Annotated in this window: 87 protein-coding genes, 6 tRNA genes and 3 rRNA genes (2 of these 96 cut by a window edge); 32 read left to right on the forward strand and 64 right to left on the reverse strand. The window is 68.5% G+C overall.

What is annotated here, in order from left to right; all coding sequences use genetic code 11:
* Together ACZ5AJ_RS07180 and ACZ5AJ_RS07185 are read right to left on the reverse strand one after the other, a co-directional pair.
* Positions 1-186, reverse strand: the 5' portion of a protein-coding gene (locus tag ACZ5AJ_RS07180) for a DUF5998 family protein (RefSeq protein ID WP_464138365.1). The gene continues 396 nt to the left of window position 1, outside the view; only the first 186 of its 582 coding nucleotides appear in the window; the start codon lies at positions 184-186; its stop codon lies beyond the left edge, outside the window.
* A gap of 38 nt (positions 187-224) precedes the next feature.
* On the reverse strand, positions 225-2930 hold the full coding sequence (locus ACZ5AJ_RS07185) for a GNAT family N-acetyltransferase (RefSeq protein ID WP_464138366.1): 2706 nt from the start codon (positions 2928-2930) through the stop codon (positions 225-227).
* A 113-nt stretch (positions 2931-3043) separates the two neighbouring features.
* Here ACZ5AJ_RS07185 and ACZ5AJ_RS07190 point away from each other — a divergent pair, with 113 nt between their 5' ends.
* The 5 genes from ACZ5AJ_RS07190 to ACZ5AJ_RS07210 all read left to right on the forward strand — a co-directional run bounded on the left by ACZ5AJ_RS07190 (position 3044) and on the right by ACZ5AJ_RS07210 (position 8872).
* Complete coding sequence (locus tag ACZ5AJ_RS07190; RefSeq protein ID WP_464138368.1) at positions 3044-5500, forward strand: DNA gyrase/topoisomerase IV subunit A; 2457 nt, start codon at positions 3044-3046, stop codon at positions 5498-5500.
* Positions 5501-5502: 2 nt separating this feature from the next.
* Positions 5503-6777 (forward strand): hypothetical protein, encoded by a 1275-nt coding sequence (locus tag ACZ5AJ_RS07195; RefSeq protein WP_464138369.1) that lies wholly within the window; start codon positions 5503-5505, stop codon positions 6775-6777.
* Positions 6774-7646, forward strand: coding sequence for a D-hexose-6-phosphate mutarotase (locus ACZ5AJ_RS07200; protein WP_464138371.1), 873 nt, complete (start codon positions 6774-6776; stop codon positions 7644-7646). The genes ACZ5AJ_RS07195 and ACZ5AJ_RS07200 overlap by 4 nt, the downstream gene beginning before the upstream one ends.
* Before the next feature lie 328 nt (positions 7647-7974).
* The gene (locus tag ACZ5AJ_RS07205; RefSeq protein ID WP_464138373.1) at positions 7975-8130 is read left to right on the forward strand and encodes a hypothetical protein; all 156 of its coding nucleotides are present in this window, start codon (positions 7975-7977) and stop codon (positions 8128-8130) included.
* A 331-nt stretch (positions 8131-8461) separates the two neighbouring features.
* Positions 8462-8872 carry a hypothetical protein gene (locus ACZ5AJ_RS07210; protein WP_464138375.1) on the forward strand — a complete coding sequence of 137 codons (411 nt, stop codon included), beginning with the start codon at positions 8462-8464 and terminating at the stop codon, positions 8870-8872.
* A 56-nt stretch (positions 8873-8928) separates the two neighbouring features.
* On the opposite strand, the gene hisF is transcribed toward ACZ5AJ_RS07210, so the two are convergent.
* Together hisF and ACZ5AJ_RS07220 are read right to left on the reverse strand one after the other, a co-directional pair.
* Positions 8929-9714 carry an imidazole glycerol phosphate synthase subunit HisF gene (hisF, locus tag ACZ5AJ_RS07215; protein WP_464138377.1) on the reverse strand — a complete coding sequence of 262 codons (786 nt, stop codon included), beginning with the start codon at positions 9712-9714 and terminating at the stop codon, positions 8929-8931.
* A complete protein-coding gene (locus ACZ5AJ_RS07220) occupies positions 9711-11846 on the reverse strand; it encodes a DNA gyrase/topoisomerase IV subunit B (RefSeq protein WP_464138379.1) in 2136 nt (711 codons plus the stop codon). Before ACZ5AJ_RS07220 ends, hisF begins: the two co-directional genes overlap by 4 nt.
* A 129-nt stretch (positions 11847-11975) precedes the next feature.
* Between ACZ5AJ_RS07220 and ACZ5AJ_RS07225 the strand changes: the two genes are divergently transcribed.
* Positions 11976-12194 (forward strand): DUF7455 domain-containing protein, encoded by a 219-nt coding sequence (locus ACZ5AJ_RS07225; protein ID WP_464138380.1) that lies wholly within the window; start codon positions 11976-11978, stop codon positions 12192-12194.
* 87 nt (positions 12195-12281) lie between these two features.
* On the opposite strand, the gene ACZ5AJ_RS07230 is transcribed toward ACZ5AJ_RS07225, so the two are convergent.
* The 5 genes from ACZ5AJ_RS07230 to ACZ5AJ_RS07250 form a co-directional block, all read right to left on the reverse strand.
* The gene (locus ACZ5AJ_RS07230) at positions 12282-12791 is read right to left on the reverse strand and encodes a GNAT family N-acetyltransferase (protein WP_464138710.1); all 510 of its coding nucleotides are present in this window, start codon (positions 12789-12791) and stop codon (positions 12282-12284) included.
* Between the two features lie 109 nt (positions 12792-12900).
* The gene (locus ACZ5AJ_RS07235) at positions 12901-14181 is read right to left on the reverse strand and encodes an RNA polymerase sigma factor (protein ID WP_464138382.1); all 1281 of its coding nucleotides are present in this window, start codon (positions 14179-14181) and stop codon (positions 12901-12903) included.
* A 298-nt stretch (positions 14182-14479) separates the two neighbouring features.
* Complete coding sequence (locus ACZ5AJ_RS07240) at positions 14480-14920, reverse strand: universal stress protein (protein WP_464138383.1); 441 nt, start codon at positions 14918-14920, stop codon at positions 14480-14482.
* A 65-nt stretch (positions 14921-14985) separates the two neighbouring features.
* Positions 14986-16179, reverse strand: coding sequence for a homoserine O-acetyltransferase MetX (gene metX, locus ACZ5AJ_RS07245; RefSeq protein WP_464138711.1), 1194 nt, complete (start codon positions 16177-16179; stop codon positions 14986-14988).
* 2 nt (positions 16180-16181) lie between these two features.
* Positions 16182-17438 (reverse strand): hypothetical protein, encoded by a 1257-nt coding sequence (locus tag ACZ5AJ_RS07250; protein ID WP_464138384.1) that lies wholly within the window; start codon positions 17436-17438, stop codon positions 16182-16184.
* 134 nt (positions 17439-17572) lie between these two features.
* On the opposite strand from ACZ5AJ_RS07250, the gene ACZ5AJ_RS07255 reads away from it, so the two are divergent.
* On the forward strand, positions 17573-18724 hold the full coding sequence (locus ACZ5AJ_RS07255; RefSeq protein WP_464138386.1) for a polyprenyl synthetase family protein: 1152 nt from the start codon (positions 17573-17575) through the stop codon (positions 18722-18724).
* A gap of 79 nt (positions 18725-18803) precedes the next feature.
* Here the strand turns inward: ACZ5AJ_RS07255 and ACZ5AJ_RS07260 are convergent, their stop codons facing one another.
* Entirely contained in the window at positions 18804-19157 is a 354-nt protein-coding gene (locus tag ACZ5AJ_RS07260) for an Rv2175c family DNA-binding protein (RefSeq protein ID WP_464138388.1), read from the reverse strand.
* A gap of 134 nt (positions 19158-19291) precedes the next feature.
* On the opposite strand from ACZ5AJ_RS07260, the gene ACZ5AJ_RS07265 reads away from it, so the two are divergent.
* Positions 19292-21526 (forward strand): PASTA domain-containing protein, encoded by a 2235-nt coding sequence (locus tag ACZ5AJ_RS07265; RefSeq protein ID WP_464138389.1) that lies wholly within the window; start codon positions 19292-19294, stop codon positions 21524-21526.
* Positions 21527-21617: 91 nt separating this feature from the next.
* On the opposite strand, the gene ACZ5AJ_RS07270 is transcribed toward ACZ5AJ_RS07265, so the two are convergent.
* Together ACZ5AJ_RS07270 and ACZ5AJ_RS07275 are read right to left on the reverse strand one after the other, a co-directional pair.
* Positions 21618-23012: a class II 3-deoxy-7-phosphoheptulonate synthase gene (locus tag ACZ5AJ_RS07270; RefSeq protein ID WP_464138390.1), complete on the reverse strand. Its 1395-nt coding sequence runs from the start codon at positions 23010-23012 to the stop codon at positions 21618-21620.
* A 96-nt stretch (positions 23013-23108) separates the two neighbouring features.
* A complete protein-coding gene (locus tag ACZ5AJ_RS07275; protein WP_464138392.1) occupies positions 23109-23852 on the reverse strand; it encodes a lysophospholipid acyltransferase family protein in 744 nt (247 codons plus the stop codon).
* 45 nt (positions 23853-23897) lie between these two features.
* On the opposite strand from ACZ5AJ_RS07275, the gene ACZ5AJ_RS07280 reads away from it, so the two are divergent.
* A complete protein-coding gene (locus ACZ5AJ_RS07280) occupies positions 23898-24674 on the forward strand; it encodes an alpha/beta hydrolase (RefSeq protein WP_464138394.1) in 777 nt (258 codons plus the stop codon).
* Entirely contained in the window at positions 24671-25315 is a 645-nt protein-coding gene (locus ACZ5AJ_RS07285; protein ID WP_464138395.1) for a hypothetical protein, read from the forward strand. Before ACZ5AJ_RS07280 ends, ACZ5AJ_RS07285 begins: the two co-directional genes overlap by 4 nt.
* Positions 25316-25419: 104 nt before the next feature.
* Here ACZ5AJ_RS07285 and ACZ5AJ_RS07290 read toward each other — a convergent pair whose 3' ends face one another.
* A complete protein-coding gene (locus ACZ5AJ_RS07290) occupies positions 25420-26355 on the reverse strand; it encodes an ROK family glucokinase (RefSeq protein ID WP_464138396.1) in 936 nt (311 codons plus the stop codon).
* Between the two features lie 141 nt (positions 26356-26496).
* Between ACZ5AJ_RS07290 and ACZ5AJ_RS07295 the strand changes: the two genes are divergently transcribed.
* From ACZ5AJ_RS07295 to ACZ5AJ_RS07305, 3 genes are all read left to right on the forward strand, one after another.
* Positions 26497-28305 carry an AMP-dependent synthetase/ligase gene (locus tag ACZ5AJ_RS07295; protein ID WP_464138398.1) on the forward strand — a complete coding sequence of 603 codons (1809 nt, stop codon included), beginning with the start codon at positions 26497-26499 and terminating at the stop codon, positions 28303-28305.
* A gap of 192 nt (positions 28306-28497) precedes the next feature.
* Complete coding sequence (locus ACZ5AJ_RS07300) at positions 28498-30162, forward strand: DEDD exonuclease domain-containing protein (protein ID WP_464138399.1); 1665 nt, start codon at positions 28498-28500, stop codon at positions 30160-30162.
* 52 nt (positions 30163-30214) lie between these two features.
* Positions 30215-30496, forward strand: a complete 282-nt coding sequence (locus ACZ5AJ_RS07305; RefSeq protein ID WP_464138401.1) for an Lrp/AsnC family transcriptional regulator — start codon at positions 30215-30217, stop codon at positions 30494-30496.
* 182 nt (positions 30497-30678) lie between these two features.
* Here ACZ5AJ_RS07305 and trpD read toward each other — a convergent pair whose 3' ends face one another.
* Positions 30679-31746: an anthranilate phosphoribosyltransferase gene (gene trpD / locus ACZ5AJ_RS07310; RefSeq protein ID WP_464138402.1), complete on the reverse strand. Its 1068-nt coding sequence runs from the start codon at positions 31744-31746 to the stop codon at positions 30679-30681.
* A gap of 239 nt (positions 31747-31985) precedes the next feature.
* On the opposite strand from trpD, the gene ctaE reads away from it, so the two are divergent.
* The 4 genes from ctaE to qcrB all read left to right on the forward strand — a co-directional run bounded on the left by ctaE (position 31986) and on the right by qcrB (position 36351).
* Positions 31986-32702 carry an aa3-type cytochrome oxidase subunit III gene (gene ctaE / locus ACZ5AJ_RS07315; protein ID WP_464138404.1) on the forward strand — a complete coding sequence of 239 codons (717 nt, stop codon included), beginning with the start codon at positions 31986-31988 and terminating at the stop codon, positions 32700-32702.
* A gap of 97 nt (positions 32703-32799) precedes the next feature.
* Positions 32800-33600 carry a cytochrome bc1 complex diheme cytochrome c subunit gene (gene qcrC / locus ACZ5AJ_RS07320; protein WP_464138405.1) on the forward strand — a complete coding sequence of 267 codons (801 nt, stop codon included), beginning with the start codon at positions 32800-32802 and terminating at the stop codon, positions 33598-33600.
* A gap of 11 nt (positions 33601-33611) precedes the next feature.
* Complete coding sequence (qcrA, locus tag ACZ5AJ_RS07325) at positions 33612-34670, forward strand: cytochrome bc1 complex Rieske iron-sulfur subunit (protein ID WP_464138712.1); 1059 nt, start codon at positions 33612-33614, stop codon at positions 34668-34670.
* 4 nt (positions 34671-34674) lie between these two features.
* Positions 34675-36351 (forward strand): cytochrome bc1 complex cytochrome b subunit, encoded by a 1677-nt coding sequence (gene qcrB / locus ACZ5AJ_RS07330; RefSeq protein WP_464138406.1) that lies wholly within the window; start codon positions 34675-34677, stop codon positions 36349-36351.
* Positions 36352-37863: 1512 nt separating this feature from the next.
* On the opposite strand, the gene ctaF is transcribed toward qcrB, so the two are convergent.
* The 6 genes from ctaF to ACZ5AJ_RS07360 form a co-directional block, all read right to left on the reverse strand.
* Positions 37864-38280, reverse strand: coding sequence for an aa3-type cytochrome oxidase subunit IV (ctaF, locus tag ACZ5AJ_RS07335; protein WP_464138407.1), 417 nt, complete (start codon positions 38278-38280; stop codon positions 37864-37866).
* Between the two features lie 3 nt (positions 38281-38283).
* A complete protein-coding gene (ctaD, locus tag ACZ5AJ_RS07340; protein WP_464138409.1) occupies positions 38284-39999 on the reverse strand; it encodes an aa3-type cytochrome oxidase subunit I in 1716 nt (571 codons plus the stop codon).
* On the reverse strand, positions 39996-40925 hold the full coding sequence (gene ctaC / locus ACZ5AJ_RS07345; RefSeq protein ID WP_464138410.1) for an aa3-type cytochrome oxidase subunit II: 930 nt from the start codon (positions 40923-40925) through the stop codon (positions 39996-39998). The genes ctaD and ctaC overlap by 4 nt, the downstream gene beginning before the upstream one ends.
* Before the next feature lie 360 nt (positions 40926-41285).
* The gene (gene erpA, locus ACZ5AJ_RS07350; protein WP_464138411.1) at positions 41286-41642 is read right to left on the reverse strand and encodes an iron-sulfur cluster insertion protein ErpA; all 357 of its coding nucleotides are present in this window, start codon (positions 41640-41642) and stop codon (positions 41286-41288) included.
* Between the two features lie 230 nt (positions 41643-41872).
* Positions 41873-42142 carry a hypothetical protein gene (locus ACZ5AJ_RS07355; RefSeq protein ID WP_464138413.1) on the reverse strand — a complete coding sequence of 90 codons (270 nt, stop codon included), beginning with the start codon at positions 42140-42142 and terminating at the stop codon, positions 41873-41875.
* Positions 42135-43550 (reverse strand): M20/M25/M40 family metallo-hydrolase, encoded by a 1416-nt coding sequence (locus ACZ5AJ_RS07360; RefSeq protein ID WP_464138414.1) that lies wholly within the window; start codon positions 43548-43550, stop codon positions 42135-42137. The genes ACZ5AJ_RS07355 and ACZ5AJ_RS07360 overlap by 8 nt, the downstream gene beginning before the upstream one ends.
* Before the next feature lie 73 nt (positions 43551-43623).
* On the opposite strand from ACZ5AJ_RS07360, the gene ACZ5AJ_RS07365 reads away from it, so the two are divergent.
* Positions 43624-44220 (forward strand): DUF3043 domain-containing protein, encoded by a 597-nt coding sequence (locus ACZ5AJ_RS07365; protein WP_464138416.1) that lies wholly within the window; start codon positions 43624-43626, stop codon positions 44218-44220.
* A gap of 104 nt (positions 44221-44324) precedes the next feature.
* Here the strand turns inward: ACZ5AJ_RS07365 and aspS are convergent, their stop codons facing one another.
* Positions 44325-46163 carry an aspartate--tRNA ligase gene (gene aspS / locus ACZ5AJ_RS07370; RefSeq protein ID WP_464138417.1) on the reverse strand — a complete coding sequence of 613 codons (1839 nt, stop codon included), beginning with the start codon at positions 46161-46163 and terminating at the stop codon, positions 44325-44327.
* Positions 46164-46499: 336 nt separating this feature from the next.
* Here aspS and ACZ5AJ_RS07375 point away from each other — a divergent pair, with 336 nt between their 5' ends.
* A complete protein-coding gene (locus ACZ5AJ_RS07375; protein WP_464138418.1) occupies positions 46500-48587 on the forward strand; it encodes a DEAD/DEAH box helicase in 2088 nt (695 codons plus the stop codon).
* Positions 48588-48715: 128 nt separating this feature from the next.
* Here ACZ5AJ_RS07375 and trxA read toward each other — a convergent pair whose 3' ends face one another.
* Together trxA and hisS are read right to left on the reverse strand one after the other, a co-directional pair.
* On the reverse strand, positions 48716-49093 hold the full coding sequence (gene trxA, locus ACZ5AJ_RS07380; RefSeq protein WP_464138420.1) for a thioredoxin: 378 nt from the start codon (positions 49091-49093) through the stop codon (positions 48716-48718).
* Positions 49094-49152: 59 nt separating this feature from the next.
* A complete protein-coding gene (gene hisS / locus ACZ5AJ_RS07385; protein WP_464138421.1) occupies positions 49153-50493 on the reverse strand; it encodes a histidine--tRNA ligase in 1341 nt (446 codons plus the stop codon).
* A 249-nt stretch (positions 50494-50742) separates the two neighbouring features.
* On the opposite strand from hisS, the gene ACZ5AJ_RS07390 reads away from it, so the two are divergent.
* Both ACZ5AJ_RS07390 and ACZ5AJ_RS07395 read left to right on the forward strand, forming a co-directional pair.
* Entirely contained in the window at positions 50743-52362 is a 1620-nt protein-coding gene (locus ACZ5AJ_RS07390; protein WP_464138422.1) for a DUF349 domain-containing protein, read from the forward strand.
* Between the two features lie 103 nt (positions 52363-52465).
* Complete coding sequence (locus ACZ5AJ_RS07395) at positions 52466-53164, forward strand: hypothetical protein (RefSeq protein ID WP_464138424.1); 699 nt, start codon at positions 52466-52468, stop codon at positions 53162-53164.
* A 20-nt stretch (positions 53165-53184) separates the two neighbouring features.
* Here ACZ5AJ_RS07395 and ACZ5AJ_RS07400 read toward each other — a convergent pair whose 3' ends face one another.
* The 12 genes from ACZ5AJ_RS07400 to thrS form a co-directional block, all read right to left on the reverse strand.
* A complete protein-coding gene (locus tag ACZ5AJ_RS07400) occupies positions 53185-55623 on the reverse strand; it encodes a RelA/SpoT family protein (RefSeq protein WP_464138425.1) in 2439 nt (812 codons plus the stop codon).
* Between the two features lie 91 nt (positions 55624-55714).
* Positions 55715-56272, reverse strand: a complete 558-nt coding sequence (locus tag ACZ5AJ_RS07405; RefSeq protein ID WP_464138427.1) for an adenine phosphoribosyltransferase — start codon at positions 56270-56272, stop codon at positions 55715-55717.
* 77 nt (positions 56273-56349) lie between these two features.
* Positions 56350-57369 (reverse strand): protein translocase subunit SecF, encoded by a 1020-nt coding sequence (gene secF, locus ACZ5AJ_RS07410; protein ID WP_464138428.1) that lies wholly within the window; start codon positions 57367-57369, stop codon positions 56350-56352.
* The gene (secD, locus tag ACZ5AJ_RS07415) at positions 57366-59273 is read right to left on the reverse strand and encodes a protein translocase subunit SecD (protein WP_464138430.1); all 1908 of its coding nucleotides are present in this window, start codon (positions 59271-59273) and stop codon (positions 57366-57368) included. The genes secF and secD overlap by 4 nt, the downstream gene beginning before the upstream one ends.
* 57 nt (positions 59274-59330) lie before the next feature.
* Positions 59331-59708 (reverse strand): preprotein translocase subunit YajC, encoded by a 378-nt coding sequence (yajC, locus tag ACZ5AJ_RS07420; RefSeq protein WP_464138431.1) that lies wholly within the window; start codon positions 59706-59708, stop codon positions 59331-59333.
* Positions 59709-59910: 202 nt separating this feature from the next.
* Positions 59911-60990 carry a Holliday junction branch migration DNA helicase RuvB gene (gene ruvB / locus ACZ5AJ_RS07425; RefSeq protein WP_464138713.1) on the reverse strand — a complete coding sequence of 360 codons (1080 nt, stop codon included), beginning with the start codon at positions 60988-60990 and terminating at the stop codon, positions 59911-59913.
* Between the two features lie 17 nt (positions 60991-61007).
* Entirely contained in the window at positions 61008-61634 is a 627-nt protein-coding gene (ruvA, locus tag ACZ5AJ_RS07430; protein ID WP_464138432.1) for a Holliday junction branch migration protein RuvA, read from the reverse strand.
* Between the two features lie 26 nt (positions 61635-61660).
* The gene (ruvC, locus tag ACZ5AJ_RS07435; RefSeq protein WP_464138433.1) at positions 61661-62251 is read right to left on the reverse strand and encodes a crossover junction endodeoxyribonuclease RuvC; all 591 of its coding nucleotides are present in this window, start codon (positions 62249-62251) and stop codon (positions 61661-61663) included.
* 81 nt (positions 62252-62332) lie between these two features.
* Entirely contained in the window at positions 62333-63091 is a 759-nt protein-coding gene (locus tag ACZ5AJ_RS07440) for a YebC/PmpR family DNA-binding transcriptional regulator (protein ID WP_464138435.1), read from the reverse strand.
* A 113-nt stretch (positions 63092-63204) separates the two neighbouring features.
* Positions 63205-64560, reverse strand: a complete 1356-nt coding sequence (locus ACZ5AJ_RS07445; protein WP_464138436.1) for a PrsW family intramembrane metalloprotease — start codon at positions 64558-64560, stop codon at positions 63205-63207.
* Positions 64561-64624: 64 nt separating this feature from the next.
* Complete coding sequence (locus tag ACZ5AJ_RS07450) at positions 64625-65248, reverse strand: HIT family protein (protein ID WP_464138715.1); 624 nt, start codon at positions 65246-65248, stop codon at positions 64625-64627.
* Positions 65249-65271: 23 nt separating this feature from the next.
* Positions 65272-67272, reverse strand: a complete 2001-nt coding sequence (gene thrS, locus ACZ5AJ_RS07455) for a threonine--tRNA ligase (protein ID WP_464138438.1) — start codon at positions 67270-67272, stop codon at positions 65272-65274.
* 725 nt (positions 67273-67997) lie between these two features.
* Here thrS and ACZ5AJ_RS07460 point away from each other — a divergent pair.
* Positions 67998-69893, forward strand: coding sequence for a BCCT family transporter (locus ACZ5AJ_RS07460; RefSeq protein WP_464138440.1), 1896 nt, complete (start codon positions 67998-68000; stop codon positions 69891-69893).
* A 158-nt stretch (positions 69894-70051) separates the two neighbouring features.
* Here the strand turns inward: ACZ5AJ_RS07460 and ACZ5AJ_RS07465 are convergent, their stop codons facing one another.
* The 6 genes from ACZ5AJ_RS07465 to ACZ5AJ_RS07490 all read right to left on the reverse strand — a co-directional run bounded on the left by ACZ5AJ_RS07465 (position 70052) and on the right by ACZ5AJ_RS07490 (position 74425).
* Positions 70052-71182, reverse strand: a complete 1131-nt coding sequence (locus ACZ5AJ_RS07465) for a hypothetical protein (RefSeq protein ID WP_464138441.1) — start codon at positions 71180-71182, stop codon at positions 70052-70054.
* 61 nt (positions 71183-71243) lie between these two features.
* The gene (locus ACZ5AJ_RS07470; RefSeq protein ID WP_464138442.1) at positions 71244-73256 is read right to left on the reverse strand and encodes an alpha-amylase family glycosyl hydrolase; all 2013 of its coding nucleotides are present in this window, start codon (positions 73254-73256) and stop codon (positions 71244-71246) included.
* A gap of 760 nt (positions 73257-74016) precedes the next feature.
* A tRNA-Val gene (locus ACZ5AJ_RS07475) sits at positions 74017-74091 on the reverse strand.
* Between the two features lie 25 nt (positions 74092-74116).
* Positions 74117-74190, reverse strand: a tRNA-Cys gene (locus ACZ5AJ_RS07480).
* 64 nt (positions 74191-74254) lie between these two features.
* Positions 74255-74327: transfer RNA gene (locus tag ACZ5AJ_RS07485), tRNA-Gly, on the reverse strand.
* 26 nt (positions 74328-74353) lie between these two features.
* A tRNA-Val gene (locus ACZ5AJ_RS07490) sits at positions 74354-74425 on the reverse strand.
* A gap of 475 nt (positions 74426-74900) precedes the next feature.
* On the opposite strand from ACZ5AJ_RS07490, the gene ACZ5AJ_RS07495 reads away from it, so the two are divergent.
* The 5 genes from ACZ5AJ_RS07495 (at position 74901) to treZ (ending at position 81952) form a co-directional block, all read left to right on the forward strand.
* A tRNA-Gly gene (locus tag ACZ5AJ_RS07495) sits at positions 74901-74976 on the forward strand.
* A gap of 26 nt (positions 74977-75002) precedes the next feature.
* Positions 75003-75074 (forward strand) — tRNA-Val (locus ACZ5AJ_RS07500).
* A gap of 233 nt (positions 75075-75307) precedes the next feature.
* Positions 75308-77467, forward strand: coding sequence for a glycogen debranching protein GlgX (gene glgX, locus ACZ5AJ_RS07505; RefSeq protein WP_464138444.1), 2160 nt, complete (start codon positions 75308-75310; stop codon positions 77465-77467).
* A 112-nt stretch (positions 77468-77579) separates the two neighbouring features.
* Positions 77580-80123, forward strand: a complete 2544-nt coding sequence (gene treY, locus ACZ5AJ_RS07510) for a malto-oligosyltrehalose synthase (RefSeq protein WP_464138716.1) — start codon at positions 77580-77582, stop codon at positions 80121-80123.
* Positions 80120-81952 carry a malto-oligosyltrehalose trehalohydrolase gene (gene treZ, locus ACZ5AJ_RS07515; RefSeq protein ID WP_464138445.1) on the forward strand — a complete coding sequence of 611 codons (1833 nt, stop codon included), beginning with the start codon at positions 80120-80122 and terminating at the stop codon, positions 81950-81952. Before treY ends, treZ begins: the two co-directional genes overlap by 4 nt.
* 73 nt (positions 81953-82025) lie before the next feature.
* On the opposite strand, the gene zapE is transcribed toward treZ, so the two are convergent.
* Positions 82026-83075 (reverse strand): cell division protein ZapE, encoded by a 1050-nt coding sequence (zapE, locus tag ACZ5AJ_RS07520; RefSeq protein ID WP_464138446.1) that lies wholly within the window; start codon positions 83073-83075, stop codon positions 82026-82028.
* Between the two features lie 28 nt (positions 83076-83103).
* Here zapE and ACZ5AJ_RS07525 point away from each other — a divergent pair, with 28 nt between their 5' ends.
* Positions 83104-83937: a dihydrofolate reductase family protein gene (locus tag ACZ5AJ_RS07525; RefSeq protein WP_464138448.1), complete on the forward strand. Its 834-nt coding sequence runs from the start codon at positions 83104-83106 to the stop codon at positions 83935-83937.
* Positions 83938-83970: 33 nt separating this feature from the next.
* Here ACZ5AJ_RS07525 and ACZ5AJ_RS07530 read toward each other — a convergent pair whose 3' ends face one another.
* Positions 83971-85326, reverse strand: a complete 1356-nt coding sequence (locus ACZ5AJ_RS07530; RefSeq protein WP_464138449.1) for an alpha/beta hydrolase family protein — start codon at positions 85324-85326, stop codon at positions 83971-83973.
* Between the two features lie 172 nt (positions 85327-85498).
* On the opposite strand from ACZ5AJ_RS07530, the gene msrB reads away from it, so the two are divergent.
* The 3 genes from msrB to ACZ5AJ_RS07545 all read left to right on the forward strand — a co-directional run bounded on the left by msrB (position 85499) and on the right by ACZ5AJ_RS07545 (position 87911).
* Positions 85499-85942: a peptide-methionine (R)-S-oxide reductase MsrB gene (msrB, locus tag ACZ5AJ_RS07535; protein ID WP_464138450.1), complete on the forward strand. Its 444-nt coding sequence runs from the start codon at positions 85499-85501 to the stop codon at positions 85940-85942.
* Between the two features lie 128 nt (positions 85943-86070).
* The gene (locus ACZ5AJ_RS07540) at positions 86071-86703 is read left to right on the forward strand and encodes a DUF3000 domain-containing protein (RefSeq protein WP_464138452.1); all 633 of its coding nucleotides are present in this window, start codon (positions 86071-86073) and stop codon (positions 86701-86703) included.
* Positions 86700-87911: a ribonuclease D gene (locus ACZ5AJ_RS07545; protein WP_464138454.1), complete on the forward strand. Its 1212-nt coding sequence runs from the start codon at positions 86700-86702 to the stop codon at positions 87909-87911. Before ACZ5AJ_RS07540 ends, ACZ5AJ_RS07545 begins: the two co-directional genes overlap by 4 nt.
* Positions 87912-87986: 75 nt before the next feature.
* On the opposite strand, the gene ACZ5AJ_RS07550 is transcribed toward ACZ5AJ_RS07545, so the two are convergent.
* The 17 genes from ACZ5AJ_RS07550 to ACZ5AJ_RS07630 form a co-directional block, all read right to left on the reverse strand.
* Entirely contained in the window at positions 87987-88712 is a 726-nt protein-coding gene (locus tag ACZ5AJ_RS07550) for an NUDIX domain-containing protein (protein ID WP_464138456.1), read from the reverse strand.
* Complete coding sequence (locus ACZ5AJ_RS07555) at positions 88709-90475, reverse strand: CTP synthase (RefSeq protein ID WP_464138717.1); 1767 nt, start codon at positions 90473-90475, stop codon at positions 88709-88711. Before ACZ5AJ_RS07555 ends, ACZ5AJ_RS07550 begins: the two co-directional genes overlap by 4 nt.
* Before the next feature lie 59 nt (positions 90476-90534).
* Positions 90535-91656: a glycosyltransferase gene (locus ACZ5AJ_RS07560; RefSeq protein WP_464138457.1), complete on the reverse strand. Its 1122-nt coding sequence runs from the start codon at positions 91654-91656 to the stop codon at positions 90535-90537.
* Entirely contained in the window at positions 91653-93473 is a 1821-nt protein-coding gene (murJ, locus tag ACZ5AJ_RS07565) for a murein biosynthesis integral membrane protein MurJ (RefSeq protein WP_464138459.1), read from the reverse strand. Before murJ ends, ACZ5AJ_RS07560 begins: the two co-directional genes overlap by 4 nt.
* The gene (locus ACZ5AJ_RS07570) at positions 93470-94423 is read right to left on the reverse strand and encodes a hypothetical protein (protein ID WP_464138460.1); all 954 of its coding nucleotides are present in this window, start codon (positions 94421-94423) and stop codon (positions 93470-93472) included. The genes murJ and ACZ5AJ_RS07570 overlap by 4 nt, the downstream gene beginning before the upstream one ends.
* The gene (locus tag ACZ5AJ_RS07575; protein ID WP_464138461.1) at positions 94420-95508 is read right to left on the reverse strand and encodes a copper transporter; all 1089 of its coding nucleotides are present in this window, start codon (positions 95506-95508) and stop codon (positions 94420-94422) included. Before ACZ5AJ_RS07575 ends, ACZ5AJ_RS07570 begins: the two co-directional genes overlap by 4 nt.
* A gap of 15 nt (positions 95509-95523) precedes the next feature.
* On the reverse strand, positions 95524-96702 hold the full coding sequence (steA, locus tag ACZ5AJ_RS07580) for a putative cytokinetic ring protein SteA (protein ID WP_464138463.1): 1179 nt from the start codon (positions 96700-96702) through the stop codon (positions 95524-95526).
* Positions 96699-98423, reverse strand: coding sequence for a DNA repair protein RecN (gene recN, locus ACZ5AJ_RS07585; protein ID WP_464138464.1), 1725 nt, complete (start codon positions 98421-98423; stop codon positions 96699-96701). Before recN ends, steA begins: the two co-directional genes overlap by 4 nt.
* A gap of 9 nt (positions 98424-98432) precedes the next feature.
* Positions 98433-99377: an NAD kinase gene (locus ACZ5AJ_RS07590; RefSeq protein WP_464138465.1), complete on the reverse strand. Its 945-nt coding sequence runs from the start codon at positions 99375-99377 to the stop codon at positions 98433-98435.
* On the reverse strand, positions 99374-100228 hold the full coding sequence (locus ACZ5AJ_RS07595; protein WP_464138468.1) for a TlyA family RNA methyltransferase: 855 nt from the start codon (positions 100226-100228) through the stop codon (positions 99374-99376). The genes ACZ5AJ_RS07590 and ACZ5AJ_RS07595 overlap by 4 nt, the downstream gene beginning before the upstream one ends.
* Positions 100225-101253, reverse strand: a complete 1029-nt coding sequence (locus tag ACZ5AJ_RS07600; protein WP_464138469.1) for an HAD-IIA family hydrolase — start codon at positions 101251-101253, stop codon at positions 100225-100227. The genes ACZ5AJ_RS07595 and ACZ5AJ_RS07600 overlap by 4 nt, the downstream gene beginning before the upstream one ends.
* Positions 101250-102146 carry a tetratricopeptide repeat protein gene (locus tag ACZ5AJ_RS07605; RefSeq protein WP_464138471.1) on the reverse strand — a complete coding sequence of 299 codons (897 nt, stop codon included), beginning with the start codon at positions 102144-102146 and terminating at the stop codon, positions 101250-101252. The genes ACZ5AJ_RS07600 and ACZ5AJ_RS07605 overlap by 4 nt, the downstream gene beginning before the upstream one ends.
* A 20-nt stretch (positions 102147-102166) precedes the next feature.
* Positions 102167-102778 (reverse strand): hypothetical protein, encoded by a 612-nt coding sequence (locus ACZ5AJ_RS07610; protein ID WP_464138474.1) that lies wholly within the window; start codon positions 102776-102778, stop codon positions 102167-102169.
* Positions 102779-103506: 728 nt separating this feature from the next.
* Positions 103507-103623, reverse strand: a 5S ribosomal RNA gene (rrf, locus tag ACZ5AJ_RS07615).
* 118 nt (positions 103624-103741) lie between these two features.
* Positions 103742-106806, reverse strand: a 23S ribosomal RNA gene (locus ACZ5AJ_RS07620).
* Between the two features lie 367 nt (positions 106807-107173).
* Positions 107174-108692 (reverse strand): 16S ribosomal RNA (locus ACZ5AJ_RS07625).
* The 16S, 23S and 5S rRNA genes sit together here, the layout of an rRNA operon.
* 484 nt (positions 108693-109176) lie before the next feature.
* The gene (locus ACZ5AJ_RS07630) at positions 109177-109899 is read right to left on the reverse strand and encodes a demethylmenaquinone methyltransferase (RefSeq protein WP_464138477.1); all 723 of its coding nucleotides are present in this window, start codon (positions 109897-109899) and stop codon (positions 109177-109179) included.
* 220 nt (positions 109900-110119) lie between these two features.
* Between ACZ5AJ_RS07630 and serC the strand changes: the two genes are divergently transcribed.
* Positions 110120-111286: a phosphoserine transaminase gene (serC, locus tag ACZ5AJ_RS07635; RefSeq protein WP_464138478.1), complete on the forward strand. Its 1167-nt coding sequence runs from the start codon at positions 110120-110122 to the stop codon at positions 111284-111286.
* A 158-nt stretch (positions 111287-111444) separates the two neighbouring features.
* Here the strand turns inward: serC and ACZ5AJ_RS07640 are convergent, their stop codons facing one another.
* From ACZ5AJ_RS07640 to ACZ5AJ_RS07655, 4 genes are all read right to left on the reverse strand, one after another.
* A complete protein-coding gene (locus ACZ5AJ_RS07640) occupies positions 111445-111924 on the reverse strand; it encodes a MarR family winged helix-turn-helix transcriptional regulator (RefSeq protein WP_464138479.1) in 480 nt (159 codons plus the stop codon).
* A complete protein-coding gene (locus ACZ5AJ_RS07645; RefSeq protein WP_464138482.1) occupies positions 111921-113405 on the reverse strand; it encodes an NCS2 family permease in 1485 nt (494 codons plus the stop codon). Before ACZ5AJ_RS07645 ends, ACZ5AJ_RS07640 begins: the two co-directional genes overlap by 4 nt.
* A 52-nt stretch (positions 113406-113457) precedes the next feature.
* The gene (nagB, locus tag ACZ5AJ_RS07650) at positions 113458-114255 is read right to left on the reverse strand and encodes a glucosamine-6-phosphate deaminase (protein ID WP_464138484.1); all 798 of its coding nucleotides are present in this window, start codon (positions 114253-114255) and stop codon (positions 113458-113460) included.
* 312 nt (positions 114256-114567) lie between these two features.
* On the reverse strand, positions 114568-115343 hold the 3' portion of the coding sequence (locus ACZ5AJ_RS07655; RefSeq protein ID WP_464138486.1) for an NAD(P)/FAD-dependent oxidoreductase. 601 nt of this gene lie beyond the right edge of the window; 776 of the gene's 1377 nt are visible here — the last part of the coding sequence; its start codon lies off the right edge, out of view — the gene reads right to left on this strand; the stop codon is at positions 114568-114570.

Genomic DNA, 115343 nt, shown 5'->3' on the forward strand with positions numbered 1-115343 from the left:
CGTCAGCACCAGGACGGTCAGATGGCGACGCACCTCGGGCCCGTCGAAGGTGGTCTCGGGCCGCACGAGATGGGCCAGCACCTCTGCGCCGCGCAGGGAGAGGCCGACGCTCTGCGCGGCGGTCTGAGGGAAGTATCCCGCCGTCTCGAGGTCGGCGACGAGGTTCGCGGGGAGCTCGGGGGTCATGCTCCCAGTCTCCCATGCACCCCACGGGCCGGGGACCGTCACGGCCCGGCGGGTCCGGACAGCACCCGTCGCGTGCCGTCCGTGCGGTTCGGAGCCTGCGCGAGCGAGGCGCTCGCACCGACCACGGTGACTCCGTCGCGGGCCACCAGCACCGGGTAGAGCTCGAGGGCGGCCAGCTCCGGATGGTCCTCCGCCAGCAGGCCCACCCTGACCACGACATCCGCGAGCGCAGAGCGGTCCGCGGGAGGCAGCCCGCGCAGACCCCTCAGCTTCACCGCCGTCGCCGGAGCGTCCACGAGCTGCGCGGCCGCCTGCTCGCTGAAGGGCGGGATGGCATAGGCGATGTCCTCGAGCAGATCGGTGGCGTCCCCGGCGACGGACAGCGAGACGACCGGCCCCAGCGAGGGATCCTCGACGCTGCGCACCACCATCGGGACGCCCGCCGGCGCCATCTCCTGGACCTCGAGGTCGGCACCCGAGAAGGACAGCTCACGACGCATCCGCGCATGGGCGGCACGGAGCTGGCTCTCGTCGGCCAGATCCAGACGGACGCCCCCGAGGTCGGAGCGATGGCGCAGTACCGGATCCGTGCTCTTGAGAGCCACCGGGTAGCCGATGCGCGCGGCAGAGGCGACGGCCTCGTCGGCGGTCCGGGCCGGGCCGCTCGCCGGCATCGCGATCCCGTAGGAGCTCAGCAGAGCACGGGTGGAGTCGGCGTCGAGAGCCCGATGGCGGCCGGGCTCCTCAGGCAGGTGGAGGTCGACGATCGCACGGGCGGCCGCGAGGTCGACGTCCTCCCGTCGGGCAGGCTCCTCGTCGTCGACGGCGGGCCTCAGAGCCGCAGCGAGCATGCCGGCTCCTGCGCGCACGGCGTCGAAGGCCGTCGGGTGGACGGGAGGAAGCGACGGATCCTCCCGGACCGCGCGCTGGACCTCCTGCATGCGCTCATGGCTGGTGATGAGCACCACGAGCAGCGCGACCTCGCTGTGCCGGGCGACGAGCGCCATCTCCCTCAGCGACTCCACCGGATCGGCGGTGAGCGGATCCAGGATCCCCGCGATCACGAGGTCCGCATGGCCCGGCCCGGCGATCGAGGTGAAGGCGCGCTGGATCAGGCGCGGGTCGGCGCCGAGCGGGACGCTCCGGTGGTCGACGACGACCTGCATGCCGACCTCGTCGGCCGCTCCGCGCAGAGCTGCGCCGAGCGCCGCCGTGTTCGACAGGAGGCCGACCCGCGGCCCCTGCGGCACGCCCTGCCGCCCGATCGCATCGACCACGTCCATGAGGTGGTCGACGCTCCCGGTGCGCACCACACCGGCCGAGGCGAGCACCTGGTCCAGGGCACGGCGGGGCAGGGTCGAGGGTCGGACGTCGTGCCCGGGAGTGCCGCTGACATGGAGCCCCGGAGGGCGCAGGACGATCAGCGGTGTGCGACGGGTCAGCCTCCTGGCCAGGCGGGTGAACTTGCGGGGGTTGCCCATGGACTCCAGGGCGAGCGCGATGACGTCGACGCGCTCGTCGTCCTCCCAGTGCTGGAGGGTGTCGTTGAGCGAGACGTCGGCCCGGTTGCCGACGGCGACGAACTCGTGGATCCCCAGCCCGCGCTGATCGGCGCCCGCCAGCAGCATCGCCGACAGGGCGCTCGACTGACCGGCGAGCGCGATCGAGCCGCGGCGGGGCATGGCCGGCGAGAGGGAGACGCTGATCGGGTCCTCGTCGGTGCGCAGGAACCCGAAGGATCCCGGGCCCAGCAGACGCATCCCGTGCAGCCTCACGCGGGCGACGATCTCACGCTGCAGCCGTCGTCCCTCGTCGTCGTCCCAAGGGCCCTCGGTCGGGATGACGATGCTTCGCACGCCGATGCGTGCGCACTCGTCGATCGCGGCGAGGCATGCCGTGCGCCGCAGGGCGATCACCGCGAGGTCGACGGGCCCGGGGACGTCGGAGATCCGAGCGTGAGCACGATGTCCGCCGAGCTCGAAGGCGTCGCGCGCGATCACGTGCACGGCCCCCTCGTACCCGGAGGCGTCCAGGGATGCGAGGAAGCGACCCCCGGGCGAGTCGGCGCGCGTCGACGCCCCCACCACCAGCACGGAGGACGGGTTTAGGAGACGCTCGACGGCACGGGACTCCGCACGGTGCTCGCGCTCGGCCATCACCGCGAGCGATCGGGCCGTGGGATCGATGCGGAACGAGACCAGGACGACCCCGTCGTCGAGCGTGCGCCGCACGTCGAAGCCGGCGTCGGTGAACACGTTGATCATGCGGCTGTTCTGCGGGAGCACCTCGGCGGTGAACACGGAGATGCCGCGCTCCCGGGCGGCTGCGGCCAGATGCTCGAGCAGCACCGACCCCAGGCCAGTCCCCTGGCGGGCGTCCGAGACGTTGAACGCGACCTCCGCCTCATCCGGCCCCGTGCGGTCGTAGCGGGCGACCGCCACGATCTCCTCGCCGACCAGGACGATGAAGGCGACGCGGTCGCGATGGTCCACGACCGTGAACCGTTCGAGGTCCCTCGGCGACAGGCGCGGCATCGGGGCGAAGAACCGCAGATAGCGGGAGGCCTCCGACTGGCGCTCGTGGAACTTGGCGAGAGCCGCGGCGTCCTCGCGCCGGATCGGCCTCAGATGCGCGGCGGAGCCGTCGCGCAGAGCGATGTCCGCCTCCCAATGGGCCGGGTAGGCGGGCGGCGGTGCTGATGCGCTCCGTCGTCCGGGCCGTCGTCCTGCGTGCCTCTCCGCCATGCTCGGAATCCTATCCTCGAGGGCTTCCGCGTCTGCTGGCTTGACCGGTCTCACGCCCTGGTGGGCCCGCAGGATCCGCAGATCGGGCACCGTCATGCGCCATGATGTCCTCCATGGCCAGATCACGAAGCACCGCGTCGTCCCCCGAGGAAGAAGCCGTCGACGAGACGATCGTCGACATCGACGTCACCAGCGAGATGGAGACCTCGTTCCTCGAGTACGCGTACTCGGTGATCTACTCGCGCGCACTGCCCGATGCGCGGGACGGGCTCAAGCCGGTCCAGCGCCGCATCCTCTACATGATGGACGACATGGGCCTTCGGCCGGACCGCGGGCATGTCAAGAGCCAGCGCGTGGTCGGCGAGGTGATGGGCAAGCTCCATCCCCATGGAGATACTGCGATCTACGACGCGCTCGTGCGCATGGCGCAGGACTTCTCCATGCGGCTGCCCCTCGTGGACGGGCACGGCAACTTCGGATCGCTGGACAACGGTCCCGCCGCCGCCCGATACACCGAGGCGCGGCCCGCACCTGCTGCGCTGCTCCTCACCTCCTCGCTCGACGAGGACGTCGTGGAGATGGTCCCGAACTACGACAACCAGCTGACCCAGCCCGGAGTGCTCCCGGCCCAGTACCCGAATCTGCTGGTCAACGGCGCCTCGGGCATCGCCGTGGGCATGGCGACCAACATGGCGCCGCACAACCTGGTCGAGACCATCGCGGCGGCGCGCCATCTGATCGACCATCCTGACGCCGAGCTCGAGGAGCTCATGCGCTTCGTGCCAGGCCCCGACCTGCCCAGCGGCGGCCGCATCATCGGCCTGGACGGCATCCGCGACGCCTACCGCACCGGTCGCGGCTCGTTCAAGATGCGGGCGACCACCAAGATCGAGAGCGTCACCAGCCGCCGCAAGGGCATCGTGGTGACCGAGCTGCCGTATCAGGTCGGCCCCGAGAAGGTCGCCGAGAAGCTGCGGGACGCGGTGCAGTCCAAGAAGGTCCAGGGGATCACCGACTATCAGGACCTCACCGATCGCCACCATGGCCTGCGCCTCGTGCTGACCGTCAAGTCGGGGTTCGATCCCGAGGCCGTGCTCCAGCAGCTGTACAAGCACACCCCGCTGGAGGAGTCCTTCGGCATCAACAACGTCGCCCTGGTCGACGGCCAGCCTCGCACGCTGGGGCTCAAGCAGCTCCTCGAGGTGTTCGTCGCCCACCGTCTCGACGTCGTCCGTCGACGCACCGAGCACCGTCTGGGGCGACGCAGGGACCGCCTGCACCTGGTCGAGGGCATGCTCCTCGCCATCGTCGACATCGACGAGGTCATCCAGATCATCCGCACCAGCGACGACGCGGAGTCCGCACGGTCCCGGCTGATGGGCGTGTTCGATCTCTCCGAGCGCCAGGCCGAGTACATCCTCGAGCTGCGGCTGCGGCGCCTGACGAAGTTCTCCCAGATCGATCTGGAGGCGGAGAGGGACGAGCTGCGCCGCGAGATCGAGCAGCTCGAGGAGATCCTGGGCTCCGAGAGCGTGCTGCGCGCGCTCGTCTCCGAGGAGCTCGCACAGGTCGCCGCCGAGCACGGCACACCTCGCCGGACGGTGCTGCTGGAGGCCTCGGACCAGCCGGCGCCTGCTTCCGGCGCGTCTCTCGAATTCGCCGACGAGCCCTGCCGGGTGCTGCTGACCGGTACGGGCCTCGTCGCGCGGCTCGCCGGGAGCGACGAGCTCCTGCGCGAGGGACCGCGCTCCGCGCACGATGTCATCATCTCGGATCTGCTGACCTCCTCCCGCTCGACGATCGGAGCGGTCACCAGCCGCGGGCGCGTCCTGCGGGTGCCGGTGGTGGACCTGCCCTCGCTCGCACCGACCGCCCAGGCTCCTTCTCTCGCCGGCGGCACCCGGCTGTCCGATCTCGTGGACCTCGACAGGGACGAGCGCCTGCTCGGCCTGATCCGCACCGAGACGGCCGACGTCGAGCGCGGCGGTGCGATCGCGCTCGGCACCCGACAGGGCGTGGTCAAGCGCGTGCAGCTGGACTTCCCGAGGGCCGACGGCTTCGAGATCATCTCCCTCAAGGACGGCGACGAGGTGGTCGGCGTCGTCGATCTGGAGGATGACACGGACCTGGACCTCGTGCTCATCACCTCGGATGCTCAGCTGCTGCACTTCCCGTCCTCGGGGGTCCGCCCGCAGGGCCGCGCCGCCGGCGGCGTGGCCGGCATCAAGCTCTCCCCTGGAGCGAACGTCGTCTCCTTCGGCGTGATCGACGTGACGGCCGCGGCGGACGTGGTCACCGTCGCCGGCAGCTCCTCCACCCTGCCCATGCTGCAGACCGGATCGCTGAAGGTCTCCGCCTTCGCCGAGTTCCCGGCGAAGGGGCGTGCGACAGGAGGAGTGCGCTGCCATCGCTTCCTGCGCGGTGAGGATGTGCTGATCGGCGCCTGGGTCGTCCCTCACGCCGCGCGCGCCTGCTCCGAGGCCGGACAGCCCATCGATCTGCCGGAGCCCGTCGGTCGCCGCGATGGATCGGGGACCCCCGCCGCCGTGCCCATCGCCGCAGTGGGGTGATCATGTCCCCCGACGTCGACTCTGCCTCCCGGCGCGACCCGTCCGCCCGCCCCGTCTCGTCCTCCGGCTCCGCCGCGGCCTCGAGCTCCACCGCACCGGCCGCGGGCCCGTCCCCGGCCGCCGAGAGCTCGCGAGCCGCCCGCACCGAGTCCCTCCATGTGCGCCTCGGCGGCGCAGGCGCCCTCGGCGGGGCGCTGGTCGGGCTGATCTCTCTGCGCGGGACCGCTCCGCTGGGCGGGTCCGGATCGATCGGCCAGGTGGCGGCGCTGTCCGTGCTCGGCTGCGGCACCCTCACCGCCGCTCTCGTCCTCACCGTCCTGGCGCCGGGCACGCTGCCTCTCGGCGGAGGGCGACGGCGACTGCGTCGGGCGATCGATGCGATCGGCCTCTCGCTCCTGCTCGGTGTCCTGGGCCTGTTCCTCACCAGTGGACTGTTCGGGGTGTTCCAGGCGGCCTTCATCGGCGTCGCCCTGGACCGCTTCGCCGGTGCCTTCTGGGTCGCCGCGGCGTCCGGAGCCGCCTGCTATGTCATCTCGGCGACGGCCGCGTCGCTGGACGGCCGCTCGCTGGCGACGCTGCTGGCGGTGTTCATGACGGTCGGTGTCCTCGTCAGCGCCATGAACGCCCCGGACCCGTACTGGTGGGAGCGCTACTTCTCGGAGCTCGGTGAAGGCCAGGACAGGGCGAGCCTCATCTTCAACATGACGCTCATCCTCACGGGCGTCGCCCTGGTCGTCGTCGCAGAGCTGCTCGCCCATGACCTCGAGCGCTGGGCGGAGGCTGCCGCGGAGCCCCGATGGAAGACGTCCACGGTGCGTTCCCTCCTGACTGCGCTCGGTGTGCTCGTGGCGCTCGTCGCGATCATCTCCCGCACCGTGAGCGTGTTCTGGCACGACGTCGTCGCCCAGACGCTCGTGGTCGTCTTCGGGATCACTCTGCTCGTCGTCCCCGCACTGCTGCGCAGGCTCCCGGGGGCGCTGCTGTCGGTGACGGCCGGTGCGCTGGGCCTGCTGATCGCCGTCGTGGTGCTCTACATCGGACCGGGCTACCTCAACATGACCGCCTTCGAGATGGGCGCAGCGGTGATCGTGTACGTGTGGCTGCTGCTGTTCATCCGCATGGTCGCGGCAGCGGCCCAGGGCGTCTCGGAGGACGAGGGCGCCCCGCAGGCCGAGGCGAACGGCGGCACCCCGCACGCCGACGACGCCCAGCAGGCCGAGGCAACCGACGGCGGCGGCCCGGCAGCGATGGCAGACGGTGGAAGGATGGACCCATGACTTCATCCGAGCCCCTGACCTCCCCGACTCCCCCGTCCCTTCCCTCCGGCATCACGCTCGGCGTCGAGCACGGTGCCGATGCCGTCGTCGTCGACCTCCCTTCCGCCTCTGCGGTCGTGCACCTCGACGGCGCCCATGTGACGAGCTGGGCTCCTGCAAGCAGCACCGAGGTGCTGTGGATGAGCCCCGACTCCTCCTTCGGCACCGGGGCCGCGATCCGCGGCGGCATACCGCTGGTGGGTCCCTGGTTCGGTCCTGGCCGCGCGGGTGACCACGAGATCAAGCACGGGTGGCTGAGGAACGTGCGTTGGCAGCTGGTGGCCGCGACCGTCGTCGGCGAGGACGCCCTCCTCGAGCTGGTCACCCCGTCTGGTCACGAGGACATGTCGGCCCGCCTGCAGGTGCGCATCGGGTCGGAGCTCTCGCTCGATCTCGAGCTCACCGCCGGAGACGCACCCCTCGAGCTCGAAGCCGCCCTGCACACCTACTTCGCCGTCTCCGACGTCCGCGCGATCTCCATCGAAGGGGTCGGCGGCGCTACCTACCTCGACAACACCCGAGGGCTCGCCGAGGACGTCCAGGCGGAGGGCCCGCTGCGACTGACGGGATCCACGGACCGCATCTTCGACACCGCGGGCGAGGTCCGCATCGTCGACCGAGGGCGCACCATAGTCTCCGCTCCTCGCGGAGCTGCCAAGACCGTCGTGTGGAACCCGTGGTCCGACCTCGCTGCAGGCATGGCCGACATCCCCGATGACGCCTGGCCGGAGTTCGTCTGCATCGAGCCCGCCGTGAACAAGGACCGCTTCGTCGCCCTCGATGCCGGCGCGTCGCACTCCCTCGGAGTCACCTACCGGATCGAGAGCTGATCCTGCACCCGGACGCCGGCCGGCACGGCTCCTGGAGCCGGCCGGCGTCCGCGATCGATCGGCTCCGAAGCTCTCCGCCGCTCCATGCTCTGACCATGCCCCTCCGGCGGCGCACCGGACCCGAGCGTCCCTCTGCACCGGCCGTGCGACGCCCATGGCGCAGAGCTCCGCTCCGCTCCGCAGCCGCGCCGCATCCCCGCAGCAGTCCTGCGCCGGCCATGCATCGCTGCCCATATCCGGCGCAAAGCGCCGTCCTTCCGGCAGACCCCGCGCGTCCGGTGCCGGAAATTCACTTGCCCCAGCACTGCGCCCCTGATCGGATACTCCCATGGAGACCATGACGACACCGATCCCGACGCGCGGCACGAGGTCGCTGCCCGTCGGCGCCGTCCCGGTCCTCCGCCGGATGCACGACGCCGCCGTGCACGTCGCGTCCGATGGAGACCGACGCGACGCCGACGGCCAGCTCCTCCGAGCCCGCTGACGCAGCATCTCTCGAGCCTCAGACCTCCTGAGGCTGCGGGACAGCTGCTCGACCACGCGGCAGAGCGCGGCAGCGTCCGGGCAGAACATCCCTGCTGCTGAATGCACTGCTGCTGATCAGCGCCTCAGTCCCGGGGCGCATCGAGGCGAATGCTCCCGAGCCGAGTGCTCGACTCTCAGGACAGCAGCTGTCCTCAGCGCGAACGATGCTTGATGGCGATCGAACGATGCGCCGCCGCGCGCGCGGATGAACGGCACCCCGCCTTCATCGCCCCTCCAAGGACACATCCCATCCGTCGAATCCCTTCACCCCGCCGATCAGGAGCCCTCCCATGTCACACCCGACCGCTCTCTCCCCTCCGCGACCCGCCCAGCCGCCGGACCCAGTGCCCGGAGCGGCCCGTCCGTTCGATGCCGTCCGGTTCGCATCCGTCGCAGAGACCGTCGAAGCCCGCGAGACGTCGGCGTCCGCTGCACCCGTCGTCCCGTCGGGCCAGGTCGACGAGCGCCTCCGTGCGGACCTCCTGGAGCTGCGTCGCACCGTCGATGCGCTGCTGGACGACGGCAGTGCGCCGGAACCTGGGCGCGCCGTCCTCCGAGCTGCGCGCTTCCTGGCCCACCGGCGCTCGAGCAGGCTCGTCCATGCCGTTCTGCGGAGCCGCTCCATGGCTCGTGCTCGAGATCTCGAACGTGCCCGCCACGAGCGTGATCTGCTGTTCTCCGGCGTCGGGATGCTGCGCTGATCGCTCGATCCGAGTGACCCTCCGGTCCGAGGACGACCGGTCACGCCAGCCGAGCATCAGCGCACCGGGATGCCCTCCTCGGCCATGGCCCGCTTGGCCTGTGCGATGGTCATCTGCTGGAAGTGGAAGACGCTGGCGGCGAGCACGGCATCCGCGCCCGAACGCACTGCTGGCGCGAAGTCCGCAGGTGCTCCAGCCCCGCCGGAGGCGATCAGCGGCAGGCTGGTCGCCTCCCGCGCGAGGCCGATCAGCTCGAGATCGAAACCCTTCTCCGTGCCATCAGCATCCATGGAGTTCAGCAGGATCTCACCGGCTCCGCGGTCGGTGACCTCACGGATCCACGCGATCGCGTCGATTCCTGTGCCGCGACGGCCGCCATGGGTGGTCACCTCGAACCCCGAGCCGGAACGGGCAGTCCCCTCCGGGGTGTCATCGGTGACACGACGAGCATCGATCGACAGCACCAGCACCTGGTTCCCGAACCTCCGGGAGATCTCGCTGATCACCTCAGGACGAGCGATCGCCGCCGTGTTCACGCCGCACTTGTCGGCACCGGCCCGCAGCAGCTGGTCGACATCGTCGACCGAGCGCACACCGCCGCCGACGGTCAGCGGGATGAAGATCTGCTCGGCGGTCCGTCGGACGACATCGACCATGGTGTCGCGTCCGCCGGAGGAGGCGGTGACGTCGAGGAAGGTCAGCTCATCTGCGCCCTCCTCGCCGTATCGGGCCGCCAGCTCCACAGGGTCGCCCGCATCGCGGAGGTTCTGGAAGTTGACGCCCTTGACGACGCGACCGGCGTCGACATCCAGGCACGGGATGACACGGACTGCAACGCTCATGCGTCGATCCTCTCTCGGTCGAGCTCCTCGGCTCCCTCGATGATGAACTGCTTTCGCGGGGCGACCTCCGATCCCATCAGAAGTTCGAACATCGCGCTCGCCGCCTCGGCATCCTCGATGCGGACACGTCGCAGCGTCCGATGCCGCGGGTCCATCGTGGTGTCCGCCAGCTGATCGGCATCCATCTCACCCAGGCCCTTGTACCGCTGGATCGGCTCCTTGTACCGCTTGCCTCGCCGCTCGAGGTTCCGCAGCAGCTTCTGCAGCTCCGCCTCGGAATAGGTGTACACCAGCTCGTTCTTCCGCTTCCCCCCGTGGATGATCTCCACGCGATGCAGAGGCGGGACCGCCGCATACACCCGCCCTGCCTCGACCAGTGGCCGCATGTAGCGATGGAAGAGCGTCAGCAGCAGCGTCCGGATGTGCGCACCGTCGACGTCGGCGTCCGTCATCATGATGACTTTGCCGTAGCGCGCCGCATCCAGATCGAACGTGCGCCCGGATCCGGCGCCCAGCACCTGGATGATCGCGGCGCACTCGGTGTTCTTGAGCATGTCGGTGATGGACGCCTTCTGTACGTTCAGGATCTTGCCGCGGATCGGCAGCAGCGCCTGGAAATCCGAGGACCTCGCGTTCTTCGCCGTGCCCAGCGCGCTGTCTCCCTCGACGATGAACAGCTCGGAGCGCTCCACATCGGTGGAGCGGCAGTCCGCAAGCTTCGTCGGCATGGTCGAGGACTCCAGCGCGTTCTTGCGCCGCGAGACCTCTTTGTGCATGCGGGCGGCGATGCGCGCCCGCATCTCCGAGACCACCTTGTCGATGACCAGTGCCGCCTGCTCCTTCTCCCCCTTCTTCGTGGAGATGAGGAACTCGGTCAGACGCTGCTCGACCACCTTTGCCACGATCTGACGGATCGCTGGGGTGCCGAGCACCTCCTTGGTCTGCCCCTCGAACTGCGGCTCGTCGATGCGCACGCTGACCACTGCCGTCAGGCCCGCGAGAGTGTCGTCCTTCTCGATCTTCTCGTTCTTGGGATTGAACTTAACCCGTCGGGCCTGGTTCTCGACCTGCTTGCGCAACGTCTTGACCAGCGCCTGCTCGAACCCTGCGACATGGGTGCCGCCCTTGGGCGTGGCCACGATGTTCACGAACGAGCGCAGGGTGGTGTCGTAGTCCGATCCCCACCGCAGCGCGATGTCGACCTCGCAGCTGCGGCCGACCTCGGTGGAGACCATGTGCCCTTGCTCGTCGAGCACCGGAACAGTCTCGGTGTACTCCCCCGAGCCCTGCAGACGGATCACATCGGTGATCTTCTGATCCTGGGCGAGGAACTCCACGAACTCCCCGATGCCGCCCTCGTACCGATAGCTGCGTGTAGCCGGCTGATCAGGGAGCCGTTCCGGCCGGTGATCGGTGACGGAGATCTCCAGGCCCGGCACCAGGAACGCCGTCTGCCGAGCTCGGCGATGCAGATCGTCCAGTGCAAAGTGCGAGCCCTTGATGAAGATCTGCGGATCCGCCCAGTAGCGGACCCGAGTGCCGGTGACCCCGCGCTTCGCCTTCCCGACGACGCGGAGCTCCGCAGGGCCGTCAGCGGCGATGAACGGCGCGTCGGGGGAAGGCCCGTCTCCGTCATCCTCGAACACTCCGGCCTGCCCTCTCCGGAAGCTCATCGCATAGGTCCTGCCCGCCCGGTCCACCTCGACGTCCAGACGGGCTGAGAGCGCGTTGACCACCGAGGCGCCCACGCCATGGAGCCCGCCGGAGGCCGCGTAGGAGCCGCCGCCGAACTTCCCTCCCGCATGGAGCTTGGTGTAGACCACCTCGACGCCGGTCAGTCCCGTGCGCGGCTCCGTGTCGACCGGGACTCCGCGGCCGGTGTCCCGGACCTCGACGGAACCGTCGGGATGCAGCACCACCGAGATGGATTCCCCATAGCCGCCGAGGGCCTCATCGACCGCGTTGTCGAGGATCTCCCACAGGCAGTGCATGAGGCCGCGCGAGTCGGTCGACCCGATGTACATGCCCGGACGCTTGCGCACGGCCTCGAGCCCCTCGAGGACCTGGAGGTTGCGGGCGTCGTAGGCCGACTTCGAACGGGCGGGCTTCGAGGAATCTCTGGAGCTGGACACCCTGCCGATTCTACGGGCAGCGACCTTCGCAGCCCGTCATTGGGGCCCCGCTCACACGTTCTTTGCGCCGCGAGCGAACCACGGCGCACAGTCCTCGTGAAGGCGACCGTCGGATGCTAGAAAAGACCCATGAACCTCACTCTCGAAGCCCCCCGGCTGACCGCGAAGGACCGCTGCGACCGCTGCGGCGCCCAGGCGTACGTCAAGGTGCTGCTCCAGGTCGGCGGCGAGCTGCTGTTCTGCGCTCATCATGCCCGTGCGCATGCCGACGCCCTGCAGGACGTCGCTGCCGAAGTCATCGATGAGACCGAGCGCCTGAACGCCAAGCCGGAGCCGGTCGAGGACTGAGCATCTTCTGATCGCCTTCCTATGCCTGAGGGCCCTGCACTGCAGAGTGCAGGGCCCTCAGGCATAGGAAGGCGTCCTCTCCGCCCCTCATCCCTCCAGCAGGCTGGTCGCGTCCGCCGCGAAATGGACCCAACGGCTCGGAGCATCCCCGCGAACGTGCTCCACACCTGTCCTCGCGAATCCCGCCCGTTCATACAGGCGCTGTGCGACATCGTTGCGGGAGTCGACCGCGAGGCTGAGCAGCGGCCTGCCGAGCTCGAGGCTCAGCTCCGCGGCGGCGAGCAGGAGCAGGCGGGACAGCCCCCGGCCGCGCGATGCCGGCTCGACCCAGAGGGAGACCAGATGCGCTTCGTCCTCTGCCACCAGGTCGTCGGCATCGTAGCCCTCGGGAAGCACGCCGATCCCTCCGAGCGTCCGCGACCCCGCCCTCGCCTGCAGATGGAGACGGGGCCCCGTCGCATCCGCGCGCCACTGCGCCTCGCTCCAGGTGCGCACGTCGGCCGGTGACCAGAAGGCCTCGGGATCCTCGTCCAGCATCCGCAGCCGCAGCTCCCTGTGGGCCGCCCAGTCCTCGGAGCCGATGCGGACCACACGCATCTCCCCGACTGCGGTCGGGCGAGGAGGTGCGCTCCCTCCGGGTACGCCGACGGCGCCGTCCCCCGACCAGGCGGAACCGGCGCCGTCATCCAGATCGAGCGCTCCCACCTCAGTCGAGGTAATCGCGGAGGACCTGCGAACGAGAGGGGTGACGCAGCTTGCTCATCGTCTTGGACTCGATCTGACGGATCCGCTCGCGGGTCACGCCATAGACCTTGCCGATCTCGTCGAGAGTCTTCGGCTGACCGTCCTCGAGGCCGAAGCGCATGGAGACCACACCGGCCTCCCGCTCGGAGAGGGTGTCGAGGACGGAATGCAGCTGCTCCTGGAGCAGGGTGAAGCTGACCGCATCCGCCGGGACCACGGCCTCGGAGTCCTCGATCAGGTCGCCGAACTCGCTGTCGCCGTCCTCTCCCAGCGGCGTGTGCAGGGAGATGGGCTCACGACCGTACTTCTGGACCTCGACGACCTTCTCCGGAGTCATGTCGAGCTCCTTGGCGAGCTCCTCCGGAGTGGGCTCTCGCCCGAGATCCTGCAGCATCTGACGCTGGACGCGTGCGAGCTTGTTGATGACCTCGACCATGTGCACCGGGATGCGGATAGTGCGGGCCTGGTCGGCCATGGCGCGTGTGATCGCCTGCCGGATCCACCAGGTGGCATAGGTCGAGAACTTGTAGCCCTTGGAGTAGTCGAACTTCTCCACCGCACGGATGAGGCCCAGGTTGCCCTCCTGGATGAGGTCCAGGAACAGCATGCCGCGACCCGTGTAGCGCTTCGCCAGGGAGACCACCAGGCGGAGGTTCGCCTCGAGCAGGTGATCCTTGGCGGCGCGGCCGTCCTCCGCGATGATCGCGAGCTCGCGCCCCTTCTTGGTCTTCGCCATGGACTCGTCGCGCTTGAGGAGCTGCTCGGCGAACAGGCCGGCCTCGATGCGCTCGGCCAGCTCGACCTCCTGTGCGGCGTTGAGCAGCGCGACCTTGCCGATCTGCTTGAGGTAGTCCTTCACCGGATCGGCCGTGGCGCCGGCGGTGACGACCTGCTGAGCCGGGGAGTCGTCCTCGCCGGCGCTGAACACGAAACCGCCCGACGCCTCGACCTTGTCGTCCGTCGTGGTCCGCGAGGCGGCGGTCTCCTCCTCGCCGTCCTCTTCCGCATCGGTCTCCGGCTCGTCGACCTCGGCCGATGCCTTGGCCTTCGAGGTGCGTGACGACTTCGAGCGCGACGTGGTGCTCTTCTTCTTGGCAGCGGTCCTGCGCGCAGGCTTCTCCTCAGTCGCGGCGGCCTCCTGGGTCGCGGCGGTCTCGTCGACGGCCGCATCCTCGGCGGTGTTCGCCGTGGAGGCAGCGCGGGCGGTCCCAGTGCTCTTCGAGGCAGTCTTGGCGGGAGTCACAGAGTTCCTTCTTCCGGCGGTGCACCCGTGGGTGCACCGGCACTCTCTGGCGGTCGGTCGTCTCGGCGCGGCTGACGGATCCCTTGATGTGCGATCGACCGGTTGTCCACCGGTTTCTTGGCGCACGAGGGCACGGTGCCGTCAAGCCTGTCGAGTATAACGCCCTCTCGCGCCATCTATTCCCATCCCGCTGATCCCTTCCCTGCTGCTCCGGTTCCCGAGCTTCAGCACGGTGGACAGCAGACGACGGACGGCGGCGGGCAGAGGACGGGAGCTCGTCAGGACCGGCCGTGGGCGATCAGGACCAGCTGCGGGCCGACGGAGCCGCCTGTGCGGACTCCGGGTCCTTGACTGCCAGGACAGGACAGGGCGCCCCCAGAACGACCCGACGGGCGGAGGTGCCGAGATTGAGCTTCCCGATCGGCGACTTCCAGCGCAGGCCGATCACGATCAGGCTGGCCGAGAGCTCTTCGGCGAGCGCGAGCACGAACTCACCGATGTCCTGGCCCTCGCCCAGACGGACTGCGATGTCGAGATCCTCCAGGCCGTCCTCATCGAGGCCCGCGAGCGCTTCCCGCACGGTCGCCTCGTCCGCCGTCGCCGGTTCCGAGGCCTCAGCATCGTAGAACTGGTGCGAGGCGACGACGACGTTCTGATGCGTGCGCTTGGCGTCGCGGACGGCGGCACGCAGAGCGGCCCTGCCCTGCCCTGACGGCGAGTAGCCCACCACGATGGTCATCCGGAAGCTCCCCCTGGGACGTTGGCGGCACCGGGATCGCGACCCCGATGACAGGTTCGACCAGCTTATCCGTCCAGGAGCTGTGCTATCCACTCCTGGAGGTCCCTGTGCGCGACCAGGAACGCGTCGTGCCCGATGGGCGAGGAGGCGACCTCCCATCGCGCATCGGGGATGTGCTCGGCCATCTCACTGACCAGCACCGGAGGGAACAGGCGGTCGCTGTCGATCGCCACCACGAGGCTGCTGGCCCTCACCTCGGCGAGCGCAGCGGCGGTGCCACCGCGCCCGCGCCCGACATCATGGGTGTTCATAGCCTGCGCGAGGACGATGTACGAGTTGGCGTCGAAGCGTCGCGCGAGCTTGGTCGCGTGATGATCCAGATAGCTGGTGACCTGGTGCCGGCCCTTTCCGGTGAAGGGATCCTCGTCCCCCTGCGGACGGTTGCCGAACCGGTCCTCGAGCTCCGCGGCCGTGCGATAGGTCGTGTGCGCGATCCGCCGCGCCACGCCCAGACCGCGATGCGGCCCCTCGCCGTCCGGGAGGTCGTAGTAGTCGCCGCCGTGGAACCCCGCATCCGCGCGGATGGCCGCGATCTGCGCGGAGTTCCAGGCGATCTGGTCCGCGCTGGCTCGCGCGGAGCTCGCCAGGACTGCGAGCCTTCGGACTGCCTCCGGATGGGACACGGCCCATTCGACGGCGCGCATGCCCCCCATGGATCCTCCGATCACGAGGGCGAGCTGGTCCAGCCCGAGCTGCGAGCACAGGGCGTGCTCGGCCGCGACCTGATCGCGGATCGTCACGGCCGGGAAGCGGGATCCCCACGGCCGCCCGTCCGGAGCCGGGGAGCTGGGACCGGTGCTCCCCTGGCAGCCTCCCAGCACGTTCGCCGCGATCACGAACCAGCGATCGGTGTCGATGGCCCGCCCAGGGCCGATGAGGTCCTCCCACCACCCAGGGCTGGGGTGGGCGGGCCCTGCTTCGCCGAGGACGTGGGAGTCTCCGGTGAGCGCATGGAGGACGAGGACGGCGTTGCTTCCGTCGGCGTCGAGCGATCCCCAGGTCTCGTACGCGAGAGTGACGTCCTCCAGGATCTCGCCGCTCTCCAGCGTGAGCGGTCCGACCTGGGCGAAGCTGCGATCGCCGGGCCCGTCAGAAGGACGCCAGGCACCGTTCGAGCCGACACCCTCAGGCTGTGCAGAGGGTGCAGGAGCCGTCTCCTCGGCTCGGGCGTCGGCGACGGATCGCCGGTCACTGGTCATCGTCACGGACCCTGCTGCTCCTTCCATGCTGCCTGCTCCTTCTGCGGCGTCCGGGGATGAGACGGCCGCCAGGCCGGCTGCAGGGGGACGTCGATCAGGCGCGACAGCAAGAGTGCCAGACGGGACGCTGGATCGTGCTCACGGAGCTCGTCGATGAGATCACCGGCAGCCGCCAGATGATGGTTCCACCAGTCCAGCAGGCAGAGCACGACGGTAAGCCCGCGCCAGGCCTCCACGGCATCGGGCACATCGTCGGCACCCACCAGGAGGATCATCTGCTCCGTCAGCGCCCTGAGCTCCTGGAGGCCGACGAACCAGCTCCCACCTGCGACGACATCCTCATGCGGGATGCAGTCCTCGTCCTCGATGATCCGCGCGAGCACATCCTCGCCCCGTGCCTCCTCCCGTCGGCCGTGCTCCGCGCAGTGCTCCCACAGGGCCCAGTGGGATGCGCTGGAGTCGAGCGTCGACAGGAAGCTCGCCACACGTTCACAGTCCGTCACGGACCGCGGGCTCAGCTCGGTCCCCATGCCCTCTGCATCTCGCAGGCGGCCGAGCGCCCTCCGCGCCTCGGCGAAGAGGCGGCCCATCGGCTCGGGACCGCGGCGCAGCGCCGGACGATCCTGGCCGCGGACAGGGGCCGCTTCCGCCGTGCGGGCAGCGCCCAGCGCCTGCAGGGCCGATGCGATGCGCATCGCGATGAGATCCCACTGCGGGGCGTCGCCGTCGTCAGCGTCGGATGGCGGTCCCGCATGGGTCCCGTCGGGCTGTCCCAGAGGAATGGGAGGAGAGATCGCGAGCACCCAGTCCCCGTCGTCGTGCCCGGCGGGGAGCACCTGGCGCGCCCTGCCCGCTTCCACTATCCAGACCGCGTCGATCGCGAAGGGCTCGGGAAGCATGAGATCGGCGGCCGCGATGATCCTGGGAGCGAGATGCTCGGCGGCATCGTCGAGCATCTCGCCTGGTGCCCCATCGTCTCCATCTCCGATGACGACCAGGGCGGTCGCCCGGCTGGCGCCGTTCTCGCGCATGAGCGCGAACTGGTTCTCGAGGATGTCGGTGAGCTGTCCGGACAGCAGGGCTCCCAGTGAGGAGCGGGCGAACAGGGGGCGGGAGCCCGGACCGTCGTGCGCGATCAGCACGAAGGAGTCGCGCACCGGCCGGCGGAGCGCGCGGCGCGCCTCAGCGAGCAGCCCGGCAGGATCGTGCAACGGGAACGCTCGAGATACGGCGCCAGCAGAAGCGGTGTGAGTCATCATGTGCCGAGCCTGGTCCAGCAGGGAGTCCGACGGGAGAGCACGGTCTCATCTGTGGACGGAGAAGGGATGGGGAGGAGTGCTCCGCTCCCCGGACGTGGGAGGATCGGGTGGTCCCCATGGAGGTGCAAGTCCTGATGACATCGACCGGAGCGCCCGGCACCCATCCACTCGCTCAGGAGCTCGATCGACGCCTCGTCGAGCGTCTCGAGGACATGCAGTCCGAGCTCCTCGCCGACCAGCGGGAGCGACTGCAGGAGATCGCTCCCGAGACGACCGTGCTGGTCGACTCGCTCGAGCAGTATCTCGTCGGCGGCAAGCTCCTGCGTCCGCGGTTCTGCTTCTGGGCCGGGGTCGCAGCGCTCGGCGCGGCGCCCGACTCTGAGCAGGTGGACGCTCTCGCCCGAGCGGGCGCCGCGATAGAGCTGGTGCAGGCTGCGGCCCTCATGCATGACGACGTGATCGATCACTCTCCGATGCGCCGCGGCCGACCGGCGCTCCATGTCGCCGCGGCATCGGAGCATCAGGCGGCCGAGCTCGACGGCTCGGCGGCCGACTTCGGCATCGCCACCGCCATCGTCCTGGGGGATCTCTCGCTGACCTGGGCCGAGCAGATCGCCACCGGCCTCGTCCGCGAGAGCAGGGCGTCCGTGCGTCAGCAGGACGCCCTGCGCGGACTCGCCGAGTTCGACCTTCTGCGCACGGAGGTCATGTCCGGTCAGTACCTCGACATCCTGCACCAGTCGGGCGGCTTCCGCTCGACGGGGGATGCGGAGTCCGCTGCGCTCGCCGTGATCCGATGGAAGACCGTCCCGTATACGGTGCTGCGCCCCGTACGGATCGGTGCGGCGCTCTCCGGCGCCCAGGATTCCGCTCTCGAGGACCTCGGGTCATGGGCGATGGAGGTCGGTACGGCGTTCCAGCTGCGCGACGACCTGCTCAGCGTCGTCGGGGACACCGGCTCCACCGGCAAGCCGATCGGCGGCGACATCGTCGAGGGGAAGCGCACGGTTCTGCTGGCACGGACCATCACTGCCGCAGACACGCAGGCCAGAGAGCTGATCGAACGCACAGTCGGGGACCCGGCCGCCCCGACCGAGCAGGTTCGCGCCGTGCACGAGCTGATGATCTCGACCGGTGCCGTCGCCTCCGTGGCGCAGGACGTGCGAGATCACGCGGCGCGAGCTGAGAGGATCCTGACCGACGCCCGAGGCCTGTCCGGCCCTGGGGTGGCGGGGCTCGCAGCCCTCGCGGCGCAGGCCACGGACGTCACCGGACTTCCGGTCTGAGGCGGAGATGAGGCATCGGCCGCACGCTCGTCCACGAGTCCGGCGCTCGCGCGCCCAGCCGTGCGTCCAGCGCAGGAGGTCAGAAGGCGAGAGCCTGCGCGCGACGACGGACCTCGCCTCGCTGCCCTCGGCGGAGGTGATCGATAGGGCGGCCGGGGAGCGTCTCATCCTCGGTGAAGAGCCAGGTCAGCAGTTCAGCATCGTCGTACCCGCCGTCCCTCAGCACTGTCACCGTCCCGCCCAGATGAGGCGCGATCGCGCCGTCGACCAACAGCTCGGCAGGAACCGATCGGACCACGGGATCGCCGCGACGCACTGCGACGAGAGAGCCCTCGTCGATCAGGCGCCGCACCTTGGAGACGTCGATGTCGAGGGCCAGTGCCACGTCGGGCAGGGTCAGCCAGTCGGAGATGAGGTCGTCGAGCTCGTTCACACGGCAAGCGTGCCACGTCCCGGCCGTCTCAGCGACCCTGGGGGCCTCGAACAGGGCGTCGGACTCGCCACAGCGTCAGCCAGCAGGACGTGTCGGTGCCCGTCACCGCGCACGCGGGATCCTAAGGTGGCACCGTGAGCTCGGCGACGTCGACTTCTCGCGACATCAGCCAGCTCCTCGACGGCCGCTACCGGGTCGAGGAGCCGATCGCGCGCGGGGGGATGGCGACGGTGTACCGGGGTCATGATCAGCGGCTGGATCGCGTCGTGGCCCTGAAGATCATGCATCCGCATCTGGCTCAGGACGAGGACTTCCGGCGACGCTTCGCCCGCGAGGCCCGGAGCGCCGCGAGGCTGGCCCACCGCAATGTCGTGGGAGTCTTCGACCAGGGGGCCGACGAGGACCGCATCTACCTGGCCATGGAGCTGGTCGACGGCGAGACGCTGCGCGCGCGCATCACCGAGCAGGAGCGACTCACCGTCGGCGACGCACTGGATGTGACAGCGCAGGTCCTCGAGGCCCTCGTCGCAGCGCATGCGGCCGGGATCGTCCACCGCGACATCAAGCCCGAGAACATCCTCATCGACGGGGACGGAACGGTGAAGGTCGCCGACTTCGGCCTCGCCCGCGCGATCGGCACCTCGAACTCCTCAGCGAGCACGACCCTCCTCGGCACCGTCGCCTACATCAGTCCCGAGGTCGTCACCCGGGGGCAATGCGATGAGCGCAGCGACCTGTACTCCCTCGGCGTCGTCCTGTTCGAGATGCTCACCGGTTCGCAGCCGTTCACAGGCGATCAGCCCGTGCACATCGCCTTCCAGCATGTCCATGAGGACATCCCTGCTCCCTCCGTGCGTGCCGCCGGCGTCCCCCGGGAGCTGGATGCACTGGTCACGTGGGCCAGCGATCGCCGGGTCGAGCAGAGGCCGGCGAGCGCCGGAGAGCTGCTGCGCAGCGTGCGCGACCTGCAGTCCCGACTGGCCCCCGCTGCACTCGAGCGTCGCGCGGTGGCGATCACCCTGGCCGACACCGGGGAGACGCCTCGCCTGACCGCCTCGCTCGACGAAGTCGTCGCTGAGCTCCACGGCGATGCGCGGGTCTTCCCGCCCTCCTGGGGAGGCGCATTGCCTCCGACGTCCAGCACCGACGCGGAGCCGGGCTCCGATACGAGCTCTTCCGCCGCTGCTCCGGGGACGGAAGGATCCTCCGAGGACTCCTCTGAGGGCTCCACCGCCCAGGGTCCGGAGGCTCCCGACGGCGAGGACGCTCCCGCGCAACGCGGCGGAGACCCGACGGAGGATCCGGCGTCCGCCGATGCGCTCAGCGACAGCGCGACGCGATCGGCTGCCGACGCAGGGGATGACGGGAACGGCGATCACGCCGACGACTCCGATGACTCCGCAGGTCCGAACACGGTCGTGCTGCGGCCCCCGAGAGCCCGCCGCGGGCGCCATCTCAGGCTGGGATCCCGCCACCGCTCCCGCGCGCTCGCCCTGATCGCCTCCCTCCTGGTGCTCGGTTCGCTGGCCACCGGAGGCTGGTACGGCTACGACTGGTACGCGAACGTCGGGCCGGGCGCCGACCGCACGATCCCCGTGCTCGCCGGGACGCAGCTCAGCGATGCGGAGTCCATGCTCGCCTCCTCCGGACTGTCCGTGCGCACGGTCGAGCAGTTCGACGACACCGTGCCGGCCGGTCACGTGATCTCTGCCGACCCCTCTGCAGGGACGACCGTGAAGAAGGGCGGGAGCGTGCAGCTCGTCGTCTCCAAGGGGGTGGAGCTCTTCGCCGTGCCCGATGTGGTTGAAGAAGGCCTTGAGGATGCCCGCGAACAGGTGGAGGGCCTCGGCCTGGTGCTCGTCGAGGACGACCCGGTCTATTCGGAGACCGTCCCCGAGGGAACAGTCATCTCGCAGGAGCAGGAGGCGGAGGAGCTTCCCGAAGGAGGCGAGGTCCACGTCGTCGTCTCCCTGGGACGTCGACCGATCTCGATCCCTGACGTGACCGGCCAGAGCGGCTCGGACGCCCGCGCGGCGCTGGAGGCCGAGGGCTTCGTGGTCTCAGCCAGCAGCCAGCACTCCTCGTCGGTCCCCGAGGGAGCAGTGATCTCCCAGTCCCCCGCCTCCGGCACAGGGCATCTCGGAGACACCGTCACCCTCGTGACCTCGCTCGGCCCCGAGATGGTCACCGTTCCCGACGTGTTCCGGAAGTCCGAGGCCGACGCGCGCTCGGCCCTCGAGTCGGCGGGCTTCACCGTTAACGTCGAGTACGAGAACGACGATCCGGTCTTCGACCTCGTCTACCAGCAGTCGGCTGAAGCCGGAAGCGAGCTGGCGAAGGGATCGACGATCACCATCACCGTCTTCTGAGCTCTAGCTCGAGGGACGTCTGGGAGCGCAGCAGCGACCATCACCGCCGCTGCGCGGCCCCGAGGGACTCGGCACGCGACCGTGCAGCGGATCAGCGCCGGGAGAGCATCTCCGCGACCAGGAACGCGAGCTCGAGGGACTGCTGGTGGTTAAGGCGCGGATCCACCACCGTCTCGTAGCGCCGGGCGAGTCCCGCCTCATCGATCTCTCCCGCCCCGCCGAGGACCTCGGTGACGTCGTCTCCGGTCAGCTCCATGTGCAGACCGGCCGGGATCGTCCCCAGCTCCTGATGCACCTCGAAGAAGCCGACCACCTCGTCGAGGATGTCCTCGAAGCGACGCGTCTTGTAGCCGTTGGAGGAGGTGATCGTGTTCCCGTGCATCGGATCGGTGACCCAGGCGACCTGGGCGCCCGCATCGCGCACCCCCTCGACCAGAGCTGGCAGCCGATCGCGGACCTTCTTCGCGCCCATCCGGGAGACGAAGGTCAGGCGGCCGGGCTCCCGATCGGGATCCAGGACGTCGATCAGCCGCAGGGCATCGTCGACGGAGGCATCGGGACCGAGCTTCACCCCGATCGGATTGCGCAGGCGCGACATGAAGTCCACATGCGCGCCGTCGATCTGCCGCGTGCGCTCGCCGATCCAGAGGAAATGACCGGAGCAGCCGTAGATCTCGCCGGTGCGGGAGTCGATGCGCGCCATCGCCTCCTCGTAGTCCAGCAGCAGAGCCTCATGGGAAGCGTAGAACTCGACCACCTTGAGCGCGTCGAAGTCCGCACCGATGGCGTCCATGAACCGAATCGCCTTGTCGATCTGCGCCGCCAGCTCCTCATAGCGGTCGTAGCCCGGCCCCGATGTGAATCCGCGGTTCCACGAGTGCACGTCCCGGAGGTCTGCGAATCCGCCACCGGTGAAGGCGCGCATCAGGTTCAGGGTGGAAGCGCTGGTGGTGTAGGTCCTCCACAGACGATTCGGGTCCGGGATCCGGGACTCCTCGGTGAAGGCGAAGTCGTTGACCGCATCCCCGCGATAGGTGGGGAGGGTCACGCCGTCGCGGGTCTCGACGTCGGAGGAGCGCGGCTTCGCGAACTGCCCGGCCATGCGACCCATCTTCACCACCGGCACGGAGGCGCCGTAGGTGAGCACAGCAGCCATCTGCAGGATGGTCCGGATCTTGTTGCGGATGCGATCCGCGGTCGACTCCGCGAAGGTCTCGGCGCAGTCGCCTCCCTGGAGGAGGAACGCCTCGCCACGTGCCGCAGCGGCCAACCGGCTGCGCAGGACATCGACCTCACCGGCGAAGACCAGCGGCGGAGCGGCGCGCAGCTGATCGAACACGCGCGCGCGGACGGCCTCGTCCGGCCATGCAGGCTGCTGGACCCGCGGGAGCTCGCGCCAGGCGCCGAGCGCCGCGAGGCCGTCGTCGGCCGCAGACAGGGAGAAGGAGTGCGCGCGGGCGGGGGCACCGGGGCTGTACTGAGTCACCCGCCCAGGGTACTGAGGAAGCCACGAGAGCGGATGCTCCGTCCCGGGCCTCGGGACCGGTATCACCCGATCCGCGGCAACCGGCCCTCGTGCCCGTCAGCCGTCCAAGGTGCTCTCGCCCTCGGTGCGCAGGCGCCGCTTGACATCGGCCGCGTACTCGTCCACCCGCTCCTGCCCGGACATCGCCTGGATGCGTGCCATCACCTCATCGGTGACGGCCCGCAGCACCCGCGCCTCCTCGGCGCCCGGCATCGCCTCCGCGATCGCGACCGCGTCGATGGGCGCGCCGAGGACCACGCGGATGCGGGGGCTGCGACGCGGCAGATAGCGCCGTCCTCTCTGCGCCTCGTGGCTGCCGATCATCGCCACCGGGATGATCGGCGCACCGGCGGCGAGCGCGAAGCGCGCCACACCGGTCTTGCCCCGGTACAGACGTCCATCGGGACTCCTGGTCCCCTCCGGGTAGATGCCCAGCAGCCGTCCCGCTCCGAGCACCTCGAGGCCCGCTTCGATCGCGGACGAGGACGCTCTCCCCCCGGAGCGATCGACCGGCATGACGTTCAGGCCTCGCATGATCCGCGCGAACACCGCGTTCAGCGGCGACCCGCCGGAGAAGATGTCCGACTTCCCGAGGAAGTGGACTGTCCTCTCCAGCTGAGCCGGGAGGAAGACGGTGTCCGAGTATGCGAGATGGTTCGAGGCGAGGATCGCCGCGCCGCTCGCGGGCACGTTCTGGGATCCGCTGATGGTGGGTCGCCACACCATCCGCACGAGTGTCGCCACGGGCGGCTTGGCGAGGTCGTAGAGCACGGGCTCCTCCTGCAGGGGACGATCGAGCACGGGAACGTGGATGTGGTCGGTCGGCGCGGGTGCGACGATGGACCCATGGCGTTCAGCGAACTGTCCCGTCCCTGGCGCGCCCGGGGACACTCTAGCCCGCGCGGCGGTCTCCTCCTGTGTCATGGGTTCACGGGGTCGCCTCAATCCCTGCGCCCCTGGGCCGAGCATCATGCGGCACAGGGATGGGAGGTCGAGCTGCCGCTGCTGCCCGGGCACGGAACCAGGTGGCAGGACATGGCGGCGACGTCCGCCGACGAGTGGTACGACGCCCTCAAGGAGGCCGTCGTGGAGCTCTCCGACGATCTGGGCCCTATCGCGATCGGGGGTCTGTCCATGGGCGGCGCCCTCACTCTCGCGCTCGGCGAGGACCCTGCGCTGCGCGGTCGCATCGCAGCGCTGGTCGCCGTGAACCCCGGGATGACGCTGCCCTGGGTGGCGATGCTCGCGCGCCCGCTCTCCCTGGTCTTGCCGACCCTGCCCGGGATCGGCTCGGACATCGCTCTCGAGGGAGTCCAGGAGGAGGCCTATGATCGCATGCCTCTGCGATCCGTCGCCGAGCTGCGAGGTCTCTTCTCGCGCACGCGCCGCGACCTCGGCGCGATCGACCTCCCCGTGCTGCTCGCGACCTCGAGCGTCGACCACACGGTGCCGCCCGCGGACAGCGACATCGTCGCCGCCGGGGTGCGCGGGCGCGTCGAGCGCCTGCCGCTGCCGCGGAGCCACCACCTCGTCCCTCTGGACCACGACGCCCAGCTGCTGTTCGAGACGTCCTCCCGCTTCCTCGATCAGCACGTTCCGCGTCCAGCCCGGAGCACTTCATGAGCACGCGGCAGGAGGGCGGTCATGACCCGCGCGACGTCGATGCCGAGTTCAAGCGCATGCTCGAGGGCGAGGGCATGGTGCTCCGGCCGGGCCGCGCCCCGGAGGAGCCGGCCGCCGGGGACGTCCCGCCTGCCCGGCGGGAGCCGGGCGAGCATGCCGACCGCTCACCGGGATCGGGGCCGTCGGCACCCTCCGCGGACGATGATCTCTGGCGCTCCAGCCCGGACAGTCCCCCGGAGCCTCCGTCGGCCGAGTCGCGCGCCCGTGCGCGCGCCGCGCATCCTTCAGCGGGCGGTCGGCCGGCGCTCGGCACCGGCGCACCGGGATTCGGAGCGGCATCCGGCTCCGATCGCCGTCCCCGCTCCGGGCATCCGGAGCTCGACGGCGATGAGGACGACGACGCTCCGCTGCCGGGAGACTTCGTCGCCCCCGATCCGGACCTGCCGGAGAGCTCCTCTGGGACGCTGTGGGGGTGGACGGCCCTCCTCGGCGGGCTCGTTCTCTTGCTGGTCGTCGCCGTGTCGTCATCGCTGCCGGTCTGGCTGGGCTGGCTGGGCGGCGCAGCCGCGCTCGGCGGACTGATCTCCCTGCTCCTCAAGGTCCCCGCCGACCGCGAGGACGACGACGGCGCCGAGGTCTGATCCCGGATCAGATCCCGGCGCCGCCTCTCCACCGCTCGGGGGCCCGCCCTTCTTCACGAGGCGTTCTGCGGGGCGCTCCGCGTCCGGCGGCTCACCCCGCGCGTTCAGCGCGCGAGGTCCGCGGCCCCGACGATCCCCGCCTCGTTGCCCATGCTCGCGATGACCCACGGGACCATGTCGCGGTGCATCCGGGCCGTGACGTCCGCCTCATAGGCGATCCGTGCCGGCTCGACCAGCAGATCCCCTGCCGCCGCCACTCCTCCTCCGACGACGACGACGCTGGGATCCAGCAGAGCGGAGATCGAGGCGACGCCCAGCCCGAGCCAGGTGCCGATCTCGCCGATGAGGTCGATCGACGCCGGATCGCCCTGCTGCGCGAGCCGTGTGATGAGCGGACCGTCGATGTCCTTGGCCCGACCGCCTGCGGCGGCGATGAGGGGCTCCATGACCGGGTCCCCCGTCCTCGCACGATGCTTCGCCGCACGCACGAGCGCCGTCCCGGCGGTGTACTGCTCGAGGCAGCCCCTCCGCCCGCAGCCGCACCATTGGCCGTCCGGCACGGCGGTCATGTGCGCGATCTCGCCGGCGAAACCGCCGGCACCGCGCAGCAGCCGCCCGTCGAGCACGACGGCGCCGCCCAGCCCGGTGCCGACCGTGACCATCAGCATGTGCTCGGCGTCCCGGGCCGCGCCGAAGCGGTACTCGGCCCAGCCGGCGGCATTGGCGTCGTTCTCCACGACCACCGGCAGGTCCACGAGCGCCTCGATGCGATCGGCGAGCGGGTGCTGCCGCCACGCCAGGTTGGCGGCGAAGCGGACGGTGCGGCGATCAGCATCGACGAACCCCGCGGCACCGACGCCCACACCGATCACCGCGTGATCTGCCCGGAGCTCAGCGACGGCATCGGCGACGCCGGCCTCGATGAGCTCCGGATCGGTTGCGGGGGTGCTGCGCGTGGTCGAGGCGACGATCCGCCCCTCCTCATCGACCACGCCGGCCGCGATCTTGGTCCCGCCGATATCCACACCGATGGAGAGCATGTGTTCCCTTCCTAGTCGTCCCCGAATGTCAGGGACCATCGTAGGGTGCGCTGGCGTAGAATCCTCAGGACCCACCAGCGCTTCCGGGCGAGCGTCCCCGGCATGCATGAGCTGGGCCCCACCCGGATCGAAGGAGATTCGATGAAGCAGTTCGGCACCGCCGCACAGCACCAGAGCCGCGAGGACGAGAACGCCACGGACCTGCTGCTGGGGCGTCTGGAGTCCGATGGAGGAGTGCCCGTCTTCGAGATGGCCGACGGTCGGGGCGGCTACACGCCCATGTCGTCCGCCGAGTTCGTGGACGAGGTCAAGGCCGTCGCGAAGGGTCTGATCGCGACCGGCGTCGAGAGCGGCGACGTGGTCGCCATCCTCTCGCGCACCCGGTACGAGTGGACCCTCGCGGACTTCGCGATCTGGTGGGCGGGGGGCGTGAGCGTGCCGATCTACGAGACCTCCTCCCCCAGCCAGATCCAGTGGATCGCCTCGAACTCGAAGGCGCGCTACGCACTGGTCGAGCAGACGCGCCACAAGGAGGACGTCGAGTCCATCCGGGGGGAGCTGCCTCATCTGGATCGCATCGGCGTCATCGAGGACGGCATCCTCGACGAGCTCAAGGAGCGCGGCAAGGAGGTCGACGACGAGACGCTCGAGCAGCGCCGGACCTCGCGTCGCATGGCCGACGTCGCCACGATCATCTACACCTCGGGCACCACTGGCCGCCCGAAGGGTGCCGAGCTCACCCACGCGAACTTCGTGGACACCACCCGCAGTGCGGTGACGCTGCTGGGGGACCACGTGCTCCCCCGCGGGTCGCGAATGCTCATGTTCCTGCCGCTGGCGCACGTGTTCGCTCGGCTGCTCACGGTCCTCGCCGTCTCCTGGCCCGTCACGACCGCCTTCACGCCCGATACGAAGAATCTGCTTCCGGACCTCGCCGCCTTCCGTCCGACGTTCCTGCTCGCTGTCCCCCGCGTGTTCGAGAAGGTCTACAACGGTGCTGAGGCCAAGGCCATCGCCGGAGGGAAGGGCAGGATCTTCGCGGCCGCGGCGGAGACCGCCATCGCCTGGTCGAAGGCGGAGAGCGCCGGCAAGGTCCCTGCGGTGCTGAAGGTGAAGCACAGGCTGTTCGACATGCTCGTCTATGGAACTCTCCGCGACGCCATGGGCGGTCGGGTCTCCTGGGCGGTCTCCGGAGGCGCCCCCCTGGGAGAGCGCCTCGCCCACTTCTTCCGGGGGATCGGCGTCACGGTCCTCGAGGGCTACGGCCTCACCGAGACCACTGCTCCGGTCTGTGTGAACCTGCCGTGGGATGTCAAGCCCGGCACCGTCGGACCGCCGCTGCCGGGATCGACCGTCGCGATCGACGACGACGGCGAGATCCTGGTCAAGGGCGTCATGGTCTTCAAGGGCTACCACGACAACCCCGACGCGACCGCGGAGGCGCTGCGCGACGGATGGTTCCGCACCGGCGATCTGGGATCGCTCGACGCGGACGGCTCGCTGACGATCACCGGCCGATCCAAGGAGGTCATCGTCACAGCCGGCGGCAAGAACATCTCCCCGGCGCAGCTCGAGGACCAGCTGCGATCGCACCCGCTGGTCAGCCAGTGCATCGTCACCGGTGACCAGAAGCCGTTCGTCGCTGCGATCCTCACCCTCGACGCCGAGATGCTCCCCACCTGGCTGAAGAACAGCGGGCTGCCCGAGATGACGGTCGCCGAGGCCGCTCAGGACGAGCGCGTCCGTGCCGAGCTGCAGACGGTCGTCGACAAGGCCAACGCCACCGTCTCCCGCGCGGAGTCGATCCGCGTCTTCCGCGTGATAGACACCGACTTCACAGAGGAGAACGGCTACCTCACGCCCTCGATGAAGCTCAAGCGCAACGTCGTGGTCAAGGACTTCGCGGACGTGATCGAGGACATCTACGCGACGCCCAAGCCCGCAGCCTGACGCCCGCTCCTCCGCCCCTGCCCCCTCTCGGCCGCCGCCTCCCGGTCCCGCCTCCCCCGACCGCCACGCGGGCGGCTGAGAGGCGGGACCGCCGCGCATCCCCGTGACCATCGGCCCCTCGAGGGAACGCCCGAGGCTCTCCTGAGCTCCCCGTGGCGCAGATCCGTCGGAGGCGCGTCGTACTCTGCGTGCATGTCCGCCCGCCGCCAGCTCAGCTTCGACGATCTCGGCACTCCCCTCGAGGAGGCGACTCTCGTGGTCGTCGACCTCGAGACCACCGGCACCGATCCGGGCAGCGACGCGATCACGGAGATCGGAGCGGTCAAAGTCCGCGGAGGCGAGGTCCTCGGTGAGTTCCGCAGCTTCGTCGACCCTGAGCGTCCCATCCCGGCGTATATCGCGTCGCTGACCGGGATCTCCGATGCGACCGTGGCAGACGCGCCCCGGATCTCCACCGTCCTGCCCATGTTCCTGGACTTCATGGGCGACGCTGCGCTGGTGGCGCACAACGCTCGCTTCGACACAGGATTCCTGAGGGCGCAGGCGGCGGCATGCGCTCTGCCGTGGCCCAACCCGACGGTGCTGGACACTCTTGCACTCGCGCGCACGGTCTACCGCCGGGACGAGGTTCGCGACCATCGCCTGGGCACCCTCGCAGCGCACGTTGGCGCAACGATCACCCCCGACCATCGTGCCCTGTCCGACGCGCGCGCCACTGTGGACGTGCTGCATGCGATCATCTCCCGCCTCGGTCCGACCGGAGCCAGCACGCTCGAGGATCTCGCTGGTGCGCACCGGCGCGCACGCCCCGTCCAGCTGCGCAAGAAGCACCTCGCCGAGGGCGTCCCCTCCGTCCCCGGGGTCTATCAGTTCCTCGACGTCGACGGGGCAGTCCTGTACGTCGGGACATCGAGGAACCTGCGTGCTAGGGTCAGGACCTATTTCACCGCAGCGGAGACTCGTCGGCGCGTGCTGGACATGCTCCCCCGCGCTGAGCAGATCCGGACCATCGAATGCCGCACCGCGACAGAGGCCTCCGTGCGAGAGCTGCGCATCATCGGTCGTGAGAAGCCGCCCTCGAACCGCCGTTCCCTCAAGCCCGAGAAGGCGTTGTGGCTGCGTCTCGGAACCGGACGCGAGGGCCTTCGGGCGGCGCGCCTCGCCCGCGATGAGAGCGACGGGTCCGCGCACATCGGCCCCCTCTCCTCCCGCCACGACGTCGAGCCGCTCAAGGCACTGCTCACCGACGCGATGCTCGGTGCGGGCAGCGCCCTGGGACGCATCGAGCTCGCGGACACGGCCGACGGACGCGGCAGCCATCGCGCACGCATGCGTCGAGCGATGCTCGAGGATCCCGATGAGGTCCTCGAGCACGCCGCCGCCCGGATGCGTACACACGTCAGCGCTGGCCGGTACGAGGACGCCGACCGCATCCGTCGCGTGGCCGTCACCTATCTCGGGGCCGCACGACGAGCGAGCCGCCTGCGGGCGCTGTCCCGCGTGCCGCTGCTGATCGCCGCCCGACCTAGCACCGACCCCGTCATCGGCGGGCGCGGTTGGGAGATCCTGGCCATCCGCCGAGGCCGCTTCTCGGGGACGACCCTGGTGCCGCGCCACGGCGATCCCCTGGACGCCGCTCGGTCCCTCGCGCTGACGGGACACGGCGAGGAGGCGCTGGCCGGTCCGCTCTGCCAGGGCCACCACGAGGAGTCCGAGCTGCTGCTGAGATGGTTGGAGGGCGACGGCGTGCGCATCGTGCTGACCGAGGGCGACTGGAAGGTGCCGGCGCGAGCGAGGTTCTCCCAGGAGCGTCTCGCCCTGGTCTTCGCCCGGTCAGCCACGGCTCCGAGGGAATAGGCTCGTGCCGCAGCAGCATCCGGCGCCGCGGCGCACGCTCCCAGGAGGTCCCATGATCACGGCCATCGTCTCGATCACCGTCGAGTCCCATCGCATTCCCGAGGTCGCGCAGGAGATCGTCGACCTCGCCGGCGTCGAGAAGGTCTACTCCGTCACGGGAGACGTGGATCTGGTGGCCATCGTGAAGGTGCGCGCACACGAGGACCTCGCGGATGTCATCGCCGACCGGCTCAGCAAGGTCGAGGGCGTCGTGGACACCAGCACCAACATCGCGTTCCGGACATACTCCAAGGGGGACCTCGACGCCGCCTTCGACCTCGGAATCGACGGCTGACGTCCCCTGGCAGCCGTCCGTCGGCGCCACCGGCCACGGCGCAACCGCCTCCGACGCGCTCCGAGCGCGTCCGACGCCTCGGTCGCCCTGGTGAACCGGGGATGCTCGCCTCCCCTGGCGGTCCGGGCGCTCCCCGAAGCCCGGGCCGCCCGTACCGCCCGGACTCAGGCGCTCCTGGAGGCTCAGACGGACTGCGAGGCCTTCGCCCAGCGGGTGATGAGCGCCGCTGGCCCGCCGGACTCCAGTGCGGACTCTGCCTCGAAGTAGCCAGCGCGCAGGCGGTCGACGAAGCCGTCGGAGGCCTTCTCACCGATCCCGTCATGAGCGACGATGCCGGCCGCGGCGTTCAGGAGGACGGCCTCACGCACGGCCCTCAGGCGACCTTCGGCCTCGCCCGCGAACAGGCGCCGCACGACGTCGGCGTTCTGCACCGCATCACCGCCCCGGAGCGAGTCCACAGGGCTGAGGTCGATGCCGACGGCATCTCGCGGATCGAGGACATGATGACGGACCTCGCCCCCGCGCACCTCCCACACGTCCGACGGTGCAGTGACGGTCAGCTCGTCGAGACCATCCTGCCCCCGGAATACCAGAGCGGAGGTCCCGCGCTCAGCGAAGACACCGGCGACGATCGGTGCCACCTTCGCGTCTGCGACGCCGACAGCGCTCGCTCCGGGGCGTCCCGGATTGGTGATCGGCCCGAGGATGTTCATCACGGTGGGTATGCCGAGCCCCTTGCGCGCCTCCGCCGCGAATCTCATGGACGGGTGGAACACCTGCGCGAAGAGGAAGGTGATCCCGACCTCCGCGATCATCTCCTGCACCTGGGCCACCTCGAGGTCCAGCCGGACCCCGAGCTGCTCGAGCACGTCCGCGGTCCCGGACTTGGACGAAGAGGCGCGGTTGCCGTGCTTCACGACCGTCCTGCCGGTCGAGGCGATCACCAGCGCGGCCATCGTGGAGATGTTGACGGTCTGCGCCATGTCCCCTCCCGTGCCGACGATGTCGATCGACCGGTCGGGAACCGCGATGGGACGAGCATGGGCGACCATCGAGTCTGCCAGAGCCGCCAGCTCCGAGCTGCTGACACCCTTCGCCTGGAGGGCGACGAGGAAACCGGCGAGCTGCACCGCCGACGCTCCGCCCGACATCACCTCGTCCATGGCCCATCCGGCCTCCTGCGCATCCAGCTGCTCGCCGCGCACCAGTCGCGCCGTGATCCCGGGCCAGGTCGGAGTGTTCTCGCTCATGCCCCGATGATCGCACTCAGGAGCCAGGACAGGGTCTGGCCGGTCACGCTTCGGATCACGGATACGTCACACGCCCCGCACAGCGGGCCACCGATCGTGTGTCTGGGTTCGTGACACGCCGTCAGGAGGGATATGCTGACGTGGTCCGCCCAGGGCTGTGCCCTGCGGTGTGCTCCGGAGTCGTGACCTGAGCCACCGAAACTGACGACACGACATGTGGTGACGTGACTACTGCGACTATGACCGAGCGCCCTGCCGCCGCTGCCCCTGCGGTCGGCCGCCCCAATCCGACGCAGATCGGCACGATCGTCTGGCTCTCCAGCGAGCTGATGTTCTTCGGCGGACTCTTCGCCATGTTCTTCACGCTGCGCTCCATGGTCCCGGACACGTTCGCCGATGGGCAGAGCAACTTCACCCAGGGCTTCGCCCTGGTCAACACCATCATCCTGGTGGCCAGCTCGTTCACCTGCCAGATGGGCGTGTTCATGGCCGAGGGCCGACTGCCCGGCGGCCGCGTCTTCGCCCCGCGCAAGCACCGCACCGGCTCCATCTTCAACGTCGCCCGATGGGGTGCCGTCGAATGGCTCGTGCTGACCTTCGTCATGGGAGCGGTCTTCGTCTCCGGCCAGGCCTACGAGTACACCGAGCTCGTCCACAAGGGCGTGACGCTGTCGTCCTCCCCCTTCGGGTCGGTCTTCTACCTCGCCACCGGCTTCCACGGGCTGCACGTGCTCGGCGGGCTCATCGCCTTCCTGATGGTGCTGATGCGCCTCTTCTCGGCCAAGAAGTTCACCCAGCACGAGCAGATCTCCGTCATCTGCCTCTCCTACTACTGGCACTTCGTCGACGTGGTCTGGATCGGCCTGTTCTTCGTCGTGTACCTGCTCGATCCGTTGATGACCACGATCAATCCCGATCACGTCATCCCGGTCATCTTCGACTGGACCGTCTTCTGATGGCTGTCCCACCCTGGGCTCCTCGGGCTCCTCGCCCCGTTGCCATCCTCCACCGCCCCTCCCCCGCTCGTCCCCTCCACGAATCGAGGTTCGAACCGTGAAGGCACTCGCCGCACGTCGTCATCACCCGATGGCACTTCTCGTGATATTGCTGCTCGCGCTCGTCGCGACCGGCGGGCTGTACTTCGCGTTCCAGCCGCGCACCGCCCAGGCTGAGGGCTACACGCAGGATGACATCGACGCGGGCGAGCAGCTCTTCCTCGCCAACTGCGCCACCTGCCACGGCACCAACGCCGAAGGCGTCGTGGACTCCGACGGCAACACCCTCGGCCCCTCGCTGATCGGTGTCGGCGCCGCCGCGGTCGACTTCCAGGTCGGCACCGGGCGCATGCCCATGCAGAACGCCGGAGCTCAGGCGCAGCGCAAGACCCCCCAGTTCGACGACGAGCAGACCAGTCAGCTCGCCGCCTATGTCGCCTCCCTCGGTGCCGGCCCTGCCGTGCCCGATGAGGAGTACCTCGACACCTCTCAGGGCGACGCCGCTCGCGGTGGGGAGATCTTCCGCATCAACTGCGCGATGTGCCACAACGCCGCAGGCCAGGGCGGCGCCCTGACCTACGGCAAGTTCGCACCCGAGGTCACCGGCCTGGAGGCGAAGCACGTCTACGAGGCCATGGAGACCGGCCCCCAGAACATGCCCGTGTTCAGCGACTCGAACCTGTCCGCACAGGACAAGCGCGACGTCATCACCTACCTCGAGAAGCTCGAGGAGAACGGCTCCCCCGGCGGCATCTCGCTGGGCTCCCTCGGTCCCGTCACCGAGGGTCTGTACGCATGGACGATCATCCTCGCCCTCCTGACCGGGACTGCCGTGTGGCTGGGGGCGAAGGCCAAGTGAGCAGCAAGCACATGAACAACAATCTCGACGGCAGCTCGCCCGCCAAGGGCGTCAGCGCCATCGTCCCCAAGGAGGACGGCGGATTCCCGAACCCAGGGCTCCCCCCGCACGTCCACCGTCAGGCGGACTCCGATCCGCGCGCCGAGAAGCGTGCCGAGCGCATCGTCGCAGGGCTCTTCCTGCTCTCGGTCGTCGGTACGGTCGTCTTCATCCTGGCGTACTTCCTCGTCACGCCGACCGGGCGCAACATCTTCGCCGAGCAGGGCAGCACTGAAGCCCTCTGGTGGTCGAACCTCATCACCGGCCTCGGACTGGCGATCGCTGTCTTCTTCATCGGTGCCGCCGCTGTGCACTGGGCCAAGACCCTCATGCCCGACCACGAGATGGTCGAGGAGCGCCACGCGCTCGAAGGCGACGAGGAGACCCGTGAAGCCGCTGTCGGCATCATCGCCGACGGCCTCCACGAGTCCGGCATCGGACGGCGCCCCCTCATCGTCACGTCGCTCGTGGCCGCTCTCGCGGCGCTCCCGATCGCAGTGCTCGCACCGCTGTCCACCCTGGGCCCGCTCCCCGGGAACAAGCTCCATCACACGTTCTGGCGAGCAGGCATGCGCCTCGCCCGGGATCATGACGGAACGCCGATCAAGGCCTCTGAGGTCGTGATGAACTCGATCTTCCATGTGATGCCCGAGGACCTCACGCACGATACCGAGCACTACCTGGAGGAGCGCGCCAAGGCCGCCGCCGTCATCGTGCGCATCGACCCCGAGCTCGGCAAGGACCAGGAGAGCCTGGACAACGGCCACGAGGGCATCCTCGCCTTCTCGAAGATCTGCACGCATGTCGGCTGCCCGGTGGCGCTGTACGAGCAGCAGACGCACCACATGCTGTGCCCCTGCCATCAGTCCACGTTCGACGTCACGGACGGTGCGAAGGTGATCTTCGGCCCCGCGCACCGCCCGCTCCCCCAGCTCCCGATCGAGGTGGATTCCGAGGGCTACCTGGTGGCCTCCGGTGACTTCCTCGGTCCGATCGGTCCCAGCTTCTGGGACATCCACAAGGACAAGTGATCACGTGACGACCACGACTTCCGAATCCCGGACTCAGACCGCCGGTGAGAAGCCGAGCCGCGTCATGAAGCTCGGAGCGGTCGGCGGCGACTTCCTGGACTCCCGCGTCGGCGGGGCCGGCCTGGTCAAGTTCTTCGCCCGCAAGATCTTCCCCGACCACTGGTCCTTCATGTTCGGCGAGGTGGCTCTCTACAGCTTCATCGTCCTGCTGATCTCCGGCACCTTCCTGACGATGTTCTTCGACCCCTCCATGGAGGAGGTCGTCTACACGGGACCCTATGAGCCCATGCAGGGGCTGGAGATGTCCCGCGCCTTCGAGTCCACGCTGCACATCTCCTTCGAGGTGAAGGGCGGTCTGCTCTTCCGCCAGATGCACCACTGGGCCGCGCTCGTGTTCATGGTCGCGATCTTCGTGCACATGTTCCGCGTCTTCTTCACCGGCGCATTCCGCAAGCCCCGTGAGCTGAACTGGCTGGTCGGCTTCACCCTGATGGTCCTCGGCATGGTCGCCGGATTCTCCGGCTACTCGCTCCCCGATGATGTGCTCTCCGGCAACGGTCTGCGCGTGATCGACGGACTGTTCAAGGCGATCCCGGTCATCGGCACCTACATGTCGATGCTTCTCTTCGGAGGCGAGTTCCCCGGAACGCAGATCATCCCCCGCCTGTTCACCATCCACATCCTCCTGATCCCGGCGATGATCCTCGGTCTCATCGCCATCCACCTGGTCATGCTGGTCGCGCACAAGCACGCTCACTACCCGGGCCCGGGTCGGACGGACCGCAACGTCGTGGGCTTCCCGCTGTTCCCCGTGTACACCGCGAAGGCTGGAGGCTTCTTCTTCCTCGTCTTCGGCATCATCACCCTGATCTCGGCCACCACGGCGATCAACGCGGTGTGGATCTACGGGCCTTACGACCCCTCCCCCGTCTCCGCCGGCTCGCAGCCTGACTGGTACATGCTCTGGACCGACGGCGGCCTGCGCCTCATGCCGGGCTGGGAGTTCACGATCTTCGGTTACGTGATCTCGCTGAACATGCTCATCCCGTTCGCCGTCTACGGCGGTCTGCTCGGGTTCCTCGCGCTGTACCCGTTCATCGAGGCCTGGGTGACCGGAGACGATCGTGAGCATCACGTTCTGGACCTGCCGTACAACGCTCCGGTGCGGTCCGGGCTGGGCGTCGCGTGGATCGTCGTCTATCTGATCCTCGCGCTGGCCGCGACGAACGACCTCATCGCCATCGCCCTGCACCTGTCCATCAACAACTTGACCTGGTTCTTCCGCATCGCGATCTTCGTCGCGCCGGTGCTGGCGTTCTGGATCACCAAGCGGGTGTGCATCTCGATGCAGCGCCACAAGCGCGAGCTCGCACTCCATGGGGTCGAGACGTCCCGCGTCGTCCGCACCGAGAGCGGTGAGATGCTCGAGATCCATGAGCCGCTGAACGAGTACGACCGCTGGGTCCTCGTGCAGCACGACACGTACCGTCCGCTCAAGGCTGGCAACGGTGTCTCCTCTCTTCGAGCCAAGGCGACGTCCTTCTTCTTCAAGGACAGCATCGACCCGATCTCACCCTCGGAGCTGCGTGAGGCCCTCGAGCACTCGCATCACGAGAAGCACAAGATCGACGAGCTCACCGGTGGCGACTATCGCACGCCGGCCGAGAAGGCGGTCCACTGAGACGCGCTTCTCCTCTCTGTGCAGAGTGTAGGGCCCCGGAAGAACTCCAGTTCTTCCGGGGCCCTTCACTCTGCACACCGCGTCTCGACAATGCTCGAGTCGACCAGATGATGTGGCACCGGCGCACACCCATGGCGCCTGCAGCAGCCGCTCAGCAGTGTGTGAAGGCCGTATACCACTCGCCCCACGAAGCTCCCCGAGCGCGCTCAGCGAAGATCACCGGACCGCCGCTCGCAGACTGAATCCAGCGTACGAGACCGCGTCGCCCCGGGTGAACCGAGGACGCTCCCTGACAGAGGACGCACCGCCCTCACACACGCGGTCAAGTGCTCTCCCCTGTCGGCGGACAGCTCCTCCCCCAGCGCGTCGCATGTGGTCTCCCTGCGGGCCCTGGGACAGAAGAGATGAGGACCACTGACACCCAGAAGAACGGTGGCGCCGCACAAGGCGCCCAACAGCCTATTCCGGCAATACTCCCCCCTATCGCCCATAGCAGGAGTGCATGGGCCTCGGTCCGCGTCCTTCGAACGTCCGGAGCGCCGGATACCGCCTGCCGCTTGCCATCTGCCTCCGGTGCATTCCGTGCCGACGCGGACGCACTCGTCACACGGCGCATGTCACGTCAGGTGACAGGGGCTCAGGCCGCCCGAGCGTGCCTCCGGGCTGCTCTGCCCACCGTGCCACGGCCTGCCTCCTGGCAACCCCATCGCACTGCCGCCTGGTCTGGGTACAGGCAGCATCACCCCCACTTCCCGCGGTGCGATCGCAGCGCAGCGGGGACGTGCTCCGCACCCCTGCACGCCTATCAGCGCAGTATGCTCCGACGACGTGATGCGCGCGCTCCCCCGCTCCGGGAGGGTCGACCAGCCATCTCGTCGACCAATGAGCGAGCACCCACAAGACCGAGGCCGCTCCGTCGGCGCCGAAGAAGACGCGTCGCAGCGATCGGAGAACGCACCGGATCCACAGCAGCCGAGAGCAGCTCCTCCCGCGCCCATCGCAGAGCCTCACCGTGGGGATCCGCAGCAGGGAAGGACCGGCGCAGCTCCATCTCCGCTCGCCTCTGCGGTGTCATCCTGCTGCCCAGCATCGGTCCCTCCCAGGCCTCGTGCGATCACAGACGCCATGCAGACGTCCCACCACCAGTCATCGAGCTTCTGCGTGCGTCACTGCGAAGTCGACGCTCCGCCTCGGATGAAGTCTCCAGCGCACTGCAGCGGGAGATCGTCGAGCGGAGGGCACGGCACAGCCGAAGCATCCGGCCGAGGCACGCCGTGCGCAGAGCATACATTCCGCGCGTTCTCCACGGGCAGCGCACTCCCGTGGCAGTCCTCGCTGATGCACAGCTCATCGACTCCGCACAGCACCGTTGCGCGATGGAGGACGGACACAGCGGCGCAGACGCCGACACCTACGAGGACGGGGACGCACATGCACGACAGCAGAGGGCCCTGCATCGATCTGTCGATGCAGGGCCCTCTGAAGACGTGCCGTCGATGGGGAGATACGGCCTCAGTGCTGGTGCTGACCGGAGGAGAACTCCAGAACCCAGCCCACGATCCCGACGAACGCCAGGATGAACCCGAACGCGAAGAGCCACCATCCTGCGGCGACCCCGAGGAAGCACAGGGCGGCTCCCGCAGCGGTCCACAGCGGCCACCAGCTGTACGGGGCAAAGCTGCCCTGGACGCCAGCCTGGTCAGAGACCTCGCCGTCGAGGCGATCCTCGGGCCGGTCCTTGTGGACCCGGGTGTTCAGCGAGAGGAAGATCGCGATGAGGCCGGCCAGGCCGGCGGCGCCGAGCAGGGCGGCGAATCCTACGGGCTCGATGCCCATCGGCTCGTTCCGTCCCGTGATCACGCCGTAGGCGATGCCCACGACCGCGAAGAAGGCGCAGAGGATGAAGAAGATGCGCGCTGATGCATTCATGGGTCAGTTGCTCCTCGGGTGCTTCACGGGCTCCTCGGCCAGCATGTGATCCTGCGCGGCGGCCTCCGGGTGATGGAGATCGAAAGCCGGACGCTCAGAACGCACACGGGGCAGCGAGTGGAAGTTGTGTCGCGGCGGCGGGCACGAAGTGGCCCACTCCAGGGATGCTCCGTAACCCCACGGGTCGTCGACCTCGACCTTCTTGCCCTTGGTGTGCGTGAGCACGACGTTCAGGATGAAGGGCAGCGTGGAGGCACCGAGGATGAAAGCACCGACCGTCGAGATCTGGTTCATCCACTGGAAGCCATCCTCCGCCAGATAGTTGACGTAGCGGCGAGGCGCGCCCTCGACACCCAGCCAGTGCTGGATCAGGAAGGTCATGTGGAAGCCGATCATCAGCATCCAGAAGTGGAACTTGCCCAGCCCCTCATGAAGCTTGTAGCCGAACATCTTGGGCCACCAGAAGTAGAACCCTGCGAACATCTCGAAGGCGACTGTTCCGAACACCACGTAGTGGAAGTGCGCCACCACGAAGTAGCTGTCCGAGAGGTGGAAGTCCAGCACCGGCGAGGAGAGGATGACACCGGTGAGGCCGCCGAAGAGGAACGTCGTGAGGAAGCCGAGGGTGAACAGCATCGGCGTCTCGAACGTTATGGACCCTCTCCACATCGTCCCTATCCAGTTGAAGAACTTCACGCCGGTGGGCACCGCGATCAGCATCGTCATGAAGGAGAAGAAGTCCAGCATGATCGCGCCGGTGGTGTACATGTGGTGCGCCCACACCGTCACAGACAGCGCAGCGATCGAGATCGTCGCACCGACCAGGGACTTGTAGCCGAAGATCGGCTTGCGAGAGAACACCGGGATGATCTCGGAGGCGATGCCGAAGAACGGCAGCGCGAGGACATACACCTCAGGATGGCCGAAGAACCAGAACAGGTGCTGCCAGAGGATCGGACCGCCGTTCTCCGCGTTGAAGATCTGCGCGCCGAACCGACGATCTGCGCCGAGCGCGAGCAGAGCGGAGGCCAGCGGCGGGAAGGCCATGAGGACGAGGATGCCGGTGATCAGCACGTTCCAGGTGAAGATCGGCATGCGGAACATGGTCATGCCGGGCATGCGCATGCAGATGATCGTGGTGATGAAGTTGACCGAGCCGAGGATGGTGCCGAAGCCCTGCAAGCCCAAGCCGAAGACCCAAAGATCACCCCCCAGGCCTGGCGTGAAGGTGGTGTCCGACAGCGGAGCGTAGGCGAACCAGCCGAAGGAGGCGGCGCCCTGGGGGGTCAGGAAGCCGCCCACAGCGATCAGCGACCCGAAGAGGGTCAGCCAGAAGGCGAACATGTTCAGGCGCGGGAACGCCATGTCCACTGCACCGATCTGCAGCGGCACCAGATAGTTCGCGAAGCCGTTGAACAGAGGGGTGCCGAACATCAGCAGCATGATCGTGCCATGCATGGTGAACAGCTGGTTGTACTGGTCCTTGGAGACCACGACCTGCAGACCGGGCTCCCAGAGCTCGGCACGGATCATCAGGGCGAGGAGGCCGCCGAAGCAGAAGAAGGCGAAGGCCATCCCCATGTACATCAGACCGATCAGCTTGTGGTCGGTCGTCGTCAGGAGGTTGAAGATCAGCTTGCCGGCGCTGCTGCGCTCAGGCTCCTTGAATCGGGCGGGGGCCGAGGTCCCCGGTGCTGCGGTACCGGTGCGGACGCTCACTTGTCGCCCTCCTGTCCTGCCTGGGAGCCGCCACGGGTGTCGGCGACGCCCTGGTCGTAGGCCTCGCGCATGCTCCAGTCCTCCTGATTGCGATTGAGGTCCACGCCGAGCTGGCCGGTGTACCCCTGGTCCTCGAGCTCCTGCATGTGCGCCTCGAACTCCTCCACAGAGACGACCTTCACGTTGAAGAGCATGTCGGAGTGGTACTCGCCGCAGAGCTCCGCGCACTTGCCGTCGTAGGTGCCCTCACGGGTCGGGGTGACCTGGAAGGTCGAGGTGTGCCCCGGGATCATGTCCTTCTTGTAGAGGAAGTCGACGACCCAGAACGAGTGGATGACGTCGCGGGAGTCAAGCCGGAACTCGACCGTCTCGCCTTCGGGCAGGTACAGGACAGGCAGGGACTCGGCCGCCCCCTCCTGACCGGTCTCGAAGGACTGCACGCCTGCGGGCTCATGCACGTCGTAGGTGACGTAGTTGAAGTCCCAGCTCCACTGCTTGCCGACGACGTTGATCACGACATCGGGCTCGTCGTCGAGCGCCTCGATCTCGTGGATGTCACGCTGGGTGAAGTAGAAGAAGGTGAGCACCATGACCACGGGCAGCAGCGTGAACATCAGCTCGAGCGGCACGTGGTAGCGCAGCTGGATCGGGAAGCCCGTGTCGTTCTTGCGGCGGCGGTACGCGATGGAGCACCAGATCGCCAGACCCCACACGATCAGGCCGACGATGACCAGCACCGCCCACGAACCGACCCAGAGGTCGATGATGCGACCGGTCTGGTTGGTGACCTGTCCGTCGTCGTAGCCCGGCAGGAATCCCCGCAGCTGCTTGTCCGTGCAGCCGGAGAGGACCAGGACTGCCAGTGCGACGCCTGTCGCCAGCATGCGGCGTCCGCGCCGTGAGCGCTGAGGGGCCTGGGGGATCACAGAGATGACCTTCCGCTCGATATCTCCTGCGGGCGACGCCGATCGGTCGCTGCCGCGATCTTCGACTCCGCACGACGGAGCTGGTACTCGCATGGGCCGATGCATGCCCATGTCACCGCGCCCCTCTGAGGAAGGGGCTGTGGTGAGCGCACGGCGCCCGCCACTTGACGGCACCCCGTCATCATACGTGCTCCGAGGACTGCTCCGAGCACAGGCGCGCACGTGCTGGGCCACATCACTCTTCTGTGACGGGAACGGTGCTCCCGCACATGCGACGAGCCCGGTTCGACGGTGCAGTCGCACCGTCGAACCGGGCTCGTCGCTGTGTCCCTCAGCGGCGTCCGACGCCGCGCGGAGGACTCAGGAGAACGAGTCGCCGCAGGCGCAGGAGCTCTGCGCATTGGGATTGTCGATCGTGAAGCCCTGCTTCTCGATAGTGTCGGCGAAGTCGATCACGGCACCGGTGAGATAAGGGCTGCTCATCTTGTCGACGATGACCTCGACACCGTCGAAGTCGACCGTGAGGTCATTGTCCATCAGGCGCTCGTCGAAGTAGAGCTGATAGATCAGCCCGGAGCAGCCGCCGGGCTGCACGGCGATGCGCAGACGCAGGTCGTCACGGCCCTCCTGCTCGAGCAGGGTCGAGACCTTCGCTGCGGCCTCGGAGGTGAGAGTCACTCCGTGCGCGGCGGTCGGGCGCTCGGTGGTACTGGTCATGAGGTCCTCCTCGAAGAACGGTGTGCGGACAGCGTACGCCGCGAAGGGCGCGCGCGGCAGGCTGTGTGACACGAACCGTGGGTGCGCTCGGACCTGCAGACGCGAGCCGCAGGCCTCCGGGCGCCTGCCCTCTGCATGGGACCGGATCGTCCTGCCCCCGGACCTGACGGCCGAGATGAGGATCGCTCATGGGGTCTCGGTCCCGTCTCCGCGCGGCGCTTCGGATCCCCTCAGAGGACCCCGCGGAAGAACGCCAGGGCGAGGAGCACCACATATCCCCCGATCGCGCCGACGGCGAGAGCGGCGGCTCCGTCGCGCGAGCGGCCGGAGAGCACCATCGAGAGGGCGCCGAGCAGGAGCAGTCCCACCACCACGAGCCCCCACCACAGCAGGAAGTATCCGGCGAAGAACCCGACCAGGAGACCTGCCAGGAGCAGCGGGACGGCGATCGGCGAGACCGGCGGGCTGCCGGGTTTCTGCTGCTGCGGTTCCTCAGGCATCGTCCGCACCGTCCTTCCGAAGCACTCCAGCTCCCTGCAGCATCAGAGCCTCGGCCAGGCAGACGTTGGCGAACTCCCCGAGGTGCAGCGACTCGTCGATCCCATGGGCTCGGGACTGGGGATCCTCGACTCCTGTCACGAGGACGTCCGCTGCGGGGAAGACCTCCAGCAGATCCGCGATGAACGGGATGGACCCGCCCAGGCCGGTGCCGACGGCGGGGACTCCCCACGCCTGCTCGAGCGCAGTGCGTGCGAGGTCCATGGCTGCACCATCCGGACGCGCCCCATAGGGCTTGCCCTGCTCGCCGCGCCGGATCGAGACCTGCGCGGTGGCGGGTGCGTGCGACTCCAGGTGAGCCACCAGCGCGTCCATCGCGTCGGCCGGCTTCTCCCCCGGCGGGATCCGCAGGGAGATCTTCGCTCGCGCCTCGGGGACGAGTGTGTTGGAGGCATCCCGGACGCTCGGGGCGTCGATACCGATCACCGACAGCGCAGGCCGCGTCCACAGCCGAGCCGCGATGGGTCCCGTCCCTGAGAGCTCGAGACCCTCGGGGACGCCGGCGTCGCGTCGATAGTCCTCCTCGCTCATCTCGACGGCGGGATCGTCGGCCCGGATCAGCCCGCGCACCGCCACCTCTCCGTTCTCGTCATGCAGGGTCGCGAGGAGGCGTGCCAGCTGCGTCGGCGCATCCATGACCGGTCCTCCGAAGAGTCCGGAGTGCACAGCGTGCTCGAGCACCCGCACCTCGACGACGAGGTCGATCACACCGCGCAGGCTCGTGGTCAGAGCCGGGGTTCCCACTGCCCAGTTCGCCGAGTCCGCCACGATGATGAGATCCGCCTCGAGCTGCTCCCGGTGCTCCTCGATGAAGGCGCGGAACGTCGGCGATCCGGCCTCCTCCTCGCCCTCGACGAAGACGGTCACGCCGATCCCGGCGTCCGCGAGCTCGGCGCCGACCAGTCGCAGCGCAGTCACATGGGCCATGACACCGGCCTTGTCATCAGCGGCGCCGCGCCCGAAGAGGCGGTCCCCCCGACGCTCGGGCTCGAAAGGATCGGAGCTCCACTGCCCGACGTCGCCGGTGGGCTGGACGTCGTGGTGCGCATAGAGCATGACCGTGGGGCGCCCCTCCGCGGCGGGGATGCGTCCGACCACCGCAGGGGCCCCCTCCCCCACGGAGGTGATCGCCACCTCGGACATGCCGGCGCTCGAGAGCAGCGCCGCCACCGCCCGCGCGCTGCGCTGCACGGGCTCACGGTCGTAGCCCTCGAAGGCGATCGACGGTATCCGCACCAGGTCCTCGAGGTCGGAGATCGATTGCGGCAGCAGCGCATCCAGCCGAGCGCGCAGGGCGGCGACAGAGGCCGGTTCGGCGGTGAGCGGGATATCGGGATCAGCAGTGCTCATGGGTTCACGGTACCGCCGAGAGGCTGTGCACCCCTCGCAGACGAGTCCCGAACGCACCGCCTAGAATGCAGTGGTGATCTTCAGCAAGTCGTCGAGTACCCCGACCCCGGCACCGGAGCCAGAGCAGCCTGCGCGGCCCGGCTCCAAGGGCCGTCCCACCCGAACCCGCAAGGAGGCAGAGGCCGCCCGTCGGCGTCCGCTCGTCGTCGACGACCGCAAGGAGGCCAAGCGGCGCTCCCGCGAGCAGGCCGCCCGCACGCGGAGCGTCGAGCAGAAGGCGCTGATGACGGGCGACGAGAAGAACATGCCCGCCCAGCATCGCGGTCGGGACCGACGCCTCGTGCGCGACATCGTCGACTCGCGACGCAATCTGGCCGAGTACTTCTTCCCGATCGCGATCGTCTTCATGGTGCTGTCCCTGGTGCTGCCGCTGATCAACCAGAACCTCTACACGCTGATGAGCGTCGGCATGCTTGTCGTCCTGTGGGGCGGGATCCTGCTGTGCGTCGTCGATGCCTTCGCCCTGCGCCGCGCTCTGCGCCGCCGCCTCACCGAGTCGTTCGGCGCGGTGAGCCCCGGTCTGGTCTCCTACGGGGTCATGCGCGCCATCCAGATCCGCCGCTTCCGTCTCCCCAAGCCGCAGATCAAGCATGGTGAGCAGCCCCGCTGAGCGGCTGCTCTCCCTGATCCGCGATCCGTCGACATCGGACGCAGGGCCCCGCACGGTGAACCGCGCGGGGCCCTGCGCATGATGGGGGCTCCGGGAAGAGGAGCTCAGGAGGCCGTCGACGCCGGAGCGTCAGCTCCCTGCTCCTCCGCGGGCTTCGAGGTCCTCGCCTCCGAGCCTCGGCCCATGCCGTCAGAGGGCTTGGAGTCGACGCCCGCCTCCTTGCGCTGCTGTGCGGTGATCGGGGCCGGCGCCTGGGTCAGGGGATCGAAGCCGCCGCCCGACTTCGGGAAGGCGATCACGTCGCGGATCGAGTCCGTCTCCGCGAGCAGCGCCGCGATGCGGTCCCATCCGAAGGCGATGCCGCCGTGCGGTGGGGCACCGAAGGCGAAGGCATCCAGCAGGAAGCCGAACTTCTCGCGCGCCTGCTCCTCATCGATGCCCATGACCGAGAAGACGCGCTCCTGCACGTCCTTCTGATGGATGCGGATGGATCCGCCGCCGATCTCGTTGCCGTTGCACACGATGTCGTAGGCATAGGCGAGGGCGCTGCCCGGATCGGTGTCGAAGGAGTCGAGGAACTCGGGCTTGGGCGAGGTGAACGCATGGTGCACAGCCGTCCACGCTCCGGAGCCCACGGCGACGTCGCCCGCTGCGACCGCGTCTCCCGCCGGCTCGAACATCGGGGCGTCGACGACCCACACGAAGGAGAAGGCCGAGTGGTCGATCAGCCCCAGCCGCTCCGCGATCTCGGCGCGGGCCGCACCCAGCAGCGCACGGGAGGACTTGGCGTCACCGGCGGCGAAGAACACGCAGTCGCCGGGCTTCGCGCCGACCTTCTCCGCCAGACCCGCCTTCTCCGCATCGGAGATGTTCTTGGAGACCGGACCGGTCAGCGAGCCGTCCTCCTGGATGAGGACGTAGGCGAGGCCCCGTGCGCCACGCTGCTTCGCCCACTCCTGCCAGGCATCGAGCGTGCGCCGCGGCTGCGAGGCGCCCCCGGACATCACCACGGCGCCCACATAGGGCGCCTGGAAGACCCGGAACGGCGTGTCCGCGAAGTACTCGGTCATCTCGGTGATCTCGAGGTCGAACCGCAGGTCCGGCTTGTCCGAGCCGTAGCGGCGCATCGACTCCTCGTAGGTGATGCGCGGGATCGGCGTCGAGATCTCATGACCCGCGACCGCCCAGACGTTGACGAGGATCTGCTCGGCCAGGGCGATGACATCCTCCTGGTCCACGAAGCTCATCTCGATGTCGAGCTGGGTGAACTCGGGCTGGCGGTCCGCACGGAAGTCCTCGTCGCGGTAGCAGCGTGCGAGCTGGAAGTACTTCTCCATCCCCGCGACCATCAGCAGCTGCTTGAACAGCTGAGGGGACTGCGGCAGGGCGTACCACGAGCCCGGTGAGAGCCGGGCGGGGACCAGGAAGTCACGGGCCCCCTCAGGGGTGGAGCGTGTCAGGGTCGGAGTCTCGATCTCGACGAAGTCCTGATCGAGGAGCGTCTCGCGAGCCGCGCGATTGATCTTCGACCGCAGACGCAGTGCATGGGCAGGAGCCGGACGGCGCAGGTCGAGATAGCGATAGCGCAGGCGCGCCTCCTCGCCGACCTCGGTGTGCTCGTCGAGCTGGAAGGGCAGCGGCGCCGAGGCGTTGAGCACCTCGACCTCCGTTGCGGTGACCTCGATGTCCCCGGTCGGAAGCTGAGGGTTCTCATTGCCCTCCGGCCGACGGTCGACAGTGCCGACGACCTTGAGGACGTACTCGTTGCGCAGGTGCATCGCCTCGTCCTCGCGCACGACCACCTGGCTGACGCCGCTCGCATCGCGCAGATCGAGGAAGGTCACGCCGCCGTGGTCACGACGACGGCCGATCCAGCCGGTGAGGGTGACTGTCTGTCCGATGTGCTCCGGTCGGAGCTCGCCGGCGAGATGGGTGCGCAGCACGAGATGTCCTTCACGATGAGGCGGGGCGAGCCCCGAGGAGCTCGCCATGGGATTGCATACATGCATGCACCAGGCATGCGCGCGGGCACAGGACCAGCGCGTACGTCGAGGTCGTTGCTGCTCCGCGGATCCGCGCACGAAGCGCGGGAGCACCAGCCTACAGCGCAGGGTGAGCGATCTCGCCACCGCATCACTGTCGGCCAAGGCGCCCGGTCCGTAGACTTGGTGCACGTGCGACCTGCGGAACTGCAGGTCCGTGTCCCCGCCTTCCTGTGTGAGCGCCTTCGGAGTTGCGCCGACGTGCGGGACCCCATCTCCCCTCCGTCGAAGGACACCATGACTGACGCCTCCCCTGCCCCCGAGCCTGCCGACGCGCAGGTCGACGCTCCTGCCGGGAGCGAGGCCCCCGTCTCGGGGTCCAGCGCTCCCGCCGCCGAGTCGGCCGAGCCCGCATCGGAGGCCCGTCCGGGCTCCGACGACAGCGCCGGCTCGCCCGAGAGTGCTGAGCGTGAGGACTCGGACCGCCCCGAGGCGGCCCGGACATCGGGCACGTCCGGTTCCGACGATGTCCCGGAGCAGGGGCCGACCTTCGACGCCCTCGACCTCCCCGCGAGCCTGCGCCGAGCGGTCGCCGACCTCGGCTTCGAGCGCCCCTCGGCCATCCAGGCGCGAGCGATCCCGCCGCTGCTCCAGGGCCGTGACGTCATCGGCGTCGCGCAGACGGGCACCGGCAAGACCGCCGCCTTCGGGCTCCCCCTGCTGGCCGCCATCGACCCGGAGCTGCGAGAGGTCCAGGGCATCGTCATGGCACCGACTCGCGAGCTCGCGATGCAGGTCGCCGACGCCATCGCCTCGTTCGCCGCACCTGTGGGCGGTCTGGACGTCGTCGCCGTGTACGGCGGTTCCCCTTACGGCCCGCAGGAGCGTGCGCTCGCCCGAGGCGCCCAGGTCGTCGTGGGCACTCCGGGACGCGTGATGGACCACATGCGACGCTCCAACCTCCGCCTGGACACGGTCCGGTTCGCGGTCCTCGACGAGGCCGACGAGATGCTCCGCATGGGCTTCGCCGAGGACGTCGAGGAGATCCTCTCCCACACCCCCGAGAGCCGTCAGGTGGCCCTGTTCTCCGCGACCATGCCGCCCGCGATCCGACGGGTCGCCGATGAGCACATGACGGATCCCGTCCGGGTGGCCGTGACTCCCCAGTCCTCGACCGTGGCGAGCGTCCACCAGACCTTCGCCCTGGTTCCCTTCCGCCACCGTACGGGCGCGCTCTCGCGCGTGCTGGCCACCTCCGATGCCGAAGCGGCGATCGTCTTCGTGCGCACGCGCGCCGCGGCCGAGGAGGTGGGCACCGAGCTCGTCGCACGCGGCCACGTCGCAGCGGCGATCAGCGGGGACGTCCCCCAGAAGGAGCGCGAGAAGATCGTCGAGCGGCTGCGGGACGGATCGCTCAAGGTCCTCGTCGCGACCGATGTCGCCGCCCGCGGGCTCGACGTCGAGAAGATCGGACTCGTCGTCAACTTCGATGTCCCGAGGGAGCCCGAGGCCTATGTGCACCGCATCGGCCGCACCGGCCGGGCCGGTCGCTCCGGCGAGGCGCTGACCTTCATCGGCCCTCACGAGCGTCGAGCCCTCAAGAACATCGAACGAGCCACCAAGCAGCGGCTCGAGGAGGCGGTCATCCCCTCCCCGAGAGATGTCTCCAAGCACCGTCTCGCGACGCTGCTGACGCAGGTTCCCGAGCGTCTCGAACGTGGTCGGCTCGAGCTGTATCGCGAGCTCATCGGCGCCTATGTCGCCGAGAACGAGATCGACGCGACCGAGCTCGCCGCCGTCCTGGCCGCCATGGCGGTCGGAGACGAGGGCCCCGGCGCCGCGCGCGAGGACGAGGAGATCCCGAGCTTCTCGCGCGACAGCGATCGCACAGATCGTCGAGGCCGCGACCGCGACGACCGGCGCGCTGAGACACCCCGCACGGAGCACGGCTACACCTCCTACCGGATCGGGGTCGGCCATAGCCACGGTGCGAAGCCTGCGGCGATCGTCGGAGCCATCGCCGGCGAGGGAGGTGTGCCCGGGAAGGAGATCGGCAAGGTCTCGATCTTCGGGTCGTTCTCCCTTGTCCAGATCCGCGGTTCCCTCGGCGAGGAGCAGCTCGCTCAGATCGGTCGCGCGAAGGTCGCCGGACGAGAGCTGCGCATCGGTCCTGACCACGGGCCTCGCAGCGGCGGCCGCGGCACCGGCGACGACCGCGGCCGTGGAGGCTACCGTCGTGACTCCGAACGGTCCTCTCGCCGGGATGACGATCGCCCGCACCGCGGGCAGGGCCACCGGCGCGACGGCGACCGTCGCGGGCGGTACGACGATGGCGGCCGTCGCGACTCGTCGCGCCGGGGACCTCGCCGCTCCTTCGAGGCCTGATCAGGACAGCAGAAGGCCCGCAGCCCCGAGGGGGTGCGGGCCTTCTGCCTGTTCGATGACGGTGCGGACGAATCGCGCACCGGGTCCTCGGATCTCCGCCCGACAGGACGGTCGCCCGGGCCGGCAGCTCAGGCCTGGCCGCCCTGCTCCTTCTGCGCGTCGGCGTAGGCCTTGCGGACCTCGTCCATGTCCAGCCCCTTGACCTGTCCGATCAGGTCCTCGAGGGCCGACTGCGGCAGTGCGCCGGGCTGAGAGAAGACCGGAACGCCGTCCCGGTACACGACCAGGTTGGGGATCGAGGTGACGCCGTAGCGCATCGCCAGCTCCTGCTGGTCCTCGGTGTCCACCTTGGCGAAGGTGACGTCCTGGTGGTTCTCCGAGGCCTCCTCGAAGATCGGGGAGAAGCGCTGGCACGGCACGCACCAGCCCGCCCAGAAGTCGATGAGGACGATGCCGTCCTGGACGGTCTCGTCGTGATTCTCTGCAGTCAGGGTGACGGTAGCCATGGCCCTCACAACGCTTCCGCCGCGGGCCGCATTCCCTCACCTCGTCACGGTGACCCGGCTCACAGCGGAAGGATGCGCACGTCGCGGTCCGCCGCTGGAGGCTCCCAGGTCGCTGCGTCGGCCGCGGACTGCTCGCCCGAACGGATGTCCTTGACCTCATCGGAGCTCTCACCAGGCGCGGGGAACCAGACGAAGGGGATCCCCCGACGGTCGGCGTACCGGATCTGCTTGCCGAGCTTGGCCGCCGTCGGCGCCACCTCGCAGGAGATGCCCCGCTCGCGCAGAGCGCGGGCCACCGCATCGCTCATTCCGCGGGATGGCTCGTCGGCCACCGCGACCAGGACGCAGGTGGGCACAGGACGGCTCGGCCCGGCGAGCTCCGCGGAGAGCATCCGGGACACCAGGCGAGACAGGCCGATCGACAGTCCCACGCCGGGGTAGGTGTGGCGGTTGTCCTTCGCGAGCGAGTCGTACCGGCCGCCGGAGCAGATCGAGCCGAGATTCTCATGACCGGCCACGAAGCTCTCGAAGACCGTCCCCGTGTAGTAGTCGAGCCCGCGAGCGATCGAGAGGTCCGCGACGATCACTCCGGGCACCGCGGCCTCGACGCGCTCGACCACGGAGGTGAGTTCGGCGATCCCCTGCTCGACCATCTCGCCCTCGCCGCCGAGCTCCCTCACCTTCTGGGCGAATGAGGCATCGCGAGTGCGGATGGCGGCGAAGGCCAGGCATGAGTCCGCCTGGGCTTCGCTCGCTCCGGTCTCGGCCAGCAGGAGCTCGCGCACGGCATCTGCGCCGATCTTCGGCAGCTTGTCGAGGCTGCGCAGGACCGCAGCATGGTCCTCGAGTCCGATGGAGCGGAAGAAGCCCTCGGAGAGCCGACGGGTGTTCGCGTGGATGGTGACTTCGGGCAGCGGAAGGCGCCGAAGGATCTCAGCCATCACGATCGCGACCTCGGCATCGACGTGCCCGGGCAGGGAGTCCTGGCCGATGACGTCGAGATCCGCCTGGTAGAACTCACGGAAGCGACCGTCCTGCGGGCGCTCGCCGCGCCACACCTTCTGGATCTGGAAGCGCCTGAAGGGGAACGACAGGTCGTTCTGGTGCTCCAGGACGTAGCGCGCCAGAGGCACGGTGAGGTCGAAATGGAGTCCGAGCTGCCGAGAGGCATCGGAGTCCTCGTCCGGATCCTCCGCGTGCAGACGACGCAGGACATAGACCTCCTTGTCGATCTCCCCCTTGCGCAGCAGCTGCTCCATCGGTTCGACCGCACGAGTCTCGATCCCTGAGAACCCATGGAGCTCGGCCACCTCGCGGAACACGTCGATGACGTGCTGCTCGACGAGGCGCTCGGCAGGGAGCCACTCGGGGAAGCCGGAGAGGGCAGGGATCTTCGCCATGCGGTGCGGTCCTTCTCGTTGTCATCTGCAGATCGTCGACGGTGCATCGACGTCATCCGCGTTCGGGCCGAGCCATTATCCCCCGCCTGCCCGTCGCTCGGCGAACACGCGCGAGCGTCCGCTCCCGGCGCTGTAGAGTTCCGTAGGACGGCGGTTCCCGACCCGGTACCGCCGCAGTCCCCGCCCGGCCGTCATGAACACGGCGGCAGTGTCCCGCCCCGCAGCGGAATCCTCAGAAGGAGCTCGATCGTGAGCGAGTCCGAGACCCACCTCCCCGCATCCTCCCCTCAGGACGGCCCCGCCCCCGAGCCCTCGCATCCGGATCAGCAGTCCGATGCCGACTCGACAGCCGCTCCCGAGCAGAAGTCCGTTCCCGAGCAGAAGTCCGATGCCGAGGAGTCGCCGGCTTCGCGCGCCGTTCCTTCGCCGAGCGCGGCGAGAGCATCAGCATCTGGTCCGCGCCCGGGTCCCGGAGCCCATCGGGCGCCCGGCCCTCGGCCCGGCGGGGCATCCCCCGCAGTCCTCGCCGGCAGGAAGCCTGCTGCTCCGCTGATTCCCGCGGCGCCCCCGGTGGCCGAGTACGACGGCGAGCGGATCGCGGAGGCCAAGGCCTTCGGCGCCGTGGCCGAGGATGGCACGGTGACCGTCCAGGACGGCACGCAGGTGCGCACGATCGGGTCCGTGCCTCCGCCCGGCGAAGGCGAGGCGCCGATCGATGCGGACGCCGCACTCGAGCCGTATGCGCGCGCCTACCTCGACCTCGTCGCCTTCCTCGACCTCACCGAGAAGAAGCTCTCTGCACCCGAGCACACTCACAATGAGCTGAACCGGCTGCTCGAGACGCTCCGCAAGAACATGAAGGAGCCGCAGGTCGTCGGAGACATCCCTGCGCTGCGCGAGCGGGCCCACGCCGTGCGCGAGTCTGCGAAGGAGAAGATCCAGCAGCTGGAGGCGCAGCGCGCAGCCGCTAGAGAGGAGGCCGTCGCACGCCGCACTGCCTTCGTCGAGTCGATCGAGGCCCTGGTGGCGACCCCGCCGGAGCAGATCTCGTGGAAGAGCGCCGGCGAGACCATGCGTCGCATGGTCCCCGACTGGAAGAAGATGCAGACGGAGGACGTCTCCCTCGATCGCGCCACCGAGGATGCCCTGTGGAAGCGCCTGTCCTCTGCTCGCTCGACGTTCGATCGCCATCGCAAGCAGTTCTTCTCCCAGCTCGATGAGAAGCACGAGGAGGCCGCCCGCATCAAGGAGGACCTCATCTCCCGTGCTGAGGCGATGCAGGACTCCACCGACTGGGGGCCGACGGTCCGCGCCTACAAGGCGCTCATGGACGAGTGGCGCTCCGCTCCGCGGGGCGGGCGGAAGAAGGACGACTCCCAGTGGGCGCGGTTCAAGGCGGCCCAGGATCGGTTCTTCGAGGCCCGCAACGCGGATCTCCACGCGACCGACGAGGAGCAGCGAGCCAACCTCGCGGTCAAGGAGGCGCTCCTCGAGGAGGCGGCCACGATCGATCCCTCGAAGGACCTCGAGACGGCCAAGGAGAAGCTGCGGTCGATCCAGGATCGGTGGGAGGAAGCGGGGAAGGTCCCGCGCAGCGATATGCGCAGGATCGAGGAGCGTCTCCGCTCTGTCGAACGGTCCGTGAAGAAGGCTGAGGAGGACGAGTGGAAGCGAACCGACCCGCGCACGCGCGCACGGGTCGAGGGTGCGTCCTCCCAGCTGCAGTCGGCGATCGCCTCGTATGAGGATGCCCTCGAGAAGGCGCGTGCGGGCGGGGATCCGACCAAGATCGCAGAAGCCGAGGCGGCTCTCGAAGCGCGCCGCGAATGGCTGTCGGTGATCGAGCGTTCCGCACGCGATCTGGGCTGAGCCGTCCTCGGCAGCGCTCACACCACTCCTCCCCGCGCCCCGTCCGTCCACAAGGACGGACGGGGCGCTTGCTGCGCGGAGCGACAGCGCGCAATGTCGAGGTATGGCCGATGACCCCGATCCCTGCTCCGCATGGTCGCTGCATGCTGCCGAGCTCGCGGTGCCCGTCGTCGACTCGCTCGTCCCCTGGCCCGACGGCCCGGCCGCGCAGGCGATGGTGCTCGACGGCTGTCTTGCACGGCTCGGACCGGACCTCTACATCCCGCCGGACGTGCTCCACGGCGGCGCCGTGCCGAGGATCCTCGCTCTCGGCACGGCGCTCGGTCGTGGGCTTCGGCCCCACCACGTCGTCGGAGGGATCTCTGCCGCGTGGGTACGGCTCGGAGGCCAGCCGCCGCCCATCATCGAGCTCATCTCGACCGCACACCGCTCCGCCCTGGCCGGCGCCGTGGTGCGCAACAGCAGGCTGCGTCCCGGGGAGGTCGAGACCCTTGCGGGCGCGCCGTTGGCTGCACCGACCCGAGCCGCGTTCGACCTCCTGCGGTTCGAGCCGTCGGCCCGACGGACCGCGATCGCAGGGGCACTCATCGCCGCTGGTCACACCACGGGAGAAGAGATAGAGGCAGGGCTGGCACGAATGCGTCGCCATCCGGCGGCGTCGGCGGTGCGCCTGAGGCTGGCGCAGGCGATCGAGATCGCTCATGCCGAGCCTGACGCCCCGGCCTTCCCTCCTCCTCGGGCTGTCGCATCTGCACAAGGGGCAGCCTCAGCCGCCGCTCATGCACCGGTCCCCGTCGGCTGATGCGCTGCGGGATGAAGAGCTCAGCCCGCTGGGGAGAGCGGCGCCCCGGATCCGACGGGCTTGCCGTCAGCGGTCACCCGATAGACGTCGTACACGCCCTCCACGCGACGCACCTGTGCCAGCACCGACTGCAGATGCGAGGGGTCGGCCAGTTCGAACGAGAAGAAGCTCGTGGCCAGACGGTCCGCATTGGACTGCGCGGACGCCGACTGGAGGTTCACCTGCTGATCGGAGATCACGAGGGCGAGATCGGTGAGCAGGCGTGGACGATCCAGCGCCTCCACCTTGATGTGCACCAGATAGGCCGCACCATGGCGACCGGACCAGCTGACCGGAACCATGCGGTCCGGCTGCTGCTCCGAGAGCTGCACCGCGTTGGCACAGTCTGCATGATGCACGGAGATGCCCGATCCGCGGGTGACGAAGCCGACGATCGGATCCCCCGGAACGGGCGCGCAGCACTTGGCGAGCTTGACCCACAGATCCGTCTGCCCGTCGACGACCACACCCTGGTCGGTCTCGGACGTATGCCGCTCCATGCGATCCTTGGGCCGGGTGCGCGCCCGGGACGGAACAGTCGTCTCGGCCAGATCCTCCTCCGCCCCCACAGTGCCGCCGAACAGGGCGCGGAGCTTGTCCACGACGTGCTGAGCGCCGGTGTGCCCCTCCCCCACGGAGGTGTAGAGCGCATCGACCGACGGGAGGTTGAGGTCCCGCGCCACCGCGGCCAGCGTGTCGTGGGTGAGCAGGCGCCGCATCGGCAGGTCCTGTCGCCTGAGCGCCTTGGCGAGCTCCTCCTTGCCGCGCTCGAGCGCCTCCTCACGACGCTCCTTGGAGAACCACTGCCGGATCTTGGTGCGCGCTCGGGCGGACTTCACGAAGCCCAGCCAGTCGCGGCTCGGGCCGGCATCGGGTGACTTCGAAGTGAACACCTCGACGACGTCTCCGGTGCTCAGGGTCGACTCCAGGGACACGAGACGGCCGTTGACCCGCGCACCGATGGTGCGGTGGCCGACCTCTGTGTGCACCGAGTAGGCGAAGTCCACCGGGGTCGATCCCTGGGGCAGAGCCAGCACATCGCCCTTGGGCGTGAAGACGTAGACCTCCTGGGTGTTGATCTCGAACCTCAGGGAGTCGAGGAACTCTCCGGAGTCCGTCGTGTCCTTCTGCCAGTCCATGAGCTGGCGCAGCCACGCAGACTCGTTGCCTCCACCCGGCTTCGCCGCCGACCCTCCGGAGCTGCCGGCCATCGCCTTGTACTTCCAGTGGGCCGCGACGCCGTACTCCGCCCGTCGATGCATCTCCCGCGTGCGGATCTGGACCTCGACGGGCTTCCCCGTCGGCCCGATGACCGTCGTATGCAGGGACTGGTAGAGGTTGAACTTGGGGAGCGCGATGTAGTCCTTGAACCGTCCCGGCACCGGAGACCATCTCGCGTGCAGAGTTCCCAGCACGCCGTAGCAGTCGCGCACGGTGTCCACCAGCACACGGATTCCGACCAGGTCGTAGATGTCCGTGAAGTCCCGGCCACGCACGATCATCTTCTGGTAGATCGAGTAGTAGTGCTTGGGCCGCCCGGTGACCTCGGCCTTGATCCGCGCCTTCTTCAGATCCTCGAGGATCTGGGTGGAGACCGTCCGCAGATACTGCTCGCGGGCAGGAGCATGCTGCGCGACCAGCGCCACGATCTCCTCGTAGACCTTGGGATACAGCACCTGGAAGGAGCGGTCCTCGAGCTCCCACTTGATGGTGTTCAGGCCCAGCCGATGCGCGAGCGGCGCATAGATCTCCAGCGTCTCCTTCGCCTTGCGCTCGGCAGATGCAGCGGGGACGTACTTCCACGTGCGCGCATTGTGCAGGCGATCAGCGAGCTTGATCAGCAGCACCCGGACGTCGCGGCTCATCGCCACGATCATCTTCCGCACCGTCTCAGCCTGCGCGGCATCCCCGTAGGTGACCTTGTCGAGCTTGGTGACGCCGTCCACCAGGACCGCTATCACCTCCCCGAACTCCTCGCGGAGCATGTCGAGCGAGTAGTCGGTGTCCTCGACGGTGTCATGCAGCAGTGCGGCTGCGATCACCTCGGCGGGCGATCCGAGCTCGGCGAGGATCGTCGCGACGGAGACGGGATGGGTGATGTACGGGTCTCCGCTGCGACGCATCTGTCCTCGATGCGCTCGCTCCGCCACGGCATATGCCCGCTGGATGAGCCCGAGATCCTCCTTGGGGCTGACGCTGGAGATGGTCTCGAGCAGCGGCGCGAGGAGCGGATCGACGGTGGTCGACGCACGGGCGCCGAAGAAGGATCGGCGCGCTCGCGGACGGCGCGGGACAGGCAGCGGCTCTGATGCCGACGAAGCTGGGCCCTGCGCCGTCGAGGATCCTCGGTCCGACGGTGCCTCGGGAGCGGGGCCCGCTGGCCTGCTGGCGGTCTCGTGCTGCGACGGGGTCTCCGGCATCTCCACCTCCTGGCTGTGATGGGCCAGTCTACGCGCGCGGAGAGAATGCTCGGTCATCCCTGTCGGGGCTTCGATCCGGCACTGCCGCGGATCAGTTCGGGAAGCTCCAGACGGTCGACACCGGGACATCGGGCAGTCGGTCGCGGCCCCCCAGGCCCACCAGCTCGATGAGGAAGCTCGTCCCCAGGAGCTCTGCGTCGAAGCTGCGCACGAGCTCCACCGTCGCAGCAGCCGTTCCTCCGGTGGCAAGCAGATCATCGACGACCAGGGTGCGCGCCCCCGGGTGCAGCGCACCGCGCGGAATCTGGATGGTCGCGCTGCCGTACTCGAGGTCGTAGCTGAGGGTGGCCGGGTCGCCGGGCAGCTTGCCCGCCTTCCTCACCGGAACGAATCCGGCACCGATCTCATAGGCGAGAGGAGCGCCCAGCACGAACCCGCGCGCCTCGGTGCCCACCACGTACTCCACGTCCTCGGGGATGAGGGTCCTCCAAAAGCTGATCACCCGGCGCATGGCCTCTGCGTCACGCAGCAGCGGGGTGATGTCCCGGAAGAGCACCCCGGGCGAGGGGAAGTCCGGGAACTCCTCGATGTGGGAGCGACGGATCGCGTCGATCTGCTCGATGGTGGGCACGGTCTCGATGTTCGTCATGTCGTTCCTCGACGAGGTGAGGTGCCGGGGGCTCCGGCACGCTGCGGACGATCCGGCGCGCGGTCGCGCGTCGGGGATCAGGAGTCCCGGAGGGCACCGCCGGTCGTCGTGGGCTCGGACTCGGCAGCTGCGGACTCCGTGCTGCCCTCCTCGCGGCCCGACGCGCGTACACCCAGGCGGTGGAGATCCACCAGCAGTCCTGGTGCGAGGAAGATCGACGAGTACGCGCCGACCAGGATACCGACGAACAGCGCCAGGGAGATGTCCTTGAGGGTTCCCGCTCCGAGCACGAACGCGCCGATCACGAGGATGGAGGCGACCGGCAGCAGAGCGACGACAGAGGTGTTGATCGAGCGCACCAGCGTCTGGTTGGCGGCGAGCTCCACTCGTCCCGCATACACCGAGAGCGGCGCTCTCACCAGGGTCGACGTGTTCTCGCGGACCTTGTCGAACACCACGATCGTGTCATAGAGCGAGTAGCCGAGGATCGTCAGGAAGCCGATGACGGTGGCGGGGGTGACCTCGAAGCCGACGACGCCGTACACGGCGGCGGTCAGCAGCATGTCGTGCAGCAGCGCGATCATGGCGGCTCCCGACGCGCGCGCGTCGCGGAAGTACAGTGCCATTGCCGCCGCGACGAGCACCAGGAACACCACGATCCCTCGGATCATCTTCTGCGTGATGTCGCTGCTCCAGACCGGCCCGATGTAGGAGGCCGAGACATCCTCGGCGTCGACCCCATACCCCTCAGCGAGGTCAGCGGCCAGCGCATCGGTCTGCTCGGAGTCCAGCTGCTCAGTCTGCACGCGCACGGTGTCACCGCCGATGACGGTGATCTTCGGCTCGGTGTCCGGCAGCATGTCCCGCACGGTGTCCCGGGCGATGGTCTGATCCGTGGTCTGCACACCAGGGATCTGGAACTCGGAGCCGCCCGTGAAGTCGATGCCCAGGTTCACCCCGCGGAGACCAGCGATCGATCCGAGCAGGACGAGCACGATCAGGCTCGCGAGGTACCAGGTGCGGCGGCGGCGCACGATCGGCAGCGAGCGGCTTCCGTCGTGAAGGGAGTTCCCGAAGCGGGAGAGGACCTCGCTCATCGTGCATCCTCCTCGTGGGTGCCCTGATCGTCGGAACTGCCGTCATCGGAAGGATCGGGGACTGAGGGGTCAGCGCCGCCGACATGGTCGGTCGATCCGGTCGACTCGCGGGCGAGCCGGGCCTTGCGCTCGGCGAGGGATTCGCGCCGCTCCTCACCGTCCTCCCCCGACCGATCGGAGATCGATCGGATCCGACCGCGCCCCGCATATGCCGGGACGGAGCGGCCGAGCATCGCCGGATCCAGTCCGCTCATCGGGTGCCCCTTGCCGAAGAAGCGGGTGCGCGCCAGCGTCTGCAGGATCGGATGGGTGAACAGGAAGACGATCACCAGATCCAGCACCGTGGTCACGCCGAGCACGAAGGCGAAGCCGCGCACGCTTCCGGTGGACAGCACGTACAGCACGATCGCAGCGATCAGGTTCACGGCATCGGAGGCGAGGATCGTCCGCTTGGCACGGTCCCAGCCGTGGTCCACGGCCGCGACGATCCCTCTGCCGTCGCGGATCTCATCCCTGACGCGTTCGAAGTACACGATGAAGGAGTCCGCTGTGAAGGCGATCGCGACGATCAGGCCCGCGACTCCCGCGAGGGAGAGCCGGTAGCCGATCTCGGGGATGTTGGAGAGCACGGTCAGAACCCCGTAGGTCAGCGCGCCCATCACCACCAGGCTGGTGGTGGTGACGACCGCGAGAGCACGGTACTGACCGATCGCGTAGAGCACGACCAGTGCGAGGCCGATGAGGCCGGCGATCAGGCCCATCTGCAGCTGGTTGGAGCCCAGCGTCGCAGAGATCTGCTGCTCGGACGCGACATCGAACTGCAGTGGAAGCGCACCGAACTTGAGCTGGTCGGCGAGCTGCTTGGCCTGCTCCTGGGAGAAGTTCCCGGAGATGGACGCCTCTCCGTCGGACGAGACGCCCTCGACGGTGGGAGCCGAGATGACCTCGCCGTCCAGCACGATCGCGAAGGCCGTGGTGGCTCCCTCACCGGCGTACAGAGCACTGGTCATCGCGTAGAAGTCGGCGGCGGCATCGTCCTGCAGCGTCATGTTGACCACGTAGTAGCCGGTCGCGTGGCCGGTCGAGTTCACATCGGCTCCGACACTTGCGCTGGCCACGCCCGAGCCTGCGACGACCTCCGGTCCCAGCAGCAGCTTCTGGGTGCCGTCATCGCTGCAGGCCACGATCGCCTCATCGGGATCGGCGTCGGCGTTGGCCTCCTTCTGCGCGGACGGATCCGTGCAGTCGACCTCCATGAGCTCGTTCGACAGATCTTCGTCGAGCCACTCCATCGACCAGGCGTCGTACTTGAGGTCACCAGGAGCGAGGGTCGAGTCCGTGCTGACCGACCCGGAGAAGATCGTCTGAGAGGGATCCGCGGGAGCTGTCTCCTCATCGGCCTCTGCGCCCGCATCGGCTCCGTCGCCCTCCGAGGTCTCGTCCCCGACCGAGGACTCATCGCCTCCGGAGTCCGACGCACCACCCGCGTCCGAGGACCCGCCGTCGTCCGATGCCGCCGTGCCCTCAGGAGCAACAGCGCCGAGCACGGGGCGGAAGGACATCATCGCCGTCGCGCGCAGAGCATCCGAAGTCTCCTGGTCCATCGTGCCCGGGACATCGACCACGATGTTCGTGCCCCCCTGCACGGAGATCTCGGTCTCCCCCACGCCCATCGCGTTCACGCGCTGAGCGATGATCTGGCGGGCCTGCTCCATCGCGTCCCGGTCGATGGCGGACCCGTCGGTGGTGGACGCCGAGAGGATGACCTGCGTACCGCCCTCGAGGTCAAGAGCCAGCTTCGGAGCAGGGTTCCAGTCAGCCTTCCAGACGCCGGCACCGATCCCTCCGCTGAGCAGGAGGATGATTACCGCGAGTGCCCCGAGGGCGATACGACGTGCAGGCATGGTGCAGTTGTCCTCCGCAGGGAGAGATTCAGGGTCGGGGCCCGGAGGCCGGGGACATCAGCGGCGGTCGGATCCGAAGTCGTCGTCGCGAGAGGTCACGCCCGGGACCACGCCCGAGCCCGGCTCGACGTCGTCCGAGCCGGTCTCGCCATCCTCCGCAGCGCTCTCGGAGCCGTCCAGCGGCTCCACCTTTCCGGCGATAGCCTGACGCGCCCACTTCGTCTGCGCGCCGGACTCCGACTCGAGGATCACGACATCATCGAACTCCTCGACGATCAGGCCGTAGAAGCCCGAGTGCGTACGGACCTCGTCGCCGATGCCGAGCGACTTCACCATGTCCTGGTGCGCGCGCTGGGCCTTCTTCTGTCTGTTCGACATGAACAGCAGAGGGAGCATCATGACGGCGAAGATGAGCAGGAGGGGCAGGAGATCCACGGAGTTCCTTTCGGCGGACGGGTGCGGCCGGCGCTCGCGGCGCAGGCCAGGACGAGCCGCTGGCGACTGACCGCCCCACTGTACCCGCAGTTCCTCGGCTCTCCCCGGGAGCATCCTTGCTATGCCGTGCATCACCCCGGCACGCCGATGCGGAGGACTGCACCGTCGCGGCTGATGCCTCAGCGCAGCAGGAACGAGCGGATCAGAAGCGCCCCAGCATCGGAGCGATCGAGTCCCCCTCCGGGGCCTCGAGCCCGAGGTGCTCCCATGCGGCAGGGGCTGCCGCCCTACCGCGCGGCGTGCGCAGCAGGAACCCCTCCCTCACCAGATACGGCTCGACCATGGTCTCCACCGTCTCCGTCTCCTCGCCGACCGCGACCGCGAGGGTCGACAATCCCACCGGACCTCCCCCGAAGCGCCGGCACAGGGCGCTGAGGACGGCACGATCCAGACGGTCCAGGCCCCTCTGATCGACCTCGTACACGCGCAGCGCCTCGCGGGCCGCCGCCAGATCGAGCTCGCCGGTCCCCTTGACCTGGGCCCAGTCGCGCACCCGCCGAAGAAGCCTATTGGCGATCCTGGGCGTTCCGCGCGACCGCGAGGCGATCTCTCCGGCCGCCTCATGCGCGATGTCGACGCCGAGCCTCGTCGCGGACCGCTCGACCACCTGATGGAGCTCGTCGGTCCCATAGAAGTCGAGGTGCCCGACGAACCCGAAGCGATCGCGCAGAGGAGCAGGCAGGAGCCCCGCACGGGTGGTCGCTCCGACCACGGTGAAGGGCGGAAGGTCCAGAGGGATCGAGGTCGCGCCGACGCCCTTGCCCACGACCACATCCACCCGGAAGTCCTCCATGGCGATGTAGAGCATCTCCTCAGCCGGACGCGCCAGGCGGTGCACCTCATCGATGAACAGGACCTCCCCCTCCTCGAGCGAGGAGAGGATCGCCGCGAGGTCCCCGGCATGCTGGATGGCAGGCCCCGAGGTGATGCGAAGGGGCGCCCCCAGCTCCGCGGCGACGATCATCGCCAGCGTCGTCTTCCCGAGCCCCGGCGGGCCCGACAGGAGCACATGCTCGGGAGCTCGGCCGCGGGCTGCAGCGGCCTCGAGCACCAGAGAGAGCTGCTCGCGGACGACCCGCTGCCCGACGAACTCGTCCAGTCGGCGCGGTCGCAGCGCCGACTCCGCCGCACGCTCCGGCGGCGCCGAACCCGGATCCGTCAGCGACTCGGTGCGCAGCTCCTCGGTCGTCGGGTCGAGAGGAACGGGCCCCGCATCCTCCATCCCGTCGGGACCGCCGCTCATCGCGCACCGCCCAGTCGGCGCAGCGATTCCCTCAGCAGAGCGGCCGCGTCCGGCGTCACATCACCGGCCTCCTCGTATCCCGCCTGCACAGCGGCGACTGCGGCCCCGGCCGCCTTCTCCGGCCATCCGAGTCCGGTCAGCGCGGCGACGACGTCCGCATCGGCGCCCGAGGACGCTGCGCCGCCTCCCGGCTCCTCGTCGACGCCGCCCAGGGGGGTCTCGGGCGCGGGGAGCCGTCCGGAGAGCTCGAGGATCATGCGACCGGCGACCTTCGGCCCGATGCCGGGCGTGCGGGTGATCGCCTTGGTGTCCTGCTCATGGACTGCGCGACGGAGCTCCTGGGGGCTCAGGACGGCGAGCACGGCCAGCGCCGTGCGGGGGCCTATGCCGGTCACCGACTGCACGATGCGGAAGAGGTCGGTCTCCTCCGGTCGCGGGAAGCCGTACAGCACCATCGAGTCCTCGCGGACGATCAGCTCGGTGTGCAGCGTCAGCTGAGCATCGTGACGGGTGGAGGCGAGCGCCTGCGGAGTGGTGCGGACGAGGTAGCCGACGCCACCGACATCCAGCACGAGGGCGTCCAGGTCGATCCGAGCCACTCGCCCGGTGAGAGATGCGATCACGACACCACCTTAGAACAGCTGTTCGATCAGGAGCGGGAGGTGGAGCGCTCGCGGGCGAGTCGCGCCTTCCGCTCCGCTTCGGCCCATACCGCCTGAGCGCTCGTGCGTGCGCGTCCCTGGCTGTCCAGCTGCACCGGGCCCGTGCCCTTCCACAGCTGGGTCAGTGCGATGGCGACGGCATCGGCGGCATCGGCGGGCTGCGGAGGAGCATCCAGACCCAGCAGTCTCACGAGAACTGTCTGGATCTGCTTCTTGTCGGCCCGGCCGCTCCCGGTCACTGCGGCCTTGACCTCGGACGGCGTATGCAGCGCAACGGGGATGCCCCGCTCCGCTGCCGCCAGGATCGCGACCCCCGACACCTGTGCCGTGCCCATGACGGTGGACATGTTGTTCTGGCTGAAGACGCGTTCCACGGCGACGGCGTCCGGACCGTACCGGTCCATCGCGGCACCGATCCCCTGCGCGATCTCGAGCAGACGCTGATCGATGGTGTCGCGGGCGCCGGAGCGCACGACGGAGGCGGAGACCATCCTCGCGCGCCGTCCGCCGAGCGAGTCCACGACCCCGACTCCGCATCGCGTCAGGCCGGGGTCGATGCCCATCACCCGCAACGTCATGGCGATCCTTCCTGCACCCGGTGAGTCCCCGGATGCCGCGGACCCCGGCTCCTTCAGGAAGCCGGGGTCCGCTGGACGGCGTCAGTCCTCGGACTCGAGCTGCGCCGCCACATCAGCCGGGATGTCCAGGTTGGAGTAGACGTTCTGGACGTCGTCGCTGTCCTCGAGGGCGTCGATCAGCCGAAGGACCTTCTGGGCCCCATCGAGGTCGACAGGAGTGCGGATGTTGGGGACGAACTGCGCCTCGGCGCTGTCGTAGTCGATCCCTGCCTCCTGCAGCGCAGTGCGCACCGCCACGAAGTCCGACGCCTCGGACAGGATCTCGAAGCTCTCGCCCTCGTCGTTGATCTCCTCGGCCCCGGACTCGAGCACCACCTCGAGAAGCGCGTCCTCGGTCAGCTCGCCCTTGGGCACCTCGACGACGCCCTTGCGCTCGAACATGTAGGAGACCGAACCGGAGTCCGCCATGTTGCCGCCGTTCCGGCTGAAGGCCAGGCGCACCTCCGAGACAGCTCGGTTCTTGTTGTCCGTGAGGCACTCCACCAGCAGAGCGACGCCCCCCGGGGCATACCCCTCGTACATGAGGGTCTCGTAGTCGACGCCGCCGCCGTCCAGGCCCCCGCCGCGCTTGACCGCACGATCGATGTTGTCGTTCGGCACCGAGGACTTCTTGGCCTTCTGGATGGCGTCGAAGAGCGTCGGGTTCCCCGCGGGATCAGGACCCCCCACGCGCGCAGCGACCTCGATGTTCTTGATCAGCTTGGCGAAGAGCTTGCCTCGCTTGGCGTCGAGTGCCGCCTTCTTGTGCTTGGTGGTCGCCCACTTGGAATGCCCGGACATCGGTCTCCTCCCGACCTGCTTGCGGTGGATTGCCGCCCCATCATACGGGCTGGGACAGCATGGACCCGCTTCGGTCTGCGGGGAGCGTTCCGCAGTGCTCGTGCCCGCGGAGCTCAGCCGGGGACGACGGGCGAGGTCAGCGCCCCGACCATGCGGCGGCTGGTGGTGATGCGCTCGAGGAGCTGGCGCTCGCGCAGACGGGTCCGCTCGCTCTGCTTCCCGTGGAGCACTCCATGGCGCTCCATCCCCAGCTCGACAGAGGCGAGGATCAGATCCCGCACCCCCATGCGGGCGACTGCCCCGTGCCGTGCCGCCCAGCGCTCTGCACGACGCCTCTCCCGCATCGAGATCAGCATGTCAACCTCCTCGGGCGAGAACCAGCCCGCACGGCCGTAGTCCGAGAGCTGGCGCCGGAGGATCCGCCTCTCCCTCAGTCGCAGGAACAGGACGATGCCGACCAGCAGGAGGAATATCGGCACCTGGACGACGGCGTAGTACTGCAGGAAGCCGGCCAGCGGGCGCTCGGGGTCGACCTCGATGAAGTACGTGGATCCGTTCCACAGCGCGTGCAGCGCCATCCCGAGGGCGAGGCCGCCGATGCCGAGGCCGAAGTACAGCATCAGAGAGCGGCGCTCCGCCGCGATCCCGAGGCCGAGCCCGCAGAGCGCCGTGAAGGAGGCATGGGCGAAAGGAGACAGCAGTCCGCGCAGGAGGAACGTCTGCCAGAAGACCGTGACCTCCCCGGCCGCCTGCGCCTCCTGGAAGGACTGGCCGAAGTAGAGGATGTTCTCGGTGAAGGCGAAGCCGGCCGCGATCAGCACCGCGTAGACCACGCCGTCGATGGGTCCCCCGATGAAGCGACGGCCCCAGCACACCAGGGCGATGAGTCCCAGGGACTTCGTCGTCTCCTCGATCACCGGAGCCTGGACCACGGCGCCGAGGAACGAGGAGACCAGCTCACTGGGGTCCTCGGGCGTGATCCAGGAGGTGAACAGGCCCCCGAAGATGAAGGTGAGGGCGACGGACCCCGCAGCGCCCCAGGTGAACGCGTACACGAGCGTCAGACGGGGCTGCGGGGTGTAGCGGTCGACCCACCACACGGCGCTGAGGACGATCGTCACCGGCACCAGCGCCGCGGTGAAGGCGACCAGGGACGTGCCGACGCCCATCGGCCTGATCACCAGCACGTAGACCGCAGCGCCGACCAGGAGCAGCACCAGGATGGGGATGCCCCACATGAGCCATTGGACCCACGCCCGCCGGCCCCGCACTCTCAGCGGTCCGCTCGGCCCCATGCGGCCGGGTCCGAGCGGATCGGGGCGCTCGATGTCGTACCCGTACCCCGACTGCCGCGGCACGCCGCTCCCGTCGACGGGCAGTCCGACGGAGGCGTCCCAGGCCTCTGCACCGGACGAGCCGGGGGGCGTGCCGGGCTGCGGCGGGCGCGGCGGTGCGGGGATCGTGCTCATCGGTGCGGTCTCCTCACGCCGGGGCGTCGTCTCCAGCCGGCCTCGGCATCGCCGAGGGCGACGGTCATGCTAGCCCAGGGGGCTTCGGCCATGCCTCCCCATACAGCCGACGGGTCTCCGCCAGCATGATGGGCACGGCCTTGGTCCGGCCGACGATCGGCAGGAAGTTCGCATCGCCCAACCAGCGGGGAACCACATGCTGATGCAGGTGCGCTGCGATCCCGGCACCCGCGACCGGTCCCTGGTTCATGCCCAGGTTGAACCCGTCGGGATGGGAGACCTCACGGATCACCCGCATCGCCGTGCGCGTGATCGAGGCGACCTCGCCGACCTCCTCCTCCGTCAGCTCCGTGTAGTCGGCGACGTGCCGGTACGGGCACACCATCAGGTGCCCGGAGTTGTACGGATAGAGGTTCAGGATCGCATAGGCGGTCCTCCCCCGATGCACGATCAGAGCATCCTCGTCGCTGCGGCGAGGGCCCGCGCAGAAGGGGCACTGGTCGCCGTCATGCGGGTCCGCGGGCTTGTTCTCGCCCTCGATGTAGACCATGCGATGCGGTGTCCACAGGCGCTGGATCCCGTCAGGATCGCCGGCGAAGTCGCGGGCATCCTCGAGGGCCGGCCTCCCCGCGGAGCCCGACGCGTCATCGGGGTCCGGAGCGAAGTCGGGCTCCGATGACGCGTCCATGGACGAGGAGTCGCGGGTCCCCGTCACACCTGCACCTTGTCGCGGATCGCGGCGACGATCCGCTCCACCGCCTCGTCCACAGGGATGCCGTTGTCCTGGGACCCGTCTCGCATGCGGAAGGACACCGCGCCCTTCTCCTGGTCCTCGCCGCCGGCGATGAGCAGGTAGGGCACCTTCTCCTTGGTGCGTGTACGGATCTTCTTCTGCATGCGATCGTCGGAGGAGTCGACCTCGACGCGGACGCCTCGTGCCCGCAGCTTCGCAGCGATCTCCTCCAGATAGGGGACGTACTCCCCTGCCACCGGAATGCCGACGACCTGCACCGGCGCCAGCCAAACCGGGAAGGCACCGGCATAGTGCTCGAGCAGCACCCCGAAGAATCGCTCGATGGACCCGAACAGCGCGCGGTGGATCATGACCGGACGCTGACGCGTCCCGTCGGACGCGGTGTACTCCAGCTCGAACAGCTCGGGCTCGAAGAAGTCCAGCTGGATCGTGGAGAGCTGCCAGGTGCGACCGATCGCGTCCTTCGCCTGCACGGAGATCTTGGGGCCGTAGAAGGCGGCGCCGCCCGGATCAGGGACCAGCTCGAGGCCGGAGGCGGTCGCCACCTCCTCGAGGGTGCGGGTCGCCTCCTCCCAGGTCGCATCGTCGCCGACCGACTTCTCGGGATCGCGGGTGGACAGCTCGAGATAGAAGTCGTCCAGGCCGTAGTCGCGCAGCAGATCCAGCACGAAGGTCAGCAGGCTGGCCAGCTCGTCCCGCATCTGCTCACGGGTGGTGTAGATGTGCGCATCGTCCTGCGTGAAGCCGCGGGCCCTGGTCAGGCCGTGCACCACACCGGACTTCTCGTAGCGGTAGACGTGCCCGAACTCGAACAGGCGCAGCGGGAGCTCACGGTACGAGCGGCCGCGGGATCGGTAGACGAGGTTGTGCATCGGGCAGTTCATCGGCTTCAGGTAGTAGTCCTGGCCCTGCCTCGTGACGTTGCCCTCGGCGTCGCGCTCCTCGTCGACGTGCATCGGGGGATACATCCCGTCGGCGTACCAGTCCAGGTGCCGCGACGTCTCGAAGAGGTTCTTCTTCGTGATGTGGGGAGTGGTCACGAACGAGTACCCCGCCTCGACGTGCCGACGGCGGGAGTAGTCCTCCATCTCCATCCGGATCATCGCGCCCTTGGGATGGAACACCGGCAGACCGGAGCCGATCTCATCCGGGAACGAGAACAGGTCCAGCTCGCTCCCGAGCCGGCGATGGTCGCGCCGCTCGGCCTCGGCGATGCGCTCCTGGTATGCGCGCAGCTCGTCCTTGGTGGGCCAGGCGGTCCCGTAGACGCGCTGCAGCATGGGGTTCTTCTCGCTGCCGCGCCAGTAGGCGGCCGCGGAGCGGGTCAGAGCGAATCCGTTGCCGATCAGCCGGGTGCTGGGCAGGTGCGGGCCGCGGCAGAGGTCCGTCCAGACGACCTCGCCCTTCTTGTCCACGTTGTCGTACATCGTGAGCCCGCCCTCGCCGACCTCGACGCTCGCACCCTCGGCGGCATCGGAGGCGCTGGACTTCAGTCCGATCAGCTCGAGCTTGTACGGCTCGGCGGCCTCCTCGGCGCGAGCGGCGTCGTCGGTGATCTCGCGGCGCACGAACCGCTGGCCGGACTTCACGATCCGGCCCATCTCCTTCTCGAGCGCCTTCAGATCCTCCGGGGTGAAGGGCTCGGCCACGTCGAAGTCGTAGTAGAAGCCATCGGTGATCGGAGGACCGATGCCGAGCTTCGCATCCGGGTTGACCTTCTGCACGGCCTGGGCGAGGACGTGCGCGGCGCTGTGGCGCAGGATCGACAGACCGTCCTCGCTGGAGATCTCGATGCCGTCGACCGTCTGTCCGTCAGCCACTGCGGTGTACAGATCCCGCAGCTCCCCGTCGATGCGCAGAGCGATGATCTCGGTGCGGCCCTCGAAGAGCTCAGTCCCCGTCGTCCCCTCCTCGATGCGCTGGGGGGATCCGTCGAGGGTGATGGCTATCTGCGCCACGGGTGCTCCTTCTGGTCTCTGGTCGAGCCGGCCGACGATGCCGGCTCCGCAGGCAATCCTAGCCGCGGCGAGAGCTCCTCCGGCCTCAGGTCGACCCCTGCACCGGCCGCGGTGCTGTCGACGACGGCGTCCTGCTCCGCCGTCGGCCCACCGGCATCGGACTGCACGGAGCCGTCGGAAGCATCCGCGGCGGCTGAGCGGACTCGCCGAGCGGACTCGCCGAGACGACTCTCCGTCGGCGCTGCATCCGGCGGGGCCGCCGACGGGCACGTGCTGCCGGGGGCCTCAACAGGGCGATCGTCCGCCCCGGCGCTCTCCGATGCGGGCCGTGCCGATGGGGCCGTGACGATGCGGGCCGTTCGCAGCAGAGCTCCACCGTGATCTCCTCCACGCGCCAGCACGCTCGGATGCCTGACAGCCCGGTCAGACCGATGCCCCCTTCTTCAAGGACCGGGCGAGGATCCCCCACGCCCTCTCCGACCTGCCTCTTCAGCCATGCGCAAGGGCGCACGGAACCGCCGTCAGCAGGGTCGGCGGCACGTCACCCGGAACCGAGACGACGTGCCGTGTCTCACCGGATCGCCCGTGCTCATGCCCGTGTCGAGCGTCCGCTCATCCGATTGTCGGACATTCCAGCGACTATGGTGCTAAGGCGTCCCGTCCCCCACCCAGGAAGGAGTCCGTCCCGGGAGCCGGAATCGGCGACCAGGTGCGGAAGCACCCCAATGAGTCAAAGCACGAAGGCAACCAAGGAACTGCTCGACGACCTCAAGGCGGCAGAGCCCCGACGCCGCAGACCTCCCCGGCGGGGCACCGACCGCATCGTGTTCGGTGTCGCCGCGACCGTCGCGATCCTCTTCGTGGCCTGGGGGATCATCTCGCCGGAGAACCTCGGCGAGGTCGCCTCCGCCGCTCTGGACGGCGTGATCACGAACTTCGGCTGGCTCTACGTGATCGCCGCGACGGTGTTCACCCTCTTCGTGCTCGTGGTGGCGTTCAGCCGCTTCGGCCGGATCCCGCTCGGCCGCGATGGCGAGGAGCCCCGCTTCAAGACCGCCTCGTGGATCTCCATGATGTTCGCGACCGGCATGGGCATCGGCCTGATCTTCTACGGAGTCGGCGAGCCGCTGTTCTTCTACATGTCGCCCCCGCCGGGAACCGTCGACGGACAGACCCCTGAGGCCATGACCTCTGCGATGGGCACCACGCTCTTCCACTGGACGCTGTACCCGTGGGCGATGTACGCGATCGTCGGCCTGGGCATGGCCTACGGCACCTATCGCCTCGGTCGTGCGCAGCTGTTCTCGGCGATGTTCGCCCCGATCTTCGGCGAGCGCGTCTCCGAGGGCGTCGGCGGACGGATCATCAACATCCTCGCGATCATCGCGACCCTGTTCGGCTCGGCGTGCTCGCTCGGCCTGGGAGCGCTGCAGATCGGCGGCGGCATCGAGTCCACCGGGATCCTCTCCGACGTCGGCTCCCCCGTTCTGGTGCTGATCATCGCCGTCCTGACCGCATGCTTCGTGGCCTCGGCCGTCTCCGGCATCGAGCGAGGCATCCAGTGGCTGTCCAACACCAACATGGTGCTGGCCGTGGTCCTCGCCCTGATCGTCTTCATCGGCGGTCCTACGCTCTTCATCCTCAACGTGATCCCCAACGCCGTCGGCGGCTTCATCGCGGATCTCCCCCAGATGGCCTCCCGTACGGCGGCCGCCGGCGATCAGACCCTCTCGGAGTGGATGGGCACCTGGACCATCTTCTACTGGGCATGGTGGGTCAGCTGGTCGCCGTTCGTCGGCCTCTTCATCGGCCGCATCTCCCGCGGTCGCACCATCCGCCAGTTCGTGGTCGGGGTTCTGCTCGTCCCGTCGATCGTCTCCCTGATCTGGTTCTCCATCTTCGGCGGCGGCGCGATCGGCGTGCAGGAGCGCGCAGAGGCCGCCCAGGACGAGGGCGCGATGCTCTCCCGGATCGTCGACGGCGCACCGGACATCGACTTCGACCTGATCCTGTTCAAGATGCTCGAGAGCCTTCCGGTTCCGGGAGTCGTCACCCTCATCCTGATGGTCCTCGCGGTCATCCTCATCGCGATCTTCTTCGTCACCGGTGCCGACTCCGCCTCGATCGTCATGGGCGGGCTCTCCGAGCGCGGCGCCGAGGATCCCACGAAGAAGTCCGTCGTGTTCTGGGGCGTGGCCACCGGCGCGGTCGCGGCGATCATGCTGCTGGCCGGGGGCGATGAGCCGTCCGAGGCGCTGAACGGTCTGAAGAACATCACGATCGTCTCGTCCCTGCCGTTCGTGGTGGTGATGCTCCTGCTCTGCGTGGCCATCTGGAAGGACCTGTCGAAGGATCCGCTGATGATCCGCAACCGTCTGGCACGGCACGTGCTGGAGGACGCGGTCGAGACCGCCGTCGAGCGGCATGACGGCGAGCCCTTCGAGCTGCGCACGGTCGAGGCCGTGGTGGAGGTCGCTCCGGCGGATGCCGACCGTCACGACTCCGCGCCCATCTCCCAGGGGCGCAGAAGCTCTGCCGACGGCGCATCCCGGACCGGCGACGACTCGGCGTCCGACGTCGAGGCGGAGCCGTCCGGAACCGACGCACCTGATCGTCGCTGATCAGGCTCAGGCTCAGCCTCCGGCACCTGGCCGGAGACGAGGGGAGGGCCCGCGGTCTGCTGACCGCGGGCCCTCCCCTCGTCCGCCCTCCCGTCGGGGCTCGCCAGCCTGTTCCCCGCTGCGAGCAGGAGAGCCCAGGTCGGCTGCCTCGGCTTCGCTCACTCCGCACCGAAGCGGGCCAGCGGCACAGTCATCTCGTCCTCGTCGCTCTTCTCGGCCGATGTCGAGGAGTCCTCGGAGTACGGATCGGTGGCGGCGTCCAGCACCGCAGGGTCCTGGGGCAGCGACCCGATGGCGGACTCTCCGAAGGTCGTCGTGATCATCGCCCCGATGCCCTGGGTCTCGAGGTCCTCCCGGGTGATGCCGAGCGAATCGAGCGGGACCGCCATCTCATAGGTGGTGTCCTGCTCCGGATCGTGCCCCGCTGCGACGAGGTCCTCGTAGAGGTCCTCGTCCAGAAGATCGTCGGGCTCATAGCCGGCGTTGCCGGTGTCGTCGATCCCGATGACCTCCTCGGAGGCCAGGCCGTCGGCGTGCTCCAGCTCGATCCCGGCGTCCTCGAAGGCGAGGACGTTCTCCTCCTCGTAGTCGAAGGCGCCGTCCTCGTTCAGGGAGAACAGTGCGGGCTCGCCGACGCCGGGCTTCGCGGAGAACATGAGCAGGCTGTCCACGCTCTGCGCCGGCGCGTAGGTCGTGCTGATCCCCCAGACGCCCTTCGTCGTGCCGTCGACCAGTCCGTCTCCGACGGCCTCGGGGTCGACGTCCAGGGCGATCGATATCGGGATGTCGCCCGCGTAGGGCTTCCCGTTGTCGCTGATCGGGTAGGTCTGGGACGGATCGACCAGATCGGTCACGTTGGTCATCTGCCACATGAGATAGAGGTTCTCGTCGTCCCACGCCGCGGAGAGCGAGTACAGGTCGTACACGGGACCCTCGTGACTGCCGCGGAAGATCCGCGGATCATCGTTGGCGACGCCCTGCGCGATCACCATGTCCGATGTCCATTCCGCGGCCTCGCCGTCGACGACGATCGCTGCCTCCTGCCCGACCTGCCCCTCGGGGTTGGTCGTGTAGAACGGGCCCTGCTCGGCGGGAGCATCGACGTCCTCGTCATCAGCCGCAGAAGCCTCTGTGCCCTCGGGGTCGGTGCTCTCGATCTCGACGCTCGAGGAGACCTCGTCCGCTGGAGCAGTCGGCGCGTCGGAGGCGGCCTGCGCCGCCGCGAGCATGCAGGTCGAGGTGAGGGTCATGGCCGCCAGCGTCGCCGGCAGCATCCTGAAGGTGCGCATGAGTTGTCCTCTCTGATGGTGGTGCGCCGACGATGGCGGTGCCGTCGACGACGGCGGTCCCTCATCGGAGGTACTCGCCGTCCTCGCCGACCTTCCCGGGAGCAGGGCCGTCCGGGAGGTCGAGCACATAGACGCGCAGATTGCCCTTCCCAGGGGCCGAGATGTCGAGCGTCCCGTCGGTGACGGTCCGCTCATCACCCGTCACGGCATCGACATACGTGCCGTCGGGAATGCCGGTGAAGGACGCCGCGCCCGACACGGTCACCAGCGCGAAGCTGTCGGACGTCTCGGTGGTGTAGCGGCGCTTGAAGGCCATCTCCCCGTCGACCCCCTCGGTGGAGTACTGGCCGGACTGGAGGGCGGGCACCGCCCGACGGATCTGGTTCAGGCGCTGGACGTGCTGGACGAGAGGCTGATCGAGCGTCTCGGCCACCTCGCCGCTGGCGCTGCCCACGGTCCCGAAGCCGGAGGCGGTGACCTCGCCCTCCAGATGATCCCCGTAGTAGGCGCGTCCTGTCTCGGCGAGCGGGCAGCTCGGACCGCAGTCGATCTCCTCCCCAGCCTGGAACTCGATCTCGGAGCCGTAGTAGAGGGTCGGGATTCCGCGGAACGTCCACATCAGCGACATGTTCTCCGCCCACGCGTCAGTGCCGCCGTCATAGCGCGTCGGCGACTTGCCGGGACCGTAGTCGTGGCTGTCCACGTACACCGCGTTGTAAGTGGCATCGTTGACCGAGTCGTCGGAGTCCTTCCCGTTCGAGAAGGCATTGGAGGCCGTCTCGAAGTTCATGTGCATGCGCATGTCGATGATGTTCATCCCGGAGAACTTCGTGCGATCGGGCTCGTGATACTCGTTGCCGTCGAGGAACGCGTTGTCGCTGGTGGGCTGGTTCTCCGGCCCTTGAGCCTGCTCGTACTCGTACATCTCTGCTGCGGCCTCGGCGTCGTCGGCGCTGTACTCCTTCCGCTCCTTCCAGGTGAAGAACTGTGCGGAGTGGTTGACGGACCCCCGGTTCCACTTGTCGTTGACGAAGGCGGCGACCTCCCCGAAGACGTAGAAGTCCTCCGCCTTCTCCTCTCCGTACTTCTCGACCAGCTTGTCGTGGATCGCTGGGAGGAAGTGACGGTTCCAGGTGGTGCGCGGGATGTGCACAGCGGTGTCGATGCGGAATCCGTCGACCCCCATGTCGATGTACTTGTTGTAGGCCTCGATCAGGTACTCCTGCACCTCGGCGTTCTCGGTGTTGAAGTCGGCGAGGTCCTCATGGATCCAGCAGCTGCGCGCGTCCTCGCCCTCCCAGTTGCCGATCCAGCACTGGTGATAGAGGTCGGAGGGGAACATGCCGGACGTCGGACTCGGCCACTGGCACTCGTAGGTCGTCCTGCCCTCGGAGTCCGTGCCCATCGGTTCGCCCCAGTTCTCGCAGGTGCTGTCGGCAGGCTGCTCCGTCGACCATCGGTCGCCGTTGTAGGGATTGCCGTCGGCATCCTCCTCGAGCGGGTCGTACTCCTCGCCCTCCACCGGATCGTCGTAGTAATCCTCCCAGTCCTCGTCCTGGACGCCGTACGCGGTCGGTGTGAAGAGGCCTTCGGCACCCCATCGGGAGCTGTGGTTGTACACGACGTCCTGGTAGATCTTGATCCCCTTGGCGTGCGCCTGGTCGATGAGCTCCTGGTAGGAGACGCCATCGGTCTCCAGGCGGGGGTCGATCTCGTAGAAGTCGTAGCCGTGATATCCGTGGTAGTCGTAGTCGGAGCGGTTCAGGACGACAGGGGTGATCCAGATGGCCGAGAATCCTAGCGCCTTGATGTAGTCGAGGTTGTCTGCGAGGCCCTCGAAATCACCGCGGAACATGGGGTCGTCATTTGCGGCATTTCCGGAGGAGGCATGCTGGTTCCCACCCCGATTGTTGCTGGAGTCGCCGTCGGCGAAGCGGGCGGTCATGACGAAGTAGATGGAGTCCGCGCGCGGATCCCCACCGAGCATCGTGGCGGACTTCGTCGAGGTTCCTGCTCCACCGGCTTCGTCGGCCCGGGCCCCCTCGATCATCGGCGCCAGCAGCCCTAGCAGCATGACCAGTACGATCGGAGCGAGCCGGAGGTCTCGGGCTGCCGTCCTCGCGCCGGAGGCGACGATCGGACGTCCCGCGGAGCGCAGGCGCGATGGAAGGTCGGGAGAGTGCGGCATCGTTCATCCTCAGCGTCATCGGGAGGTGCAGGATCGTCCCGCAGACGACCCGGGAGAATCATTCAAAAAGCTGCAAGTGCTTTCGTGATCTCGCTGAAGAACCGTAGGCACCACCCTTGCCGACGTCAACCCCGAACGTCGGAAGACCGTCACGGACGCCCCCACCACAGGAGGTCACAACGATATTTCAATCTTTGAGATTCCTCTTGCGCAGGAATGCAAGACTTGTCGCGCGCGTCCATTCCCAGCGGCGTCCGGATCACCCGATTCGCACCCCGGGAGAACTCGCCCGCCTCACCCCTGAGCCGATGAGCCCCCACGCACACCCACCAGGGGGCAGTGTCCGTCTGTCGCCGTTTGAGCGGCGTTCAAGCGACGACAGACGGACACTGCTCCAGCTGGACCACGAGCTTGGACCCGACGCCACCGTTCTCGAACGGATGCTGCTCTACGACGGCAGACATCCCCGGATGCGCACCGACCCGCCGACGAACCTCAGGACGGGCCGCTGCAGTGACACGATCCGGCCGGCGATGCCTATCGCCCACGAAGGTCGCCGGACATGAAGAGAGCGGCCCTCGGGCCGCTCCTGGCATCCGGCTCTCATGCCGGACAGCATCTTCTCCCCCTCGACGAGGGATGAATCTGGTGGGCGATACTGGGTTCGAACCAGTGACCTCTTCCGTGTCAGGGAAGCGCGCTACCACTGCGCCAATCGCCCGGGCCGCCGATCCATGGATCCGCGGTGGAGGTGGGTACGGGATTCGAACCCGTGTACACGGCTTTGCAGGCCGTTGCCTCGCCTCTCGGCCAACCCACCGGAGATGCTTCCGCATCATACGAGACGGCGCATCCGACGTATGTCGAGTGCGCCGTCTCCCGGGAGCGGACGACGGGACTCGAACCCGCGACCCTCACCTTGGCAAGGTGATGCTCTACCAACTGAGCCACGTCCGCGAAGGAAGGAGCTGCAGCTCCGACCGTGGGCGATACTGGGATCGAACCAGTGACCTCTTCCGTGTGAAGGAAGCGCGCTACCACTACGCCAATCGCCCTCTTGACTTGCTTGCCCGCCCTCTCGGTCGGACCTGAAGAAGCTTACATGAGCCGATGAGCGCTTGTCGCCATCCATGGTGTGACCTACATCTTCTCGCGCGCGACGGCGCGCCTCATGGAGCAGGATCGGCAGATCGCCTAGTCCGTCGCCGGCCCGCCTCGACGCCCACAGGCCACCCGGGCTCAAGCCCGACTCCGACACCACCCCACCCCGACACCCGCCCACCCGGACATCGACCCACCCGGACATCGACTCAGCGCGGCACCGGCCCGCCCCGACGCCCGACCGCTCCGACTTCCGGCCGCCCGGCCGTGCTGGGCATCCGGAGCGACGGGCTCGCCGACCCCCGGGATCTTCGTCGACGCACCGCTTGACCAGTAGATCGGCCCGTGACCTGCACCACCACGGAGCCTCTCGATTTGCGCGGACCCTCGAAGCCCCCTAGAGTTACTTCTCGTCGGCACAGCCGATATGCGGACGTGGCTCAGTTGGTAGAGCATCACCTTGCCAAGGTGAGGGTCGCGGGTTCGAGTCCCGTCGTCCGCTCCATCCCTCCCCCGCGCCTCCTGGCGCATGGGCGATTGGCGCAGTGGTAGCGCGCTTCCCTGACACGGAAGAGGTCACTGGTTCGAACCCAGTATCGCCCACCCGAGAAGGAGCCCCGGTCGATGACCGGGGCTCCTTCGCTTCGTCTCGGGCCGTCGCAGGTCGTCCCGCCGCCACCTGTCTCGTACCACCGCACTGCTCATCGGATGCCTCGGGCGTCGTGGCCGTCTCGGCTGTCTCGGCCGTCTCGGCTGTCTCGGGCGACTCGGGGTGCTGGGACGCGGCGGTGACGTCGGACCGATACCTGCGCAGCGAGCACCGCTACCCTGACCCTATGCAGATCTGGCCCGGTCAGTCATATCCCCTCGGCGCCACCTTCGACGGCTCGGGGACGAACTTCGCACTCTTCTCCGAGGTGGCGGAGCGCGTGGAGCTGTGCCTCGTCGACGACGACGGTGCAGAGCGCCGCGTCGAGGTCACGGAGGTCGACGCGTACGTCTGGCACGTGTATCTCCCGTCGGTCCAGCCCGGCCAGCGCTATGGCTTCCGCGTGCACGGTCCGTACGATCCCGCGTCGGGCCATCGCTGCGATCCGTCGAAGCTGCTGCTGGACCCCTATGCCAAGGCGATCTCGGGGATGGCGACGAACCATCCGTCGCTGTACAGCTACGAGTTCGGGGACACCGCCGCCCGCAACACCGAGGACTCTGCCGCCCACACGATGCACTCCGTCGTCGTATCCCCGTACTTCGACTGGGGCAATGACCATCGCCCCCGACGGGAGTACCACGAGACCGTCATCTATGAGGCCCATGTCAAAGGGCTCACGATGCTGCACCCGGACATCGACGAGAGCATCCGCGGCACGTATGTCGCCATGGGGCACCCGGCGATCATCGAGCACCTGAAGGAGCTCGGCATCACCGCCGTGGAGCTGATGCCCGTCCACCAGTTCGTCCAGGACGGGCATCTGCTGGACAAGGGCCTGCGCAACTACTGGGGCTACAACACCATCGGCTTCTTCGCCCCGCACAACGAGTACTCCTATGCGGGCGATCGCGGCCAGCAGGTGCAGGAGTTCAAGCAGATGGTCAAGAACCTGCATGAGGCGGACATCGAGGTCATCCTCGATGTGGTCTACAACCACACTGCCGAGGGCAACCATCTCGGCCCCACCCTCTGCTTCCGGGGGATCGACAACGCCTCCTACTACCGTCTCGTCGACGACGATCGTGCCCACTACTACGACACCACGGGCACCGGGAACTCCCTGCTGATGCGCACCCCTCACGTCCTGCAGCTGATCATGGACTCGCTGCGCTACTGGGTGACCGAGATGCATGTGGACGGGTTCCGCTTCGATCTCGCCTCGACCCTCGCCCGGGAGCTGCACGAGGTGGATCGGCTCTCGGCATTCTTCGACATCATCCAGCAGGACCCGATCATCTCCCAGGTCAAGCTGATCGCCGAGCCCTGGGATCTCGGCGAGGGCGGTTACCAGGTCGGAGGGTTCCCGCCGCTGTGGTCCGAGTGGAACGGTCGGTTCCGAGACACCGTCCGCGACTTCCATCGCTCTCAGCCCGGCGTCCTCGGCGACTTCTCCTCCCGGCTCGCGGGCAGCTCAGATCTGTACCAGTCCACAGGTCGTACGCCGATAGCCTCGATCAACTTCGTCACCGCGCATGACGGGTTCACCCTCCTGGATCTCGTGTCCTACGACGAGCGCCACAACGAGGACAACGGGGAGGGCGGCACCGATGGGGAGAGCCACAACCGGTCTTGGAACTCCGGCGCCGAGGGGATGACCGACGATCCCGGCGTGCTCGCGATCCGCCAGAGGCGGGCGAAGAACCTTCTGGCCACGCTGATGCTCAGCCAGGGCGTCCCGATGCTCCTGCATGGCGACGAGATGGGCCGCTCCCAGGGCGGGAACAACAACTCCTACTGCCAGGACAACGAGATCTCCTGGGTGGACTGGGAGCTGGACGCGGAGCAGCAGGACATGCTCAGCTTCGCGCGACGGATGATCGCGCTGCGGCGCGATCATCCGATCTTCCGCCGTCGGCGCTTCCTCCAGGGCGTCGATCCGTCCGCCGGGGACGACGCACCGGCGGATGTGCGGTGGCTGAGCACCAACGGCGAACCCATGACGCGGGAGGAGTGGGCGCAGCCGATCACCAAGTGCCTGACGGTGCACCTCGACGGCAGCGCCATCCCCGAGCCGGACCTGCGTGGTCGTCGGATCGTCGACGATTCCGCCCTGGTGCTGTTCAACGGGTCCGGCAACGATGTCGACTTCGCTCTTCCCGGCCCCGAGCATGGTGAGGCCTGGACGGTGATCGTCGGCACCGGCGACACTCTCGAGGTCGGCAGCGAGCTTCCCGCCGGGGCGGTCATCAGACGGCCGTCGTTCTCGATGCTGGTGCTCATGCGCCATGCCGAGGAGGCGGAGGGCGCGGACTCAGGACAGGCCGAGCAGCCTCGACGCGCCTGACGGGACCCACCGGGCGCTTCCCGACCCCGGGAGCCTCCGCAGCGACGGGCCACGGGCCCGAGGAAGAGGAGATCCAGTGACTGACGAACAGAGCTCCCTGACCACGGGGACGATGTCCCTCCCGATGATCCGGTCGGTGCCCTCCTCCACCTACCGCCTCCAGCTGCACGCCGGGTTCACGGCCGACGACGCCGCGGACCTCGTGCCGTATCTCGCGCGTCTGGGCGTCGGCCATGTGTTCTGCTCTCCCGTCCTGCAGGCCGCTCCGGGCTCCATGCACGGGTACGACGTCGTCGACCACTCGCGGATCAGCACGGAGATCGGTGGGGAAGGGGCACTGCGCCGTCTGGCCGACACCGCTCACCACCACGGCATGGGCGTGGTGGTCGACGTCGTCCCCAACCACATGGCGATCCCGACGCCGATCTGGCACAACCACGCCCTGTGGTCCGTGCTGCGGGACGGGCCCGACTCCCCCTACGCCGACTGGTTCGACCTCGATCCGGCCTCCCAGAGGATCCTGGTGCCGGTGCTGGGGCGTCCGATCGGAGCAGTCCTCGCCGATGAGGAGATCGTCGTGGGCACCGCCGAGGTGCCGCAGGCCGACGGCACGGTGCGCGAGGAGCGCGTCGTGCGCTACTACGACCACGCGCTGCCGGTCGCCGCCGGGACGGAGCATCTGGGACTCGTCGATCTCCTCGATCGGCAGTGGTACCGCGTGGCCTACTGGAAGGTCGCGGACGACGAGCTGAACTACCGTCGCTTCTTCGACGTCGACACGCTCGCGGCGGTGCGGGTCGAGCTGCCGGAGGTGTTCGACGCCACGCATGCGACCCTCCTGCGGCTCCATGCGGAAGGGGTGATCGACGGCTTCCGGATCGACCATCCGGACGGACTCGCCGACCCGCGCGGCTATCTGCGGGATCTCGATCGTGCCAGCGGTGGCGCATGGACGGTGGTCGAGAAGATCCTCGAGGACGACGAGACCCTGCCCGGCGACATGCCCTGCGCAGGGACCACCGGCTACGACGCCCTATGGCGGGTGGGAGGACTGTTCCACGACCCGCGCGGGGCACTGGGGCTCACGCATCTGTGGCAGCGGATGACCGGTGACCTGCGCCCCTTCGAGGACGTGGCCGCGCAGTCCACGGACCTCGTGGTCTCCACCAGCCTCTGGGCGGAGGTCGAGCGTCTGACAGGACTCGTGCATCGCATCTGCCAGGAGGACATCCGGCTGCGCGATACGACCCGGCGACTGATCCAGCGGGCTCTGGTGGCGCTTCTGGCGTCCATGGATCGCTATCGCGCGTACATCGTGCCGGGGAGCCCGGCACCGGGGTCGGAGCGGACCGTGATCGAGCAGGCCGCGCGGCGCGCAGCACGTCGGCTGGGTGAGGACGAGGATCAGCTCGCCGCGCTCGACGTGGTCGTCGCCCTCGTGTGCGGAGACGAGGTCGGCAGCGCAGGACGCACCTCCTCCGCCGAACGGGCCGAGGTCATCGTGCGCTTCGCCCAGACCTGCGGGCCGGTCCATGCCAAGGCGCTCGAGGACACCGCCTTCTACCGCTTCCCCCGCTTCCTCCCGGTCACCGAGGTGGGCTCGGATCCGGATCGCATCGGGGTCGAGCCCGACGACCTCCACGACCATGCGGCGCGCATGGTCCGCACCTGGCCCGACGGCATGACCACGCTCTCCACGCATGACACCAAGCGCAGCGAGGACGTCCGCGCCCGGCTCGCCGTCATCTCCGAGGAGCCGGAGGAGTGGACCCGCACGGTGCACGAGCTCGAGCAGGCGACCGAGGGCGACCGCGGAGACAGGGTCGACGGGGCTGTCCGCCTGCTGCTGTGGCAGGTCCTCGCCGGATGCTGGGATCTCCCCGGCACCGACATCCAGCGCATCGGGACGGAGCGCCTCGACGCCTATCTCACCAAGGCGATGCGGGAGGCGAAGACCAGCACGTCCTGGACGGACCCCGATCCGGAGTACGAGCGGCAGGTGCTCGCGCTCGGCCGTGCCGCGCTCGCCTCACCGCGGGTGGATGCGCTCCTCCAGGACTGGACCCGGCGGACGCTGCCCGGTCAGCGCACCGCGATCCTCGGTCAGAAGCTCGTGCAGCTGACCATGACGGGTGTACCCGACGTCTACCAGGGCAACGAGAGCGTGGATCTCTCCCTGGTCGATCCCGACAACCGCCGTCCCGTCGACCATGCCGCGCATGCGGCCCGGCTCGCGCGCATGATCGACGGGGCAGGTCCCGACGGCATCGCCGACGAGAAGCTCTGGCTCACGCATCGTGCTCTCGGCCTGCGGCGCGATCGTCCGGAGCTGTTCAGCGGCCGCGGAGCCGGGTACCGTCCGCTCCCCACGACCACCGGTCACGCGGTGGCCTTCGGACGCAGCGCCGACGGCGGCCCGGTCGAGGCGGTATCCGTGGTGACCCGTCTGCATCGCTCTCTGATGCAGCGAGGCGGCTGGGGGGAGGCCTTCCTCGCCCTGCCGCCGGGACGCTGGCGCGATCTCCTCACCGGTCGCGAGGTGGAGGGCGGCCAGGTCCTCCTCGCCGAGCTGCTCGAGAGCTGGCCCACCGCCCTGCTGCTGCGGACGGATGAGCGGACGGCCGTCGATGCAGGTGCGACGGGAGCGGGACGATGAGCCTGCCTCCCCGGGTCCCGGCCGCGGGGGCACGTCGCATCGATCGCTTCGAGATCTGGGCGCCGTCCGCGCTCAGCGCGGAGATCCGCCTGGATGGGCGGATCCTGACGATGAGCCGTGAGGACGACGGATGGTTCGTCCTCCCGGGGATCCGCATGGAGCAGGGCTCCCGGTACGCCTATCGCCTGGACGGCACGGGACCGTGGATCCCTGATCCGCGCTCGCTGTCCCAGCCCGACGGCGTCCATGCGGACAGCGAGGTCGTGGACCTCGAGACCCTCGTCGGGCGGAGCGCACGGGGAGCCGATGGTGAGCCGGCAGCCGGTCCGTGCTGGCGCGGCGGTGCCTCCGGTCTGCACGGGGCCGTCCTGTACGAGCTCCACGTGGGCACCTTCGCTCCTGGCGCCGACGGCAGCACCGGGACCCTCGACACCGCGATCGACCGCCTCGACGAGCTGGTCGATCTCGGCGTCGACGCCGTCGAGCTGATGCCGATCGCGGCCTTCCCCGGCGAGCGCGGATGGGGTTACGACGGGGTGGACCTGTACGCCGTGCACGAGGCCTACGGCGGCGTGGCGGCTCTCGTCCGCTTCGTCCGCGCCGCGCATGAGCGAGGACTCGCTGTGGTCCTCGATCTGGTGCTGAACCATCTGGGCCCCTCCGGGAACTATCTGGGGATGCTGGGGCCCTATTTCACTGATCGGCACTCCACACCGTGGGGTCAGGCGGTGAACCTCGACCAGGAGGGGAGCATCGGGGTGAGGGCGTTCCTGCTGGGCGCGGCTCGCCAATGGCTCGTGGACCTCGGTCTCGACGGTCTGCGTCTGGACGCCGTGCACGAGCTGCACGACGACTCCGAGGTCCATCTCCTTGCGGAGCTCGCCGAGTCCGTCCAGCAGTGGGAGCGCGAGTGCGGACGTCCGATGACGCTGATCGCCGAGTCGGACCGCAACGATCCGCGCACGGTGACACCGATCGCCTCCGGTGGCCTCGGGATGGACATGCAGTGGGCCGACGACGTCCATCACGGGGTGCATGCCTGGCTCACCGGAGAGCGTCAGGGGTACTACTCCGACTTCGGCAGCTCGGAGTCGCTGGCGACGATCCTCGAAAGGATGTTCCTGCACGCCGGGACATTCTCGAGCTTCCGCGGTCGGGTCTGGGGCGCGCCCGTGGATCCCTCCTCGACGGATTACGACGGGCACTCCTTCGTCACCTTCCTGCAGGACCACGACCAGGTCGGCAACCGCGCCAGAGGGGATCGGATCCACCACGGCCTGTCCTCCGGACTCCACGCGATCGGCGCCGCGCTGGTGCTGCTGGGTCCGGGCACGCCGATGCTCTTCCACGGGGAGGAGTGGGCGGCGAGCACCTCGTTCGCCTACTTCACGGATCACGACGACGAGCTGGGCCCCCTGGTCAGCGCAGGCCGGGCCGAGGAGTTCGCACGGATGGGATGGGAGGGCGAGGTCCCGGATCCGCAGGCGCGCTCCACCTTCGAGGCATCCATGCTGCGGTGGGAGGAGCGGGACGATCCTGCGCATGCACGGATGCTCGCCTGGTATCGGGAGCTGCTGACGCTGCGTCGTCAGATCCCCGATCTCGCCTCCGGGGACCTGGGCGCGACGAGCGTCGAGATCGTGAGCGCCGACACGGTGCTGATGCGACGAGGCGCGGTGGAGGTGATCGCGCATCGCGGTGAGGGCCCCGCCGCATCTCCCCACGGAGAGACCGCTGCCGATGCCGTCGTCCTGGCCTCGAGCCTCAGGACGCTCGGCCGCGGTGAGCTGAGCGGAGGTCCGGGCGTCCTGGTGATCCAGCGGACGTGACGGGGCATGGCGGGATGGAGCGGGACAGGACGGGACGGAGCGGGACAGGTCGTGATGCGGAGCGGCTGAGCGGTCAGCCCACGGCTCGAGCCGCGTCGCCCGAGATCATCGCCGCTCCGTCGTGCGCGAGGGAGGCCAGCCGGGAGAGCGCCCGGAAGTACTTCTTGCGGTAGCCGCTGCGCAGCAGCTCCTCGGCGAACAGCTCCTCGATGGTGGCTGCGCCGTCGGCCGCGGAAGGGAGCACCGGCACCTCGCGGTCGTAGAGCCGATCCACGAGCACGACGAAGCGCAGTGCGTCGTGATGGTGGGAGATGCCGCGCACGTCGGTGATGTGCGCGGCGGTGACGTCGTCGATCAGGGCGCCGTAGCGGGACGGGTGGACCGATGACAGATGAGAGAGGAGAGGTTCGAAGCCATCCAGTGTCGCTCCCGCCTGGGCGGAGGCGTGGCGGGCGACGACTCCCCTGGCGAGTGCAGCGATCTCGGTGATGCCGTCACGACGCCGGTAGTCCTCACCGTCGATGCGCAGCACCTCGAAACGCTCCGACATGGTCTGGATCTCGCGCAGGAAGTCCTGGGCGGCGAACCGGCCCTCCCCGAGCGCCTCGGGCAGGGTGTTGGAGGTCGCGGCCACCGCGACGCCCCGATCCGACAGCTCGCGGATCAGCCGGGTCATCAGCAGCGTGTCCCCGGGATCGTCGAGCTCGAACTCGTCGATGCAGACGAGCACGGACTCCCCCAGCAGGTCCACCGCCCTCTGGAAGCCGAGCGCCCCCACCAGATCCGTGTACTCCACGAACGTGCCATAGACCCTCTGGCCGTCGACCGCGTGGAACAGCGAGGTGAGCAGGTGCGTCTTGCCGACTCCGAAGCCGCCGTCGAGATAGATGCCCTGGGCGGTGGCCGTCCTTCTCCTCAGGCGCGAGAGCCAGCCGCCCGAGGGACGGCCGAGGGCTGACGCGAACTGCGCGATGCGATCCTTCGCCTCCTGCTGCGAGGGATGGTCGGGGTCCGGCACATAGTTCTCCAGACGTGCCCCGGAGAAGCGCGGCGGCGGCACCAGGTCCGCGAGCAGCCGCTCCAGGGTGGGTTCCGGACGGCGGTCGGCAAGCGCTTCAGTCACGCACGCCAGTGTAGGCGCCGGATGGGGGATGATCGGATCCGTCCGCCCGCAGCCCCGGAAGGCCGAGATGCAGCCCATCAGCTCGACGCACCCGACGCACCCGACGCGCCCGCTCCGCCCGATGCACCTGCTCCTGCGCGATGGCGAGCCGCTGTCCGCTCCGACACCGCTGGCCGACGACCGGTCTGGGGCGCTGGGGATCGCGGACCTGTACGCCTTCGCTCCCGGGCGCACGACGGTGCGGGCAATGATGAACACGACGATCGACGGTGCCGTGGCCGGGCCCGACGGAACCAGCGGCCCGCTGCGGAACCCCGACGACTCCCTGGTGTTCTCGGTCCTGCGGGCGCTGTGCGACGCGGTGCTGATCGGCGCGGGCACCTTCCGGGCCGAGGACTACGCCCGCCCGAACGGACATGCCGACCTGCTGCGCCCCTCGCGCCGGCCCGGCGGACAGGAGCGACCGGTGCTGGCGATCCTCACCCGTACCGGGGATCTCCCGGGCATCGACCCTGACTGGCCGACGCTGCTGCTGTGCCCTCCGCAGCAGGTGGACGCCGTGCGGGAGCGTGCGGGCCTCGACAGCGATCAGGTGATCGGGGTCGAGGGCGCGAGGGCCGCGATCGGAGCGCTCGCCGGCCGCGGTCTGCACGGCATCCAGGCGGAGGGCGGCCCGGGGACCCTCGGCGGTCTCGCCGCGGCGGGCGTCCTCGATGAGCTGTGCTTCTCGACCTCTCATCGCAGTGTCGGAGGGACCTCCCCGCGATCCGTCGTCGGCCCGGATCATGACCTGCGCTGGGAGGTCAGCTCCCTGATCATCGGCGAGCACGCCACGATGACCCGCTATCGCCGGTCGCGCTGACTGCCGGGGCACATCGGTTCGGGGCACATCGGTTCAGAGACGCAGGCCGATGGACTGCGGCTCCGGAGCCGCACCGGGATCGCGGACGGGAAGCTCGAGGGATGCCGGGTCGAGGTCGATGCCGAGAGCATCGATGAGGAACTCGGCCAGCGTCCGCTCCCAGCGCACCGGGTCGATGTTCCACTCGCGGGTGTGGGAGGCGCCCTCGAAGGGCTCGAACCGGATCAGGTCCGGGCGCAGAGCGGCCAGCCGTCTGCTCGGCGCCGGCGGGACGGTCGAGTCGTCGAGCGCATGGAACAGGAGCGTGCGATGCTCCAGGTGCTCCTCGTAGTACTCGGGGCGCATCTCATGCAGGGCGAGCGGCTCGTGCAGCCTCACCATCCTCGCCCCGACCGGTGAGGTCATCATCCACAGGGCGAGACGGCGCATGGGGGCCGGCGCCTTGAGGGAGGTCGCGTGGTAGATGAGGATGTCCTGCCAGTCGACGGCCGGGGAGTCCAGCACGAGAGCGGCGATGCGATCGCGATGACGCGAGCGCACCGAGGTGCGCAGGACGATCCCGCCGCCCATGGACCATCCCACAAGGACGATCCGTCGGGCTCCTGCAGCGATCGCATGCTCGACAGCGGCCTCGGTGTCCTCCCACTCCTCGGCCCCCAGGTGATGCATGCTGTCCGCGGAGGCGGGGGCTCCCGCATCGTTCCGATAGGTGATGGCCATGCAGGTCAGACCGAGCCGGTGCAGCAGAGGAATCGCCCGCAGGGACTCGCCGCGGGTGCCGCCGTGCCCGTGCACGAGGATCGCCCAGGTGTCGGCGAGTCCCGGCAGGGATCCCGCCTCCCGGTCCGGTCGGACGATCCATGCGGGCATGTGGCCGACGGGCGACTCCACCTCGATCTCCTCGGTGGGCAGCCCATGCGCGGTCCAGGGCGACCCCGACCAGTAGAACCCGTTGATGTCGGACTGATCGGGGCGCAGCGGATCAGCGGTGTCCGTCGCCAGCAGCGGACGCGAGACGGTGGTGGGAGTCGGACGGCCGTCGACCGGACCGAGCCGGACGTGCACGGACCCGCCGGCCTGGCGCAGCGCGAGGTAGCCCGCGCGTCGGGTCTCCTCGGTGGAGTCGAGATGGACCCGGTCGCTGTGGACCGCCCGCACCGCCAGATGCGGTCTGGCGCGAGCACCCAGCTGGGGCACCAGCGGCAGACGGGCCATGACGCGCGCCCCGACGGTCAGCAGCGAGGCGCTGAGCGTGAACGCCGCTCCGGCGCCGACGGCCCCGATGGCCGCAGCCTCCGCCCATCTCCCCTGCTCCGATCGGGGACGCAGCCTTCCGATGCTGGTCCTGGTCGTCGGGCGGGAGGACTGTCCACGGGTGGCACGACTCATGGCCCGCAGTCTAGACGCGAGCGTAGGATCGTTCCTCGAGCGGCTGCAGCGCGTGGTTCGTCGTGACACGGCCTCGCCCGAGGACGAGCGTCGGATCTGACGTATGACGTACTCCCCCGGCCTCGGCGTCGGTCCGATGGATGCACGGCGCGGCCGCGGATCGGAGGTTTACATGTCCACCGAGCCCATCGGCTCCCGTCCTTACCCCGTCGCGATCGACGACCAGGAGTGGCGCGGGCGTCTCTCCCCTGCCGAGTACCAGGTGCTCCGGCAGGGCGGGACAGAGCGCCCGTTCACGGGCGAGTACGAGGAGGTCCGACCCGCCGGCACCTACGCGTGCCGCGCCTGCGGGGCGACCCTGTTCACGGCCTCCGAGCAGTTCGACGCCCAGTGCGGATGGCCCGCGTTCTGGGCGCCGTCGCAGTCCGATGCCGTGGAGCTGCTCGAGGACACCTCGCTGGGCATGCGCCGTGTCGAGGTGCGCTGTGCGAACTGCGGCTCCCACCTCGGGCACGTCTTCGAGGGCGAGGGGTTCGCGACCCCCACGGACCAGCGCTACTGCATCAACTCCATCAGCCTCGTGCACAGCGACGACGTCGCTGAGCAGGACGGCTGAGGCGCAGACGCGGGCCCGCGCCCGACGACGCACCAGCCACCGCGATCGTCGCAGCCGCTCCGGGGTCGGCCGCGCCTGATCGGCGCGCCTGCCGCTGGAGGCATGCGCGCCCGATTACGCTGACCAGCGTGTCCGTCCATCGCATTCGCTCCGTCGACGGCGCCTTCCGAGCCGCCGTCGAAGCGATGACGCATGCTCGCGTGCGTCCCGAGTTCATCTGGAGGGAGATCCCGGCGCCCTCCCGCATGGCACCTTCCGCGTGGGCGGCGACCGGCGAGATCATGTCGCACGAGGACGAGCTCGCCTCTGGACGTCTGGTCATCCTGCACGACCCCGAGGGCCAGGACTCCTGGGACGGCACCTACCGGATGGTGGCACTCGTCCAGGCGCAGCTCGAGCCCGAGTTCGCCGTCGAGTCGATGCTCGGCGACGTGGCCTGGTCGTGGGTCACCGAGTCCCTCGAGCTGCATGGCGCGGACTCCCGCGAGCTCGGCTGCACCGCCACCAGGGTGGTCTCCCAGTCCTACGGCGCCCTCGCCTCCCGACCCTCGACGGTCGATGTCGAGATGCGGGTGTCCTGGACACCGTCCGAGGACGACACCGACGGCGACGCCCCTGATCTCGCCCCCCACTTCGCGGCCTGGACGGCGATGCTCGCCGCCGCCGGCGGCCTCCCGCCGGCGCCCCCGCAGGTCGCCCCCATCGCACCGACCCACCGCGCCAGGGCCCCGCGGTCGGCGGACCCCGAGGACGAACGGTGAACGAGACCCACCCCCAGCACACAGGATCCCGCCCCCTGACCGCGCCGCGCGACGGCCTTGCGCCCGTGATCGACCGCATCCAGCCGCTGCTGGAGTGGTGCGAGGCCGCCGCCTCGGCCCCCGACGAGCCCGTCGCTGTCGACGCCGAGCGGGCGTCCAGCTATCGCTACAGCTCGCGCGCCTATCTCCTGCAGCTGCGCACCGAGACAGCCGGCACGGCTCTGGTCGATCCGCTCGCCTTCACCATGCCCGGTGCGCTGCCAGAGCTCCTGGCCGAACGGGAATGGGTTCTGCACGCGGCCGGCCAGGACCTTCCGAGCCTGGCCGAGCTGGGGCTGCGGCCCGGAGCCCTCTTCGACACGGAGCTCGCAGCGCGCCTGCTGGGCATGGAGCGGGTGGGACTGGGCGCCGTGGTCGAGGACACGGTCGGTCTGCAGCTCGCCAAGGAGCATTCGGCCGCGGACTGGTCCAGGCGTCCCCTGCCCGAGAGCTGGCTCGTCTACGCGGCGCTCGACGTGGAGGTGCTCGTCGAGGTCCGCGACGTGCTCGCAGAGCGTCTCGATGACGCTGGCAAGGCCGCATGGGCCCAGGAGGAGTTCGAGCATGAGCGCGTCCTCGAGCCCTCTCCCTCCCGCTCGAGCAGCTGGCGAGGGCTCCACGGCATCGGCGCACTGCGGACAGCGCGACAGCTCGCCGTCGCCCGGGCCATGTGGGAGCGGCGCGACGAGATCGCCTCCCGGGAGGATCTCTCTCCGCACCGCGTCATCCGCGACAGGGACATCGTCGCCGCCGCCAAGGTCGCCGGGCAGGGGCGCGACGTCTTCGACAAGGCCCTCCCGGCCCCGCTGCGGCGCAAGGACGTGTGGTGGAAGGCCGCCCGCAGCGGACTCGATCTGCCTCCCGCCCACCTGCCGGAGCGTGCAGAGCCCTCCTATCCCCCGCCGCACAAGCTGTGGTCGAAGAAGTATCCGGAGGTGTGGGAGCGCTACGCGCCCGTGCGTGAGGCCGTCGCCGATCGTGCCGAGGATCTTGAGATGCCTCCGGAGAACCTGCTGCAGCCCTCCCTGCTGCGCCGGTGGGTGTGGGAGCACGAGGACGCCCCCTCGGAGGACGTCCTCGAGGAGGAGCTGCGGGACCTCGGCGCTCGCAGCTGGCAGGCCGAGCAGAGCGCTCCGGTCATCCACAGGGCGATGACTGAGAACCGATGACTGAGGCCCCGAGCCTCACCTGATCCGGCGGAGGCCGGATCCGTCGGCGAAGGCCGGATGCTCCGGGTCGGAGGATCAGTCCCGTCCGGGCCGCTCCATGAAGGGAGCGTCCGCCGGGCGCAGCGTGGGGGCGCTCTCCTCGGTCGAGGCGGTGCGGAGCGCGTGCAGAGCAAGCAGGGCGCCGACCGCGGTGGCATTGGTGATGGCTCCCCCGAGCACCGCGCGCACCGCTGTCGCGAGCGGGACCCAGCGCGGCACCAGGTCCGCCTCCTCATCGGTCCGCTCATAGTCGTCGCCGATGATGGCCGAGATCCCGGTCGCGAGGTACACGCGGATCACCTCGTCGCTCCCGCCAGGACTCGGCCTCAAGTCCACCAGGACGGACATCTGCGCGGCCTCGACGGATGCCTCCTCCGCGAGCTCGCGGGCGGCAGCTGCATGAGGCGGCTCGCCGTCGAGGTCGAGCAGCCCTGCGGGGATCTCCCACAGGGTGTGCCCGACCGGGTGACGGTACTGGTGGATCATCAGCACCCGGTCCTCATCGTCGACCGCGAGCACGGCCACCGCCCCGGGGTGGCGGGTGTACTCCCGGTCGAACCTCACGCCCGGAGCGAAGTCCACCGTGTCGCGCACGACGTCGGCGACCATCCCCGCATGGACGGTCCGCCGCTGAGCGACCGGACGCTGGCCGCCCACGTCGCAGAGCACCCCGCCGGGCACCGGCGCGCCGGACCGCGCAGTCCCCGCGGGAGCTGCGAAGGCAGGATCCTGCGCAGCGGAACCGCCGCCCGGCGTGCTCATCCCTGCAGGCCCTCCTCCGTTGCGGGCTCGTCCGTTGCGGCCTCGTCCTCGATCGCGGACGCCGGAGCCGGGTCGACCTCCAGCAGGCGCGTCGCACGCTGCGCGTCGAGGGCAGCGCCGATCAGGCCCGCGAACAGCGGATGCGCCGCAGTCGGGCGGGACTTCAGCTCGGGATGCGCCTGAGTGCCGATGTAGTAGGGATGCACGTCCTCCGGGAGCTCGACGAACTCGACCAGGGACCTGTCGGCGGAGACGCCGGAGATCCGCAGACCGGACTCCTCGAACTCCGTGCGGTAGGCGTTGTTGACCTCGTAGCGGTGCCGGTGGCGCTCCGCGACCCGCGTGGTCCCGTAGACGGAGGCGGCGAGGCTGCCCTCGGCCAGCTGGTGGTCATAGGATCCCAGGCGCATCGTCCCGCCGAGATCTCCCTGGCCGGAGACGATGCTCTCCTGCTCCGCCATGGTGGCGATCACGGGGTGCTCGCTCCCGGGCTCGAACTCGGTCGAATGGGCGTCGTCCCATCCCAGCACGTTCCGTGCGTGCTCTATCACCATGCACTGCATCCCCAGGCACAGACCGAGCGCGGGCAGCCGGTTCTCGCGGGCATGGCGCAGGGCTCCGACCTTCCCGTCGACGCCGCGGATGCCGAAGCCGCCGGGAACCACGATCGCATCGACGTCGCGCAGCTGCTGCTGGGCGCCCTCGGGGGTGGTGCAGCCGTCGGACTCGACCCATCGGATCTCGACCTTCGCAGCATGGTGGAACCCGCCCGCACGCAGCGCCTCCGTCACCGAGAGGTAGGCGTCGGGCAGGTCGACGTACTTCCCGACCAGCGCCACGGTGACGGTGTGCGCGGGCTGGTGGACGCGCTGGAGCAGCTCATCCCACTGGGTCCAGTCCACATCGTGGCTCAGGAGGTCGAGGCGACGGATCGCATAGGCGTCCAGTCCCTCGCCATGGATGACGTGCGGGATGTCGTAGATGGAGCGGGCATCGGCGCACACCACGACAGCGTCGAGGTCAACGTCGCACATCGAGGAGATCTTCGCCTTGACCGAGGCGGGGAGCTGCCGATCAGCGCGCAGGACGATCGCATCGGGCTGGATGCCGATGGAGCGCAGCGCCGCCACGGAGTGCTGCGTGGGCTTGGTCTTCAGCTCCTGGGACGGTCCGATGAAGGGCACGAGCGACACGTGCACGAAGAAGACGTTCTCACGCCCGACGTCCTGGCGGACCTGGCGCGCGGCCTCGAGGAACGGCTGGGACTCGATGTCGCCGACCGTACCGCCGATCTCCGTGATGATGACATCGACATCGTCGCCGGCCTGCGATCGCATCGCCTCCTTGATGGCGTTGGTGATGTGCGGAATCACCTGCACCGTGTCGCCGAGGTACTCGCCTCGACGCTCCTTGGCGATGACACCGGAGTACACCTGCCCCGTGGTGACGTTCGCATCGGCCGTGAGGTTCTCGTCGAGGAAGCGCTCATAGTGGCCGATGTCGAGGTCCGTCTCCGCACCATCCTCGGTGACGAACACCTCACCATGCTGGAACGGGTTCATCGTGCCCGGGTCCACATTCAGGTAGGGGTCGAGCTTCTGCATCCGCACCCGCAGGCCCCGGTTCTTCAGGAGCATGCCGAGCGAGGAGGCGGTCAGGCCCTTGCCGAGGCTGGAGACCACACCGCCCGTCACGAAGATGTGCTTGGTGGTCCCGGAGTTCCGGAACGGCTTAGCCGCCGCGCTCGGGGCGACGTGTGCGATGGGGCCGGGGGTGCTGGTGCTGGAGGTGCTCGCGCTGGTATCTGCCACGGACTGTCAACCTACCATCGTGCGGCGCGCGCATCCAGGAGGTCGAGGAGCTGATCGGCGAGATCGCCTGCATCGGGCAGCTCGGCGGCCCGCTCGAGGGACGCCCGCGCGGCCGCCCGTCGGCGCCGAGGGTCGCGATGCTCCGCGATCGCCGCTGCCAGCGCCTCGGCATCCCCGACGGGGACCAGCTCCGCCGCCCCGCCGGTCACCCACCGGGTTCCGCCGGCGTCCGTGGCGACGACGGCGCGACCCGCGCGCAGCGCCTCCTGCAGCGCCACCGGCTGTCCCTCCCAGCGGGCCGACGAGACCACGAGATCGGCCGACGAGAGGAGCTCCGCGGTGTCTGTGCGCCACCCCAGCAGCTCCACCGGCAGGCTCTCGGATCGGATCCGCGCCTCGAGCTGCTGGCGCTGCGGACCGTCCCCGGCGATCAGGATCCGTACGGGCACGTCGCGGCCGGACAGAAGCGCAGCGGCGTCGAGCAGGTCCCCCAGACCCTTCTGCGGCGCGAGCCGGGCGAGCACGAGAACCTCCAGCGGGCCGCCGCTCTCAGCGTCGAGGGAGGCGTCGTCCGGCGGCGCGGCGCGCGCAGGTCCGTCCTCGGCCTCCGATGCGCCGTCGTCGGACGCCCTCGCGCCCTCGGCGCCGGAGCGGGACGCACCGGGGCGATCGACCGGAGCGGGGATGATCGCATGCCGGACATCACGGGCGCCCGCGCGCCGGGCGGCGTCGGCGAGGTCCGGGGAGACGGCCAGCACGGTGTCGGCCCGAACCACCAGGACCTTCAGGAGAACAGCTCCGACGGCACGGACGACGGCGGACCCCATGGTGCGGTTGTGCAGGGTGACCACCAGCCGGACGCGGGGCCCTGTACGTCGTCCGTGCCCGAGTGAGAGCGCCGACAGCGCACCGGCTCGCAGACCATGCGCATGGACAGCTGCGGGGCGCAGCATGCGCACCTGACCGCGCAGTGCCCGGATGGTGCGCAGATCATCGACCGGACGAGGGCTCTCCTGGATGCTGACGTCCGCCTCCCGGACGTCGACGCCCCGCTCGCGCAGCAGCACGAGCTCCTGATCGACATGCGCGGCGAGCCCTCCCGAGGATCGCGGGCGCACGAGCAGCACGCTCATGCTCCGACCGTCCTCCCGTCCCGATGGCGCAGCCGACCGAGCAGATCGCGAGCCAGCGGCGGATCCGCAGCGGCCATCACCAGTGCGCTGACGACTGCGGCCACAGCACCGGCGAGGATCCCCGCCAGGATGCACACCGTGATCCCGGTGTCGACGGTGATGATCCGGTGGCCGATCAGATAGCCCGCGACCGATCCGAGGAGGAGCGCCGGAGGCGCGAGCAGCGCAGTGCGGCGCACCCTCGAGAGGTGCCCCCCTGGTTCGATGATGTCAGCGATGCGGCCGAAGCCCACGAGAGCGGATGCAGCCATGCCCGCGGCGATGGCCAGGCCGAAGGACGTCGCCGCCTCGGCGGCCGAGCGGGTGGGGCTGGGCAGGATGAGCAGCACGATCACGAGAGCAGCGATGACCCATCCGATGGAGCCGACGATCAGGGCATCACGAGCGCGAAGGGCGGCCGAGAGGATCCGTGTGCACTGGGTCGCGACGGCGAAGCCGGCCAGCCCCAGGGCGAGTGCGGCGGTCGTGGAGCCGACACCAGCCGCACCGGCACGGTCCACGATCCGGAAGAACTGCTCGAGCGCCGGTGCAGCGGCGATCAGCATCGATGCACCGACGACCGCGATCACCACGACCGTTCGCACCGACGCCGCTGCCACACGCGCGAAGCCCACGGTGTCGCCCACCAGGCGCATCTCCGAAAGCTGAGGGAACACTGCGGTGACCAGCGGCACCACGAGCACCGCATAAGGGAGGAGGTACAGTGCCTGCGCATACTGGAACACCGGGAGCGTGCCGGTTCCTCCTGCACGCATGGCCAGCAGCATGACCAGCGCAAGGACGGCCTGCTGCGCACCGACCGCCCCGAGTCCCGCGCCGCCCAGGGCGAGCGCGCGGCGGCCGACGCCCTCGGGCATGCGCAGGGTCGGCCGCAGACGCAGACCGCTGCGGAGGGCGACGATCAGCACCGGCAGCGCCATGACGATCACCCCGGCGGTGGTGCCCCATCCCAGCCACGCGACCGCCCTCTCATCGATGGTGGCCGCGGTCGCGACAGGCGGGACGAGCTTCGCGTACACCCGATAGGAGGCCATCACCACGAGCGAGGAGATCAGCGGCACGAGCGCGGGCCACAGGAAGCGCCGACGCGCCTGCAGGTACGCGCCTGTGACCACGGCGATCCCGTAGAACGGCAGCTGGACCGCGAAGATCCGCAGCAGCCTCGCCCCGAGAGCGACGCCGGAGGCGGCAGGCCCTTCAGCGTCCAGCAGCAGTCGGGCGATCGGCTCCGACGCCAGCGCGATCGCACCTGCGAGCAGGACGGTCACCAGCAGAGCCCAGGTCAGCAGGGCGGAGACGATCCGATTCGCTCGGGCTTCGCCCTCTGCCGCCTTCTGATCGGCGTCGTCCGCGTCCGTCGGGGACGCCCCGCGGGGCGTGTCGGGCACCGAGACCGGTTGCGGTCCCGGATCCCGCCGTTCCGCACTGCGCGGGTCGCGGCTGCGCCCAGGTCCGGGGACGAGGCCGGCGACAAGGGGGACGACCACCGCTGCCAGCGCGCCGCCGGCGACGATCTCGAACAGGACGTTGGGCAGCAGGTTCGCCGTCGAGTACGCGGTTCCGACGTCTCCCGCACCGACGCTCGCACCGAACACGAGATAGCGCACGAATCCGGCGATGCGCGCCAGGACGGTGATGACCAGTATCAGCCCCGCGCTGCGCAGGATGCTGCGGGCGAGGGCGCCCGACGACCCGGTGCCGCCGGCGTTCGCTGCCGGGCTACCGGCGGTCGGCCCGCGCGTGTCCCCCGCGCTCATCGCTCGCCCTCCGATCCGAGCCGATCCCGGTCCTGATCCCGGTACTGCTCCGGGCCCTGGCCCTGGCCCTGGCCCTGGTCCTGGCCCTGGTCCTGGTGATCGTGTCCACCGCCCGGTGCCGGAAGCCCCCGTTCCGACTCCATGGGGAGGCGGCCCAGGCGGTCGACGGATCGCAGCACGGGGGTGGCGTCGATGACTGCGCTGAAGCTGACGCGCTCGCTGGCCAGGGTGAGTGCCGTGATGGCTGCCAGCAGTCCGACCCTGGCGGGACGAGGAAGGCGACGGGAGATCGCGGCACCGACAGCGGCTCCCAGCGCATTGGCGCCGGCGTCGCCGAGCATGCCGCGCTCGCGAAGATCCATCGGGAGCACGACGAGCGACGGGAGGAGCGCCGAACGGGCGATCACGACGCCGCTGCTCTGACGTCGTCCCGGTCCAGAGGCCGCCTCACCCGCGATCGCGGAGTCCCTGCCCGCAGGCAGTGCCAGGAGAGCGGCGACAGGCAGCACGGCCTTGAGGGCCCGCCCCGGCCGCAGATCCAGCAGGTTGACGAGGTTCGCGCATCCCGCTGTCAATGCGGCATCCACCGCGATCATCGCGGCGCCCCGCGGTGCCGGTCCCGACATGGCACCCACCACGGCGAGCATCGGAATCCCGAGCGCCTTCGCAGCGCCGGTGGTCAGATGCCCCTGTCGGAGCCTTCCGAGATGCCCGCGCAGTCCCTTGGCCACAGGCCTCCCGGCGGCACGCAGGCGCGGCTCGACGACATCGTCGATCAGCCCGAGAGCACCGATGCCGGCGATGACGACCGCATCGGTGCGCCGCCCGCGCAGGCCGACGCGCCCCGCGACTCCGATCACCACGGCCGCACCCTCGGCAAGGCTCACCGTCCGCCCGGCGTAGTTGGTGCGGCGCAGCTCTGCACGGACCGTCTCCAGGAAGCCGCTCATCCCTCTCCCCCGGCGTCGCCCGCAGTGTCTCCGCCCGCGTCGGAGGCCGAGCTCCCCGCCGCGGCATCTTCACCCGTCCCGGTGCTCGTCTCCGCGGACTGATCCTGCGCGGCCTCGACCTCGGGGAGGCTCGGCAGTCGCTCCTCAGCCTCCGTCGTCGTGCCGTAGGACCCCGAGCCTCCGCGGGTCTGCTCGATCAGGGCGAGGACGGCGAGCACCGGACCGTCGGCCGCCTGGAGCCGGTCGGTCGTGGACAGCGAGGAGAACCGAGCGTCCCCGCGCACTGTGCGCAGCAGGCTCACAGTGCCGTCGTTGCCGGGAGTGGCTCCCGCGATCACCGATGGCAGACCGCTCGAGGTCAGAGCTTCGAGCATCGCGTTCTGCGCGGTGAGCTGGCCCTGGGCGCGGAGGGTGGCGGTCGAGTCGTCGTCGGCCTCATCGACGAACTCGCTCTGATCCGCGGCCGCGTACACCACGGCGTCGACCGTGGCGGCATCGCCTCCGTCGATCGTGACCAGCTGCCTGTCCAGCAGCACCTGCCAGACCTGAGCTCGCAGGTCCGCCGTGAGATCCTCCGGACCCTCCGGCTGGAGAAGGGTGACCACCAGCGCGGACAGCGACTCCGAGTCGTCGACCGAGGTGTCGAGCAGCGCAGGGGCGATCGCGCTGATCTCTGTGACCGCCTCTGCACGACGATCGGCCTGGGACGGCTCCCACAGCGCCTCCTCGAGACCGACGTTGAGCACCGTGGTCGCTCCCGCATCCTCAAGAAGGGTGATCATCCTGTTCACGGAGCTCCGGGTGGAGCTGTCATCCGTCAGCACGGCCACCTGCGCGCCGGGCAGGGTTCCCGCGACGAGCTCCGGCCCGATCTCGGTGATGAAGCTGGCGAGCTGGTCGTTCTGGGAGGAGAGGTCCTCCGCCTCGGCACGCATCGCATCCTGCTCGGTGCGCAGCTGCTCGACCTGACTGGACAGCTGGGTCCCCAGGCTCTCGCGCAGCGGCCCCGCCCCGAGCACGATCCCGACGGCGAGCGCCAGGAACACGGAGATCAGGGAGACGAGGTGGTATCGGAAGTCGATCACGGGGTCGGGTTCCTCCTACGTCCCGCTGGGCCGGGGCTCGAACAGGGTGGTGAACAGGGACAGCAGGCCGTCCAGGCGCGCGCCGAGGATCTGCACGAGTGCCTGACCGCCCTCGGTCGACCAGAGTGCGGCGCCGATCGCGACGAACCCTGCGGCAGCCAGCAGGACCAGCTGGAAGGTCGAGATCCTCTGACGGTACAGGCGCGAGACGCCCTTGGCATCGACGAGCTTCGAGCCGACGCGCAGACGGGTGAGGAATGTCGAGCTCATGCCCGCACGGCCCTTGTCGAGGAACTCCTCGAGGGTGCCGTGGGTGCCCACGGCCACGATGACGCTCGCGCCCTTCTCGTCCGCGAGCAGCATCGCGATGTCCTCGCTGGTCCCGGAGGCGGGGAAGACCACGGCCTTCGTCCCGAGCCCGAGCTCCTCGAGCCGGACGAGTCCCGGGGCGCGCCCGTCGCGGTAGGCATGGACGACGAGCTCGGCGCCGCAGGCCAGTGCCCGATCGGAGACCGAGTCCATGTCGCCGATGATCATGTCGGGGGTGAAGCCGGCTTCGAGCACAGCGTCCGCACCGCCGTCGACGCCGATGACGACGGGACGGTTCTCGCGCAGGAAGGGTCGCAGCGTCGCGAGGTCCTCCTTGTAGTGATAGCCCCGCACGACGATCAGCACCGGCCTCCCGGCCATCTGCGTGCGCACCTCGGGCGCACCGATGCCGTCGAGCAGCAGATCGCGCTCGCGCACCATGTACTCCATCGTGTTCTCGGCGAACAGCTCCAGCTGCTCCGACAGCCCCTCGCGAGCCTTCTCGGTCGACTCCTCGACACTCGCGGCGTCCTGCACCGCTCCCCTCAGCATCGTCCTCTCCTCACGGATGACCGCTCCGCCCTCGAGCGTGATCCTGTCGCCCTCGCGGAGGCTGTCGAACAGCTCGGGACCCAGGGAGTCGATCAGCAGCACTCCGGCTTCGACGAGGATCCGGGGACCCGCATTCGGGTAGCGGCCGGATGTGGAGGCGGCGGCGTTGAGGACCGCAGCGGGACGGCGCTCCACGAGTGCCTCGGCGGCGACCCGGTCGATGTCCTCATGGTCGATGACCGCGATGTCCCCGGGCACGAGCCGCTTGGTGAGGTCCTTGGTGCGCCGCCCCAGGCGGACTGTGCCGGAGACCGGCTCCGCGTGTCCGTTCATCGTCCCTCCCCGGCTGTGGCCGAGGCTTCGTCGAGCAGCTCCTCGGCATGAGCGAGGGCGACGTCGGAGGCGTCGTCCCCGGCGAGCATCCGGGCGAGCTCGCGGATGCGCGCCGGACGGTCCAGAGTCTCGACGGTGGAGCTGGTGGTGCCGGCGTGCGAGGACTTCACGATCTGCAGATGGGTTCCCGCATGGGCTGCGACCTGCGGCAGATGGGTGACGACGATGACCTGCGCATGGCGAGCCAGCCGCGCGAGGCGCTGCCCGACGGCGAGAGCGGCGCGACCGCCGATGCCGGCATCGATCTCGTCGAATACGAACACGGGGGCTGCGGTGCGATCGCTCCGGGACGAGGCCAGAGCCACCTCGAGGGCGAGCATGACCCGCGAGAGCTCGCCGCCGGACGCGGCCTGTGCGACAGGACGGTGCTCCGCTCCGGGATGCGGTGCCAGCAGGATCGCCACGGCATCGCGACCGTGGGACCGATGACCGTGCTCGGAGACCTCGACCTCGATCGCCGCATCAGGCATCTCGAGATGACGCAGCTCCTCCTGCACCGCTGCGGACAGTGCGCGGGCGGCCTCGGCGCGGGCTGCGGTCAGTGCACTCGCTGCACGATCCAGCTCGGTCTCGAGCAGGGCGAGGCGCTCAGCGGCCTCCGCACGCTCCTGCTCGGCGCCGTCGAACCGATCCAGAGCGGCGGCGGCGCTGCGCGACGCTGTCAGCAGCGACGTGACGTCCTCGCTGGGGCCCTCGTCCCCGGGCAGGAGAGCACCGAGGTCACGGACCAGCGCGGTGAGCTCGGCAAGTCGCTCGTTGGCGGCGTCCGCCCGTCCGGGAGTGGTGTCGATGTCCTCCGCATAGCGGGACAGCTCGGCGGCGATGTCGGAGACGTCGATCCGTACGGCGTCGAGCCGTTCGACCAGAGGATCCAGCACGGAATCCGTCCGCGCGGCCCGGCCCGCGGACTGGGCGGCGATGTCGAGCAGACCGCCCACCGAGGGTCCGTCGTCGCCGACGAGAGCGTCGGCCGCCGTGCCGGCATCGCCGCGCAGCTGCTCGGCATTGGCGAGGCGCTCGAGCTCGGAGCGCAGCGCGTCGTCCTCCCCTGGCTGGGGGTCCAGCGACTCGATCCGTTCGAGGGCATCGCGGAGCTGACTGCCGCGCCGGTCCCGCTCGGCGAGGATCTCGTCGAGATCATCGACGCGGGTCCGCAGCGCAGTCCGCTCACCCCAGATCCTGCGGTGCTCCTCGAGGAGCGGACCTATGGCGTCCTCGGCGAAGCGGTCCAGCGCCTCCCGCTGGGCGTCGGGATCCCGCAGACGCTGCTGGTCCGACTGCCCGTGCACGGTCACAGCGGTCCCGACCAGGCGCGCGAGTGCGCCGATAGGGACGGGGACCCCGCCGATCTGGGCCCGGGACCGCCCGTCGCGGGTGACACGGCGCACGACGAGCACCTCGCCGTCGTCGATGTCGGCACCCAGGTCGTCGAGCGCCGACTCCAGCTCGTGGTGGCCATCCAGCGCGAGCGTGCCGTCGACGGTGCTGGACTCTGTCGTGCGACCTCGGTCCAGCCTCACGCCCAGCAGCATGCTGAGCCCGGTGACGATCATGGTCTTGCCGGCGCCGGTCTCGCCGGTGAGCGCGGTGAAGCCGGGGCCGAACTCGAGCATCGCGTCGTCGATCACGCCGATGCGGCGGATCCTGAGAGTGGAGAGCATGCGACCGCCTCAGCGCGTCCGGGGACCACGGCCCCGCCAGCCCACGACAGGCAGCTGGAACTTGTCGACGAGCCGGTCTGCGAACGGTGTGGTGCTCAGGCGCACCAGACGCACGGATCGTGGCGAGAGCCGCGCCTCGACGCGCATGCCGGCGGTGATCTTCTGGGTACGGCGGCCGTCGAGGGTGAGGACACCGTCCTCGGGACTGTCCAGGGTCATCTCGATCGCCGCCTCGGACGAGCGTCCCAGCACCAGCGGCCGCGCGAACAGCGCGTGGGCTGCGATCGGGATCAGGAGCATCGCGTCGACCTCGGGCCAGATCACCGGGCCGCCGACGCTGAAGGCATAGGCGGTCGATCCGGTGGACGTGGACAGCAGCACGCCGTCGCAGCCGAACGACGAGACAGGGCGCCCGTCGATCTCGATGGCCACCGAGATCATCTTCTGCCGATCGCCCTTCTCCAGGGATGCCTCGTTCAGCGCCCAATGGGAGGCGACGGGCCGGTCGTCCCCGTCGAGGACCGTGATGTCGAGCGCGGAGCGGTTCTCGATCTGGTAGTCCCCCTCGAGGAGTCGGGAGACCGTGGTCGCGAGGTCCGCGACCTCGCTCTCCGCGAGGAAGCCGACATGGCCGAGGTTCACCCCATGGACCGGGACATCGGCCTCGCGCACCGCCTCGAGTGCCCGAAGGATCGTGCCGTCACCGCCGAGGACGATGCCGAGCTCGACGAGATCCGCTGCGGAGACGGCATCCAGGACATCCACCGTCCCGCCCAGCAGGAGATCCATCAGACCCTCGGGGACGTCCTTCTCGGGCAGCGCCCGGATCTCGTCGACCTGGTCGTCGACGACGACTCCTCGCACGCCATGGGCGGAGAGCTCCTCGAGGATCGTCATCGTCGCCCGGAGGGCCGCTCGGCGCCCGCTATGGACATACAGGAGGAAGCGTCTCATCCCCGGGTTCCCTCCCCTGGTCCTGGCTTCGGGCGGCGTGCATCGGACGTGGACTCCTCCACGACGGCATCGATCATGTCATAGGCGGCGGGCGCGACCCTGCAGGCTGCGCCCTCGGCACGCAGATGGAGGAAGAACTCGCGGTTGCCGTCCTGCCCGGCCAGGCCGCTGCGCCGCACATCGAGCATCCGCAGTCCGACCTCCGCGGCGGACTCCGCGACTCCGACCACGGCGCTCCGATGCGCACGAGGATCGGAGACCACACCGGTGCGAGGAAGCGCCCTCCTCCCGACCTCGAACTGGGGCTTGACCATGAGCAGCAGCTCGCCGCCGTGACGGACGGTGCCCGCCAGCGGCGCGACGACGGACCGGAGCGAGATGAAGGACAGGTCGCTGACCAGAAGATCCACCTCTCCGCCCACCAGCGACGCAGTGAGCTCCCTCACGCTGGTGCCGTCCATGACGCGGACCCGGTCATCCTCACGCACGTGCGCGGCGAGCTGGTCATGGCCGATGTCGACGGCCACCACCTGGGAGGCGCCGCGACGCAGCAGCACATCGGTGAATCCGCCGGTGGATGCGCCGGCATCCAGGCATCGGAGCCCGCTGGGGTCGATGACGAGCGCATCGAGCGCGCTGAGCAGCTTGTGCGCGGCCCGCGATGCGTACTCGACGCCGTCGGGGATGTCGACCACCTCGAGCCGGGACCCCGGAGCGACCGACGTCGAGGCCTTGGGGGCGACACGACCGTCGACTCTGGCACGTCCCTCCTCGATGATCCGGCGCGCATGCGTGCGCGACCGCGCGAGCCCCGCCACGAGCAGGGCGACGTCGAGCCGCTGTGCGCTCACCGCTGGTCGACGGGCACAGGGGCCTCCCGGGCATCGAGCAGACGTCCGGTCCATGCGCCGTCCGCACTCCGAGAGGCAAGCAGGGCGAGCGCCGAACGCAGTGCACGCGGGTCCTCGAGCGGAGGGCCGACGGTCCCGCTGACGACGACGTCGCCATCCACCCAGCGTGCGCAGACCGCTCCGCAGCGGACTCGGTCGCCGTCGGGCGCAGGCAGATCGAAGGGATCGCCGATTGAGGACAGATCCGGCAGCACGAAGGTGGGGCGCAGGACAGGCTCGGCCCTGAGAGCATCCTCAGCGGTGCTCACACCGGTCAGGACCAGCAGCGAGTCCATGCCGGCACGGTTCGCGCCTTCGATGTCGGTGTCCAGACGGTCGCCGACCACGAGAGGACGGCTCGAACCGGCCTCCTGGGCGGCCACCAGGAACATGCCCGGCTCGGGCTTCCCGGCGACCTGCGGCGTCGCACCTGTCGCATGCGCGACAGCTGCCACCAGAGAGCCGTTGCCCGGCGCCATCCCCCTTTCGGTGGGGAGGGTGGCGTCCGTATTCGTCGCCATCCACAGCGCACCGTGCCGGATGGCGTACGCCCCTTCCGCCAGGCGGGCCCAGTCGAGATCCGGCGACCAGCCCTGGACGACGGCCGCCACATCGGGCTCGTCGCGCTCGACCGGGACGAGCCCGGCCGCCAGGATCTCCGCCGCCAGGCTCGGACCGCCGACGACCAGGACCTTGGAGCCCTGCTCGAGCTGCCCCGCCAGAAGCTTCGAAGCGACCTGCGGCGAGGTCGCGAACTCCTCCGGCGACGCCGGGATGCCGACCACAGCCAGATGCTCCGCGGCCTGCTGAGGAGTGCGAGAGGCATTGTTGGTCGCGAACACGACGGTGCTCCCGGCAGCTCTGGCCGCTTCGACAGCCTCAGGCGCGTGCGGTATCGGCCGTGCGCCGTGCATCAGCGTGCCGTCGAGATCGAACAGCAGCGCGTCGTAGAGATCGAGAAGAGAGAGCGAAGGACGCCGTGTCACCGTCCGGCCTCCTCTTCGTCGACCAGATCGCTCGCGGCCGCCGCCTCGGGTGCGGCGGCCCCAGCCACGTCGGAGACTTCGGCGGGCGTGCCCTCGTCCGAGGTCGGCTCGCGGTCGGCATCGGAGGGGCCCCGATCAGTGCCCGCAGCATCGACCTCCGAGCCGGAACCCGACTCATCCTCGGCGGTGTCCTCCTCGCGCCCGACGACGCCGTCGTCCTCCTCTGCGCTGCCAGGCGGCTCCGTCTCATCCTCCTCTGCAGCCGCGTCGAAGACATCGATGACGGCGATCTCCTCATCGTCCTCCCAGGACGGTTCGGGCTGAGGCGCCGGAGCCGGACGCCCGAGGCGCTCGGCCGCATCCGTGATCCTCTCGGTGTCCGCATCGGCGGCGAGAGTGAGCCAGCGCCTCGCCTCCTCCGAACGATCGGCACGCTCGAGCAGGTCGGCGTAGGCGACCCACAGTCGGACCTGCCAGCGCCCATCCACCTTGTGACGCAGCGCAGGGATCTCGAGCGTTCGCAGGGCGGTCTGGATGTCGCCGGTATCCGCATAGGCGCCCGCCACGACGATCATCAGCTCGATGGACGCATCGACGCCGAGACCGGATGCCTCATCGGACGAAGCGATGTCCAGAGCCCGCTCAGGTCGCCCCAGGCCGCGCTCGCAGTCGGCGAGCAGCGGCAGGATGTCCGCACGTCCGGTGATCCGCAGGGCGGTCCGCAGCTCCCTGCTCGCGGTGCGGTAGTCGCTGCGGCGGTAGGCGAGGATCCCGTACATCTCACGGACCACTCCGACCCGTCCTCCGATGCGAGCGGCGAAACGCGCATGCGACAAGGACTGCTCGGGATACTCGGACTCCAGGACGAAGGCCGCCACGAGGTGCTTCGCCACTCGCTCCGCCGTCTCCTTGCTCAGACCGCGCAGCTCAGCGTGGATGTCACCATCCAGCTCGCGCCCTGTGATCCCCTCCGGAATCTCCGGCTCGAAAGGCCGCTGCGCCCGAGCATCCTGGCCCGGCCGATGGCTTCGAGAGTCGTGGGCACTGCGCCTGCTATCTCCACCCCGCCGGTACCCACCGCGGCCATCGGCATCAGCGCGCTCGGGACCTCCACGGCGATCCCGACCTTCACGACGCTGGTACCCACCACGCCCATCACGATCATCACGACGCTGGTACCCACCACGCCCATCACGATCATCACGACGCTGGTACCCACCACGCCCATCACGATCATCACGACGCTGGTACCCACCACGCCCATCACGATCATCACGACGCTGGTACCCACCACGCCCATCACGATCATCACGACGCTGGTACCCACCACGCCCATCACGATCATCACGACGCTGGTACCCACCACGCCCATCACGATCATCACGACGCTGGTACCCACCACGCCCGCGTCGCTCGGCCGCTCCGCCGTTGCGCTCGTCCCCACCTCGACCGCGAGCTTCGGACGAACGATTCCGGGACCGCTGGGCGTCCCGACGCTTGCCGTCGTGCCCGCGATCCTTCTCAAACTTGCTGTCGTCCGCCACGCTGCCCATCCGTTTTCTCTAGCGCTGTCCGTGCGCCAACTTTAGGCGACGAAGACTCTCCTCCAGCCTGCGCGCGCGGCATCCGTGACAGCTTTCACCAGCTCCGAGGCCAAGCTGATGGACCTACACACACGCCCGAGATCCCGCACACCTTACGGGCCCTCCGTCCCCTGCACCCGGGCAGCCAGCCCGCACCGCGCTTCGAGCAACCCGGATGTGTCTCCTAGCCGCGCTATACCTACCATCCACTCAGTTCTTGCCGAGCACGCACAACAGATAAACGCGGAGTGCACACCGGCATCCACGGTAGGGTTTCCCGCAGAAAACAGGCAGAAGCAATATCAACAGTGCAGAGCAAGGATGCGCGAAGAGGGAGCACTGGAAAGAAGCAAAAGCCAATGGGCCTAGCCCAGCAGAACGAGACCCAAGAGCAATCATCTGATCGGTCCTTGATTCCGCATAGCGGAAGCACCAGTGTCCGTCTGTCGTCGCTGGAACGGTCCCTCAACGGTGGTAGACGGACGCTCCCCCCCCCGCACCCGCACCCGCACCCGGGGACGCGCACTGAACCCGTGGGCCGCGGGCGGGAGTCGCGGGTCGCGGAGGCGGGCGGGAAACACGAGAAAGAGCGGTGAGGGAGGCGAGAAACGATCGACCCCATGGATCGATGCCTCTCAGCGACTCCTTCACCCCTCTTCTCGGTGAAGATGTCCGGCGGCGACCTACTCTCCCACACCCTCCCGAGTGCAGTACCATCGGCGCGATCGAGCTTAGCTACCGGGTTCGGAATGGAACCGGGCGTTTCCCCGACGCTATGACCGCCGTAACACGACGAGACCCTGGACCCCAAGACCACCCACCCGACACACGAGCAGGAGAACCCCAGGGATTGTTTCTCCAGAACCACACAGTGGACGCGAACACACGCAAACAACAACAAGTATGTTGATAAGTCATCAGCCATTAGTACCAGTCAGCTCCACACATTACTGCGCTTCCACATCTGGCCTATCAACCCAGTGGTCTACTGGGGGCCTCTCACACGTAAACGTGCACGGATATCTCATCTTGAAGCAGGCTTCCCGCTTAGATGCTTTCAGCGGTTATCCCTTCCCAACGTAGCCAACCAGCCATGCCCTTGGCAGAACAACTGGCACACCAGAGGTCAGTCCATCCCGGTCCTCTCGTACTAGGGACAGGTCTTCTCAAATATCCAACGCGCGCAGCGGATAGGGACCGAACTGTCTCACGACGTTCTAAACCCAGCTCGCGTACCGCTTTAATAGGCGAACAGCCTAACCCTTGGGACCAACTCCAGCCCCAGGATGCGACGAGCCGACATCGAGGTGCCAAACCATGCCGTCGATATGAGCTCTTGGGCAAGATCAGCCTGTTATCCCCGGGGTACCTTTTATCCGTTGAGCGACACCCATTCCACAATGAGGTGCCGGATCACTAGTTCCTGCTTTCGCACCTGCCCGACATGTCTGTCTCGCAGTCAAGCTCCCTTGTGCACTTACACTCAACACCTGATTGCCAACCAGGCTGAGGGAACCTTTGAGCGCCTCCGTTACTCTTTAGGAGGCAACCGCCCCAGTTAAACTACCCATCAGGCACTGTCCCTGATCCGGATCACGGACCGAGGTTAGGAATCCAGAACGACCAGAGTGGTATTTCAACAACGACTCCACATCCACTGGCGTGAACGCTTCCCAGTCTCCCACCTATCCTACACAAATCGTTCCGAACACCAATACCAAACTATAGTAAAGGTCCCGGGGTCTTTCCGTCCTGCTGCGCGTAACGAGCATCTTTACTCGTAATGCAATTTCGCCGAGTTCGCGGTTGAGACAGTGGAGAAGTCGTTACGCCATTCGTGCAGGTCGGAACTTACCCGACAAGGAATTTCGCTACCTTAGGATGGTTATAGTTACCACCGCCGTTTACTGGGGCTTAAATTCTCAGCTTCGCACCGAAGTGCTAACCAGTCCTCTTAACCTTCCAGCACCGGGCAGGCGTCAGTCCGTATACAGCGTCTTACGACTTCGCACGGACCTGTGTTTTTAGTAAACAGTCGCTTCTCCCTGGTCTCTGCGGCCCTCCCCGCTCTCACGGATCGGGCCCCCCTTCTCCCGAAGTTACGGGGGCATTTTGCCGAGTTCCTTAACCACGATTCTCTCGAACGCCTCGGTATTCTCTACCTGATCACCTGAGTCGGTTTAGGGTACGGGCGACCGTATTCGTCACGCCGGAACTTTTCTTGACAGTACAGGATCACTCACCTACGCCCATACGGGATCCCCATCACGTCTCACCCACACGACCCCAGCATTACCCGGGATCGGGCTGCACGCTTAGACGGACTATTCCATTAAGTCCGCGGAAGCTACCTCTCTGCGTCATCCCACACGCTGACCTACTACATCCCTGGTTCCCAGCCTCACACACCACACCCACCCCGAAGGGCGAGCAGGCAGCTCGGGTGGTTAGCATCAGACGCCTCGGTATGGGTCCTCCTACGATCGGTTCGGGAATATCAACCCGATGTCCATCGACTACGCCTGTCGGCCTCGCCTTAGGTCCCGACTAACCCAGGGCGGATTAACCTAGCCCTGGAACCCTTGATCAATCGGCGGACGGGTTTCTCACCCGTCTTTCGCTACTCATGCCTGCATTCTCACTCGAACAGCCTCCACCACTGGGTTCCCCCGCGGCTTCGCTGGCTGCTCGACGCTCCCCTACCCATCCCGGCAAAACCGGAATGACACAGCTTCGGCGGTGTACTTGAGCCCCGCTACATTGTCGGCGCAGAATCACTTGACCAGTGAGCTATTACGCACTCTTTCAAGGGTGGCTGCTTCTAAGCCAACCTCCTGGTTGTCTCAGCAACTCCACATCCTTTTCCACTTAGCACACGCTTAGGGGCCTTAGCTGATGTTCTGGGCTGTTTCCCTCTCGACTATGAAGCTTATCCCCCACAGTCTCACTGCTGCGCTCTCACGTACCGGCATTCGGAGTTTGGCTAAGGTCAGTAACCCGGTGGGGCCCATCGCCTATCCAGTGCTCTACCTCCGGCACGAAACACGCAACGCTGCACCTAAATGCATTTCGGGGAGAACCAGCTATCACGAAGTTTGATTGGCCTTTCACCCCTATCCACAGGTCATCCCCTCCATTTTCAACTGAAGTGGGTTCGCGCCTCCACGCGGTCTTACCCGCGCTTCACACTGCCCATGGATAGATCACTTCGCTTCGGGTCTAGAGCCGGCGACTGAACGCCCCGTTCAGACTCGCTTTCGCTACGGCTACCCCACACGGGTTAACCTCGCCACCGACCACTAACTCGCAGGCTCATTCTTCAAAAGGCACGCCGTCACCCCAAAAGGCTCCGACGGATTGTAAGCACACGGTTTCAGGTACTATTTCACTCCCCTCCCGGGGTACTTTTCACCTTTCCCTCACGGTACTTGTCCGCTATCGGTCACAAGGGAGTATTCAGGCTTACCAGGTGGTCCTGGCAGATTCACACCGGATTTCACGGGCCCGGTGCTACTCGGGAACAGCAACAACGCCGCACGTCAGTTTCGTCTACGGGGGTCACACCCTCTACGCCGTCGCACTCACCACGACTTCGACTACCAACACACGTCCACGCCGACCCCCCGGCAGAGAGGTCACGCACTGCCCCACAACCCCCAGCCTGCAACCCCTGCCGGGTATCACACAGACCAGGTTTAGCCACCTCCGCTTTCGCTCGCCACTACTCACGGAATCACTATTTGTTTTCTCTTCCTGCGGGTACTGAGATGTTTCACTTCCCCGCGTTCCCTCCACACCACCTATACATTCAATGGCGGGTACCGCAACATGACTTGCGGTGGGTTTCCCCATTCGGACATCCTCGGATCACAGATCGGTTGTCATCTCCCCGAGGCTTATCGCAGACTCCCACGTCCTTCATCGGCTCCTTGTGCCCAGGCATCCACCGTGCGCCCTTAAAGACTTGGCAACACACAAAGACAAAAAATTGCTTACAAGATGCTCGCGTCCACTATGTAGTTCTCAAGAAACAACCCCACACCCACCAGCACACCACCACAGCGATGCCCCAGCAAGGGAGGACCAGCCACACACCCACCCCGAGCCCCTCCCCACAGGAAGAACCCCAGAACAGGCCGCGTGCAGCCTCACAACCCAATAGCGTGTCTCCACCTCGAACCAGCCCACGACCATCCGTTCCCACCCCACCAGGAGGCGTACTAGAACAATCACTGCGAACCAGCGAAGCGCCCATCCGTTGATGTTCCACCCATGAGCAACCATCCCCACCACACGCGGGCAGGCAGACGGCCACCATACTTGGTGATGCTCCTTAGAAAGGAGGTGATCCAGCCGCACCTTCCGGTACGGCTACCTTGTTACGACTTAGTCCCAATCACCGATCCCACCTTCGACAGCTCCCTCACGAGGATGGGCCACTGGCTTCGGGTGTTACCGACTTTCGTGACTTGACGGGCGGTGTGTACAAGGCCCGGGAACGTATTCACCGCAGCGTTGCTGATCTGCGATTACTAGCGACTCCGACTTCATGGGGTCGAGTTGCAGACCCCAATCCGAACTGAGACCGGCTTTTTGGGATTCGCTCCACCTCACAGTATCGCAACCCATTGTACCGGCCATTGTAGCATGCGTGAAGCCCAAGACATAAGGGGCATGATGATTTGACGTCGTCCCCACCTTCCTCCGAGTTGACCCCGGCAGTCTCCCATGAGTCCCCGCCATAACGCGCTGGCAACATGGAACGAGGGTTGCGCTCGTTGCGGGACTTAACCCAACATCTCACGACACGAGCTGACGACAACCATGCACCACCTGTGCACCAGCCCAAAGGAAGCCACATCTCTGCGACCGTCCGGTGCATGTCAAGCCTTGGTAAGGTTCTTCGCGTTGCATCGAATTAATCCGCATGCTCCGCCGCTTGTGCGGGCCCCCGTCAATTCCTTTGAGTTTTAGCCTTGCGGCCGTACTCCCCAGGCGGGGCACTTAATGCGTTAGCTACGGCGCGGAAAACGTGGAATGTTCCCCACACCTAGTGCCCAACGTTTACGGCATGGACTACCAGGGTATCTAATCCTGTTCGCTCCCCATGCTTTCGCTTCTCAGTGTCAGTAATGGCCCAGAGACCTGCCTTCGCCATCGGTGTTCTTCCTGATATCTGCGCATTTCACCGCTACACCAGGAGTTCCAGTCTCCCCTACCACACTCTAGCCTGCCCGTACCCACCGCACGCCCGAGGTTGAGCCTCGGGTTTTCACGGCAGACGCGACAAGCCACCTACAAGCTCTTTACGCCCAATAATTCCGGACAACGCTTGCGCCCTACGTATTACCGCGGCTGCTGGCACGTAGTTAGCCGGCGCTTCTTCTGCAGGTACCGTCACTTTCGCTTCTTCCCTACTGAAAGAGGTTTACAACCCGAAGGCCGTCATCCCTCACGCGGCGTCGCTGCATCAGGCTTTCGCCCATTGTGCAATATTCCCCACTGCTGCCTCCCGTAGGAGTCTGGGCCGTGTCTCAGTCCCAGTGTGGCCGGTCGCCCTCTCAGGCCGGCTACCCGTCATCGCCTTGGTGAGCCACTACCTCACCAACAAACTGATAGGCCGCGAGCCCATCCCCCACCGAAAAACTTTCCAACCACCACCATGCGGTGACAGTTCATATCCGGTATTAGCCCCGATTTCCCGAGGTTATCCCAGAGTGGGGGGCAGGTTACTCACGTGTTACTCACCCGTTCGCCACTAATCAGGCAGTGCAAGCACCACCGTCATCGTTCGACTTGCATGTGTTAAGCACGCCGCCAGCGTTCGTCCTGAGCCAGGATCAAACTCTCCATGAAAACATGAAAAAATCCCGGCAAAAGAAACAAACAACCAGCTACTGCTGATCATCCGTAAATCTTGCCAATCAAAAATATTGGCATCAACAAACAGACACGCTATTGAGATATCAAGCAACACGCGCACTCGATGCTCCGAGCCGTTAAGCTCTTCGTTCCGAGGCAACCCCTAAACCTTAGGGGCCCGTTTCCCTCTCTGTCAACTCGACCCGGTGTGACCCGCGCCTCCGTTCACTTCGAAGAGAACCGAAGTACCTGGTGAGGAGTGGTTTTCCGGTTTTCCATCTCTGGTCTCCCGTTTCGCCGATCTCCTCGGCACGAGGGAAAACATTACGCAGACCGCTCCAGCACGTCAACTCGAGAAGCCCGTTTCCGGCGTGGCCTCGACCACACCCAGCAATAACACTCCATCACCGCAGGTCAGCGCACGACTTACCGCTCCGTCCCCACTGTATGGGGCGCAGTCGGGGACCTCCCGGGACCTTCAGCGATGCGAGGACGCCTCGAGCTCGTCCTCAGCGACGATCCCTCGATGCAGTGCGACTATCCCGCCGGACAGATTGCGGTACTGGACCCGTTCGAGGCCGACCTCCCGGAACCAGCCCTTCAGCTGCTCCTGGTCAGGCCACTCCAGGATCGACTCTGCGAGGTAGTCATAGGCATCCGAGCTCGTTGCGACTCTGCGCGCCATGGCCGGCAGAGCGCGCAGCAGGTACCGCTCGTACAGGGTGCGGAACGCCCTGGAGCTCGGGGTCGAGAACTCGCATACGACCACTCGGCCGCCGGGCCGGACGACCCTGGTCATCTCGGCCAGCGCCAGCTTGGGCTGCTGCACGTTCCGCAGGCCGAACGAGATGACTGCCGCGTCGAAGGAGTCGTCGACGAAGGGCAGGTGCTGTGCATCCGCGCCCACGAACGGCACCGGTGCACCGCGCCGTCGGCCCTCCGTCATCATCCCGAGGGAGAAGTCCGCGGCGAGCACCCGTGCCCCGCTCTCGGCGATCGCGGCGCTCGACGTCCCCGTGCCAGCTGCGAGATCGAGCACCTCAGATCCTGGACCGAGCTCCAGAGCGTCGACCATCGCCGCTCGCCACATCCGGACCTGACCGAGCGCGGCGACGTCGTTGGTGATGTCGTAGCGCTTGGCGATGCTGTCGAACATTCCGGCGACGTCATAGGGCTTCTTGTCGAGATCGGCACGGCTCATGGTCCGATCCTGCCAGAACCGGGGACCGCGCATCGCCGCTTCCGGCACGGCGGACGCAGCTGTGACGACGTCCATCCGATCGCGGGCCGATGCTCCGACGTCGGACTGTGAACCGTCTGCTGGACTCCTGCGCCCCTCCTGCTGTCGTCGCTGGCAGGATGGTGCTGCCCGCGGTCGACGCATCGGACACGTCGACCGCCGAACCCCGAGGAGAACCACGATGAGTGATGCCCGCACCGCGCGCGCCGAGAAGATCCGCGCCCTGACCATCCCTGAGCAGCTGCTGCCTGCGGACGGTCGGTTCGGTGCCGGTCCGTCCCGGATCCGCGATGAGCAGGTCGATGCACTGTCCACCTCCTACCGCTCCGTGCTGGGCACCTCTCACCGGCAGAAGCCGGTCAAGAGCCTGGTCGGCCGAGTGCGGGCAGGCCTCACCGATCTCTTCTCGCTCCCCGAGGGCTATGAGGTAGTGCTCGGAAACGGCGGTTCCACCGCCTTCTGGGACATCGCAGCGATCTCCCTGGTCGAGAAGAGGTCCCAGCATCTGGTGCTCGGCGAGTTCTCCCAGAAGTTCGCGACCGAGACCCGCAACGCACCGCATCTGGGCGAGCCCGAGGTCATCTCCGTCGACCCTGGCGCGCTGCCCACCCCTGTCGCGAGCTCAGCCGTCGACGCATATGCCTGGCCCCAGAACGAGACATCGACCGGAGTCATGGTCCCCGTCCGACGTCCGGACGGCGCGACCGAGCAGCAGCTCGTCCTCGTCGACGCCACCTCGGCGGCGGGCGGGATCGCCACCGACATCACCCAGACCGATGCGTACTACTTCGCCCCGCAGAAGGCATTCGCCTCCGATGGAGGGCTGTGGCTCGCGATCCTCTCCCCCGCCGCGATCGAGCGAGCACAGCGCCTCGAGGCCGCAGGGGATCGCTGGGTCCCCGCGTTCCTCTCCCTGACCTCCGCGATCGAGAACTCCCGCAAGGATCAGACGCTGAACACTCCCGCCATCGCGACGCTCGCGATGCTCGCCGACCAGATCGACTGGCTCAATGCTCAGGGCGGTCTGGCCTGGGCTGACGCTCGAACCTCGGCGACCAGCGGCATCCTGCACGAGTGGGCGGAGCGTCGTGACGAGCTCACCCCGTTCGTCACCGATCCGCAGGCACGTTCCCAGGTGATCACGACGATCGACATCGATGACGAGATCGACGCCTCCGCGATCACCGCGGTGCTGCGCGCCCACGGCGTCGTCGACATCGACCCCTATCGGAAGCTCGGGCGCAACCAGCTGCGCATCGCGACCTTCCCGGCTACGCCCGAGGAGGATGTGCGGGCGCTCGTGGCGGTGCTGGATCACGTTCTGGATGCTTCTGCTTCCGGTGCCTGATCAGGTCGTCGAGAGCTCGGAGGGCCGAGTCGCTCCTAGAGGGCGGCCCGGCCCTCCTGCGTCGTGGGGACGGGCGGCGACGGGCGTCCCGAGGTCGTGGGAGAAGGCTCATCGGACGACGGGTACGTCGAGGCGGCCACGTCGTTCGGGTCGTCGACTCAGTCGGGTCGGCCGAGGAAGGAGCGCCGCAGGATCTCCGTCGCCTCACGGAGCGTCTGTCGCTCGTGCACGCTGATGTCTCCGATGCGCGTGCTCAGCCAGGCATCCCGTTCCCGGCGTCCGCGAGCCACGACATCATCGCCCTTCTCCGTGAGCGAGACGAGCACCTGCCGGCCGTCCTCGGGGTCTGAACAGCGGACGATGAGTCCATCCGCCTCGAGGCGCCGCAGGATCCTGGTCATCACCGGAGGCGAGACATGCTCGAAAGCCGCTATCGCGCCAGGGGTCGCCTCGCCGTTGCGCTGCAGGTAGGCGAGGACGGAGAACTGCGAGGCCGACACCCTGTCGTCGGCGGTACGGGTGCGAAGGATCCTCGAGGACACCAGGAGCACCGCCCGCAGCTGCGCCGCGAGCTCCGCGTCCTCCTCCGAGGTGCCGCCCTCCGAGGTGCCGCCCTCCGCGCCGCCGGCGGCGCTCACAGCACCAGGCCCTCGATCGCTCCGCGCAGGAAGTACACGACGAACAGCGCGCCGATGACGTACATGAGCCAGTGCACCTGGCGCGCCTTGCCCCGCACGATGAGGATCAGCACGTACATGATGAAGCCTGCCCCCATGCCCACGGTGATCGAGTAGGTGAACGGCATCAGGATGATCGTGAGGAAGGCCGGGATCGCCTTCTCCAGATCGGTGAAGTCGATCGAGGTCACCTGGGTCATCATCAGGAAGCCGACCATGACGAGGGCCGGTGTGGCGGCTTCATAGGGCACCATCGCGACCAGCGGGGAGAACAGGGTGGTGAGCAGGAAGGCCACGCCGGTGACCACGGCTGCGAGCCCCGTGCGAGCCCCGTCGGCGACGCCGGAGGTGGACTCCACGAAGCTGGTGTTGGAGGAGACGCCGCCGACGCCGCCGGCGATCGCTCCCAGGGAGTCGACCACGAGGATGCGCTGCGAATGCTCGATCTCCCCGTTCTCATCGATCATGTCGCCCTCGGAGGCGACCGCGACCATCGTGCCCATGGTGTCGAAGAAGTCCGCCAGGAGCAGCGAGAACACGATGACGCTGGCACCGACCACGCCCACGGCCGTGAAGCCGCCGATCGGGTCGACCGTGAACAGGGTGGAGAAGTCGGGCAGCTGGATCGGCAGTCCCTCCAGCGTCGGCACGTTCATGCTCCAGCCGTAGGGGTTCGCCGCTGCGCCGTCGGATCCGTCGGAGTACGCCCCCAGATGGAGGACCTGCTCGAGCAGGATCGAGACGGCGGTGGCGACCACGATCGCGATCAGGATGGCTCCCGGCACCTTGCGGACCCACAGCAGGAGCATGACCAGCAGGCCGACGACGAACACCAGGATCGGCCAGCCGTACAGCGAGCCGTCTCCGCCCAGCTGGATCGGGGTGCCCTCGGCCGAGGTGACGAAACGTGCGTTGTAGAGTCCGATGAACGCGATGAACAGGCCGATGCCGACGCTGATCGCCGTCTTCATGAAGCCGGGGACCGCGTCGAACACCGCCTTGCGGAATCCGGTGAGGACGAGGATCAGCACGAGCACGCCCTCGATCAGGACGAGTCCCATGGCCCCCGCCCAGGTCATCCCCGGCAGGGAGGCGACGGAGTAGGCGAGGAAGGCGTTCAGACCGAGCCCTGCTGCGAGGGCGAGAGGGAACTTCGCCCAGGCGCCCATGAGGATGGACAGGATGCCCGCGATCAGCGCAGTGCCCGCGGCGACGGCTGCCAGGTTCGGTTCTGTTCCTCCGCCGAGGTAGTGCCCAGTGGAGTCGGGGACGGTGCCGATGATGAGCGGGTTCAGCACCACGATGTAGCACATCGAGAAGAAGGTGACGAGCCCGCCGCGGACCTCGCGGGCGACGCTCGAGCCCCTGGCGGTGATGCCGAAGAAGCGGTCGAAGGCGGTGACGGGGGCCGGGACGGCCGTGGAGGAGGGGTCAGCCTGCATGCCAGGAATCGTATAGGCAGCGGACCGCACCCGCTCCTCCCAGAGGGGCTCCTCAGATGTGACGTGCGTCGACGGAGCGCCCGGCGACCTCCTGCGCGAAGCGGTAGTCCTCCGTGAGCTCGAGCTTCGAGGCTGCGGCCTCGTCGACCACGACAGTGACGTCGGGATGCAGCTGCAGCACGGTCGCGGGCCAGCGAGCACTGATCGCCCCCTCGACGAGATGGGCGACAGCCTCGGCCTTGCCCTCCCCCGTCGCGGTGAGCACGATCCGACGCGCCTCGCTCACCGTGCCGAGGCCCTGGGTGAGCACGCGGACAGGGACGTCCTCCGGGCTGTCGAAGAAGCGGGCGTTGTCCTCGATGGTCCGACGGGTCAGTGCAGCCATACGGGTCCGGGAGGCCAGCGAGCTGCCCGGCTCGTTGAAGGCGATGTGGCCGTTGAACCCGATGCCCAGGATCTGCAGGTCCACGCCGCCAGCTTCCGCGATCGCACGGTCATAGCGTGCCGCCTCGGCGACAGGGTCGCTCGCGGTGCCGTCGGGCGAGTGCACGGCGGCGTCATCGATGTCGATGTGATGGGTGAAGCTGTCTCGGATGAAGCGGTGGTAGCTCTGCTCGTGCTCTCGCGGGAGACCCACGTACTCGTCCAGGAGGAACGCACGGGCATGCGCGAAGGAGAGCCCGCCCTCGCGGTGTCGGCGGATGAGTTCGCGATAGGCCTCGACCGGGGAGGAGCCCGTCGCGAGACCCAGCACGATCCCCCTCTTCCCTGCACGCCGGATCTCGCTCTCGAAGACGTCAGCGACGGCGACGGCGCCCTTCGCCGCATCGGCGACGACGATGATCTCCATGGTTCCTCCAGCCTGCCCCGCGGGGCCCACTTGCCACTGATGACTGATCTTGCTCAGATGAAACATCCGCTGATCACGTTCACTCACACCTTACGTCAGCAGCCCGTTGGGCGTCAGGGCCGATCGTCACTCGGCATCGTCGGGATGCTCAGCCTCACACGCAGAGCGGCAGGCGCACCCGGCTGATCGCGCCCAGCGGGGCCCTCTCCGCCCTCCGAGGATGTCGAAAGATGCAGAGAGGACCCCCTGGCCGAGGCCAGAGGGTCCTTTCTGCGGTGGGGCGTCAGGCGCTCATCGCGCCGTCGCCCGCGATCACTTCTTCTTGGGGCCCGAGTTCGCAGCGAGCTCGAAGGCGGCGCGCGGATCCGTGGACTGCGGGATGCCGATGATGTCTCGGCGCGAGATCAGATTGGCAGCCCAGCCGGCCAGCACAGCAGCCTTGCGACCCAGCGTCGGCATCGCGTACACGTGGTACGCGCGAGCGGCGGCCCACGCCGGGAGACCGCGCACGTCGATCTCCTTGTCGCCCAGGTTCAGTCGGCCGACGCCCTTGTACATGCCCAGGGTCGCCATCACGCCGAGGTTCTTGTGGTAGTAGTCCACCAGCGGGCGTCCCTGGACGGAGCGCGCGATGTTGTCGGCCACGCGCTTGCCCTGGCGGGTCGCATGCTGGGCGTTGGGCGGGCAGAACTTGCCCTCTCCCGACGCGAGATCCGGCACGGCCGCGCAGTCGCCGGCGGCGAAGACGTTGTCGATCGGCCCCTCGGCGCCGTTGACGCGGAGATCCGCGAGGACGTCGATCTTGCCCATGAGCGGGCCGCGCTCGGTGACCACCGGGAGATCCGAGTTCTCCTCGTCGGCCAGCAGCGGGTTCGGCTTCACGCCGGCGTTCCACACCAGCAGATCGGACTCGAACTCGTCGCCGTCGCTGGTCTTGATGACCCCGTCCTCGGCAGAGTTCAGGAAGGTCTCGAGCTTGACCTCGATGCCGCGCTCGCGGAGCTGGTTGAGCACGTAGGCCCGCTGGTCCTCGGTGAGCTCCGGGAAGACGAACGGTGCCGCATCGATGAGCACGAAGCGGATGTCCG

Source organism: Brachybacterium zhongshanense (genome assembly GCF_055385755.1).

Bases quoted from the DNA above. Each gene is read 5' to 3' on its own strand.
- ruvC (WP_464138433.1), bottom strand. From the start codon at position 62,251: ATGACGTTGCGGGTGATGGGCATCGACCCCGGCCTGACGCGATGCGGA.
- recN (WP_464138464.1), bottom strand. From the start codon at position 98,423: ATGCTCTCCACTCTCAGGATCCGCCGCATCGGCGTGATCGACGACGCG.
- ACZ5AJ_RS07465 (WP_464138441.1), bottom strand. From the start codon at position 71,182: ATGCGCACCTTCAGGATGCTGCCGGCGACGCTGGCGGCCATGACCCTC.
- ctaF (WP_464138407.1), bottom strand. From the start codon at position 38,280: ATGAATGCATCAGCGCGCATCTTCTTCATCCTCTGCGCCTTCTTCGCG.
- ACZ5AJ_RS07230 (WP_464138710.1), bottom strand. From the start codon at position 12,791: ATGCGTGTGGTCCGCATCGGCTCCGAGGACTGGGCGGCCCACAGGGAG.
- ACZ5AJ_RS07280 (WP_464138394.1), top strand. From the start codon at position 23,898: ATGGCGTTCAGCGAACTGTCCCGTCCCTGGCGCGCCCGGGGACACTCT.
- trxA (WP_464138420.1), bottom strand. From the start codon at position 49,093: ATGGCTACCGTCACCCTGACTGCAGAGAATCACGACGAGACCGTCCAG.
- ACZ5AJ_RS07185 (WP_464138366.1), bottom strand. From the start codon at position 2,930: ATGGCGGAGAGGCACGCAGGACGACGGCCCGGACGACGGAGCGCATCA.
- ACZ5AJ_RS07255 (WP_464138386.1), top strand. From the start codon at position 17,573: ATGACATCGACCGGAGCGCCCGGCACCCATCCACTCGCTCAGGAGCTC.
- ACZ5AJ_RS07525 (WP_464138448.1), top strand. From the start codon at position 83,104: ATGATCGGATCCGTCCGCCCGCAGCCCCGGAAGGCCGAGATGCAGCCC.
- ACZ5AJ_RS07375 (WP_464138418.1), top strand. From the start codon at position 46,500: ATGACTGACGCCTCCCCTGCCCCCGAGCCTGCCGACGCGCAGGTCGAC.
- nagB (WP_464138484.1), bottom strand. From the start codon at position 114,255: ATGGAGATCATCGTCGTCGCCGATGCGGCGAAGGGCGCCGTCGCCGTC.
- trpD (WP_464138402.1), bottom strand. From the start codon at position 31,746: ATGAGCGAGAACACTCCGACCTGGCCCGGGATCACGGCGCGACTGGTG.
- ACZ5AJ_RS07225 (WP_464138380.1), top strand. From the start codon at position 11,976: ATGAACCTCACTCTCGAAGCCCCCCGGCTGACCGCGAAGGACCGCTGC.
- erpA (WP_464138411.1), bottom strand. From the start codon at position 41,642: ATGACCAGTACCACCGAGCGCCCGACCGCCGCGCACGGAGTGACTCTC.
- ACZ5AJ_RS07400 (WP_464138425.1), bottom strand. From the start codon at position 55,623: ATGCCGGAGACCCCGTCGCAGCACGAGACCGCCAGCAGGCCAGCGGGC.
- steA (WP_464138463.1), bottom strand. From the start codon at position 96,702: ATGAACGGACACGCGGAGCCGGTCTCCGGCACAGTCCGCCTGGGGCGG.
- secF (WP_464138428.1), bottom strand. From the start codon at position 57,369: ATGAGCGAGGTCCTCTCCCGCTTCGGGAACTCCCTTCACGACGGAAGC.
- ACZ5AJ_RS07645 (WP_464138482.1), bottom strand. From the start codon at position 113,405: ATGCAGGCTGACCCCTCCTCCACGGCCGTCCCGGCCCCCGTCACCGCC.
- murJ (WP_464138459.1), bottom strand. From the start codon at position 93,473: ATGAGCGCGGGGGACACGCGCGGGCCGACCGCCGGTAGCCCGGCAGCG.
- ACZ5AJ_RS07530 (WP_464138449.1), bottom strand. From the start codon at position 85,326: ATGAGTCGTGCCACCCGTGGACAGTCCTCCCGCCCGACGACCAGGACC.
- ACZ5AJ_RS07205 (WP_464138373.1), top strand. From the start codon at position 7,975: ATGGAGACCATGACGACACCGATCCCGACGCGCGGCACGAGGTCGCTG.
- ACZ5AJ_RS07240 (WP_464138383.1), bottom strand. From the start codon at position 14,920: ATGACCATCGTGGTGGGCTACTCGCCGTCAGGGCAGGGCAGGGCCGCT.
- ACZ5AJ_RS07360 (WP_464138414.1), bottom strand. From the start codon at position 43,550: ATGAGCACTGCTGATCCCGATATCCCGCTCACCGCCGAACCGGCCTCT.
- glgX (WP_464138444.1), top strand. From the start codon at position 75,308: ATGCAGATCTGGCCCGGTCAGTCATATCCCCTCGGCGCCACCTTCGAC.
- ACZ5AJ_RS07295 (WP_464138398.1), top strand. From the start codon at position 26,497: ATGAAGCAGTTCGGCACCGCCGCACAGCACCAGAGCCGCGAGGACGAG.
- ACZ5AJ_RS07560 (WP_464138457.1), bottom strand. From the start codon at position 91,656: ATGAGCGTGCTGCTCGTGCGCCCGCGATCCTCGGGAGGGCTCGCCGCG.
- ACZ5AJ_RS07470 (WP_464138442.1), bottom strand. From the start codon at position 73,256: ATGCTGCTAGGGCTGCTGGCGCCGATGATCGAGGGGGCCCGGGCCGAC.
- ACZ5AJ_RS07460 (WP_464138440.1), top strand. From the start codon at position 67,998: ATGAGTCAAAGCACGAAGGCAACCAAGGAACTGCTCGACGACCTCAAG.
- qcrA (WP_464138712.1), top strand. From the start codon at position 33,612: ATGAACAACAATCTCGACGGCAGCTCGCCCGCCAAGGGCGTCAGCGCC.
- ACZ5AJ_RS07355 (WP_464138413.1), bottom strand. From the start codon at position 42,142: ATGCCTGAGGAACCGCAGCAGCAGAAACCCGGCAGCCCGCCGGTCTCG.
- ACZ5AJ_RS07450 (WP_464138715.1), bottom strand. From the start codon at position 65,248: ATGGACGCGTCATCGGAGCCCGACTTCGCTCCGGACCCCGATGACGCG.
- ACZ5AJ_RS07250 (WP_464138384.1), bottom strand. From the start codon at position 17,438: ATGATGACTCACACCGCTTCTGCTGGCGCCGTATCTCGAGCGTTCCCG.
- metX (WP_464138711.1), bottom strand. From the start codon at position 16,179: ATGACCAGTGACCGGCGATCCGTCGCCGACGCCCGAGCCGAGGAGACG.
- ACZ5AJ_RS07440 (WP_464138435.1), bottom strand. From the start codon at position 63,091: ATGTCCGGGCATTCCAAGTGGGCGACCACCAAGCACAAGAAGGCGGCA.
- ACZ5AJ_RS07445 (WP_464138436.1), bottom strand. From the start codon at position 64,560: ATGAGCACGATCCCCGCACCGCCGCGCCCGCCGCAGCCCGGCACGCCC.
- ACZ5AJ_RS07630 (WP_464138477.1), bottom strand. From the start codon at position 109,899: ATGAGCCGTGCCGATCTCGACAAGAAGCCCTATGACGTCGCCGGAATG.
- ACZ5AJ_RS07570 (WP_464138460.1), bottom strand. From the start codon at position 94,423: ATGAGCGGCTTCCTGGAGACGGTCCGTGCAGAGCTGCGCCGCACCAAC.
- ruvB (WP_464138713.1), bottom strand. From the start codon at position 60,990: ATGGAGGATGCGGGGCCCGTTCCTCTCGACCCGACGACCGAGGAGCTG.
- ACZ5AJ_RS07590 (WP_464138465.1), bottom strand. From the start codon at position 99,377: ATGAGACGCTTCCTCCTGTATGTCCATAGCGGGCGCCGAGCGGCCCTC.
- msrB (WP_464138450.1), top strand. From the start codon at position 85,499: ATGTCCACCGAGCCCATCGGCTCCCGTCCTTACCCCGTCGCGATCGAC.
- ACZ5AJ_RS07285 (WP_464138395.1), top strand. From the start codon at position 24,671: ATGAGCACGCGGCAGGAGGGCGGTCATGACCCGCGCGACGTCGATGCC.
- hisF (WP_464138377.1), bottom strand. From the start codon at position 9,714: ATGAGCGTTGCAGTCCGTGTCATCCCGTGCCTGGATGTCGACGCCGGT.
- secD (WP_464138430.1), bottom strand. From the start codon at position 59,273: ATGCCTGCACGTCGTATCGCCCTCGGGGCACTCGCGGTAATCATCCTC.
- ACZ5AJ_RS07195 (WP_464138369.1), top strand. From the start codon at position 5,503: ATGTCCCCCGACGTCGACTCTGCCTCCCGGCGCGACCCGTCCGCCCGC.
- treZ (WP_464138445.1), top strand. From the start codon at position 80,120: ATGAGCCTGCCTCCCCGGGTCCCGGCCGCGGGGGCACGTCGCATCGAT.
- ACZ5AJ_RS07290 (WP_464138396.1), bottom strand. From the start codon at position 26,355: ATGCTCTCCATCGGTGTGGATATCGGCGGGACCAAGATCGCGGCCGGC.
- ACZ5AJ_RS07395 (WP_464138424.1), top strand. From the start codon at position 52,466: ATGGCCGATGACCCCGATCCCTGCTCCGCATGGTCGCTGCATGCTGCC.
- ACZ5AJ_RS07550 (WP_464138456.1), bottom strand. From the start codon at position 88,712: ATGAGCACGCCGGGCGGCGGTTCCGCTGCGCAGGATCCTGCCTTCGCA.
- treY (WP_464138716.1), top strand. From the start codon at position 77,580: ATGTCCCTCCCGATGATCCGGTCGGTGCCCTCCTCCACCTACCGCCTC.
- ACZ5AJ_RS07190 (WP_464138368.1), top strand. From the start codon at position 3,044: ATGGCCAGATCACGAAGCACCGCGTCGTCCCCCGAGGAAGAAGCCGTC.
- ctaE (WP_464138404.1), top strand. From the start codon at position 31,986: ATGACCGAGCGCCCTGCCGCCGCTGCCCCTGCGGTCGGCCGCCCCAAT.
- ACZ5AJ_RS07305 (WP_464138401.1), top strand. From the start codon at position 30,215: ATGATCACGGCCATCGTCTCGATCACCGTCGAGTCCCATCGCATTCCC.
- ACZ5AJ_RS07210 (WP_464138375.1), top strand. From the start codon at position 8,462: ATGTCACACCCGACCGCTCTCTCCCCTCCGCGACCCGCCCAGCCGCCG.
- serC (WP_464138478.1), top strand. From the start codon at position 110,120: ATGAGTGATGCCCGCACCGCGCGCGCCGAGAAGATCCGCGCCCTGACC.
- ACZ5AJ_RS07405 (WP_464138427.1), bottom strand. From the start codon at position 56,272: ATGACGAACATCGAGACCGTGCCCACCATCGAGCAGATCGACGCGATC.
- hisS (WP_464138421.1), bottom strand. From the start codon at position 50,493: ATGGCGAAGATCCCTGCCCTCTCCGGCTTCCCCGAGTGGCTCCCTGCC.
- ACZ5AJ_RS07200 (WP_464138371.1), top strand. From the start codon at position 6,774: ATGACTTCATCCGAGCCCCTGACCTCCCCGACTCCCCCGTCCCTTCCC.
- ACZ5AJ_RS07300 (WP_464138399.1), top strand. From the start codon at position 28,498: ATGTCCGCCCGCCGCCAGCTCAGCTTCGACGATCTCGGCACTCCCCTC.